Source organism: Streptomyces sp. R-74717 (assembly GCF_047305335.1).
GTDB classification, from domain to species: Bacteria; Actinomycetota; Actinomycetes; order Streptomycetales; family Streptomycetaceae; genus Streptomyces; species Streptomyces atratus.
Genome location: NZ_CP102361.1, coordinates 5,995,934 through 6,111,005, shown reverse-complemented (window position 1 = coordinate 6,111,005; position 115,072 = coordinate 5,995,934). Strand labels below are relative to the sequence as shown.

General features: G+C 69.1%; 97 protein-coding genes, 3 rRNA genes and 3 pseudogenes (2 of these 103 cut by a window edge). 46 read left to right on the top strand and 57 right to left on the bottom strand.

Annotated elements, in window-relative coordinates:
- The 4 genes in view from NRF20_RS28005 to NRF20_RS27990 are tightly spaced (at most 51 nt apart) and all read left to right on the top strand, a layout consistent with a single transcriptional unit that may run on beyond the window.
- Positions 1-486: the 3' portion of an ABC transporter permease gene (locus tag NRF20_RS28005; protein WP_266361137.1), read on the top strand. 456 nt of this gene lie to the left of the window's left edge; the window shows 486 of its 942 coding nt (coding positions 457-942); the start codon falls outside the window, past its left edge; it ends in the stop codon at positions 484-486.
- Positions 479-1,267 carry an ABC transporter ATP-binding protein gene (locus NRF20_RS28000; RefSeq protein ID WP_398631916.1) on the top strand — a complete coding sequence of 263 codons (789 nt, stop codon included), beginning with the start codon at positions 479-481 and terminating at the stop codon, positions 1,265-1,267. Before NRF20_RS28005 ends, NRF20_RS28000 begins: the two co-directional genes overlap by 8 nt.
- 17 nt (positions 1,268-1,284) lie before the next feature.
- Positions 1,285-1,476, top strand: coding sequence for a hypothetical protein (locus NRF20_RS27995; protein ID WP_398631917.1), 192 nt, complete (start codon positions 1,285-1,287; stop codon positions 1,474-1,476).
- Between the two features lie 51 nt (positions 1,477-1,527).
- Positions 1,528-1,710, top strand: a complete 183-nt coding sequence (locus tag NRF20_RS27990; protein ID WP_413753485.1) for a hypothetical protein — start codon at positions 1,528-1,530, stop codon at positions 1,708-1,710.
- Positions 1,711-1,785: 75 nt separating this feature from the next.
- Here NRF20_RS27990 and NRF20_RS27985 read toward each other — a convergent pair whose 3' ends face one another.
- Positions 1,786-6,777 (bottom strand): NAD-glutamate dehydrogenase, encoded by a 4,992-nt coding sequence (locus NRF20_RS27985; RefSeq protein WP_398631918.1) that lies wholly within the window; start codon positions 6,775-6,777, stop codon positions 1,786-1,788.
- Positions 6,778-7,167: 390 nt separating this feature from the next.
- Here NRF20_RS27985 and NRF20_RS27980 point away from each other — a divergent pair, with 390 nt between their 5' ends.
- On the top strand, positions 7,168-7,737 hold the full coding sequence (locus NRF20_RS27980; RefSeq protein ID WP_266361134.1) for a DJ-1/PfpI family protein: 570 nt from the start codon (positions 7,168-7,170) through the stop codon (positions 7,735-7,737).
- A gap of 40 nt (positions 7,738-7,777) precedes the next feature.
- On the opposite strand, the gene NRF20_RS27975 is transcribed toward NRF20_RS27980, so the two are convergent.
- Both NRF20_RS27975 and NRF20_RS27970 read right to left on the bottom strand, forming a co-directional pair.
- Positions 7,778-8,449, bottom strand: coding sequence for an HAD family hydrolase (locus NRF20_RS27975; protein WP_413753484.1), 672 nt, complete (start codon positions 8,447-8,449; stop codon positions 7,778-7,780).
- 88 nt (positions 8,450-8,537) lie between these two features.
- Complete coding sequence (locus NRF20_RS27970; RefSeq protein WP_413753483.1) at positions 8,538-9,044, bottom strand: DUF6912 family protein; 507 nt, start codon at positions 9,042-9,044, stop codon at positions 8,538-8,540.
- A gap of 291 nt (positions 9,045-9,335) precedes the next feature.
- On the opposite strand from NRF20_RS27970, the gene NRF20_RS27965 reads away from it, so the two are divergent.
- Positions 9,336-9,764, top strand: coding sequence for an Rv3235 family protein (locus tag NRF20_RS27965; RefSeq protein WP_266361131.1), 429 nt, complete (start codon positions 9,336-9,338; stop codon positions 9,762-9,764).
- A gap of 340 nt (positions 9,765-10,104) precedes the next feature.
- Here the strand turns inward: NRF20_RS27965 and secA are convergent, their stop codons facing one another.
- Positions 10,105-12,924: a preprotein translocase subunit SecA gene (gene secA, locus NRF20_RS27960; protein WP_413753482.1), complete on the bottom strand. Its 2,820-nt coding sequence runs from the start codon at positions 12,922-12,924 to the stop codon at positions 10,105-10,107.
- Positions 12,925-13,163: 239 nt separating this feature from the next.
- Here secA and NRF20_RS27955 point away from each other — a divergent pair, with 239 nt between their 5' ends.
- Positions 13,164-13,739, top strand: a complete 576-nt coding sequence (locus NRF20_RS27955) for a GNAT family N-acetyltransferase (RefSeq protein ID WP_398631921.1) — start codon at positions 13,164-13,166, stop codon at positions 13,737-13,739.
- A 76-nt stretch (positions 13,740-13,815) separates the two neighbouring features.
- Positions 13,816-14,991, top strand: coding sequence for a winged helix-turn-helix domain-containing protein (locus NRF20_RS27950; protein WP_398631922.1), 1,176 nt, complete (start codon positions 13,816-13,818; stop codon positions 14,989-14,991).
- A 58-nt stretch (positions 14,992-15,049) separates the two neighbouring features.
- Here NRF20_RS27950 and NRF20_RS27945 read toward each other — a convergent pair whose 3' ends face one another.
- From NRF20_RS27945 to mtnA, 7 genes are all read right to left on the bottom strand, one after another.
- Complete coding sequence (locus NRF20_RS27945; RefSeq protein ID WP_266361127.1) at positions 15,050-15,799, bottom strand: response regulator; 750 nt, start codon at positions 15,797-15,799, stop codon at positions 15,050-15,052.
- A gap of 184 nt (positions 15,800-15,983) precedes the next feature.
- Positions 15,984-16,673 (bottom strand): ribosome hibernation-promoting factor, HPF/YfiA family, encoded by a 690-nt coding sequence (gene hpf / locus NRF20_RS27940; protein ID WP_093894003.1) that lies wholly within the window; start codon positions 16,671-16,673, stop codon positions 15,984-15,986.
- A gap of 322 nt (positions 16,674-16,995) precedes the next feature.
- Complete coding sequence (locus tag NRF20_RS27935) at positions 16,996-17,724, bottom strand: ComF family protein (protein WP_398631923.1); 729 nt, start codon at positions 17,722-17,724, stop codon at positions 16,996-16,998.
- 70 nt (positions 17,725-17,794) lie between these two features.
- On the bottom strand, positions 17,795-19,564 hold the full coding sequence (locus NRF20_RS27930) for an LpqB family beta-propeller domain-containing protein (protein WP_398631936.1): 1,770 nt from the start codon (positions 19,562-19,564) through the stop codon (positions 17,795-17,797).
- Between the two features lie 85 nt (positions 19,565-19,649).
- On the bottom strand, positions 19,650-21,674 hold the full coding sequence (gene mtrB, locus NRF20_RS27925) for an MtrAB system histidine kinase MtrB (RefSeq protein WP_413753481.1): 2,025 nt from the start codon (positions 21,672-21,674) through the stop codon (positions 19,650-19,652).
- A 1-nt stretch (position 21,675) separates the two neighbouring features.
- Positions 21,676-22,365, bottom strand: coding sequence for a two-component system response regulator MtrA (mtrA, locus tag NRF20_RS27920; RefSeq protein ID WP_187438793.1), 690 nt, complete (start codon positions 22,363-22,365; stop codon positions 21,676-21,678).
- Positions 22,366-22,369: 4 nt separating this feature from the next.
- Positions 22,370-23,515 carry an S-methyl-5-thioribose-1-phosphate isomerase gene (gene mtnA / locus NRF20_RS27915; protein ID WP_398631925.1) on the bottom strand — a complete coding sequence of 382 codons (1,146 nt, stop codon included), beginning with the start codon at positions 23,513-23,515 and terminating at the stop codon, positions 22,370-22,372.
- Between the two features lie 140 nt (positions 23,516-23,655).
- Between mtnA and NRF20_RS27910 the strand changes: the two genes are divergently transcribed.
- The 5 genes from NRF20_RS27910 to NRF20_RS27890 are packed head-to-tail and all read left to right on the top strand — an operon-like array spanning position 23,656 to position 29,112.
- Positions 23,656-24,885 (top strand): glycerophosphoryl diester phosphodiesterase membrane domain-containing protein, encoded by a 1,230-nt coding sequence (locus tag NRF20_RS27910; protein ID WP_413753480.1) that lies wholly within the window; start codon positions 23,656-23,658, stop codon positions 24,883-24,885.
- A 4-nt stretch (positions 24,886-24,889) separates the two neighbouring features.
- Positions 24,890-25,579, top strand: coding sequence for a DUF4129 domain-containing protein (locus NRF20_RS27905; protein WP_398631927.1), 690 nt, complete (start codon positions 24,890-24,892; stop codon positions 25,577-25,579).
- Positions 25,576-26,793: a DUF4350 domain-containing protein gene (locus NRF20_RS27900; RefSeq protein WP_413753479.1), complete on the top strand. Its 1,218-nt coding sequence runs from the start codon at positions 25,576-25,578 to the stop codon at positions 26,791-26,793. The genes NRF20_RS27905 and NRF20_RS27900 overlap by 4 nt, the downstream gene beginning before the upstream one ends.
- On the top strand, positions 26,790-27,791 hold the full coding sequence (locus NRF20_RS27895) for an AAA family ATPase (RefSeq protein ID WP_398631929.1): 1,002 nt from the start codon (positions 26,790-26,792) through the stop codon (positions 27,789-27,791). The genes NRF20_RS27900 and NRF20_RS27895 overlap by 4 nt, the downstream gene beginning before the upstream one ends.
- Positions 27,792-27,801: 10 nt before the next feature.
- A complete protein-coding gene (locus NRF20_RS27890) occupies positions 27,802-29,112 on the top strand; it encodes a DUF58 domain-containing protein (RefSeq protein WP_413753478.1) in 1,311 nt (436 codons plus the stop codon).
- A 109-nt stretch (positions 29,113-29,221) separates the two neighbouring features.
- Here the strand turns inward: NRF20_RS27890 and rrf are convergent.
- The 4 genes from rrf to NRF20_RS27870 all read right to left on the bottom strand — a co-directional run bounded on the left by rrf (position 29,222) and on the right by NRF20_RS27870 (position 36,058).
- Positions 29,222-29,338: ribosomal RNA gene (gene rrf / locus NRF20_RS27885) — 5S ribosomal RNA — on the bottom strand.
- A 79-nt stretch (positions 29,339-29,417) separates the two neighbouring features.
- Positions 29,418-32,541 (bottom strand): 23S ribosomal RNA (locus NRF20_RS27880).
- Positions 32,542-32,840: 299 nt separating this feature from the next.
- Positions 32,841-34,366, bottom strand: a 16S ribosomal RNA gene (locus tag NRF20_RS27875).
- The 16S, 23S and 5S rRNA genes sit together here, the layout of an rRNA operon.
- A 684-nt stretch (positions 34,367-35,050) precedes the next feature.
- Positions 35,051-36,058 (bottom strand): stage II sporulation protein M, encoded by a 1,008-nt coding sequence (locus NRF20_RS27870; protein ID WP_398630904.1) that lies wholly within the window; start codon positions 36,056-36,058, stop codon positions 35,051-35,053.
- Positions 36,059-36,178: 120 nt separating this feature from the next.
- On the opposite strand from NRF20_RS27870, the gene NRF20_RS27865 reads away from it, so the two are divergent.
- Positions 36,179-37,087: an RDD family protein gene (locus NRF20_RS27865; protein ID WP_398630905.1), complete on the top strand. Its 909-nt coding sequence runs from the start codon at positions 36,179-36,181 to the stop codon at positions 37,085-37,087.
- Here NRF20_RS27865 and NRF20_RS27860 read toward each other — a convergent pair.
- From NRF20_RS27860 to NRF20_RS27820, 9 genes and pseudogenes are all read right to left on the bottom strand, one after another.
- Entirely contained in the window at positions 37,084-37,695 is a 612-nt protein-coding gene (locus NRF20_RS27860; RefSeq protein WP_398630906.1) for a hypothetical protein, read from the bottom strand. The genes NRF20_RS27865 and NRF20_RS27860 overlap by 4 nt on opposite strands.
- A gap of 164 nt (positions 37,696-37,859) precedes the next feature.
- Entirely contained in the window at positions 37,860-39,317 is a 1,458-nt protein-coding gene (ahcY, locus tag NRF20_RS27855) for an adenosylhomocysteinase (RefSeq protein ID WP_398630907.1), read from the bottom strand.
- A gap of 293 nt (positions 39,318-39,610) precedes the next feature.
- On the bottom strand, positions 39,611-40,633 hold the full coding sequence (locus NRF20_RS27850) for a cation diffusion facilitator family transporter (protein ID WP_413753477.1): 1,023 nt from the start codon (positions 40,631-40,633) through the stop codon (positions 39,611-39,613).
- An 87-nt stretch (positions 40,634-40,720) separates the two neighbouring features.
- Positions 40,721-41,902: a mannose-6-phosphate isomerase, class I gene (gene manA, locus NRF20_RS27845; protein WP_398630909.1), complete on the bottom strand. Its 1,182-nt coding sequence runs from the start codon at positions 41,900-41,902 to the stop codon at positions 40,721-40,723.
- A gap of 62 nt (positions 41,903-41,964) precedes the next feature.
- On the bottom strand, positions 41,965-43,101 hold the full coding sequence (locus NRF20_RS27840; RefSeq protein ID WP_413753476.1) for an SIS domain-containing protein: 1,137 nt from the start codon (positions 43,099-43,101) through the stop codon (positions 41,965-41,967).
- 58 nt (positions 43,102-43,159) lie between these two features.
- On the bottom strand, positions 43,160-43,342 hold the full coding sequence (locus tag NRF20_RS27835; protein ID WP_030927015.1) for a Trm112 family protein: 183 nt from the start codon (positions 43,340-43,342) through the stop codon (positions 43,160-43,162).
- A gap of 252 nt (positions 43,343-43,594) precedes the next feature.
- Positions 43,595-44,968, bottom strand: a complete 1,374-nt coding sequence (locus tag NRF20_RS27830; protein ID WP_413754613.1) for a phosphomannomutase/phosphoglucomutase — start codon at positions 44,966-44,968, stop codon at positions 43,595-43,597.
- A gap of 171 nt (positions 44,969-45,139) precedes the next feature.
- Positions 45,140-46,484 (bottom strand): annotated as a pseudogene (locus tag NRF20_RS27825) (L-lactate permease); the annotation flags it as partial.
- 147 nt (positions 46,485-46,631) lie between these two features.
- Positions 46,632-47,009 (bottom strand): DUF3499 domain-containing protein, encoded by a 378-nt coding sequence (locus NRF20_RS27820; RefSeq protein ID WP_266361111.1) that lies wholly within the window; start codon positions 47,007-47,009, stop codon positions 46,632-46,634.
- A 322-nt stretch (positions 47,010-47,331) separates the two neighbouring features.
- Between NRF20_RS27820 and NRF20_RS27815 the strand changes: the two genes are divergently transcribed.
- On the top strand, positions 47,332-47,760 hold the full coding sequence (locus NRF20_RS27815; RefSeq protein ID WP_266361110.1) for a metallopeptidase family protein: 429 nt from the start codon (positions 47,332-47,334) through the stop codon (positions 47,758-47,760).
- A gap of 53 nt (positions 47,761-47,813) precedes the next feature.
- On the opposite strand, the gene NRF20_RS27810 is transcribed toward NRF20_RS27815, so the two are convergent.
- From NRF20_RS27810 to NRF20_RS27800, 3 genes are all read right to left on the bottom strand, one after another.
- Positions 47,814-49,340, bottom strand: a complete 1,527-nt coding sequence (locus NRF20_RS27810; RefSeq protein WP_398630911.1) for a DUF5719 family protein — start codon at positions 49,338-49,340, stop codon at positions 47,814-47,816.
- Complete coding sequence (locus tag NRF20_RS27805) at positions 49,337-53,155, bottom strand: glycosyltransferase (protein WP_413753475.1); 3,819 nt, start codon at positions 53,153-53,155, stop codon at positions 49,337-49,339. The genes NRF20_RS27810 and NRF20_RS27805 overlap by 4 nt, the downstream gene beginning before the upstream one ends.
- Before the next feature lie 302 nt (positions 53,156-53,457).
- On the bottom strand, positions 53,458-53,721 hold the full coding sequence (locus tag NRF20_RS27800; RefSeq protein WP_030927001.1) for a WhiB family transcriptional regulator: 264 nt from the start codon (positions 53,719-53,721) through the stop codon (positions 53,458-53,460).
- A gap of 698 nt (positions 53,722-54,419) precedes the next feature.
- Between NRF20_RS27800 and NRF20_RS27795 the strand changes: the two genes are divergently transcribed.
- The 3 genes from NRF20_RS27795 to NRF20_RS27785 are packed head-to-tail and all read left to right on the top strand — an operon-like array spanning position 54,420 to position 57,254.
- Positions 54,420-54,959, top strand: a complete 540-nt coding sequence (locus NRF20_RS27795; RefSeq protein ID WP_398630913.1) for a cysteine dioxygenase — start codon at positions 54,420-54,422, stop codon at positions 54,957-54,959.
- A 13-nt stretch (positions 54,960-54,972) separates the two neighbouring features.
- Positions 54,973-55,929, top strand: a complete 957-nt coding sequence (cofD, locus tag NRF20_RS27790) for a 2-phospho-L-lactate transferase (RefSeq protein WP_413753474.1) — start codon at positions 54,973-54,975, stop codon at positions 55,927-55,929.
- On the top strand, positions 55,926-57,254 hold the full coding sequence (locus NRF20_RS27785; RefSeq protein WP_413753473.1) for a coenzyme F420-0:L-glutamate ligase: 1,329 nt from the start codon (positions 55,926-55,928) through the stop codon (positions 57,252-57,254). The genes cofD and NRF20_RS27785 overlap by 4 nt, the downstream gene beginning before the upstream one ends.
- A 76-nt stretch (positions 57,255-57,330) precedes the next feature.
- Here the strand turns inward: NRF20_RS27785 and NRF20_RS27780 are convergent, their stop codons facing one another.
- The 3 genes from NRF20_RS27780 to NRF20_RS27770 all read right to left on the bottom strand — a co-directional run bounded on the left by NRF20_RS27780 (position 57,331) and on the right by NRF20_RS27770 (position 60,924).
- Positions 57,331-58,329, bottom strand: coding sequence for a DNA-3-methyladenine glycosylase family protein (locus NRF20_RS27780; RefSeq protein WP_398630916.1), 999 nt, complete (start codon positions 58,327-58,329; stop codon positions 57,331-57,333).
- 59 nt (positions 58,330-58,388) lie between these two features.
- Entirely contained in the window at positions 58,389-59,480 is a 1,092-nt protein-coding gene (locus NRF20_RS27775) for a nucleotidyltransferase family protein (RefSeq protein WP_266361103.1), read from the bottom strand.
- Between the two features lie 124 nt (positions 59,481-59,604).
- Entirely contained in the window at positions 59,605-60,924 is a 1,320-nt protein-coding gene (locus tag NRF20_RS27770) for a peptidoglycan recognition protein (RefSeq protein WP_398630917.1), read from the bottom strand.
- Positions 60,925-61,061: 137 nt separating this feature from the next.
- Between NRF20_RS27770 and NRF20_RS27765 the strand changes: the two genes are divergently transcribed.
- From NRF20_RS27765 to NRF20_RS27750, 4 genes are all read left to right on the top strand, one after another.
- Positions 61,062-61,814 (top strand): TIGR03089 family protein, encoded by a 753-nt coding sequence (locus tag NRF20_RS27765; protein ID WP_398630918.1) that lies wholly within the window; start codon positions 61,062-61,064, stop codon positions 61,812-61,814.
- 181 nt (positions 61,815-61,995) lie between these two features.
- Complete coding sequence (locus NRF20_RS27760) at positions 61,996-63,237, top strand: LCP family protein (protein ID WP_398630919.1); 1,242 nt, start codon at positions 61,996-61,998, stop codon at positions 63,235-63,237.
- Positions 63,238-63,460: 223 nt separating this feature from the next.
- Positions 63,461-65,269, top strand: coding sequence for an LCP family protein (locus NRF20_RS27755; protein ID WP_413753472.1), 1,809 nt, complete (start codon positions 63,461-63,463; stop codon positions 65,267-65,269).
- A 49-nt stretch (positions 65,270-65,318) separates the two neighbouring features.
- On the top strand, positions 65,319-66,998 hold the full coding sequence (locus NRF20_RS27750; RefSeq protein WP_413753471.1) for an LCP family protein: 1,680 nt from the start codon (positions 65,319-65,321) through the stop codon (positions 66,996-66,998).
- A 68-nt stretch (positions 66,999-67,066) separates the two neighbouring features.
- On the opposite strand, the gene NRF20_RS27745 is transcribed toward NRF20_RS27750, so the two are convergent.
- A complete protein-coding gene (locus tag NRF20_RS27745; protein WP_413753470.1) occupies positions 67,067-68,080 on the bottom strand; it encodes a glycosyltransferase family 2 protein in 1,014 nt (337 codons plus the stop codon).
- A gap of 277 nt (positions 68,081-68,357) precedes the next feature.
- On the opposite strand from NRF20_RS27745, the gene NRF20_RS27740 reads away from it, so the two are divergent.
- A complete protein-coding gene (locus NRF20_RS27740; RefSeq protein WP_398631049.1) occupies positions 68,358-69,725 on the top strand; it encodes an LCP family protein in 1,368 nt (455 codons plus the stop codon).
- Between the two features lie 18 nt (positions 69,726-69,743).
- Here NRF20_RS27740 and NRF20_RS27735 read toward each other — a convergent pair whose 3' ends face one another.
- The gene (locus NRF20_RS27735; protein WP_114244866.1) at positions 69,744-70,292 is read right to left on the bottom strand and encodes an acyl-CoA thioesterase; all 549 of its coding nucleotides are present in this window, start codon (positions 70,290-70,292) and stop codon (positions 69,744-69,746) included.
- A gap of 119 nt (positions 70,293-70,411) precedes the next feature.
- Here NRF20_RS27735 and NRF20_RS27730 point away from each other — a divergent pair, with 119 nt between their 5' ends.
- Positions 70,412-71,716, top strand: coding sequence for an LCP family protein (locus NRF20_RS27730; RefSeq protein ID WP_398630923.1), 1,305 nt, complete (start codon positions 70,412-70,414; stop codon positions 71,714-71,716).
- Between the two features lie 86 nt (positions 71,717-71,802).
- Here NRF20_RS27730 and NRF20_RS27725 read toward each other — a convergent pair whose 3' ends face one another.
- From NRF20_RS27725 to NRF20_RS27710, 4 genes and pseudogenes are all read right to left on the bottom strand, one after another.
- A complete protein-coding gene (locus NRF20_RS27725; RefSeq protein ID WP_398630924.1) occupies positions 71,803-72,618 on the bottom strand; it encodes a class I SAM-dependent methyltransferase in 816 nt (271 codons plus the stop codon).
- On the bottom strand, positions 72,615-73,091 hold the full coding sequence (locus NRF20_RS27720) for a hypothetical protein (protein WP_398630925.1): 477 nt from the start codon (positions 73,089-73,091) through the stop codon (positions 72,615-72,617). Before NRF20_RS27720 ends, NRF20_RS27725 begins: the two co-directional genes overlap by 4 nt.
- Before the next feature lie 143 nt (positions 73,092-73,234).
- Positions 73,235-73,444, bottom strand: coding sequence for a DUF397 domain-containing protein (locus NRF20_RS27715; RefSeq protein WP_398630926.1), 210 nt, complete (start codon positions 73,442-73,444; stop codon positions 73,235-73,237).
- Positions 73,441-74,318: pseudogene (locus NRF20_RS27710) on the bottom strand (helix-turn-helix domain-containing protein). Before NRF20_RS27710 ends, NRF20_RS27715 begins: the two are co-directional and overlap by 4 nt.
- A gap of 403 nt (positions 74,319-74,721) precedes the next feature.
- On the opposite strand from NRF20_RS27710, the gene NRF20_RS27705 reads away from it, so the two are divergent.
- A complete protein-coding gene (locus tag NRF20_RS27705) occupies positions 74,722-75,684 on the top strand; it encodes a helix-turn-helix domain-containing protein (protein WP_413753469.1) in 963 nt (320 codons plus the stop codon).
- 33 nt (positions 75,685-75,717) lie between these two features.
- Positions 75,718-76,590: a hypothetical protein gene (locus tag NRF20_RS27700; RefSeq protein WP_398630928.1), complete on the top strand. Its 873-nt coding sequence runs from the start codon at positions 75,718-75,720 to the stop codon at positions 76,588-76,590.
- A 128-nt stretch (positions 76,591-76,718) separates the two neighbouring features.
- Here NRF20_RS27700 and NRF20_RS27695 read toward each other — a convergent pair whose 3' ends face one another.
- On the bottom strand, positions 76,719-77,084 hold the full coding sequence (locus NRF20_RS27695) for a DUF4440 domain-containing protein (RefSeq protein ID WP_398630929.1): 366 nt from the start codon (positions 77,082-77,084) through the stop codon (positions 76,719-76,721).
- Positions 77,085-77,420: 336 nt separating this feature from the next.
- On the opposite strand from NRF20_RS27695, the gene NRF20_RS27690 reads away from it, so the two are divergent.
- The 5 genes and pseudogenes from NRF20_RS27690 to NRF20_RS27670 all read left to right on the top strand — a co-directional run bounded on the left by NRF20_RS27690 (position 77,421) and on the right by NRF20_RS27670 (position 80,034).
- Complete coding sequence (locus tag NRF20_RS27690) at positions 77,421-77,972, top strand: hypothetical protein (protein WP_413753468.1); 552 nt, start codon at positions 77,421-77,423, stop codon at positions 77,970-77,972.
- A gap of 163 nt (positions 77,973-78,135) precedes the next feature.
- Complete coding sequence (locus tag NRF20_RS27685) at positions 78,136-78,312, top strand: hypothetical protein (protein ID WP_413754710.1); 177 nt, start codon at positions 78,136-78,138, stop codon at positions 78,310-78,312.
- A 59-nt stretch (positions 78,313-78,371) separates the two neighbouring features.
- A pseudogene (locus NRF20_RS27680) lies at positions 78,372-78,723 on the top strand (IS630 family transposase); the annotation flags it as partial.
- 357 nt (positions 78,724-79,080) lie between these two features.
- Positions 79,081-79,464 (top strand): nuclear transport factor 2 family protein, encoded by a 384-nt coding sequence (locus NRF20_RS27675; protein ID WP_413753467.1) that lies wholly within the window; start codon positions 79,081-79,083, stop codon positions 79,462-79,464.
- Between the two features lie 210 nt (positions 79,465-79,674).
- Positions 79,675-80,034 (top strand): hypothetical protein, encoded by a 360-nt coding sequence (locus tag NRF20_RS27670; protein ID WP_413753466.1) that lies wholly within the window; start codon positions 79,675-79,677, stop codon positions 80,032-80,034.
- 247 nt (positions 80,035-80,281) lie between these two features.
- Here the strand turns inward: NRF20_RS27670 and NRF20_RS27665 are convergent, their stop codons facing one another.
- Positions 80,282-81,439 (bottom strand): acyl-CoA dehydrogenase family protein, encoded by a 1,158-nt coding sequence (locus NRF20_RS27665; protein WP_329835172.1) that lies wholly within the window; start codon positions 81,437-81,439, stop codon positions 80,282-80,284.
- A gap of 199 nt (positions 81,440-81,638) precedes the next feature.
- Between NRF20_RS27665 and NRF20_RS27660 the strand changes: the two genes are divergently transcribed.
- Positions 81,639-82,982 (top strand): UDP-glucose dehydrogenase family protein, encoded by a 1,344-nt coding sequence (locus tag NRF20_RS27660; protein WP_266361080.1) that lies wholly within the window; start codon positions 81,639-81,641, stop codon positions 82,980-82,982.
- A 23-nt stretch (positions 82,983-83,005) separates the two neighbouring features.
- Here NRF20_RS27660 and NRF20_RS27655 read toward each other — a convergent pair whose 3' ends face one another.
- Positions 83,006-83,518, bottom strand: a complete 513-nt coding sequence (locus tag NRF20_RS27655; protein ID WP_398630932.1) for a CGNR zinc finger domain-containing protein — start codon at positions 83,516-83,518, stop codon at positions 83,006-83,008.
- A gap of 95 nt (positions 83,519-83,613) precedes the next feature.
- Between NRF20_RS27655 and NRF20_RS27650 the strand changes: the two genes are divergently transcribed.
- Positions 83,614-83,973 carry a VOC family protein gene (locus NRF20_RS27650; RefSeq protein WP_266361078.1) on the top strand — a complete coding sequence of 120 codons (360 nt, stop codon included), beginning with the start codon at positions 83,614-83,616 and terminating at the stop codon, positions 83,971-83,973.
- Between the two features lie 48 nt (positions 83,974-84,021).
- Here NRF20_RS27650 and NRF20_RS27645 read toward each other — a convergent pair whose 3' ends face one another.
- Genes NRF20_RS27645 through NRF20_RS27635 form a run of 3 tightly spaced genes read right to left on the bottom strand, consistent with a single transcriptional unit; the run spans position 84,022 to position 86,910 of the window.
- Positions 84,022-85,215, bottom strand: coding sequence for a dipeptidase (locus tag NRF20_RS27645; RefSeq protein ID WP_398630933.1), 1,194 nt, complete (start codon positions 85,213-85,215; stop codon positions 84,022-84,024).
- 7 nt (positions 85,216-85,222) lie between these two features.
- Complete coding sequence (purE, locus tag NRF20_RS27640) at positions 85,223-85,762, bottom strand: 5-(carboxyamino)imidazole ribonucleotide mutase (protein ID WP_398630934.1); 540 nt, start codon at positions 85,760-85,762, stop codon at positions 85,223-85,225.
- Positions 85,759-86,910 (bottom strand): 5-(carboxyamino)imidazole ribonucleotide synthase, encoded by a 1,152-nt coding sequence (locus tag NRF20_RS27635; RefSeq protein WP_413753465.1) that lies wholly within the window; start codon positions 86,908-86,910, stop codon positions 85,759-85,761. The genes purE and NRF20_RS27635 overlap by 4 nt, the downstream gene beginning before the upstream one ends.
- Positions 86,911-87,082: 172 nt before the next feature.
- Here NRF20_RS27635 and NRF20_RS27630 point away from each other — a divergent pair, with 172 nt between their 5' ends.
- Positions 87,083-87,607, top strand: coding sequence for a GtrA family protein (locus NRF20_RS27630; protein ID WP_398630936.1), 525 nt, complete (start codon positions 87,083-87,085; stop codon positions 87,605-87,607).
- Positions 87,608-87,624: 17 nt separating this feature from the next.
- Here NRF20_RS27630 and NRF20_RS27625 read toward each other — a convergent pair whose 3' ends face one another.
- Positions 87,625-88,890, bottom strand: a complete 1,266-nt coding sequence (locus NRF20_RS27625) for an ATP-binding protein (RefSeq protein WP_266361073.1) — start codon at positions 88,888-88,890, stop codon at positions 87,625-87,627.
- A gap of 15 nt (positions 88,891-88,905) precedes the next feature.
- Positions 88,906-89,583, bottom strand: a complete 678-nt coding sequence (locus NRF20_RS27620; RefSeq protein ID WP_018524728.1) for a response regulator transcription factor — start codon at positions 89,581-89,583, stop codon at positions 88,906-88,908.
- 493 nt (positions 89,584-90,076) lie between these two features.
- Here NRF20_RS27620 and NRF20_RS27615 point away from each other — a divergent pair, with 493 nt between their 5' ends.
- Positions 90,077-91,567, top strand: a complete 1,491-nt coding sequence (locus NRF20_RS27615; RefSeq protein WP_413753464.1) for an oligopeptide:H+ symporter — start codon at positions 90,077-90,079, stop codon at positions 91,565-91,567.
- Positions 91,568-91,651: 84 nt separating this feature from the next.
- Here NRF20_RS27615 and NRF20_RS27610 read toward each other — a convergent pair whose 3' ends face one another.
- The 6 genes from NRF20_RS27610 to NRF20_RS27585 all read right to left on the bottom strand — a co-directional run bounded on the left by NRF20_RS27610 (position 91,652) and on the right by NRF20_RS27585 (position 97,180).
- Complete coding sequence (locus tag NRF20_RS27610) at positions 91,652-93,001, bottom strand: hypothetical protein (protein WP_398631050.1); 1,350 nt, start codon at positions 92,999-93,001, stop codon at positions 91,652-91,654.
- Positions 93,002-93,039: 38 nt separating this feature from the next.
- Entirely contained in the window at positions 93,040-94,158 is a 1,119-nt protein-coding gene (locus tag NRF20_RS27605; protein WP_413753463.1) for a hypothetical protein, read from the bottom strand.
- Positions 94,155-95,150, bottom strand: a complete 996-nt coding sequence (locus tag NRF20_RS27600) for a hypothetical protein (protein WP_413753462.1) — start codon at positions 95,148-95,150, stop codon at positions 94,155-94,157. Before NRF20_RS27600 ends, NRF20_RS27605 begins: the two co-directional genes overlap by 4 nt.
- A gap of 87 nt (positions 95,151-95,237) precedes the next feature.
- A complete protein-coding gene (locus NRF20_RS27595; RefSeq protein ID WP_413753461.1) occupies positions 95,238-95,906 on the bottom strand; it encodes a peptidase in 669 nt (222 codons plus the stop codon).
- Positions 95,907-96,097: 191 nt separating this feature from the next.
- Positions 96,098-96,619 (bottom strand): ATP-binding protein, encoded by a 522-nt coding sequence (locus tag NRF20_RS27590; RefSeq protein ID WP_398630941.1) that lies wholly within the window; start codon positions 96,617-96,619, stop codon positions 96,098-96,100.
- A 192-nt stretch (positions 96,620-96,811) separates the two neighbouring features.
- Positions 96,812-97,180: an STAS domain-containing protein gene (locus NRF20_RS27585; RefSeq protein WP_093898739.1), complete on the bottom strand. Its 369-nt coding sequence runs from the start codon at positions 97,178-97,180 to the stop codon at positions 96,812-96,814.
- Between the two features lie 283 nt (positions 97,181-97,463).
- On the opposite strand from NRF20_RS27585, the gene NRF20_RS27580 reads away from it, so the two are divergent.
- Positions 97,464-98,435 (top strand): RNA polymerase sigma factor SigF, encoded by a 972-nt coding sequence (locus NRF20_RS27580; RefSeq protein ID WP_398631051.1) that lies wholly within the window; start codon positions 97,464-97,466, stop codon positions 98,433-98,435.
- A gap of 169 nt (positions 98,436-98,604) precedes the next feature.
- Here NRF20_RS27580 and hutI read toward each other — a convergent pair whose 3' ends face one another.
- The 4 genes from hutI to hutU all read right to left on the bottom strand — a co-directional run bounded on the left by hutI (position 98,605) and on the right by hutU (position 104,214).
- Entirely contained in the window at positions 98,605-99,777 is a 1,173-nt protein-coding gene (gene hutI / locus NRF20_RS27575) for an imidazolonepropionase (protein ID WP_398630942.1), read from the bottom strand.
- Positions 99,778-99,896: 119 nt separating this feature from the next.
- Complete coding sequence (locus tag NRF20_RS27570; protein ID WP_398630943.1) at positions 99,897-101,282, bottom strand: formimidoylglutamate deiminase; 1,386 nt, start codon at positions 101,280-101,282, stop codon at positions 99,897-99,899.
- Entirely contained in the window at positions 101,273-102,481 is a 1,209-nt protein-coding gene (locus tag NRF20_RS27565) for an allantoate amidohydrolase (RefSeq protein ID WP_398631052.1), read from the bottom strand. The genes NRF20_RS27570 and NRF20_RS27565 overlap by 10 nt, the downstream gene beginning before the upstream one ends.
- A gap of 74 nt (positions 102,482-102,555) precedes the next feature.
- Complete coding sequence (gene hutU / locus NRF20_RS27560) at positions 102,556-104,214, bottom strand: urocanate hydratase (protein ID WP_398630944.1); 1,659 nt, start codon at positions 104,212-104,214, stop codon at positions 102,556-102,558.
- Between the two features lie 260 nt (positions 104,215-104,474).
- On the opposite strand from hutU, the gene NRF20_RS27555 reads away from it, so the two are divergent.
- The 4 genes from NRF20_RS27555 (at position 104,475) to NRF20_RS27540 (ending at position 106,617) form a co-directional block, all read left to right on the top strand.
- Positions 104,475-104,897, top strand: a complete 423-nt coding sequence (locus NRF20_RS27555; RefSeq protein ID WP_398630945.1) for a hypothetical protein — start codon at positions 104,475-104,477, stop codon at positions 104,895-104,897.
- Positions 104,894-105,670: a winged helix-turn-helix domain-containing protein gene (locus NRF20_RS27550; RefSeq protein ID WP_398630946.1), complete on the top strand. Its 777-nt coding sequence runs from the start codon at positions 104,894-104,896 to the stop codon at positions 105,668-105,670. Before NRF20_RS27555 ends, NRF20_RS27550 begins: the two co-directional genes overlap by 4 nt.
- 38 nt (positions 105,671-105,708) lie before the next feature.
- Positions 105,709-106,173: a roadblock/LC7 domain-containing protein gene (locus NRF20_RS27545; RefSeq protein ID WP_398630947.1), complete on the top strand. Its 465-nt coding sequence runs from the start codon at positions 105,709-105,711 to the stop codon at positions 106,171-106,173.
- Positions 106,174-106,242: 69 nt separating this feature from the next.
- On the top strand, positions 106,243-106,617 hold the full coding sequence (locus NRF20_RS27540; protein ID WP_398630948.1) for a hypothetical protein: 375 nt from the start codon (positions 106,243-106,245) through the stop codon (positions 106,615-106,617).
- 10 nt (positions 106,618-106,627) lie between these two features.
- Here the strand turns inward: NRF20_RS27540 and NRF20_RS27535 are convergent, their stop codons facing one another.
- The 3 genes from NRF20_RS27535 to NRF20_RS27525 form a co-directional block, all read right to left on the bottom strand.
- On the bottom strand, positions 106,628-107,194 hold the full coding sequence (locus tag NRF20_RS27535) for a hypothetical protein (protein ID WP_398630949.1): 567 nt from the start codon (positions 107,192-107,194) through the stop codon (positions 106,628-106,630).
- Between the two features lie 140 nt (positions 107,195-107,334).
- A complete protein-coding gene (locus NRF20_RS27530; RefSeq protein WP_398630950.1) occupies positions 107,335-108,186 on the bottom strand; it encodes a MurR/RpiR family transcriptional regulator in 852 nt (283 codons plus the stop codon).
- Complete coding sequence (locus NRF20_RS27525) at positions 108,183-109,742, bottom strand: aromatic amino acid ammonia-lyase (RefSeq protein WP_398631053.1); 1,560 nt, start codon at positions 109,740-109,742, stop codon at positions 108,183-108,185. Before NRF20_RS27525 ends, NRF20_RS27530 begins: the two co-directional genes overlap by 4 nt.
- 140 nt (positions 109,743-109,882) lie before the next feature.
- Here NRF20_RS27525 and NRF20_RS27520 point away from each other — a divergent pair, with 140 nt between their 5' ends.
- From NRF20_RS27520 to NRF20_RS27495, 6 genes are all read left to right on the top strand, one after another.
- On the top strand, positions 109,883-111,034 hold the full coding sequence (locus NRF20_RS27520) for an ABC transporter ATP-binding protein (RefSeq protein WP_398630951.1): 1,152 nt from the start codon (positions 109,883-109,885) through the stop codon (positions 111,032-111,034).
- A complete protein-coding gene (locus NRF20_RS27515) occupies positions 111,031-111,675 on the top strand; it encodes an ABC transporter permease (RefSeq protein WP_266361062.1) in 645 nt (214 codons plus the stop codon). Before NRF20_RS27520 ends, NRF20_RS27515 begins: the two co-directional genes overlap by 4 nt.
- Before the next feature lies 1 nt (position 111,676).
- Positions 111,677-112,339, top strand: coding sequence for an ABC transporter permease (locus NRF20_RS27510; RefSeq protein WP_266361061.1), 663 nt, complete (start codon positions 111,677-111,679; stop codon positions 112,337-112,339).
- 39 nt (positions 112,340-112,378) lie between these two features.
- A complete protein-coding gene (locus tag NRF20_RS27505) occupies positions 112,379-113,320 on the top strand; it encodes an ABC transporter substrate-binding protein (RefSeq protein WP_398631054.1) in 942 nt (313 codons plus the stop codon).
- Positions 113,321-113,323: 3 nt separating this feature from the next.
- The gene (locus NRF20_RS27500) at positions 113,324-114,769 is read left to right on the top strand and encodes a purine-cytosine permease family protein (protein WP_398630953.1); all 1,446 of its coding nucleotides are present in this window, start codon (positions 113,324-113,326) and stop codon (positions 114,767-114,769) included.
- Between the two features lie 64 nt (positions 114,770-114,833).
- On the top strand, positions 114,834-115,072 hold the 5' portion of the coding sequence (locus NRF20_RS27495) for a hypothetical protein (protein WP_114244900.1). It continues 181 nt past the right edge of the window; 239 of the gene's 420 nt are visible here — the first part of the coding sequence; the start codon lies at positions 114,834-114,836; its stop codon lies beyond the right edge, outside the window.

Here is a 115,072-nt window from a genome sequence, read left to right as displayed (position 1 = left end):
CCGATCGCGCTGGCCCTGCAGCAGCTCCAGCAGCTGCTGTTCTCGCTGGGCGCGCTGGTGATGATCCTGGTGGGGTTCGGGCAGTTCCCCAGGCCGTCCTGGCTGCTGGCGATTCCGGCGCTGTTCCTCCAGGCGGTGTTCAACACCGGCGTCTCCATGGTGGTGGCACGGCTGGCCGCCCGGACGCCGGACATCGCCCAGCTGATGCCGTTCATCCTGCGCACCTGGATGTACGCCTCGGGCGTCATGTGGAGTGTGGACACGATGCTCAAGGGCGACCGGGTTCCGCACTTCGTGATGGTGATGCTGGAGTGCAATCCGGCGGCCGTCTTCATCGACCTGATGCGGTTCGCGCTCATCGACAGCTTCGGCGCGTCCCATCTGCCGCCGCATGTGTGGGCGATCGCCGCGGGCTGGGCGCTCGTGTGCGGCGTGGGCGGATTCGTGTACTTCTGGCAGGCGGAGGAGCGGTACGGACGTGGCTGACAACGTGACTGACTACAACGAGCGGGTGCCGACCGTCGTCGTGGACGACGTGCACATCACGTACAAGGTCAATGGCGCCCGTACCGGAAAGGGCAGCGCCACCTCGGCGCTCAGCCGGATCGTCTCGCGCCGGCAGACCCCCGGGGTGCGCGAGGTGCATGCCGTGAAGGGGGTGAGCTTCGCCGCGTACAAGGGCGAGGCCATCGGCCTGATCGGTTCCAACGGCTCGGGGAAGTCGACGCTGCTGAAGGCGATCGCCGGTCTGCTGCCCGCGACGAAGGGCCGGGTGCACACCCAGGGCCAGCCCTCGCTGCTCGGGGTGAACGCGGCGCTGATGAGCGATCTGACCGGCGAGCGCAACGTCGTGCTCGGCGGCCTCGCCATGGGCATGACGCGGGCCCAGATCCGCGAGCGCTACCAGGGGATTGTCGACTTCTCCGGCATCAACGAGAAGGGCGACTTCATCACCCTGCCGATGCGGACGTACTCCTCCGGAATGGGCGCGCGGCTGCGCTTCTCGATCGCGGCCGCCAAGAGCCATGACGTCCTCCTGATCGACGAGGCACTGTCCACCGGCGACGCGAGGTTCCAGCGGCGCAGCAAGGAACGGATCATCGAGCTGCGCAAGGAGGCCGGCACGGTCTTCCTGGTCAGCCACAGCAACAAGTCGATCACCGAGACCTGCGACCGGGCGATCTGGCTGGAGGCGGGGACGCTGCGGATGGACGGTCCGGCGGACGAGGTCGTGGCCGAGTACGAGAAGTTCACCGGCAAGAAGTAGCGGCGCGGGAAGGAGCGGTGCGGGAAGGAGTGGCGCGGGCGACGGTCCGGGCGGTGCGTAGCGGCTGCCTCGCCGGCGCGCTGGACGCCGTCCGCACCGCCAGGGTCATCCACCGCGACATCAAACCCGGCAACCTGCTGCTCGCCGCGAGCGGCCCCTGGCTGCTCGACAGGTCGGACCGCCCACCGATGTCTTCTCGCTCGGCCTGATCGCGGCCCTCGCGGCGACCGGCCGCCATCCGTACGGGCTCGCAGTCCGACGTGCTGCCGTCCGAGATCAGAGAGAAGGAGCTCCAGCGCGGCCAGACCCTGCCGGTGGGCACCCGCCTCTGCACGGTGACGTCCGACGGCAATCTGGCCATGCTGAAGATCACGAAGGTGGAGAGGCGCGCCACCAACGATCTGCCGGACTACTTCACCGAACTCACCCTGTGGCAGCAGTGAATATCGAGCCCGTCCGGCAATTGGGGGCGGGGCGGTTGCCGGGCACCCCGGCAACCGCCCCGCCCCCACCAACCCCTACGCGTGCGTACGCAACAGCGTCCGCATCGTCCGCATGGCCACCGACAGATTCGCCAGATCGAACGCGTCCGACCCCTGAATCTCCTCAAGCGTGGAGCGCGACCGGGTAAGGATCGCCGCGTTCTTCTCCTCCCACGCCTTGAACCGCTCCTCCGGCGTAGAGCTCCCGTTGCCCACGGACAGCACATCCGCGGTGAGCCCGGCGTGCGCGGCGTACAGGTCCTCGCGGATGGAGGCGCGGGCCATGGACTGCCAGCGGTCGGCCCGCGGCAGCTCGATGATCCGGTCCATCAGCTGGGTGACGCCCAGCCGGTCCGCGAGGTCGTAGTACACCTCGGCGACGGAGAGCGGGTCCTTGCCGGTGCGGTCCGCGATCGCCACGATGTCCAGCGCCGGGAAGGCGGAGGAGAATCCGGCGACCCGCTGGGCCAGCTCGCCCGGGACACCCGCCTCGGTGAGCTCGTCCAGGATCGACTGGTACCAGTCCAGGTCGGCGCCCATCAGCATCTTGGGCAGTTCGGCCCAGACCTGCTCGACACCCGCCTTGAAGAAGTCGATCGTCCCGGCGATCTCCAGCGGCTGCGGCCGGTTGCCGAGCAGCCAGCGCGAACCGCGCTCGACGAGCCGGCGCGAGTGCAGCCGGATCCGGGTCTGCACATCGGCGGCGACCTTGTTGTCGAGCGCCTCGACGGCGTCCCACACCTGGCCGAGGCCGAAGATCTCGCGGGCCGCGAACTGCGCCCGCACGATCTCCTCGATCGAGGCACCGGTCTCTTCCCGCAGCCGGTGCAGGAAGGTCGAACCACCGGTGTTCACGGTGTCGTTGACCAGGACCGTGGTGATGATCTCGCGACGCAGCGCGTGCCCGTCGACCGCCTCGGGGAACTGTTCGCGCAGTTGCTGCGGGAAGTAGGCGTGCAGCAGCTTCTGCAGGTGCGGGTCGTCCGGCAGGCTGGTCTTGATCAGCTCCCGGGCCGCCGTGATCTTCGTGTACGCGAGCAGCACGGCCAGCTCGGGCTGGCTGAGCCCCTTGCCGGCGTTCAGCAGTTCGCGGATCTGCCGGTCGGTGGGCAGGAACTCCAGCCCGCGGTCGAGGTCCCCGTCACGGACCAGCCGGCGCATGAAGCGCTGGTGGGCATGGAGCAGGGACGCCGACTGAGTCGTGGCGTTGGCGAGCGCCACGTTCTGCGCGTAGTTGTTGCGCAGCACCAGACGGCCGATCTCGTCGGTCATCTCGGCGAGCAGCTTGTTGCGCTGCTTGACGGTCATGTCGCCGTCCCGGACCAGACCGTTGAGCAGGATCTTGATGTTCACCTCGTGGTCGGAGGTGTCCACACCGGCGCTGTTGTCGATCGCGTCGGTGTTGATCCGGCCGCCGTTGCGGGCGAACTCGATCCGGCCGAGTTGGGTGGCACCGAGGTTGCCGCCCTCGCCGACGACCTTGGCCCGCAGGTCCTGGCCGTTGACGCGGATCGCGTCGTTGGCCTTGTCGCCGACGTCAGCGTTCGACTCGGCGGACGACTTGATGTACGTACCGATGCCACCGTTCCACAGCAGATCGACGCGGGCCTTGAGGATGGTCTGCATCAGCTCGGCGGGCGTCATCTTCGTGACACCCGGCTCGATCCCGAGCGCCTCACGGATGTGCGCGTTGACCGGGATGGACTTGGCGCTGCGCGGGTGGATGCCACCGCCCGCGGAGAGCAGTTCCTTGTTGTAGTCGGCCCAGGAGCTGCGCGGCAGGTCGAAGAGGCGGCGGCGCTCGGCGTACGAGGCGGCGGCGTCCGGGCTGGGGTCGATGAAGATGTGCCGGTGATCGAAGGCGGCGACGAGCCGGATGTGCTCGGAGAGCAGCATGCCGTTGCCGAACACGTCACCCGACATGTCACCGACACCGACGACGGTGAAGTCCTCGGTCTGGGTGTCGTGGCCGAGCTCGCGGAAGTGCCGCTTGACGGACTCCCAGGCGCCGCGGGCGGTGATGCCCATGCCCTTGTGGTCGTAACCGGCGGAGCCACCGGAGGCGAACGCGTCGCCGAGCCAGAAGCCGTACGAGACGGCGACCTCGTTGGCGATGTCGGAGAACTTCGCGGTGCCCTTGTCGGCGGCGACGACCAGGTAGGTGTCGTCCTCGTCGTGCCGGACGACGTCCTTGGGCGGCACGACCGCGCCGGCCACCATGTTGTCGGTGATGTCGAGCAGCGCCGAGATGAAGGTGCGGTAGGAGGCGATGCCCTCGGCCATCCAGGCGTCACGGTCGACGGCCGGGTCCGGGAGCTGCTTGGCGACGAAGCCGCCCTTGGCGCCGACCGGCACGATGACGGTGTTCTTCACCATCTGCGCCTTGACCAGGCCGAGGATCTCCGTACGGAAGTCCTCGCGCCGGTCCGACCAGCGCAGACCGCCTCGGGCGACCTTGCCGAAGCGCAGGTGCACGCCCTCGACGCGCGGCGAGTAGACCCAGATCTCGAACGCCGGGCGGGGCGCCGGCAGATCCGGGATGGACTGCGGGTCGAACTTCATCGAGACGTAGTTGTGCGGCTTGCCGTCGTCCACCGTCTGGAAGAAGTTGGTGCGCAGGGTGGCCTTGATGACGGTGAGGAAGGACCGCAGGATCCGGTCCTCGTCGAGCGAGGCGACCTGGTCCAGGGCCCCGTCCAGCTCCTCGAGGAGCCCGTCGGTCAGCTCCGTACCGGCCCGCTGGCGCTCGGGCGACATCCGCGCCTCGAAGAGCGAGACCAGCAGCCGGGTGGTGTGGACGTTGTTACGGAGAGTGCTCTCCATGTAGTCCTGGCTGAAGGTCGATCCGGCCTGACGCAGGTACTTCGCGTAGGCGCGCAGCACCATCGCCTGCCGCCAGTTCAGACCGGCGCCCAGCACGAGCGAGTTGAAGCCGTCGTTCTCCGCCTCACCGGTCCACACGGCGGCGAAGGCGTCCTGGAACCGGTCGCGGGCGTCGTCGGCGAGATAGTTGCCGCTGCCGTTGGTCTGCGGCATCCGCAGACCGAAGTCGTAGATCCAGGCGTGCGTACGGTCCGCACAGCGCAGCTCGTACGGTCGCTCGTCGACGACCTCGACACCGAGCCGCTGGAGGGCCGGGAGGACCGCGGACAGGGAGACCTGCTCGCCGGTCCGGTAGATCTTGAAGCGGCGCTCGCCGGGGCCGGCACCGACCGGCTCGTACAGGCTGAGAGCGAAGTCCTTCTGGTCCTTCTTGAGCGCTTCGAGGTGGACCAGGTCGGCCACGGCGGCGCGCGGCGTGTGGTCGGCCTTGTAGCCCTCGGGGAACGAGTGGCCGTACTGACGCATCAGCTCGGCGGCGCGCTCCTCGCCGCACTCGGCGTTCAACGCCTCCTGGAAGCCGTCGGCCCAGGAGCGGGCGGCCTCGACGAGCCGGGCCTCGATGCGGTCGGCCTCGGCGTCGGTGAGGTCGGGCAGCTCGCTGCCGGGGGCGACCCGGACGACGAAGTGCAGCCGGGAGAGGATCGACTCGGTGTTCCAGGCGGTGAAGTCGACGCTGGTGCCGCCCAGCTCCTCCTTGAGGATGTCGATCAGGCGGAGCCGCACACCGGTGGTGTAGCGGTCACGCGGCAGGTAGACGAGCGCGGAGTAGTAGCGCCCGTACTCGTCCTGGCGCAGGTAGAGCCGCAGCCGGCGGCGCTCCTGGAGGTACAGCACGGAGGTGACGATGGAGCGCAGCTGGTCGACGGGCGTCTGGAAGAGCTCGTCGCGCGGGTACGTCTCCAGGATCTGCACCAGGTCGCGGCCGTCGTGGCTGTTGGGCGAGAAGCCCGCGCCCTCCAGCACTTCGGCGACCTTGCGGCGGATGACCGGCACCCGGCGCACGGACTCCGTGTAGGCGGCGGACGAGAACAGTCCGAGGAAGCGGCGCTCACCGACGACATTGCCGTCGGCGTCGAACTTCTTCACGCCGACGTAGTCGAGGTAGCTGGGGCGGTGGACGGTCGACCGGCTGTTGGCCTTGGTGAGGATGAGGAGCTTGTGCTCGCGGGCCTTGGCCCGGGCGTCGGCGGGCAGCCGGTCGAAGGACGGGCTGACGGGGTGTGCCTCGTCGACGCTGTGGTGCGGGTCGGAGCGCAGGATGCCCAGGCCGGTGCCGGGGACGGCGGCCAGCGCGTCGGTGTCCTTCAGCTCGTACTCGCGGTAGCCGAGGAAGGTGAAGTGGTCGGCGGCGAGCCAGCGCAGCAGCTCCCTGGCCTCGTTCACCTCTTCGTCGGCGAGGCCGTCGAGCGGCTCGCCGGGCAGGTCGTCGGCGATGCGCAGTGCGGCGTCGCGCATCTTCTCCCAGTCCTCGACGGTCTCCCGTACGTCGGACAGCACCCGCAGCAGATCGGTGGCGATCTGCTGGAGGTCGGAGCGGTCGGTCTCACGGTCGATCTCGACGTGGATCCAGGACTCGACGAGCGCGTCGTGCGGCAGCTCGGTCCCGGCGCCCTTGGCACCCTTGGCGTCCTGGCGGCCCTGCAGGCTCGTCGCGATGCCGTTGCCCTCGGCAAGGACCTCGATGAGCTTGCCGGTGACGTCGCGGCGTACGACGACCTGCGGGTGGATCACGACATGGATGCCGCGCCCCTGCCGGGAGAGCTCATTGGTGACGGAGTCGACCAGGAACGGCATGTCGTCGGTGACGACCTCGACGACGGAGTGGCTGCACGTCCAGCCGTTCTCCTCGACGGTCGGGGTGTGCACCCGGACGTTCGCGGTGCCCTGCGGGCGTGTCTCCGCGAGCCGGTAGTGGGAGGAGGCGGCGCCGAAGACGTCCACGGGGTCGCGGCCCGCGATGTCCTCCGGAGCGGTGTGCAGGTAGTAGCGCTGGAGGTAGGCGAGGAGTACGTCCTGCCCGGGACGCTCCTGGTCGGCCTCGGGGGTACCGCCCGGGCCACCGACACCACCGCCCGGGCTGTTGTCAGCTACCTTGGCGGCCCGTGCGAGCAGCTCGGCCTTGGCTTCGTCCAGCTTGGTCTGCATGTCCTCTGGCTCCTGTCGCGCGCCGTTGCGTGACGTAGGTGAAAAAGGCGACGTACCGCCACGACACGGGGTTTCCGGTCTGAGTCGACGCTATGCCGCTATGAGAGATGCCCGGGACCATATTGGCCATTTTTGGCAGTCGGCCCGGGCTGTGAGGATCAGTGATAGCCCGGGTGCTGTGGCACTCCGGGCGCAGGCCGGGGGCTTCGCTGCCCCCGAGGCGTATCGCGCTGATCACGGGGTCCAGGCTATCTCGCCCGCCCCCGTAACCGTCACGAGCCGTATGTGTACAAAAGATGGCCCCGAAGTTTGACACTCTGGACAGCGCGGCGGCCCGTATTGCCGCACTCTGGTAGACGAAACAGGCCGACGAACCGTGGGAGCCCTGCCATGGCACCGAAAATCCTGATCGTCACCGGCGACGCCGCCGAGTCCCTGGAAGTCCTCTATCCCTACCAGCGGCTGCGCGAGGAGGGTTACGACGTCCATATCGCGGCCCCCGCCCGCAAGACGCTCCGCTTCGTGGTCCACGACTTCGAGCCCGGCTTCGACACGTACACCGAGAAGCCCGGCTACACCTGGCCCGCCGACCTGGCCTTCTCCGAGGTCGACGCCGGAGATTACGTGGCCCTGGTCGTACCGGGCGGCCGGGCGCCCGAGTATCTGCGCAACGACGCCGAGCTGCGCAAGATCCTCAAGGCGTTCTTCGACTCGGACCGGCCGGTGGCCCAGATCTGCCACGGCCCGCTGATGACGGCGGCGGTCGGCGCACTGGTCGGCCGGCGCGTCACCGCGTACCCCGCGCTGGAGCTCGACATGCAGGCGGCGGGCGCCGTCTTCGAGGACCACGAGGCGGTGGTCGACGGCACCCTGATCTCGTCCCGTGCGTGGCCGGACCACTCGGCGTGGATGCGCGAATTCCTGAAGGTGCTCCGCACAAAGGCCCCGGTAACCACCTGACGGCGCTCACGAGGGACCGGGCCCCCTCGCCCGTCCCTCCCTATCCAGCCATCCGCTCGGCCAGGTCGGCGGCCTCGGCCAGGCTGTCGACCACCGGCACCCCGGCCGCCTCCAGACTGGCCCTGCTGTGCGATCCGCCGGTGTAGAGCACGGCCTTCGCGCCGACATGGGCGGCGGCCACGGCGTCGTCCACCGCATCGCCGATGACCACCGTGTGCTCCGGGGACACCCCGTCCAGCGCGGCGATGTGCCGCTCCATGTGCAGCGCCTTGCTGCCGCCGGACGGCCCGGTGCGCCCGTCGACCCGTACGAAGTGCCGCTCGATGCCGTAACCCCGGACCACGGGGACCAGTTGGTCGTGTCCGTACATGCTCAGGAGAGACTGGCTGCGTCCGGCCAGCTGCCACTGCGCGAGAAGCTCCTCGGCACCCTCGGTGAGCCGGCAGGCGGCCCGCTGCTCGATGTAGTGCAGGTGAAATATCCCGTCCATCCGCTCCCACTCGGCGTCTGTGGGCAGCCGGCCCATCAGCCGTTCGTAGAAGCGGGGGATGGGGACGCAGTACATCTCGCGGTACTGCTCCAGGGTGATCGGCTCCAGGCCGACCTCGCCGAACGCGGCGTTGGTCGCGCCGACGACCGCGGCGTTGTCGTCGAGCAGTGTGCCGTTCCAGTCCCAGACCAGATGCGTGCGGTGCTTCCCATGCGTCCCCATGCATAAGAAAGTACCCGCCGGGTCCGACACCCGTTGTGGCAGCGTGGCAGCTACCGCAACGCCCCTCTCCCCTCCGCTCCCGTCCCTCTCATCCGATCAGATTCGGAATCTCCTGAATGCCGAACCAAAGCAGCTCGTGGTCCTCGGCGCCGTCCACGGTGAACTGCGCGTCGTCGTCACCGAGGTCCGCCGCGCCCAGTGCAGCCGCGGCGGCCGTGACGTCCTTCTCGGCGTCGTCCGCATCGACATGCACGGCAGCAGCCTCGGTCAGCGCCGCGGAGGACGCGATCCGCACCTCGCCGAGCGACGACGAGTCGAGGCTGCGGTCCGGGTCGGCCACGGCTGCACCGTCCGGTACGTCGACGGCGACGACGACGCGCCGGCGGACCGCGTCGGGATTCCCGGCGATCAGGCGCAGCGAGGCGGAAGCGGCCCGGTTGAGCGCCGCGTACTCCAGCTCCTCGATGTCGTCGGAGACGTACCACTCACGCAGTCCGGGGGTCACCGCATAGGCGGTCAGCGGACCGGGACCGATCTCGCCCGCCTTGTGCGCCGCTGCGAGACCGGGGAGCGTCAGGGGGACGTACACGCGCATGGCTGGCCGCTTTCGTAGTCGGAAACGCCCTCAGGATACGTGCGACGTCCCCCTTTGGGGTTACGTGCACCGCTGCTGTCCCGTCCACCCCGCAACCACCACTCACCCTCCCCACGCCTTCCTCGCACCCCGCACAGCACTGGGCTCATCACCCGGATAGGTGATTCCTTCCGATCACGTCCGGCGCCCCATCGCCACTTGCGGCGACCTCCGCCGTCGCCGTAGAAGATCCACAGCAGAAGTTACCGCCCGGTATTCGACCGGGCCTCTGAAGCACGGGGGCGATGAGCGATGAGCACGAACAGGACCCGGCCCACAGGACGACACGACCAGCGCAGGCCCGATTCGGTGCCACCGCAACGCGCAAGGACTCCCCGGCGCGTCCGCCCCCACCACTGGTTCGCCGAGCGCCTCCTGGCGGTCCTCAGCGGCCAGCGCCCGGTGCACTGGATGCTCGGACACACCATCGGCGAGGCATACGACCAACTGGCCGAACTGGCCCCCCGCACCCCCCTCAGGGCCCGCGGCGCACGCCCGGTCATCCGCATGTGCCACGGTGCCCAGCCGGCTCCGGGCGTGGTGGAGGCCTGCGCGAGCATCGCAGCGGGCGAACAGGTAAGGGCCATGGCCTTCCGTCTGGAACAGGGCACAGACCTCCGCTGGCGCTGCGCAGCAGTAGAGCTGGGCGACGAACACCTCCAGGCAACGCCCACCCGATAGACACCCGGCCGGGGACTTCCCCGGCCCCGCAGCCACACGAGCTACGGAGCCAGGGGGAAGCCCCCGGAAACCACTGGCCACTCCTCCGGCGTTTGAGGAGCGGGGTCCGGGGCCGAGCCCCGGTTTCGGGAAAGGGCGGGGAGGGGACAGCCCCGCGCAGCGGCACACCCGCCCGCACCAAGGACACCTCCGCGCCCCGCCCCCACTTGCCCCCACCCGCCCCGCACCCCCGGCAACGGGACCCAGGGCCCAAACTCAAAACAAACCGGGGCCGGCCACCCACAAAAGGTGCCCGACCCCGGCCAAAACCCCACCGGCGCCAATAACGCCGACGCCACCGCTACTTCTTGCGGCGCCGCCCACCCCCACCATTCTTCTGCGCCTTGCGCCGCTCCGCCCGAGTCAATCCGTCCGACTCGGACGCGACCCCACCGTCACCGTTGGAGAAGTCGCCCTCGACGACCCCGCCCTCCCCGTCCACCGTGGGCGCGGAGAAGTGCAGCCGGTCCGGTCGCTGCGGAGCATCGAGCCCCTTGGCCCGGATCTCCGGACGCGCCGCCGGCACGAGGTCCTCCTTGGCGAGCGAGGTCCGCTCGGCCTCGTCCTGCACCGGAACCTCCTCGACCTGCTGCTCGACCTGGACCTCCAGGTTGAACAGATAGCCGACGGACTCCTCCTTGATGCCCTCCATCATGGCGTTGAACATGTCGAAGCCCTCGCGCTGGTACTCGACCAGCGGGTCCTTCTGCGCCATGGCACGGAGGCCGATGCCCTCCTGGAGGTAGTCCATCTCGTAGAGGTGCTCACGCCACTTGCGGTCCAGGACGGACAGCACCACACGCCGCTCCAGCTCACGCATGATGTCCGAGCCGAGCTGCTTCTCGCGCTCGTCGTACTGCTCGTGGATGTCGTCCTTGATGGACTCACCGATGAACTCGGCGGTGATGCCTGCCCGGTCGCCGGCCGCCTCCTCCAGCTCCTCGACGGTGACCTTCACCGGGTAGAGCTGCTTGAACGCACCCCACAGCCGGTCCAGGTCCCACTCCTCGGCGAAGCCCTCGGCGGTCTCCTGGCGGATGTAGTCGTCGATCGTGTCGTCCATGAAGTGGCGGATCTGGTCCTGCAGATCCTCGCCCTCCAGGACCCGGCGACGCTCGCCGTAGATGACCTCGCGCTGCCGGTTGAGCACCTCGTCGTACTTCAGGACGTTCTTACGCGTCTCGAAGTTCTGCTGCTCGACCTGTGACTGGGCCGACGCAATCGCCCGCGTCACCATCTTGTTCTCGATCGGCACGTCGTCCGGCACATTGGCCATCGACATGACGCGCTCGACCATCTGCGCCTTGAACAGCCGCATCAGGTCGTCGCCGAGCGACAGATAGAAGCGGGACTCGCCCGGGTCGCCCTGACGGCCGGAACGGCCGCGCAGCTGGTTGTCAATACGCCGCGACTCGTGCCGCTCGGTGCCCAGGACATAGAGCCCGCCGAGCTCCCTGACCTCTTCGAACTCCGCCTTCACGGCCTGCTCGGCCTTCTCCAGCGCGGTGGGCAGCGCGGCCGCCCACTCCTCGACGTGCTCGACGGGGTCGAGGCCGCGCTGGCGCAGCTCCGCCTCTGCGAGGTCGTCGGGGTTGCCGCCGAGCTTGATGTCGGTGCCTCGTCCGGCCATGTTCGTCGCGACCGTGACCGCGCCCTTGCGACCGGCCTGGGCGACGATCGTCGCCTCACGATCGTGCTGCTTGGCGTTGAGGACTTCGTGCTGGACACCGCGCTTGGAGAGCTGCTGCGAGAGGTACTCGGACTTCTCGACCGAGGTGGTGCCGACCAGGATCGGCTGGCCCTTCTCGTGCTTCTCGGCGATGTCGTCGACGACGGCGGCGAACTTCGCGACCTCGGTGCGGTAGATCAGGTCCGACTGGTCGGCACGGACCATCGGCCGGTTGGTCGGGATCGGCACCACACCGAGCTTGTAGATCTGGTGGAACTCGGCGGCCTCGGTCATCGCCGTACCGGTCATGCCGGAGAGCTTGCCGTAGAGGCGGAAGAAGTTCTGCAGAGTGATCGTGGCGAGCGTCTGGTTCTCGTCCTTGATGTCCACCCCTTCCTTCGCCTCGATCGCCTGGTGCATGCCCTCGTTGTAGCGGCGGCCGGCGAGGATACGACCGGTGTGCTCGTCGACGATCATGACTTCGCCGTCGATGACGACGTAGTCCTTGTCCTTCTTGAAGAGTTCCTTGGCCTTGATGGCGTTGTTGAGGTACCCGACGAGGGGGGTGTTCACCGACTCGTAGAGGTTCTCGATGCCGAGCCAGTCCTCGACCTTCGCGACACCGGGCTCATGGATGGCGACGGTCCGCTTCTTCTCGTCGACCTCGTAGTCGCCGGTCTCCTCGATTCCCTTGAGCGGGTTGCCCGCCTCGCCCTTGGTGAGACGGGTGACCAACTTGGCGAAGTCGCCGTACCACTTGGTGGCCTGGTCGGCCGGGCCGGAGATGATCAACGGCGTACGGGCCTCGTCGACGAGGATCGAGTCGACCTCGTCGACGACGGCGAAGTTGTGGCCGCGCTGGACGAGCTCGTCCGCGGACCACGCCATGTTGTCGCGGAGGTAGTCGAAGCCGAACTCGTTGTTCGTGCCGTACGTGATGTCGCAGGCGTACTGCTCACGGCGCTGGGCCGGCGTCATGTTGGCGAGGATGCAGCCGACGGTCAGACCGAGGAACTTGTGGACCCGGCCCATCATTTCGGAGTCACGCTCGGCCAGATAGTCATTGACCGTGATCAGGTGCACGCCCTTGCCGGACAGTGCGTTGAGATACGCCGGCAGGGTGCCGACCAGGGTCTTGCCCTCGCCGGTCTTCATCTCGGCCACATAGCCGAGGTGCAGGGCTGCGCCGCCCATCATCTGGACGTCGTAGTGGCGCTGTCCGAGGACCCGCTTGGCGGCCTCACGGACGGTTGCGAATGCCTCGGGGAGCAGGTCGTCCAGGCTCTCGCCGTCCGCGTACCGTTCCTTGTACTCGTCGGTGAGCGCCCGCAGCTCGGCGTCGGAGAGGTTGACGAAGTCCTCTTCGATGGAGCTGACCTGGTCCGCGATGCGGTGCAGTTTGCGCAGGATCTTGCCTTCGCCTGCACGCATGAGCTTGTTGAAGACGGACACTGAGGCTGGTCTCCTTGCCGGTCGGGCCTGGCACTGGGTCGTGTTATGGACTCTGGCGCGGGCACGGCAGGTGGGCCCCACCGCAACGGCCATCGTAAGCGAGGACCACGCCGCGCCGGGAGGGCTGCCGCCGCGTCGGCTCCGTCGTCCCTTCCAAGTCAACGGCCGGGAGGCTCCGAAGGTGCCGGGAAGTCCGAAAAGTGTTCGCTTCACGGCCGGCTCCTCACCAGAATCCGTACATGGAGCCAATCACCCTCACCACCGAGCGTCTGCTGCTGCGCCCCTTCACAATGGGAGACGCGGACGAGGTCCACGCCGCTTGTCAGGACCCGGACATCCAGCGCTGGACGGTCGTGCCCTCGCCGTACAGCCGCGCCGACGCGGAGCTCTTCGCGGGGACGCTGTCCCCCGGCGGCTGGCGCGACGACTCCATGTACAACTTCGCGGTGGTCACGCGCGAGGGCGGGGCCCTGGCGGGCGCGCTCGGCATCAATCGCCGCAATCTGCCGGGCACGTACGAGGTGGGCTTCTGGACCGCCAGGGAGCATCGGGGCCACGGCTACATGACGGAGGCCGTGCTGTCCGCCGCCCGCTGGACCTTCGCCTCGCTCGGCGGCGACCGGCTGGAATGGCGGGCCGAGGCCGGCAACGTCCCCTCGCGTGCCGTGGCGCTTCGGGCGGGATTCCGGATGGAGGGCGAGCAGCGGTCGGGACTCCTCAACAAGGGCGTCCGGCGCAACGCGTGGGTGGGGGCGCTGCTCCCGTCCGATCTCGGCCTGCCGGGCACCCACGCCTACCTGCCCGCCACCGCCTGACTCACCGGCACCGGCCTCTTGCCGCCGCGGGGAACTCCACGGCCGGATGTCAGTGCCTCCCTCTAAGGTGCGAGGCATGACGCCTGTGCCGCCTCCCGCCGCCGAACTCTCCACCGACCAGGCGCGCAGGATCGCCCTGCGCGCCCAGGGCTTCCTGGGCACTCCGGACCGCAGGGCCGGGGTTCCGGGCGTGTTGCGGCATCTCGGTGCCGTACAGCTGGACACGATCTCGGTGCTCGCTCGTTCGCACGAGCTGATTCCGTACGCGCGCCTCGGCGCGGTCGGCCGGCGCGCGGTCGAGGAGGCGTACTGGTCGGGTGGCCGCACCTTCGAATACTGGTCGCACGCGGCGTGCATCCTGCCGGTCGAGGAGTGGCCGCACTTCGCGTTCCGCCGCCGCGCCTACCGCTCGCGACCCCACTGGCACCACGACCTGCCGGACGGCGCCTACGAAACGGTGATCAAGCAGCTGCGCGCCGAGGGCCCGCTGACGGCGACGGAGCTGGGCGGCGCAAAGAACGGCGGGGAGTGGTGGGACTGGTCGGCGTCGAAGGTCGCCGTCGAGCGCGCCCTGATGTACGGCGAGGTGGTGTGCACCGAGAGGCGCAGCTGGAAGCGGGTGTACGACCTCGCCGAGCGCACCCTGCCCGATGCCGTGCTGCACGACGATCTGGACGACGCGGAGTGCCTGCGACGGCTGGTCGCGCTCGCGGGGCAGTCCCTGGGCGTCGGCACCCGCGCGGACATCGCGGACTACCACCGGCTGAAGGGTGAGCAGTTCGACGCGGTGGTGGCGGACTCCGGTCTGGTGCCGGTGACGGTGCAGGGCTGGGCGAAGCCGGCCTGGGCGGACCCGGCAGCGCTGGCCTCCGAGCCACGCGGGCGGCACCGTACGACCCTGTTGTCGCCGTTCGACTCGCTGGTCTGGGAGCGGGCGCGCACCGAGCGGATCTTCGGTTTCACCCATCGTCTGGAGGCCTACGTCCCCAAGCCCAAGCGGATACACGGTTACTTCGCGATGCCTCTGCTGGCGGGCGGAAAGCTGCAGGGCCGCGTCGATCCGGCGCGCGAGGGAAGCACGCTGGTCGCCCGCCAGGTGTCCCTGGAGGGCAGGAAGGCCGTGGCGCCGATGGCCGAGGCGCTGGTGGAGGCCGCGTCCTGGGTCGGTTGTACAGATGTACGGCTGGAGCGGGTCGACGCACCGGAACTGCGTGGGCCGCTGGCTCAGGAAATCGCCCGCGCTCTGGCGTGAGCGCGCATTCCCGTCCCTTTACCCGGCGTCGTCCCTTCCGGTCCCGTCGAGGGACCGGTCATCTGATCTCCAGGATCTTCTCCCGCATGGCGTAGACCACGGCTTCCATCCTGGAGTGCAGCTGCAACTTCTCCAGAATGTTGCGGACGTGGTTCTTCACAGTGTTCTCGGAAATGAACAGTTCCTTCGCGATATCGCGATTGTTCATGCCCGTTGCAACGAGTTTCAGGACTTCGAGTTCCCGGTCGGTGAGCCGCGGCGCCGGCACCAGCCTGCGCTCGTCGGTCCGCTGGATCATCGACTTGAACTCGGTGAGCAGTTTGGACGCCATGGAGGGGCTGATCTGGGACTGCCCGTCGGCGACCGCGCGGATCGCGGTGGCCACCTCGTCCGTGGAGATCTCCTTGAGGAGATAGCCGGTGGCGCCCGCCTTGATCGCGTCGTAGAGATCGGCCTCCTCGTCGCTGATCGTCAGCATGATGATCTTCGCGCTGGGGGCCACCTCCTTGATCGACGTGCAGGCCTCGATGCCGCCGCGCTTGGGCATCCGTACATCCATCAGCACGATGTCGGGCAGCAGATCAGCCGCCTTGTCGACCGCCTCCGCCCCGTCACCTGCCTCGCCGACAACCTGGATGTCCTCCTCCTGGGCGAGGACGATCTCCAGACCTCTACGGAAGAGCGCGTGGTCATCCACCACGAGGACGCGGATCGGCTCCTTGCAGGAACCGCTGTCCGCGTCCGCCCCGGTATCGGCAGCGCCATCGGCATCTTTCGCATCGCGCACGGGCCCGAAGGTGTCCGCCATCGTTCCTCCCCCTGAAGGCCATGGCCTGAAGTTCACAAACTGTCCGCCAACGGCAGTTCACAGAGCACTGGTTGGCTCGGGACGACATGATTTCATGCCCAGACGTCGGAGCGGTGATTCCGTGGCCGCACACGGGTGCCCCTGGGGGCGCACAGGCGCTCCAGGGGCACCACAGAAGGGGGCGTCAGCCGCCGAGCGCACCGCCCGCGCCGCCCGCCTCATCGGCGGCCAGCGGATCGGTCCTCAGGTGAATGACACCGTAGTCATAGGCATGCCGTCGGTAGACGACACTGGGTTCCTTCGTTTCGGAGTCGACGAACAGATAGAAGTCGTGCCCGACCAGCTCCATCTCGTAGAGCGCCTGATCGAGCGACATCGGTGCGGCGACGTGCGTCTTCTCCCGCATCACCAGCGGACCCTCGCCCTGCACCTCCAGCGAGCCGAACCTGGTGGTGGGTACGGACTGAGCCGCCTCGTTGCCGACCAGATCGCCCTCGCCGTTGAACGACGCCGCGCCCGGCACGGTCTCGGCGACTTCGGCAGCGGGAATCCGGCCGTTGCCACGACGGCTGTAGCGCTTGTCGTGCTGCTTGCGCAGCCGCGCCTCCAGCTTGCCGGTGGCCAGGTCCAGCGCTGCGTACGGGTCGCCTGCGGCCGCTTCCGCCCGGATGACCGGCCCACGCGAGCGGAGCGTGATCTCCACCCGGTCGGAACGGTCGGCCTGACGGGGGTTCGGCTCCTTGGACACCTCGACGTCGAGGCTGATCACCTTGCCGTCGAACTTCTGGATCTTGTCCAGCTTCAGCTTTTCGGCCACGTGCTTGCGGAACCGCTCGGGCACCTCGGTCTTGCGGCCCTTGACGACGATGTCCACGCAGAACTCCGTTCCCGGATCACTCCGCTCAGCGGCGGAGCATCTCCCTTTTGCACCAGGCCCCGGTGGTAGCCGGAGCCGCGGACTCGGTGACTTCCACCTCCTCCTCCCCCATCGGCAGGGTCTCCACCCCACCGAATTTTCTGCATCTGGACTACCGGTGAGTTGCCTGCCCGAAACCTGGCGGTGCATTCATCGAGGTCTGGCATTCACCATTCCTCACAACCGAACATAGCCTGCCTGGCCTGATGTCGGCACCCGCTACTCGCACGTACCTCCGTTCAGGTCTTTTTACCCACTCACCACCTGCAACGATGCAAGTTCACTGGCAGTTCCGGTTTATCTCGAAAGCTGGCGGAGATACTGCGACAACCGCCGCCTGCCCGCTGCCGGACAGGGCACCCGTGTGCCCGTCCGCTGTCCCGATCGCCCGGGCCGCCTCGGCCAGCGACGCACCGGTCGTCAAAAGGTCGTCCACCAGCACCACCCGTCCGGCCGCGAGCAGCCGTTCGCCTCCGGCCACGACTTCCAGTGCCCCCGCAAGATTCGCCTGCCTCTGCCGGGCTCCCAGCCCCGCCTGATCGGCCACCGGGCGCCGCTGCCGAAGCACCGCGACCACCCGGGCGCTGGTACCTCCGCGCCGCAGTTCACCCGCGGCGGCCAGCGCGATCCGGCGCATCGGATCATGCCCCCGTGCCGCCACGGCCCGCCGCGTCGACGGCACAGGTACGAGCAGAACCGGGCCGCTGAGACCCACCTGCCCCGTCCCGGCCCGTACGGCCCCCGCCAGCGCCTTGCCGAGTGCCCCGGCCAGCCCCAGTGCGCCCCGCTCCTTATGGGCCAGGAGCACCGCACGTACCGCGTTCTCGTACGCGGCGGCCGCATGCACCGCCGGCAGGCCCGCGGGCTCCGGCACGGGTCTGACCCGGCGCGGCACCTCGCCGTACAGCTCCGCGCGGCATTCCTCGCACAGCTCGGTACGCGTCCTGCCGCAGCCACCACAGGACGCCGGCAGAACCAGTCCGGAGATCTCCCGCCACCATCCCCGCATGACTCCACTGTGCCCTCCCCGAAGGGGCCGGGCCACCCCTGTGGAAAACGCGGGAGCGGCCCGGCGGGGCTCAGCCCGGGTAGACCAGCGACGAGCCTTCCTTGACCACCGTCTGCCAGTTGTCACCCGGCGACAGCTTCACTATCCCGTCGCTCGACGTGGCCGCCATCAGCGGCAATTGCTCGTCGTCCGCCGCCGCGACCGACGACACCTGGTTCACACCGGGCAGCACACCCGATGCAGCCGTCGAGCCGTCCGCCTGCACATAGCGCACCTGCTGCACGCCGCCCTGCTCCTTGCCGACCACCACGAGACGGCTCCGGCCCGACCACGACATCGCAGTCACATCCGTCAGCTGCGGTGCGGCCTGTCGCAGCTCCACCACCGAGACCTTCTGCTCCGCCTCCGGCCCGCGCCGCTCGATCCGGCCGATCTTCAGCGTGTTGTGGCCGTCCTGGGTCACCAGGAGGGCGATCCGCACTCCGTCCGCGGACATCCGCAGCGCCTCGATCCGCCCGCCGTCCAGGCTCGGCACGGCGACCTCCTGCGGCTTGCCGACACCACCGGTCAGCCGCAGCAGTCTGGAGTTGCCCGGATCCCGGTCGGCCACCCAGAGGTCGCCCCGACCGTCCCAGCTCGGCGCCGACAGACGGTTGTTCGGGTTCTGGGCCTTGCTGGTCACCGCGGCCGCAGGAAGTTCGCCGCCCGAGACAATGGACGACACGTAGAGGGCCGACTTGTCGCGCGAGACCGCCGCCGCCCGCTGCTCGTCCCTGGCCACACCGACCGCCCCCATCCGCACCGGTCCGTCGCCGAGCGGACCGGACACCACCTCCGGGATGTCACTGCCCTTGGTGCTGCCAGGAATTCGCTCCACATGCCCCTTGGCATCGACGAAGTACTGGCTGTCCGGCCCACTCGACGAACCGTCAGGTGCGAACTCCTCCGCCTGATCCGTCCCGAGGACGCACAGCGAGGAGCCGTCGGAGCGCTGCAGTTCGACCTGCTCGACCCGTGCGGACGTCAGGTCCCGCAAGGTATAGAGGACCTGCGAGGCCATCATGCGGCAGGAACGCTGTCCGACGCCGTCCGCCTTCTTGTTGAGCGGGACCTTCAGTACGTTGCGGTCGTCGGGCGCCAGCGAGGTGACCCCCTTCTTCAGCGCCGTACCTGCGGGGAAACGGGAGTCGACCACCGGCCGCAGCCAACTGGTCGGCCCTGCCAGGAGGCTGCGGACCGCCTGTGTCACGGTGTCCATCCCCGTGACAGGGTCCGTCCGGCTGCGGAGATAGACGGGGTCGGCGACCAGGGTCGACTGCTCCGACGGCCGCCCTGCGGCGAAGTAGTACTTGTCCACAGAGCGGTAGAGACGCTTGAAGTCCGACTGCCCGAGCAGAAGGCCGTCCGGCACGAGGTCGATGCGCCACTCCTTGCCCTCCGGCCCGTTCTCCTTCACCAGATGCAGGGACTGGTTGTAGTCCGTGGGCGCGAGTGGCTGATACGCGCTCTGGGCGTCGACCGTTGCCACCTTCTCACCGGTCAGGGTGTAGGTGATCTCCGTGATGCCGGGGTCGCTGTCGCCGAACGGGCGGTCGCTCCGGTTCGGCGCCTTGGTGAGCACCGTCGTGAACGCGCTCGGCTTCCAGGTACTGGCTGCCTTCCTCGTCAGGTACTTGCGGGTCGTCCTGAAGTCCGAGTCATCACTCGTCATGGACTCCAGGAAGCCGTCGACGACCTCGTTGGGGGTGGCGTTGTCACGCGGCGCCACGGCATAGACCTGCACCTGGGAGTCACCGGGCTGCGAGGCGTCTACAGCCTTGACATCCCCGGTGACGGGCATCGAGCCGCACGCGGACAGCAGCACGACACTGCATCCGAGCAGCGCGAACAGCCCCAGCACACGTCCATGGCCGTCCCTACGACGGTCACTCCCCACGATTCGCGTCCCCCCGCTCCGGGTCCTGCACTGCAGAGTCGAAATCGCCACCCGGCCGGTCCTCGGCGGCGCGCGCGACCACCCGTGCACCGCTCCCCGGCAGGGCCGCCGGATGCACCGAGACCGGCGTCGTCCGGGGTGCCACGGGGGTACGCGAGGGTACGGGCAGCGAGGACCGATCATTGCCACCGGGCTGGGTCGGCACTGCTGTCAGCCGGTGTTCACTCCCGGTCATGGAAGCGACCGCGGCTCGCTCCCGGCTCTCCCGGTTGCGCCGGGAGTCCTCGGGTTCCAGCGGTATCGGAGATCCGCGCAGCGGTTCGTCCGCCGTGCGCGGCAGAGTCAGCCGGAACTGCGAACCGCCGCCCGGCTCGCCCCATGCCTGTAGCCAGCCGCCGTGCAGCCGGGCGTCCTCCACGGCGATGGACAGTCCGAGTCCGGTGCCGCCGGTCGTCCGTGCGCGAGCCGGATCGGCCCGCCAGAAACGGTTGAACACCCGCGTCGCCTCGCCGGGCTTGAGCCCCACGCCGTAGTCCCGGACGGCCACGGCGACCGCACCTCCGGCCACCGCCATCCGCACCACGACGTCCCTGCCCTCACCGTGCTCGACGGCATTGACCACAAGGTTGCGCAGGACGCGTTCGACCCGCCGCGCATCGACCTCCGCGATCACCGGCTGCTCATCGCCGACCACCCGGATACGGGTGCCCTTGCGCTCGGCCAGCGGCTCGGCCCCGCCGATCACCCGTCGTACGACCTGTCGCAGATCTATCGGCTCGGCCTCCAGCGCGGCGGCGCCCGCGTCGAACCGGCTGATCTCCAGCAGATCGGAGAGCAACGACTCGAACCGGTCGAGCTGATCCCCGAGCAGCTCCGCGGAACGCGCCGTCACGGGATCGAAGTCGCTGCGGGCCTCATGGATGACATCGGCGGCCATACGTACGGTCGTCAGCGGTGTCCGCAGTTCGTGGGAGACGTCGGAGACGAAGCGTCGCTGCATCCGCGACAGCTCCTCCAACTGCTGGATCTTCAGCTGCAGGTTCTGCGCCATCTTGTTGAAGGCCTCACCGAGCCGGGCAATGTCGTCCTCGCCGGTGACCTTCATCCGCTCCTGGAGCCTGCCGGCGGAGAGCCGCTCGGCGATGCCCGCCGCCATCCGTACGGGCGTGACGACCTGTCGCACCACAAACCAGGCGATGGCCCCGAGCAGCACGACCACGAACAGTCCCGCAGTCGCCAGCGTGCCTTTGACCAGCGTCAATGACTTCTCCTCCTGCGTCAGCGGGAAGAGGTAGTAGAGCTGGTACGGATTGTGGTCGATGTCGTAGAGCCGCTTGCCCACCACGAGTCCGGGCTGCGGCTCCTGTCCGTTCGCGTACCGGATCAGGGAGTACGTCTGGAACGCTCCCGGGCCCTTGTTCACGGAGTCCCGCAGGCTCTGCGGAATGCTCGCCGCCTCCACACTGCCTGAGCCGCGCGGCGCACGGGTGCCCTCATCGGCGCTGAGTGCCACCACGTTGAAGGCGTTCTTGCCGCCACTGGCGAGCTGATCGACGAGCTCGGTCCGCCAGGAGTTGTTGGCCGAGGTGCCGTCCACAGCGTCGCCGCCCTGCCCACCGGGGGTGAGCGGGGCGTTCGCCTTCTCCTGGGCCGCCGCGAAACCGCCGGCAGCCTGGGTCTGGGCAGCCTTTCCCTTCGCGTCGAGCAGGCCGTTGCGCACCTGGCCGATCACGACCAGTCCGAGGAGCAGCACCACACCGAGCGACATGAGTAGCGTGCCCGCGACGACCCGCAACTGGAGGTTGCGTCGCCAAAGCCGCACGGCGGGCAGCAGCGGACGTCGCACCCAGCGCATCAGCAGTCGTGGCACAGGGCCGCCGGGCGCCCGGTCGTGGAACAACCGGCCACCCTGCAGAAGACGTCGGACCTGCGACGCCTTGTGTCCTGGAGCAGCAGCCCGCTCCGCACGGGCTCCCGGCTCCCCGGGCTGCGGAGCAGCGCTACTCAGGGGCATGTCAGCTCGGTCCGGCCTTGTAACCGACACCTCGGACGGTCACCACGATCTCGGGCCGCTCCGGGTCCTTCTCGACCTTGGAGCGCAGGCGCTGGACATGCACATTCACCAGCCGGGTGTCGGCAGCGTGGCGGTATCCCCAGACCTGCTCCAGCAGTACCTCACGGGTGAAGACCTGCCACGGCTTACGGGCGAGTGCGACCAGCAGGTCGAACTCCAGCGGGGTGAGGGCGATCGACTGTCCCTCCCGCTTCACCGAATGACCGGCCACATCGATGACCAGATCCCCGATGGCCAGCTGCTCCGGCGCCGGTTCCTCGGACCTCCGCAGACGTGCCCTGATCCGGGCAACCAACTCCTTAGGTTTGAACGGCTTGACGATGTAGTCGTCGGCCCCGGACTCCAGGCCCACCACCACGTCAACCGTGTCGCTCTTGGCAGTGAGCATGACGATCGGCACACCCGACTCGGCCCTGATCAGCCTGCAGACCTCGATGCCGTCCCTACCGGGCAGCATCAGATCCAGCAGGACCAGGTCCGGCTTGGCCTCACGAAATGCGGCAAGTGCCTTGTCGCCGTCCGCTACGAACGACGGCTCGAACCCTTCACCACGCAGCACAATCCCGAGCATCTCGGCCAGTGCGGTGTCGTCGTCGACGACAAGGACGCGTCCCTTCATAATCGACATCATCCCATTAGCTAATCGTTACCTGCGATGATCTGGCACACAGCTCTGCCAGTCGGACCCCCGTGACCGGGGAAACTGTGCCCTCCTCCGTGACGATCGCCGTGACCAGCTCCGGCGGCGTGATGTCGAACGCGGGGTTGTACGCCGGGGTTCCCGCCGGTGCCGCGAGCAATCCGCCGGTGTCCCCGCCTGCCACCCCGATCTGCGGGAATGTGAGCTCCGTCACTTCATTCCCCGGCCGCTGCTCCACGGTGATCGATACCCCGTCCGCGGTGTCCAGATCCACAGTCGTGGTCGGCGCCACCACGATGAACGGTACGTGGTGGTATTTCGCGAGCACAGCCAGCGGATAGCTCCCCACTTTGTTCGCCACCGATCCGTCCGCGGCGATGCGGTCCGCCCCGATGAGCACGGCATCCACCTCCCCCGCGGCGAACAGCGAACCTGCGGCGCTGTCCGTGAGCAAGCTGTACGGCATGCCATTGCGCGCCGCCTCGTACGCGGTCAGCCGGGCACCCTGCAGCAGCGGACGCGTCTCGTCCACCCACAGCCGCCGCAGCCGTCCCTCCCGATGTGCCCTGAGCGCCACAGCGAAGGCAGTGCCCTCACCACCCGAGACGAGCGCCCCCGTATTGCAGTGTGTCAGCAGTCGATGCCCGCCACCGGGCAACAGTTCGTCCAGAAGTGCGAGCCCGTACCGTGCCATAGACCCGCTGGCCTCGGCATCCTCCCGGTGCAGCGCCCTGGCCTCGGCCAGCGCAACCGCCGCAGCCCGCTCGGGATCCGCCTCTCTTTCCCTGGCCGCCCGGTACGCCCCGGCAGCCCGCCGCACCCCGTAACCGAGATTCACCGCGGTGGGCCGCGCCCGCTCCAGCAACTCTGCGGCCTCCGCCACGTCGTCTCCTCGCACCGCTGCCAAAGCCACGCCATAGGCCCCTGCGATGCCCAGCAACGGCGCCCCGCGCACCGCCAGCGTCCGGATCGCCCACACCAGCGCGGGCACATCGGCGCACACCAGCTCGGCCTCCTCGGCAGGCAGCCGAGTCTGGTCGAGGAGCACCAGCACGGGACCTTCCGGAAGCTCGTCCCAGCGAAGTACGGGAAGCGCGGGAGGCTCGATGCCCACCGACGATTGCGCATCCTGATCAGCCATCCGCCCAGTCTGCCCGGTGAGCCACCCACAAATGAAGGTACGAAGGAGATACAGGGCCAGGCCCGTACTGGAGCAACGCGTGGCACGATGGCTGCCAACCTGCCGCGCCGATGAGCGGACAGGACCGTGAAGGAGCGAGAATGAACGACACTCCGGGCTGGGCCTCGCCCGGATCTGCCCCCTCCGAGGGTCAGGGGGCGGGTGTCCCCCGGCCTTCCGAGCCCGTCGACGGCAGCGGCCCGACAGGGAACTGGTCTCCCACGCAGCCGCCCACAGGGCAGTGGTCCCCACCGAGCACTCCCGGCACAGGTCCCGGCGCACCACCCCCCGCCCCCGGCTGGGGCGGCGGACCTCAGGGCCCCGGCTGGGGCGGTGGGCCGCACGGCGCCGGCTGGAGGCAGCCGCCCGTCGCAGCCAAGCCCGGTGTCATCCCGCTCCGGCCGCTCGGCGTCGGCGAGATCCTCGACGGCGCGGTCTCCACGATGCGCGCCCACTGGCGCACGGTCCTCGGAATCACGCTGGCCGTGTCCGTGATCGCCCAGATCGCGATCATCCTCGTGCAACGCTATCTGCTGCCGGAACCCGCAGCGATCGACCCGAACGCCACCGGTTCGGAGGCACTCCGGCAAACCGCCGACTCGGCTCAGTCGTCGCTGGTCAACAGTGTGCCGTCGCTGCTCATCACCATGATCGCCACACTGATCACGACATCCGTACTGACCGTGGTGATCAGCCGCTCGGTACTGGGCCGCCCGGTGACGCTCTCCGACGCATGGGCCGAGGCCCGGCCCCGGCTTGCTCAGCTGCTGGGTCTGACATTGCTGCTGGCCCTGATCAGCGCCGCCATCATGACGGCAGGCCTGCTGCCAGGCATGCTGGTCGGCTCCGCCGCAGGCGCCGGGCTCATCGTTATCGGGCTTATGGCCGCGTTCGTCGTCGTCATCTGGCTGATGGTCCGCTTCTGTCTCGCCTCGCCGGCGCTGATGTTGGAGCGGCAATCGATCACAACTTCCATGCGCCGCTCCGCGAAGCTGGTCAGGGGCGCCTGGTGGCGGACCTTCGGCATCCTGGCGCTCACTGGGCTGCTGACCCTCATCGTGAGCGTGATCATCGCCATCCCGTTCAGCGTCATCGCGATGGCCATGGACGGCGGCGGTGTCGGCTCCTTCCTCACGGACGGCTCCACGGACTTCGGCTGGCCGTTCCTGATCGTCTCCGGCATCGGTCAGGTGATCACCGCAACGATCACCTACCCGCTCTCCGCTGGTGTGATGGCCCTGCTTTACATCGATCAGCGCATCCGCCGCGAGGCACTCGACATCGAGCTCGCCCGGGCAGCGGGCCTGCCCGGATACGACACCAGGAGCTGATGTCGTGTCGGGGGCGGGGGGCACAGCAGCAGCACGGCTACTCATCCACGCGAGCAGTGACATACCGGTGGACACTCCACGTGTCCCCGCCCGCGAGGCCGCGAAGCACGAGCTGTCCAAACCGATGTACCACGAGAACGATCCCAACCTCCTCCAGCGCGGCCTCGACCGCCTCTGGGGTTGGATCGGCGATCTCCTGAACACGGCCTCCGGCGCCGCACCGGGCGGCCCACTCGGTCTTGTCGTGCTCGTACTGGTCGTCATCGGCCTGGTCGCCGCACTCTGGTGGAGGCTGGGCACCCCGCATCGCACCGTGCGTTCCGCAGACGCCCTCTTCGACGACAGCCCCCGCAGCGCGGCCGAACACCGGACGGCCGCCGAGGCCCATGCGGCCGCCCACCGCTGGAACGAGGCGGTCCAGGAGCGCATGCGCGCCATCGTCCGCTCCCTGGAGGAGCGTGCTCTGCTCGACCCCCGCCCCGGGCGCACCGCCGACGAGGCCGCCGCCGAAGCGGGCCGTCCACTGCCCGCACACGCCACGCGACTCCACGCCGCCGCCAGGGAATTCGACGATGTCACATACGGCGGCCGAACCGCGGACCAGCAGGCGTATCTGGACGTACGAGCTCTGGACCTCGATCTCGAAACCGCCAAGCCTCTCCTGACAGCCGTGGCCCAGGGAGCAGCCGAATGACCGAGGTCACCGCCGCCCCCACCACCTCGGCATCCCTCGCCCCACACCAGATCTGGATCCGTACCCGCGGTCTGCTGCTCGCCCTTCTCGTACTCGTCGCTGCCGGAATCGCTCTGGCAACCATGCGCTCCGGAGACCAGCACGGCCGCCTCGACCCCCGTTCCGCCGACCGCTACGGCAGCCGGGCCGTCGCTGAACTCCTCAAGGAGCGTGGCGTCTCCGTTCACGTGGTCACCACGCTCGACGAGGCCACGGCCCAGGCCGGCCCCGAAACCACGCTGCTCGTCGCCTCCCCCAATCTGCTGACACCGCACCAGCAGAGCGAACTCCGTGCCACGACCGACCACTCGGCCGGCCGCACCGTCCTTCTCGCGGCGGGCCCTCCGTCCGTGGACACGCTGGTCCCCGGTGTCCGCGCGGAGTCCGCCGGACCGGTAGCCACCCGCGCCCCTCAGTGCTCCCTGCCCGCCGCCCGCAGCGCTGGCGACGTCGAAACGGGAGGCTTCCACTACGCTTCGGACGGCCTCGACAACACCATCGCCTGCTTCCCGAGCAATGGCCTCCCCACCCTGCTCCTGGTCGAACAGGGCCCGGGTGACACCGTTCTCCTCGGTTCTCCTGACCTTCTCTACAACGCCCGGCTCGGAAACCAGGGCAATGCCTCCCTGGCCCTGCAACTCCTCGGTTCCCACCCACATCTGGTCTGGTACCTCCCCTCGCTCACTGATACCTCTGCTGCCGCCGAGAACGGCGGGGACGGCGGCGATGGCGCCCACGACGACCGCAGCTTCGTCGACCTGATCCCCCGAGGCTGGCTGTGGGGCACCCTGCAACTCGCACTGGCCGCCGTGCTCGCCGCCATCTGGCGCGCCCGCCGTCTGGGCCCGCTGGTGGCCGAGCGGCTGCCCGTGGCCATCCGCGCCTCCGAATCCACCGAGGGCCTAGCCCGCCTCTACCGCAGGGCGAACGCCCGCGACCGGGCCGCCGACTCACTGCGCGCCGCCACCCGCACCCGTATCGCCCCACTCATCGGCGTCTCCCCACCCGATGCCCACTCCCCCGCAACACTTATCCCTGCCGTTTCCGCCCGTCTCAGCACCACCGGCAGCGACCTCCAAGCCGTGCTCTTCGGGCCCGTCCCGTCCGACGACGCCGCTCTTGTACATCTGGCAGACCAACTCGACACCCTCGAAAGAGAGGTACGCACGTCATGAGCGCCCCGCCCCCAATGCCCGCTGGGACTACCGAGACCGTCGGACACGGCGACACAGCCCGCGCATCCCTGGAAGCGCTGCGCTCCGAGATCGCCAAGGCCGTGGTCGGCCAGGACCCGGCAGTCACCGGGCTTGTCGTAGCTCTGCTCTGCCGAGGCCATGTCCTCCTCGAAGGTGTCCCCGGCGTGGCCAAGACCCTCTTGGTGCGGGCTCTCGCGGCCTCACTCGAACTCGACACCAAGCGTGTCCAGTTCACCCCCGACCTGATGCCGAGCGACGTCACCGGCTCGCTGGTCTACGACGCCCGCACGGCAGAGTTCTCCTTCCAGCCCGGACCTGTCTTCACCAACCTGCTTCTCGCCGACGAGATCAACCGCACCCCTCCCAAGACGCAGTCCTCCCTCCTGGAAGCGATGGAAGAGCGCCAGGTCACCGTCGACGGAACACCTCGGCTGCTGCCCGAGCCCTTCCTCGTAGCCGCCACGCAAAATCCCGTCGAATACGAGGGCACCTACCCGCTTCCAGAGGCCCAACTGGACCGGTTTCTCCTTAAGCTGACGGTGCCATTGCCGTCCCGCGACGAGGAGATCAACGTCCTCACGCGTCATTCCGACGGCTTCAATCCGCGCGACCTCCAGTCAGCGGGCATCCACCCCGTCGCCGGCCCGGCCGATCTGGAAGCCGCCCGCAACGCAGCCGCCCAGACCAAGGTCTCCCCCGAGATCGCCGGCTATGTCGTCGATATCTGTCGTGCCACGCGTGAATCCCCCTCGCTCTCCCTCGGTGTCTCTCCCCGAGGCGCCACCGCTCTGTTGTCGACTGCCCGTGCCTGGGCCTGGCTCACCGGCCGTGACTACGTCATTCCGGATGACGTGAAAGCCCTGGCACTCCCCACGCTTCGCCATCGCATCCAACTGCGGCCCGAGGCGGAGATGGAGGGAGTAACCCCCGACTCCGTCATCACCGCAGTACTCGCACACGTACCCGTACCCCGATGAGGCGGTGACCGTGGCCCTCACCGGACGTACCGCCTTGCTTGCCGCCCTGGGGTCACTCCCCGTAGCCGTCCTGGCCCCCAGCTGGACAGGCATGCTCGCGGCCAACGCACCACTCTCCCTAGCGATTCTGTGCGACTACGCACTGGCCGCGCCAGTGCGAACGCTTCAGTTCACCCGATCCGGTGATACAACCGTTCGACTTGGCGAGACCGCCGAAGTGCAACTCACCGTAACCAATCCTTCCCGTCGCCGCCTGCGGGCACACCTCCGCGACGCCTGGCCGCCCAGTAGCTGGCCCACCGGCACGGAGCAGGCCTCATCCCGTCACACGCTGACGATCCCGGCGAGGGAACGCCGTCGGCTGACCACCCTCCTGCGACCGACACGGCGCGGTGACCGCCGAGTCGAACGCGTCACCGTGCGCTCGTTCGGACCTCTAGGGCTTGCGGCCCGCCAGGGAAATCACGAAGTCCCGTGGACGGTACGTGTTCTACCGCCCTTCACCAGCCGCAAGCATCTGCCGTCCCGCCTCGCCAGGCTCCGCGAGCTGGACGGCCGCACCAGCGTCCTCACGCGTGGAGAGGGCACGGAGTTCGACAGCCTGCGTGCCTACGTGCCCGGTGACGACACGCGCTCCATCGACTGGCGCGCTACAGCACGTCAGTCTGCCGTCGCAGTGCGAACGTGGCGCCCCGAGCGGGACCGTCACATCCTCGTTGTCCTGGACACCGGCCGTACTTCGGCGGGTCGTGTCGGTGACGTGCCCCGCCTCGACGCCGCTCTGGACGCGGCCCTGCTCCTCACGGCGCTTGCCACTCGTGCGGGCGACCGCGTGGATCTACTCTCCTACGACCGCCGCGTCCGCGCCCAGGTCCAGGGCAGATCCGCGGGAGAAGTCTTGTCGGCCATGGTGAATGCACTGGCGCCGGTCGAAGCCGCACTCGTGGAAACGGATGCCCGGGGTCTCAGCGCTGCCGTTCTTGCCAACGCTCCTCGTCGCTCCCTGATCGTGCTCCTCACCGGTCTGGACGCGGCGCCCGTAGAAGAGGGCCTGCTCCCCGTCCTCCGCCGGCTGACCCAGCGCCACACGGTGCTGGTGGCTTCAGTGGCCGACCCACACATCGAACAGATGGTAGAAGCCAGGGGCACCGTGGACGCGATCTACGAGGCCGCAGCCGGCGCACAGGCCCAAGCACGGCGACTCCGCACCTCAGAGCAGCTCCAGCGCCACGGCGCGGTGGTCGTCGATGCCACCCCGGACAACCTCGCCCCGGCCCTCGCCGACGCCTACCTGGCTCTCAAGGGAGCGGGTCGACTCTGACCCACCGCTCGCGTCAAAGAATTCACTCATCGAGAAAGGGCCTTCCCGACGGGCCATGAACGCAGAAAAGCCCCGTGCCACAAGGGCACGGGGCTTTCCCGTAAAAGGAGTTCGGCGGCGTCCTACTCTCCCACAGGGTCCCCCCTGCAGTACCATCGGCGCTGAAAGGCTTAGCTTCCGGGTTCGGAATGTAACCGGGCGTTTCCCTAACGCAATGACCACCGAAACACTATGAAATTAACCAACACCGGAACACAACACGGCCGTTCGTTATTTCAGAACAAACACAGTGGACGCGAGCAACTGAGGACAAGCCCTCGGCCTATTAGTACCAGTCAGCTCCACCCGTTACCGGGCTTCCACATCTGGCCTATCAACCCAGTCGTCTACTGGGAGCCTTAACCAATCAAGTTGGTGGGAATACTCATCTCGAAGCAGGCTTCCCGCTTAGATGCTTTCAGCGGTTATCCTTTCCGAACGTAGCCAACCAGCCATGCCCTTGGCAGGACAACTGGCACACCAGAGGTTCGTCCGTCCCGGTCCTCTCGTACTAGGGACAGCCCTTCTCAATATTCCTACGCGCACAGCGGATAGGGACCGAACTGTCTCACGACGTTCTAAACCCAGCTCGCGTACCGCTTTAATGGGCGAACAGCCCAACCCTTGGGACCGACTCCAGCCCCAGGATGCGACGAGCCGACATCGAGGTGCCAAACCATCCCGTCGATATGGACTCTTGGGGAAGATCAGCCTGTTATCCCCGGGGTACCTTTTATCCGTTGAGCGACAGCGCTTCCACAAGCCACTGCCGGATCACTAGTCCCGACTTTCGTCCCTGCTCGACCCGTCGGTCTCACAGTCAAGCTCCCTTGTGCACTTACACTCAACACCTGATTGCCAACCAGGCTGAGGGAACCTTTGGGCGCCTCCGTTACTCTTTAGGAGGCAACCGCCCCAGTTAAACTACCCATCAGACACTGTCCCTGATCCGGATCACGGACCCAGGTTAGACATCCAGCACGACCAGAGTGGTATTTCAACGGCGACTCCACAACCACTGGCGTGGCCGCTTCAAAGTCTCCCACCTATCCTACACAAGCCGAACCGAACACCAATATCAAACTGTAGTAAAGGTCCCGGGGTCTTTCCGTCCTGCTGCGCGAAACGAGCATCTTTACTCGTAGTGCAATTTCACCGGGCCTATGGTTGAGACAGTCGAGAAGTCGTTACGCCATTCGTGCAGGTCGGAACTTACCCGACAAGGAATTTCGCTACCTTAGGATGGTTATAGTTACCACCGCCGTTTACTGGCGCTTAAGTTCTCAGCTTCGCCGACCCGAAAGTCAGCTAACCGGTCCCCTTAACGTTCCAGCACCGGGCAGGCGTCAGTCCGTATACATCGCCTTACGGCTTCGCACGGACCTGTGTTTTTAGTAAACAGTCGCTTCTCGCTGGTCTCTGCGGCCACCCCCAGCTCACCGAGCAAATCGGATCACCAGTGATGGCCCCCCTTCTCCCGAAGTTACGGGGGCATTTTGCCGAGTTCCTTAACCATAGTTCACCCGAACGCCTCGGTATTCTCTACCTGACCACCTGAGTCGGTTTAGGGTACGGGCCGCCATGAAACTCGCTAGAGGCTTTTCTCGACAGCATAGGATCATCCACTTCACCACAATCGGCTCGGCATCAGGTCTCAGGCTCATGTGTGACGGATTTGCCTACCACACGCCCTACACCCTTACCCCGGGACTACCACCGCCCGGGCTGGACTACCTTCCTGCGTCACCCCATCGCTTACCTAGTACAAGTCTGGTTCGTCGGCTCCACCACTACCCTCAACTCCGAAGAGATCGGGCCGGCTTCACGGACTTAGCATCGCCTGATTCAGTATTGGGCGTTTCAAAGCGGGTACCGGAATATCAACCGGTTGTCCATCGACTACGCCTGTCGGCCTCGCCTTAGGTCCCGACTTACCCTGGGCAGATCAGCTTGACCCAGGAACCCTTAGTCAATCGGCGCACACGTTTCTCACGTGTGTATCGCTACTCATGCCTGCATTCTCACTCGTGAACCGTCCACAACTCGCTTCCGCGGCTGCTTCACCCGGCACACGACGCTCCCCTACCCATCCGTACTCCCGTTGGGGATACATGTACGAATGACACGACTTCGGCGGTACGCTTGAGCCCCGCTACATTGTCGGCGCGGAATCACTTGACCAGTGAGCTATTACGCACTCTTTCAAGGGTGGCTGCTTCTAAGCCAACCTCCTGGTTGTCTCTGCGACTCCACATCCTTTCCCACTTAGCGTACGCTTAGGGGCCTTAGTCGATGCTCTGGGCTGTTTCCCTCTCGACCATGGAGCTTATCCCCCACAGTCTCACTGCCGCGCTCTCACTTACCGGCATTCGGAGTTTGGCTAAGGTCAGTAACCCGGTAGGGCCCATCGCCTATCCAGTGCTCTACCTCCGGCAAGAAACACACGACGCTGCACCTAAATGCATTTCGGGGAGAACCAGCTATCACGGAGTTTGATTGGCCTTTCACCCCTAACCACAGGTCATCCCCCAGGTTTTCAACCCTGGTGGGTTCGGTCCTCCACGAAGTCTTACCTCCGCTTCAACCTGCCCATGGCTAGATCACTCCGCTTCGGGTCTTGAGCGTGCTACTGAAACGCCCTATTCGGACTCGCTTTCGCTACGGCTTCCCCACACGGGTTAACCTCGCAACACACCGCAAACTCGCAGGCTCATTCTTCAAAAGGCACGCAGTCACGACTGCATGTGCAAGCACATACAGCGACGCTCCCACGGCTTGTAGGCACACGGTTTCAGGTACTATTTCACTCCGCTCCCGCGGTACTTTTCACCATTCCCTCACGGTACTATCCGCTATCGGTCACCAGGGAATATTTAGGCTTAGCGGGTGGTCCCGCCAGATTCACACGGGATTTCTCGGGCCCCGTGCTACTTGGGTGTCTCTTAAACGAGCCGTCAATGTTTCAGCTACGGGGGTCTTACCCTCTACGCCGGACCTTTCGCATGTCCTTCGCCTACATCAACGGTTTCTGACTCGTCTCACAGCCGGCAGACCGTGAAAAAGAGATCCCACAACCCCGCATGCGCAACCCCTGCCGGGTATCACACGCATACGGTTTGGCCTCATCCAGTTTCGCTCGCCACTACTCCCGGAATCACGGTTGTTTTCTCTTCCTGAGGGTACTGAGATGTTTCACTTCCCCTCGTTCCCTCCACACTGCCTATGTGTTCAGCAGCGGGTGACAGCCCATGACGACTGCCGGGTTTCCCCATTCGGACACCCCCGGATCAAAGCTCGGTTGACAGCTCCCCGGGGCCTATCGTGGCCTCCCACGTCCTTCATCGGTTCCTGGTGCCAAGGCATCCACCGTGCGCCCTTAAAAACTTGGCCACAGATGCTCGCGTCCACTGTGCAGTTCTCAAACAACGACCAGCCACCCATCACCCCACCCCGAAGGACGAGTTCACTGGGACCGGCAACTGAAGGCGACCATGACGGCCGTACCCTCAGACACCCAACAACGTGCCCGACACGCTCCCCCAAGACTCACGTTCCACGCCGAAGCAGTACTAGTGATCCCTGAAGAACCGTGCCGAATAGTCAACGTTCCACCCATGAGCAACCACCGCCGAACATTTGCCGACGTAGTGGCCTCTGACCAAGCAAGCTTGGTAAGAAGTGCTCCTTAGAAAGGAGGTGATCCAGCCGCACCTTCCGGTACGGCTACCTTGTTACGACTTCGTCCCAATCGCCAGTCCCACCTTCGACAGCTCCCTCCCACAAGGGGTTGGGCCACCGGCTTCGGGTGTTACCGACTTTCGTGACGTGACGGGCGGTGTGTACAAGGCCCGGGAACGTATTCACCGCAGCAATGCTGATCTGCGATTACTAGCAACTCCGACTTCATGGGGTCGAGTTGCAGACCCCAATCCGAACTGAGACCGGCTTTTTGAGATTCGCTCCGCCTCGCGGCATCGCAGCTCATTGTACCGGCCATTGTAGCACGTGTGCAGCCCAAGACATAAGGGGCATGATGACTTGACGTCGTCCCCACCTTCCTCCGAGTTGACCCCGGCAGTCTCCTGTGAGTCCCCATCACCCCGAAGGGCATGCTGGCAACACAGAACAAGGGTTGCGCTCGTTGCGGGACTTAACCCAACATCTCACGACACGAGCTGACGACAGCCATGCACCACCTGTACACCGACCACAAGGGGGGCACCATCTCTGATGCTTTCCGGTGTATGTCAAGCCTTGGTAAGGTTCTTCGCGTTGCGTCGAATTAAGCCACATGCTCCGCTGCTTGTGCGGGCCCCCGTCAATTCCTTTGAGTTTTAGCCTTGCGGCCGTACTCCCCAGGCGGGGAACTTAATGCGTTAGCTGCGGCACCGACGACGTGGAATGTCGCCAACACCTAGTTCCCAACGTTTACGGCGTGGACTACCAGGGTATCTAATCCTGTTCGCTCCCCACGCTTTCGCTCCTCAGCGTCAGTAATGGCCCAGAGATCCGCCTTCGCCACCGGTGTTCCTCCTGATATCTGCGCATTTCACCGCTACACCAGGAATTCCGATCTCCCCTACCACACTCTAGCCTGCCCGTATCGACTGCAGACCCGGGGTTAAGCCCCGGGCTTTCACAACCGACGCAACAAGCCGCCTACGAGCTCTTTACGCCCAATAATTCCGGACAACGCTTGCGCCCTACGTATTACCGCGGCTGCTGGCACGTAGTTAGCCGGCGCTTCTTCTGCAGGTACCGTCACTCTCGCTTCTTCCCTGCTGAAAGAGGTTTACAACCCGAAGGCCGTCATCCCTCACGCGGCGTCGCTGCATCAGGCTTTCGCCCATTGTGCAATATTCCCCACTGCTGCCTCCCGTAGGAGTCTGGGCCGTGTCTCAGTCCCAGTGTGGCCGGTCGCCCTCTCAGGCCGGCTACCCGTCGTCGCCTTGGTAGGCCATCACCCCACCAACAAGCTGATAGGCCGCGGGCTCATCCTTCACCGCCGGAGCTTTCAACCCCGTCCCATGCGAGACAGAGTGTTATCCGGTATTAGACCCCGTTTCCAGGGCTTGTCCCAGAGTGAAGGGCAGATTGCCCACGTGTTACTCACCCGTTCGCCACTAATCCACCCCGAAGGGCTTCATCGTTCGACTTGCATGTGTTAAGCACGCCGCCAGCGTTCGTCCTGAGCCAGGATCAAACTCTCCGTGAATGTTTTCCCGTAATCGGGATACACATCACGAGAGCGGAACGATCAGCCGGAATAAGACCGACCGTTCACAGCGTCCTCGCTGTGTAAATTGCCCACCGGAACCGTGAGGCCCGGCAGGACTTTCAAAGGAACCACCAACCTGCCGAAGCAGGCCGGGGTATCAACATATCTGGCGTTGACTTTTGGCACGCTGTTGAGTTCTCAAGGAACGGACGCTTCCTTTGTACTCACCCTCTCGGGCTTTCCTCCGGGCTTTTCCCTTCGATCTTGCGTTTCCGACTCTATCAGACTCTTTCGTGTCCGATTCCCGGTCGAAGCGGGGCCGCTTTCCAGTTCTTCGCTTTCGCGTTTCCCTTTCCGGCGGTTCCAACCTTACCAGATTCTTTTTCGTTCCTTTTTCGGTCCGAATTTGAATTCTGGTGGCCGCTGGAGTGGCCTTCGCCTTTCGGCTGATTCGACTTTACCAGAAGCGTTCAGCCGAGCTAATCGGCTACGTGATTCGGAATAAGGGAATCAATGGCTCTGCGGAAATTCAATTTCCGGTGAGAGCGAGAAGGACACTAACTGTTGGGATCGGACCTGTCCAGTCCGACGCAACCGTTTAAATCTACCTCCCCTCGCCGACCATGTCAACGGTCTTTCGGGGCGAAGAGGAGACTAGCAGGTCAGCGGGGGCGACGCACATCAGGCAGCGACCGGGAGCTCGGCGCTGCGCTCCGTGGGATCGACGTCGCCCCGGTCGCCTGCTCGCGCCGCTCGCCCGCCCAGGATGTAGACGTACGCGAGGAAGGCCAGCTCGGCCGCGATGCCGATGGTGATGCGCCCCCAGGTCGGGAGATCGGAGGGGGTGACGAAGCCTTCGATGACGCCTGAGACGAACAGGACCAGTGCGAGGCCGATGGCCATGCCGATCGCGGCCCGTCCCTGTTGGGCGAGGGCTGAGCGGCGGGTGCGCGGGCCCGGGTCGATGACCGTCCAGCCCAGGCGCAGGCCCGTGCCCGCTGCGACAAAGACGGCAGTGAGTTCGAGCAGGCCGTGCGGGAGAACCAGCCCCAGGAAGGTGTCGAGCCGGCCGGCTGAGGACATCAGGCCGAGGCCGACGCCAAGGTTGAGCACATTGACGAAGAGGATCCAGATCACCGGGATGCCGAGGAACGCTCCCAGGACCAGGCACATGGCTGCGGCCTGGGCGTTGTTCGTCCATACCTGGGCGGCGAACGATGCGGCCGGGTGGCTGGAGTAGTAGGTCTCGTACTCCCCGCCCGGGCTGGTCAGGCGGCGGAGGTCGTCCGGAGCCGCGATGGCCGACTGGACTTCCGGATGCGTGCCTATCCACCAGCCGATGACTGCGGCCAGCAGCGTGGAGAGGACAGCCGTGGGTATCCACCAGTGCCTGGACCGGTAGACGGCGGCGGGGAAGCCGGCGGTCAGGAAGCGTGTGGCGTCTCGCCAGGAGGCTCGGCGGGTGCCTGTGACCGTGGATCGGGCACGGGCCACGAGCTGGGTGAGGCGCGCGGTGAGCATCGGGTCCGGGGCGCCGGACTGGAGGAGGGAAAGATGGGTGGCCGTGCGCTGGTAGAGCTCGACGAGTTCGTCGGCTTCCGCGCCGGTGAGTCGGCGCCCGCGTTGCAGGAGATGGTCCAGGCGGTCCCACTCTGTGCGGTGGGCGGTCACGAAGACGTCGAGGTCCATGGTCGGCTGCTGCTCCAGGCATGGGTGCGTACGGGTTCGTACTACGGCGGCGCGCTGCGGGTCAGCTTGGCAGACTGAGGTCCCAAGGGGCAGGGAAGATCGGCGAAGGATGGGGCGGCGATGAGTGAGCTCGTGACCGGGGACGCGGTCGTGCTGGGGCTGCGTCCGGCGAAATTGCCCAGTCGAGCGCTGGCGCTGGCCATCGATCTTGCCGTGGTGGGGGCGGCGTTCGTTCTGGTGTCGATCGGGTTGGCCATTGCGACGGCGACGCTGGATGACGCGGCACTCGCGGCCGTATCCGTCGCGTCCTTTCTGCTGGTGCTGGTGGGCGGGCCGATCGCCGTGGAGACGCTCAGCCATGGGCGTTCGCTGGGGAAGCTCGCGTGCGGGCTGCGGGTGGTCCGGGACGACGGGGGTCCGATCCGTTTCCGGCATGCGCTGGTGCGCGGGGCCATGGGGGTCGTCGAGATTCTGATGACGCTCGGGATTGTCGCCTGTATCGCCTCGCTGGTGTCGGCGCGGGGGCGGCGGCTCGGGGACGTGTTCGCGGGGACGCTTGTCGTACGGGAGCGAGTGTCGGCGGGACGAGTCGCTGCTGTGCCACCTCCGCCGCCGTGGCTGGTCGGGCGGTTCTCGGGGCTGGATCTGTCGGCGGTGCCGGACGGTCTGTGGCTGGCAATACGCCAGTACCTGACGCGGATGCATCAGCTCGACGCCCAGGTGGGCCGGTCCATGGCGGAGCGGCTGGCTGTGGAGCTGGCGACGGGGACCGGGGTTCCGGTGCCCGAGGGGGTACCTGCCGGGGCGTATCTGGCGGCGGTGGTGAACGAGCGGCAGGCGCGGGATGCGCGGCGGGTGTTCGTCGCTGCGCAGACGGGGAGCGGAGTACTGGCGGGTGGGGCTGTTGCTTCCACGCCTGTGGGATCCGGGCCGTCCGTGGAGGGCGCGGGGACGGGTGTTCCCGTGGTTCCGGCAGTGGAGGAGGGCGGAGCAGCACCCGCTGCGACGGGATTCGCGCCGCCTGCCTAGCGAGGCGAGGGCGGGGACTCCAGGTCTTCGAGCTCGATCCCGGGGGCCGACAGGACCACGTCGCCGGCGATGTGAAGCGTGTGCTGCTCGCCGGTGTCCAGGGCGCTGACCTGGTATTCGTCCACCGTCAGAGGGCCGTTGTCAGTGGCGTGCGCTTCACTGTTGACCAGGGCCCAGGACTGGTCGACGGTGCGGGGAGCGAGGACCGGGTCCGTGAAGGCGACCAGGCGGACGCGGGTCGCGGGGGAATCGGGGGTGAGGCGCAGCAGTCGTGAGGTCGCGATGAGGAATGCGGGGGATGTGCCGGTGAAGGCGTGGGCGCGCACATTGCCTTCGGTGGCATGAGCGCCGGTCGGGTCGGTACGGACCCAGGTGACGCCTTCGAGGGCGGCGCCGCGGACCTGCCAGCTCGCGGCGTGGAGTTCGAGCCGGATGGGACGGCCCAGTTCGTCGAGGGTGAGGTCGACGGAGCCGAGGTGGTCGCCGGAAGGGGCGGTGGTCCGGGAGACGTAGCGCCAGCCGGAGGGGCCGGGGGCGCACTGGAAGTGTTCTTCGCCGAGGAGGGTGTGATCGTGAAGATCATGGAGCGAATATCGGCCGCGGGGCATGGGGTCCTTCGAGGTTCCTCGGGCTGAGCGGGTGCGGTACGGGGCAGGCCCCCGACACGGGGGTGCGGGGGCCTGCGCTCGTAGCTGCTGTTGAGGCTGTTCCGTCTGTCAGCGGCCCGTCGTCACTGACCGGTGGTGACGTGCGCGGTCGCCGGCGGGCGGGATCAGTACCGGTAGTGGTCGGGCTTGTAGGGGCCTTCGACCTCGACGCCGATGTAGGCGGCCTGCTCGGGGCGGAGCGTCGTGAGCTTCACGCCGAGCGCGTCGAGGTGGAGGCGGGCGACCTTCTCGTCGAGGTGCTTGGGCAGCACGTAGACGTCGGTCGGGTACTCCTCGGGCTTGGTGAACAGCTCGATCTGGGCCAGGGTCTGGTCCGCGAACGAGTTGGACATGACGAACGAGGGGTGACCGGTGGCGTTGCCCAGGTTCAGCAGGCGGCCCTCGGACAGCACGATGAGGACCTTGCCGTCGGGGAACGTCCAGGTGTGGACCTGCGGCTTGACTTCGTCCTTGACGATGCCGTCGATCTTCGCCAGGCCGGCCATGTCGATCTCGTTGTCGAAGTGGCCGATGTTCCCGACGATGGCCTGGTGCTTCATCTTGGCCATGTCGGCGGCCATGATGATGTCCTTGTTGCCCGTCGTGGTGACGAAGATGTCGGCCTGGGACACGACGTCGTCGAGCGTGGCGACCTGGTAGCCGTCCATCGCCGCCTGCAGGGCGCAGATGGGGTCGATCTCGGTGATGATGACGCGGGCGCCCTGGCCGCGCAGGGACTCCGCGCAGCCCTTGCCCACGTCGCCGTAGCCGCAGACGACGGCGGTCTTGCCGCCGATGAGCACGTCGGTGGCACGGTTGATGCCGTCGATCAGGGAGTGGCGGCAGCCGTACTTGTTGTCGAACTTGGACTTGGTGACGGCGTCGTTGACGTTGATCGCCGGGAACAGGAGGGTGCCGTCGCGGTGCATCTCGTACAGCCGGTGCACACCGGTCGTGGTCTCTTCGGTGACGCCGCGGATCTCGGACGCCAGCTGGGTCCACTTCTGCGGGGACTCGCCGAGGGTGCGGTTCAGCAGGGTGAGGATGTAGCCGTACTCCTCGCTGTCCGCGGTCGACGGGTCCGGGGCCGCACCGGCCTTCTCGAACTCGACGCCCTTGTGGACGAGGAGGGTGGCGTCACCACCGTCGTCGAGGATCATGTTCGGGCCGCCGGTGGGGGTGTTCGGCCAGGTCAGTGCCTGCTCCGTGCACCACCAGTACTCTTCGAGCGTCTCGCCCTTCCAGGCGAAGACCGGGACGCCCGCGGGCGCGTCCGGGGTGCCGTTCGGGCCGACGGCGATGGCCGCGGCGGCGTGGTCCTGGGTGGAGAAGATGTTGCAGGAGGCCCAGCGGACCTCTGCGCCGAGGGCGACCAGGGTCTCGATCAGCACGGCCGTCTGCACGGTCATGTGCAGCGAACCGGTGATGCGGGCGCCGGCCAGCGGCTGCGCGGCGGCGTACTCCTTGCGGATCGACATCAGGCCGGGCATCTCGTGCTCGGCGAGGGTGATCTCCTTGCGGCCGAACGCCGCGAGGGAGAGGTCTGCGACCTTGAAGTCCTGTCGATTGGCGACCGTCGTCATAACGGGCTGCTCCTCGTGATGGGTGTCGAGGTGGGCACGGCTGGCTCTGCGGCGGCGGGCACACGAATGCCCGGACGCTCGCAGCGCAGTCCGTCGGAGGCCCTCTCTCCCTCGGCCGGTCCCCGTAGGACCGATCGACCGCCATCAGCAGCGACGTCTGACACTGCCATCGAATCTACACCGACCGGCCCAGTCGCTCCCAGCCCGCCCTGGACGGGAAGTGGCTGGGAGGGCAATACCGGGAGCGGGCGGGAGGGCCTGTCGGGGGCGGCTGGGAGATGTACGTGGATGGGTCAGTGGCCGGAATCCGTCGCGGTGTCCGGGGTTCCGTCGGGAGTCGTGCGGGGAGCGTTGTCGGGCGCTCCACCTGGGGTCTTGCCAGGGTTGGTGCCGGCTGCGGCGGCGGCCTCGCTGTAGATGTCCGGTTCCAGATAGATGACCCGGGCGATCGGGACGGCTGCGCGGATGCGGGTCTCGGCGGCGTTGATGGCGTTGGCCACTTCGGTGGCAGTGTCGTCGTGCTGCACCGCGATCTTGGCGGCGACCAGCAGCTCTTCCGGGCCGAGGTGGAGCGTACGCATGTGGATGACGGCGGTGACGGTGTCGCCGTCGACGACCGCGGCCTTGATCTTCTCGACCTGGTCGGCGCCGGCGGCCTCGCCGAGCAGCAGGGACTTCGTCTCGGCGGCGAGCACGATCGCGATGACGATCAGCAGGACACCGATGCAGAGGGTGCCGATTCCGTCCCAGACGCCGTTGCCGGTCCCGAGGGCCAGGCCGACACCTGCGAGGGCGAGGATCAGACCGATCAGCGCGCCGAAGTCCTCCAGGAGGACGACGGGGAGCTCGGGGGCCTTCGCGCGGCGGATGAACTCCTTCCAGGAGAGCGATCCGCGGGTCTCGTTGGACTCCTTGATGGCCGTACGGAAGGAGAAGCTCTCGGCGATGATCGCGAAGACCAGCACACCGACCGGCCAGTACCAGGCCTCGATCTCGTGCGGGTGCTTGATCTTCTCGTAGCCCTCGTACACCGCGAACATGCCACCGACCGAGAACAGCACGATGGAAACGAGGAAGGCGTAGATGTAGCGCTCGCGGCCGTAGCCGAAGGGGTGCTGGGGGGTGGCCTCGCGCTGGGCCTTCTTGCCGCCGAGCAGCAGCAGGCCCTGGTTGCCCGAGTCTGCGAGCGAGTGGACGCTCTCCGCGAGCATCGACGACGAGCCACTGAACAGGAACGCCACGAATTTGGCCACTGCGATCGCGAGGTTGGCGCCGAGTGCCGCCACGATCGCCCTGGTTCCGCCTGACGCACTCATGGGTGCCTGGTGTCCCTTCTTCGGTGCTGCGGCCCTGGCGCCGCGGTACGGCCGGACATTGTTGCAGCCGCTGATACGGACGGTACGTCAGGCCACCACAGTGGCGCGGAACAGAGTTCCCGTACCGGACACTTCGACCTCCTCGCCGGAGGGTACGAAGACCGAGGCCCCGGGGGTGAGACCGACCGTGCCCACCTTCGGGGCGCCCGCGGTGCAGAGCAGGATCTGCGGTGTGTCCCTGGTCAGGTCGACGGGGTCGGCGCCGGGCGACAGGTCGAAGCGCGAGAGCCGGAATTCGTCCACGGGCGTCTCGTACAGCTCCTCGCCGGACGGGGATGCCTCGGGGCGCAGGACGCCGGGGTCGGTCGCCTCGAAGCGGACGATGCGCAGCAGTTCCGGTACATCGATGTGCTTGGGCGTGAGTCCGCAGCGCAGCACATTGTCCGAGTTTGCCATGATCTCGACGCCGAGGCCGTCGAGGTAGGCGTGCGGAACACCCGCACCGAGGAACAGGGCTTCGCCGGGCTGGAGTTCTACGTAGTTCAGCAGCATCGCCGCGATGACACCGGGGTCGCCGGGGAAGTGGTGGGCGATCCGGGCGTACGGGGCATGGGCGCCGCCGAGGCGTTCGGCGGCAGCGGCCGCCAGGTTCACCGTTTCGGCCATCTCCGTCGGGTCGGCGCTGAGGATCGCGGTGAGGACCTCGCGCAGGGCTGCCTCTTCGGGGTGGGCGCCGAGGAGGTCGACGTACGGCTTGAGGGAGTCGACGCCGAGTGCCGCCATCGCCTCGGCGGCCTCGGTGGGCCTGCGGAAGCCGCACAGGCCGGCGAAGGGGGTGAGCGCGCAGATCAGCTCGGGCTTGTGGTTGGCGTCCTTGTACGTGCGGTGGGGTGCGTCGATCGGAACGGATCGGCGCTCCTCGTCCTCGTAACCCTGCTTGGCCTGTGCGAGGTCGGGGTGGACCTGGAGGGAGAGTGGGGCGCCTGCGGCGAGCAGTTTGAGGAGAAAGGGCAGGCGGGGGCCGAACTTTTCGACGGTGGCCCGGCCCAGTTCGCGCTCCGGGTCGGCGGCGATGACGTCGGTGAGAGGCTGCTCGGGGCCGGCCTCTCCGGTGCTGGTTGCACGGGTGAGGCGGGAGGGGGCTCCGGGGTGGGCGCCCATCCACATCTCGGCCTGGGGTTCACCGGTGGGGGCGATACCGAGCAGCTCGGGGATGGCGGTGGTGGAGCCCCAGGCGTAAGGGCGCACGGTGTTGGAGAGCCGGTCCATGAGTTCGTCCTTGTGAGATGCGTGGATCGGGGGGTGTGCGTGGTGCGGGTCGACCCGGGCGGTCAGGCGCGGGCTGCCGAGGCGAGAGCCAGGTAGACGGCGGCGAAGTCGGTGACCGCGAGAAGTTCGGCGAGGGCTTCGAGCTCGGTGCCCTCGTCCGGTTCGAGTTCGCTGATCGCCGTGTCGTGGCCGAGAGCCAGTTCGCGGGCGGCGGGCCCGGCGCTCAGGCCGCCGGTGGGGCGGTCGCGGAGCAGTACGACGCGGGCGTGCAGGGGCTCCGGCTCGTCGACCCGGTCGCGGAAGAAGTCGTCGGGGTCGGCCCCGGCGGCGAATGTCCCCGCCAGCAGTGCGCCGTGAGCGGGAAGCGCCTCGGGGAGTTCGGCGGCGAGGGCCGGGCGGCCGGAAAGCTCGGCCAGGACGGCGGCGAATCTGCGGCCGATCGGGGCCGCGGCTTCGCCCTCCGTCCAGATGAGGGGCAGGCTGTCGGCGAGCTCGGCAGCGAGGGTCTTGGCCGGGTTGCTGTACGTGGCGATGGCCGGACCGCAGCGTTCCGCGGTGCGGTCGAGGCGGTCGGCGACGCCCTGCAGCGCCTCGGCGGGCGCGGTGACCAGGCCGACCCGGTCGAGCAGCGCGAGCAGCGGGGTGAACAGGGCCCAGAGCGTGCCGGGGCCCGCGGCCGACGTCTCGGCGTCGTACTCGCCGTGCGGGGCGGAGGCCATCGGTACGACGAGTCCGTGCGCCCCGTCGATCGCCTCGCGCAGCGGTGACTGGCGGGGGGCGACGGCCACGACGCTGCAGCCGCGGCGGTACGCCTGTTCGGCGAGAAGGGAGAGGCCCGGCTCGGAACCGTCGGCCGTGACGATGAGCAGCAGGTCCACGGAGCCGGCCCAGCCGGGCAGCGTCCAGCGCATCGCGCCCGCGGCGGGGGCGACCCCGGTGGGGTGGATGCGGGTGACGGGCGCAGAGGCGCCGGCCAGGGCCGTGATCAGGTCGGCGACGCCGGACGCGGCGGTGCCGGAGCCCGCGACGAGTACGGCGCGGGGACGGCCCTCCGGGTTCAGTGCGGCGATCCCGGCCTCCGCCGCGTGCCGGGCGGCGGTACGGACCCGGGCCCCGGCCTCGGCGGCGCCGCGGAGCAGGCCGCGGCGGTCGGCTCGGGCCAGGGCTTCCGGGGCGTCGAGCAGCGGCTCGTCGAGCATGGGGACGGTCCTCCGATCACGTGCTGATCACCGTGCGGGGCGCGGGGCGCGGATGCCGTTACGCGGGGCGGCGGGCCTCGTCGACGAGGAGGACCGGAATGCCGTCCCGTACCGGGTAGGCCAGGCCGCAATCCGTGCCGGTGCAGACCAGCTCGGGACTGTCGGCTGCCGACCGGTCGTCGAGCGGAGAGTGACAGGCCGGGCAGGCGAGGATCTCCAGAAGGCCGGCTTCGAGCGGCATGGGGTGAGTCCCTTCAAGCATTCGAACAAGCGGTTCGGGCGACGTCAGCCTACCGCCGGGGTGCGGGGTGCGGGGGGCGCGGCCCGGCCCAGGGGGTGGGGGTGGGGCGGGGCGGGCGCCTGCGGCGGGTCTGTTCCCCTACCCGCTCCTTCCCGAACCGGCCCGGGCCGCCCCCGCTCCTCAAACTCCGAAGAAGCTGACATTGCCGGGTGGGCCGGAATCGCTGGACAGGGCGGAACCGCCGGACTCGCCCTACGAGGCCCGTGCCCGGACCAGTGCCAGCACCTCGTCCCGTACCGCCGTCATCGTCTGCTCGTCCCGGGCCTCGACGTTCAGGCGCAGCAGGGGTTCCGTGTTGGAGGCCCGGAGGTTGAACCACCAGTCCGGTCCCGTGACCGTCAGGCCGTCCAGGTCGTCGGTCGTGACACCGTCACGGGGTGCGAAGGATTCACGTACCGCCGCCGTGCGGCCCGGCTGGTCGGCGACCGTGGAGTTGATCTCTCCGGATCCGGTGTAGCGGTCGTACTGGGCGACCAGTTCCGACAGTGCGCCGTCCTGGCCACCCAGCGCGGCCAGGACGTGGAGCGCGGCGAGCATGCCCGTATCGGCGTTCCAGAAGTCACGGAAGTAGTAGTGCGCGGAGTGTTCGCCGCCGAAGATCGCGCCGTGCTCGGCCATCTCCGCCTTGATGAAGGAGTGGCCCACGCGGGTACGGACCGGGGTCCCGCCGTTCTCGCGGACGACCTCGGGGACCGAGAGGGACGTGATCAGGTTGTGAATGACGGTGCCCTTGCCGCCGTTACGGGCGAGTTCGCGGGCCGCGACCAGGGCGGTGATCGCGGACGGGGAGACGCCCGCGCCCCGCTCGTCGACGACGAAGCAGCGGTCGGCGTCGCCATCGAAGGCGAGGCCCAGATCGGCGCCCTCGGCCACGACGCGGGCCTGGAGGTCGACGAGGTTCTTCGGGTCGAGCGGGTTGGCCTCGTGGTTGGGGAACGTGCCGTCGAGCTCGAAGTACATCGGCACGAGGTCGACGGGGAGCTTCGCGAAGACGGTGGGGACGGTGTGGCCGCCCATGCCGTTGCCCGCGTCGACGACGACCTTCAGCGGGCGGATCGATGCGAGGTCGACCAGGGACAGCAGGTGTGCGGCGTAGTCGGGGAGCGTCTCGCGCCCAGTGACGGTGCCGGGGGTGGCGGCCGGTTGCGGTGTGCCGGTCTCGGACCACTTCTCGACCAGGGCGCGGATCTCAAAGAGCCCGGTGTCCTGGCCCACGGGTGCGGCGCCCGCCCGGCAGAGCTTGATGCCGTTGTACTGCGCCGGGTTGTGCGAGGCGGTGAACATCGCACCGGGGAGACCGAGGCTGCCGGAGGCGAAGTACAGCTGGTCGGTCGAGCAGAGGCCGATCAGTGTGACGTCCGCGCCGCGCGCCGCGGCGCCGCGTGCGAAGGCTCCCGAGAGGCCGGGCGACGAGGGCCGCATGTCGTGGCCGATCACGATCGCGTCCGCGCCCGTCACCTCGACGAACGCCGCCCCGAACTGCTCGGCCAGCGATTCGTCCCACTGGTCGGGCACCACTCCGCGCACGTCGTACGCCTTGACGATCTGCGACAGATCAGCAGCCACGGGCCGGTCCTCCTGAGATTTCTGCGGACCGCCCAAACTACCCGGCGGCCGTTCGGGCGGGCCGTGGGGTCTTGCGGCTGTGCGGGGCCCGGCTGTGCGTACGGTGACCGGGGGCGGCCGGGTTGCCGCTTTGCCCTCGTTGCCGGGCGGGGTTGAGTGCCGTGCCGCTCGAGGCAGCATCCAGCCCAGCGCCGTCGTGCTCTGTGCCAGCACGATCAGGCACATCGCAAGCAGCAGTCCCAGGCTCCACGGCAGCACCTTGCGCAGCAGGGCCCCTCGCGTCCGGCCAGGCCGGCCGCCGCGCACGCGATCGTCAGGTTCTGCGGGGAGATCATCTTGCCGAGCACCCCGCCGGAGCTGTTAGCCGCGGCCAGCAGCTCCGGTGAGAGACCCGATTCGCGTGCCGCCGAGACCTGGAGTGCGCCGAAGAGGGCGTTCGCGGAGGTGTCGGAACCGGAGACTGCGACGCCGAACCGAGCACCGGCGAGAGGAAGGCCAGTCCGGCACCTGCCGCGGCCACGAACTGGCCGATCGTGGCGGCCTGCCCGGAGAGGTTCATGACGTACGCGAGTGACCGGCGGGATCTGGGCGACGGAGAAGACGGCGACGACGAGGGCGTACGGGGCGTAGGCTCGCAGCACTTCGCGGTGCGGGTCCTCGCGATCGAGGTCCTCGCTCCGTACGCCGGTCAGGACTGCCGTACGCACCGGCTCCTCGGCCGACCTCCGTGCCCCGGGGACGGCCATCAGCGCTGCCGCGCCCACGAGCGCGGCGGCGATGTCCGCGAGTTGGGCGGAGACGTAATTGGACGCGGCGAACTGGGCCGCGGCGAAGGCGACTTTGCAGACGAGTGCGGGCAGCCAGGTCTCGCGCAGCCCGCGCCTTCCGCCCACCAGGAAGACCAGGATCAGGGGTGCGAGGAGGGCCGGCAGCGGGGTCTGGCGGCCCACGACGGACGCCACGTCGTCCAGCGGCAGCCCGGTGATCTGAGCGAGAGTCACCACGGGGGTGCCCATGGCGCCGAACGCGACCGGTGCGGTGTTGGCCACGAGCGAGACGACGGCCGCCTTCACCGGGTCGAAGCCGAGCGCCACGAGCATCACGGAGGAGATCGCGACGGGCGCACCGAATCCGGCGAGAGCTTCGAGGAGCGCGCCGAAGCAGAAGGCGATGACCAGCGCCTGGATGCGAGGGTCGTCCGAGAGCCTGCCGAAGGAGCGGCGGAGGATGTCGAAGTGCTGGGTACGTACGGTCATCCGGTACACCCAGAGGGCGTTGACGACGATCCACATGATGGGGAAGAGCCCGAAGAGCACGCCTTGAGCGCCTGCGGAGAGGGTCTGGCCGAGGGGCATGCCGTACACGAGCGAGCCGACGGCGAGGCCGACGAGTCCGGCACGGTGTGCCCGCATCCGGACCGCCCGAGCAGCACCAGCACGGTGACCAGGGGAAGCGCCGCGACCAGAGCGGACAGGGCGAGCGAATCGGCTACGGGTTCGAGTTGCCGGACAAACACACAGGCCTCCCCGGATTCCATGATGCGGAAAACCGTTTCTCACGAGTGAAGGAATGGTCGTGTTCACGACAAATTTGGCTCAATGGCCCGTGCACGAAAACCTGAACGGGAAATCACGGGCGAGGCGCGCCGAACGGCACGGCGTACTCAGGACTCCGGTGAGCGCAGCACCCGCAGATGGCCGCGGCGAGCGACCTCCACCGGGTTCGCGGTCTGCGGACCGCCGCCCCTGCCGTCGGCTCCGCGGTCGTGCGGTCGCGCCGCTTCCCGTACGGCATTGGCAAGCGCTTCGAGGTCGTCACCGCTGGGGCGCGTGGGAGCGGAGGGGTCGGAGAGCCTGACGACCTCCCAGCCACGTGGCGCGGTCAGCCGCTCGCTGTGCTCGGCACAGAGGTCGTAGCAGTGGGGCTCGGCGTAGGTGGCGAGCGGGCCGAGGACCGCAGTCGAGTCGGCATAGACGTACGTCAGTGTCGCGACGGCAGGGCGGCCGCACGCGGTGCGCGAACAGCGACGTACAGGGCTCACGATGTTGGACGGTACCGCACTCTTGAGCGGGCTGCGACGACTCTCCCTCAGGTCACCCCACCGTGTCGCCCTGTGACCTCCGGCACAACCGCCTTCCGGACAGTCCTTCTGACCTGCGGAGGAACCCGGAGGCGCAGACCGTATCGGCAACGATTGCGGTCACCACTCGGCACAAAAGCTGTCATTCAGCAGGAGATCAATGGTCAGGAGCTGGGCCTGAAACGGGCTCCCGTTTGGCCGGATTGTTCAGGATTGGACATGCCGACGCCCCGTCAGGGAGCAGCGATCCACCTGCGCCGCAGAGAGTTACCCTGCGTCAGTGATGGACAGTCCCGTACCTCCCCACCAGTCCGAGCCACGCCCACGCCGTCGTGACCGCCATGGCCGCGGCATGCGCGGGCCCGTCGCCCCGCCCCAGGTGCCGCTCTCGGCCAGCAGGGCGGAGAACTTCCGTGATCTCGTGCAGGATTCGGTGGAACGGCTGGAGCGGCGCTGGCCGCAGCTGGCCGATGTCGACTTCATGGTGCTCGATGTGCCGGGGGCTCAGGAGGAGACCGTACCGCTGGGGCGTGCAGTCTCGGCGGAGAAGGACCGGCCCGCGCAGATCATCATCTACCGGCGGCCCGTCGAGATCCGCACCAAGAACCGCGACGAGCGCGCCCTGCTGGTGCACGAGGTCGTGGTGGAGCAGGTCGCGGACCTGCTCGGTCTTTCGCCGGAGTCGGTCGATCCGCGGTACGGGCAGGAGTAGGAGCGGCGGTACGAGCGGGCCGGCTCCCGGTCCCACCCGTACCGCCCGCCCGCTCAGTCGTCCAGGACCGACAGGTCCTGCTCGACCGCGGGCACCTCGACCGTTCCGGCGTCGTCCGGCAGGGTCTGCACGGTGAACATCTGGATGCCGTCCTGCGGCAGGGCGAGCATGCGTGCGGCGTGGACCGGGCCGCCCGACTGCGTCTCCACCGTCAGCGCGTAGCCGCCCTTGAGCCCGGACGGTACGGGCGGGGTGACCGCGAGCGTCGTACCGCCCTTGACCGTGTACGTCTTGACGGTCTGTTCGCCGCCCCCACTGCCCGCGGAGGCGGTTACCTTCACGGTGGCGGTGGCGCCCGGCGCGGTGAGCGAGAGGGTGGAGCCCTTGGCCCGGTTGTCGGCCGCGGTCGCCTGTGCACCCACCGGGCCGGTCGCCGGGATGTAGCCGACCTCCTGCGCGTCGCCCTTGCCGCGGACCACACGCAGCGCGGCCACCACCGGGGTGCCCTTTCCGCCCCGGGCCGGGGTGAGCAGCAGGGAGCCGGCTTCGCCCCTGGTGACGTCCTTCAGGTCGACGCCCGCGGTCATCCTCGACTTGACGTGGAGCTCCTCGTGTCCGGCCGGGGAGATCGCACCGGTCTTGCCGAGCAGTTTCACCGTCAGATCGGCGTCGCCGTCGCCGGGTGCGAACGCCACCAGGCGGACCGAGGTGGCGTCCGCCGGGATGCCGGGGAGCACCAGGGTGCCCGTCGGGTCGGCCGAGGCTGCCAGCCAGTCGCTGCCGGCCTCTTCGTCCGCGGCCCTGACGACCGCGCCGACGCGTCCGGTACGGGTGGTGACGTGGACGGTCACGTCCTCGGCCACCTCACTGGTCAGCGTGGAGATCAGGACCGGGACACTGGACCGGGCGGGCACCGTGATGCCCTCGCCCACATCGGACTTGAGAGTGCCGTCCGGACCGTACAGCTCGATGTCGGCGACGGCCGCGGTGTCGTCCGGGTTGGTGAGGTGGACGTAGTCCTCGCGGGACTTCGCGGTGCTCGCGGCCGGGAACCAGAAGTCCGTGTCGGGTCCGGTGCAGCTGACGCCGAGCAGGCCGCGGGCACCGCCCGCCTCGACCGTGGTGGTCTGCTGGGTGGTCCAGCCAGGGGCCAGGCGGCCGGTGGCGGTGCCGACCAGCGCGGGGGCGTTGGCGCCGGACTCGTCGGCGGTGGCCGGCTTGCCGGGCTCCTTGAGGGAGACGACCGGCTTTCCGGGATCCTCCTTCGCCTTGTCCTTCTTGCCCTTGTTCCCGTCCTTGTCCGTGGCGTCGTCGGCCGTCGCGGACGTGGACTGCTTCAGTTCGGCCGTACCGGCCTCGCCGCCGCTGCCGCCCGCCGGGGTGAACGACGTGTATGTCGTCTCCGCGAGGTCCGAGAGACCGGGCGCCGGGCAGAGCAGGCTGGACCGTTCCACCGGCAGCCGGGTGGCGGACTTCGCCTCCGTCGTGCCCCCGTCGCCGGGCGCGGTGAGCGCGGCGAAGCCGGTGACGGCGGCGAGGGCGACGGTGCCCGCGATGAGGGACAGGCTGGTGGACTTCACTCGGACTCGCCTCGCGATGCGTTACCGGTCGGCCACGGGTTCTGGCCCGGGGCGGGGTTCTCGTCGGGGTTCTGCGGGTCGTACTGGCCCTGTTGGCCGCCCTGTTGGCCGCCCTGTTGGCCGTAGTGGGCCTGGGGGTCGTACGGAGCCTGGGGGTCGTACTGCGGGGGTTGGGGGGCGTACTGCGGGGGTTGGGGGGCGTACTGGGCCTGCGGGTCGTACTGCTGCTGCGCGTAGCCGTACGGGTCGTAGGCGTGCTGCTGGTACGGGTCGGCGGTCGCCTGGTGCTCCTGCTGCGTGCCGTACTGGCCGTCCTGGTACTGCTCGCCCTGGTACTGCTGGTAGTCGGCGCCCTGGTACTGCTGCGCGTCCCATTCTGCGTACTGCTGCTGCGGCACCGCCGCGTACTGACCGCTGTCGGCCTGCGGGGCGAACGCGTCCTGGTCGTCGGTCTGCTGCGGATGCGGTTCGGCCGTCTGCTGTACGGGGATGTACTCCCCCGCCGCCGCCTCGGCACTCCCGGCCGGCTCCGACTCGGCCTCCGCCTCCGCCTGGGCGGCCGCGCGCAGCCTGCGTGCCCGGCGCCCCTCGCCCGCGACCGGCTCCGCGGGGGCTGCCATGGCCTCCTCGGGCAGGTCGTCGTCGATCTCCCGGCGGCGGCCGGGCAGGGCGAGGACCACCAGGACCACGGCCAGCGCGGCCTGGGCCCAGATCCAGGCGGTGTGGGTGAGCGGGGTGTTGTACGTGAGGTCCAGGGTGCCGCCCTCGGCGGGGAGCTCGAAGCCCTGGGCCCAGCCGTCGACGGTCTTCCGGGTCAGGGCGCGCCCGTTGAGCGTGGCCTCCCACCCGGGGTCGGCGGCATCGGCGATCCGCAGCACCCGGCCGGAGCCGCCTGCCGGAATCTCTGTGTGCGCCTCGACGGGGAGGGAGCCCACGGGCAGCGGTTCGGCGTCGGCGCCGGACGGGATGATCATGACGCGGGCGACCTGCCGGTCGACCCGCCACAGCGCACTGCCGTCCAGCTGGCTCAGCCGGCTGAGGCCCGGGGTCGCGTCGAGGACCCGGCTCATCTCCTTCGGAGCGCCGTCCCGTACCAGTACGTAACGGATCGCGAATCCGCTGAGCTGGCTGCCCTGGTCGGCGCCGGAGCCCGCGACCAGATTGGTGACGACCTTGTCGAGGTGGCTGTTGCTGCCGCCCGCCTCGGCCAGTTCCGCGTCACCGAGCCGCGCGCCGGAGCCGCGTACCAGGGTGTAGGAGACGGCGGCGGGCGATGTGCCGTCGAGGACCAGGGTGCGCGGCTGGTCGCGGGTGGTGCTCTCCTCCGCGACGAACGCGGGCACCTGCACCGGGTCGCGGCGCTCCAGCGGGCCCGCGGCGCCGCCGATCATCCAGCCGGCGGCGGCCAGCACCGGGGCGAGGCCCGCGGCGAGAGCGATCAGTGCGGCGACGGGCTGGCGCCAGCCGAAGCTGAGCTCGGCGACGCGTACCCGGGCGCCGTCCGCGCCGACCAGCGCGGCGGCGATCAGTGCGATGCCGTAGACGAGGGTGGCGGGGCCCGCCCAGCCCGAGCCGTTGGCGAGAACGGCGAAGACCAGTGCCACGAGCGCGACCACCCACGCGGTGCGTACCGCGAACTGCCGCTCCCCGCGCAGCAGCGCCGCCAGCGCGGCGAACACGATGCCGAGCAGCAGCACACCGCCCGCGGCCTTGGGGCCGCCGGGGCTGATGCCGAGCAGGTCGAGTGCGGAGGCCGTGCCCGTACCGATCTCCAGGCCCGCCTCCTTCAGGAAGCCGGACGGGCTGGTGAGGAGCGACAGCGACCAGGGCGCGAGAACCAGCAGCGGGGTGCCGATCGCGGCGAGGAAGCGGAGCCCGTACGCGGCGATGTCGTCGCGGCGCAGTGCGAGCGCCCCGATGCCGAGGACCACGGCGAGCGGCCAGACGATGGGCGTGAAGGCCATCGCGACGGTGAGGAGCAGGGTGTACGCCCAGGTGGCGCGCCAGCTGCCGCGGGCGTCGCCGACGGCGCGCATGCCGTGCGCGGAGACGGCGGCACGGGCGATCAGTGGGAGCAGGACGGCCAGTACGGCGGTGCCGAGGCGGCCCGTCGCCAGTGCGCCGGTCGCAGCGGGCAGGAAGGCGTACGCGATGCTCGCCCAGGCCCGCAGCAGCCTTGATTCGAGCAGCGGCCGGGAGACGAAGTACGCGGTGAGCCCGGCGAGCGGGACCGAGCAGACCAGCAGCAGCGTGAGCGCGAAGCCGGTCGAGCCGAGGAACAGCGCGGACAGGGCCGAGATGACGGCGAGGTAGGGCGGTGCGGTCTGCGTGCCGCCGGTACCGACCGTGTGCCAGCCGTCCGCGTACCTGCCCCACAGGTCGGAGACGTCGGCGGGCGCGGGCAGCAGTGCGCCGCCCACCAGCGCTCCGCCACCGAGCAGGCTGCGGCAGGCGACGAGCGAGGCGAACAGCAGAAGGGCGAAGAGCACCGGGCCCGGCTTGCGCCCGATCCGCTTCAGCCGCGCGAACTGCTCGATCTCCAGGAAATCGGCGTCGTCGCCACCGGGACCGGACTCCACGGCGCCGTGCCGTGAGCCGCCCGAGTCGGCATCGGAACCACCGCCGAAGTTTCCTGCGACCTGCTCGACGGTGGCACGGACGGTGGCACCGGGCGGCGGGAAGAGACCGCGCAGTTCGGCCTGGTCGACGGCGCCCTTGCCGCGGCTGCGCCGGGCCGAGAGGATCCGCCCGGGGCGCAGCAGGGTGCCGAAGAGCCCGGCGACCTCGTCAAGGGCCTGGCCGGGCACCTTGCCGACGAGATAGGCGAGGGTACGCAGCAGGGTGCCGAGGACGAGCCGGAGCATCACCCAGGGCAGGGCCTTGGCGCGTGCGTTGACCAGCATCGTGTAGACGGCGCCGGCCTTGTCGACACGGTGCGGGGAGGCGACCGAACGTCCTGCGCAGTCGATGGGGCGGCGCTCGCGGGCGGAGGCCTCGGCGTGCCTGAGGACGGCGTCGGGGGCGACGAGCACCCGGTGTCCGGCGGTGTGCGCGCGCCAGCACAGGTCGACGTCGTCACGCATCAGCGGGAGCCCGCGGTCGAACCCGCCGAGCTCCTCCCAGATGTCACGGCGGATCAGCATGCCCGCGGTGGAGACGGAGAGCACGGTACGGACCTGGTCGTGCTGGCCCTGGTCCTGCTCGCGCCGGTCGAGTCCGGTCCAGCGGCGACCGCTGTTGGCGATGGAGACGCCGACTTCGAGCAACTGCTTGCGGTCGTACCAGCCGCGGAGCTTGGGGCCGACGATCGCGGCGTGCGGGTCGGCGTCGACGACGCGCAGCATCTCGGCGAGCGCGTCGGGTTCGGGTGCGCAGTCGTCGTGGAGCAGCCAGAGCCACTGCACCGGTTCGCCGTGAGGCAGTTCGGGCAGGTCGTACGCGTCGTCGCGCCAGGACCTGCTGACGGGGTCCCAGCTGTTGGGGCGCCTCAGGTACGGCAGGTCCTCGGGGGTGAGGACGCCGGCCGTGCGGGTCGCCTCGTCGACGGCGGTGCCGAAGCTCGTACGGCGCGCGAGGTGCAGGACGCGTTCGGCGCCGAGGGCCTCGGTGACCAGCCGCGCGGAGTCGTCGGCGCTGCCGGTGTCGGCGGCGACGACGTTCTGTACGGGGCGTTCCTGCCCGAGCAGCCCGGCGAGCGCGTCGGGCAGCCAGCGCGCGCCGTCGTGGGAGACGAGCACGGCGGTGACGACATGCCGGGGGAACTCTGGGGCGGCGGCAGCCGCGTACGGCGCCGTCGATTGGCTGTGCACGGACATCGAGGTACGGGCCCTCCGGCCGGGTCCGGGGGGCGTCCCCCCGGGGGCTGCATCGGTGTACACGCGCGCTCCGTCGGGGCGTTGGCGCGTCTCGGACGGGGCCCCACACTAACGGTACGGATAACCGCGGTGCCGCCGAGCGGTTGAACGAGGGCCGTGACGGGGCGGTGGTGGAGCGGCGGGCACAGTGATGGCCCGTCGCCTGCGGGGGGGGGCAGGCAACGGGCCATGATCGGTCGCGGCCCGGTGGGCGGCCGGTGCGCGCTTCGTAAGCGGTGTTCTGTTGTTCCGGTGGTCCGCGGTCAGACGGCGGCCTTCTTCAGGCGGCGCCGTTCACGTTCCGAAAGGCCGCCCCAGATTCCGAACCGTTCATCATTGGAAAGCGCGTACTCAAGGCATTCGGACCGGACTTCACAGGCGAGACAGACCTTCTTGGCCTCGCGGGTGGATCCGCCCTTCTCGGGGAAGAAGGACTCGGGATCGGTCTGGGCGCACAGCGCGCGCTCCTGCCAGCCGAGTTCCTCGTCCGCGTCCTCGACCAGCAGTTGCTGGAACAGCTCGGTCATGTGCGCCCCTCGTCTGTCTCTTGCGTCCCCGTGATGCAGCCGTTACTGATTGCGGCCGAACGACACGAGTGAAATTACAAGTGTGTAGCTCCAGGCCAGTCAAGCGAAGATCTGCTATTGGCCCCGGTATTCACTCTGCGGAACCAAGGGTATGCGGAAAGTGTGCAAATCACCAAAAACCTGACATATGCCACGGGGCTCACCGCACCCCCCTCTCACCGAGTGAGACGATCGGAGCCACCCTCATGTTTCGATTCGATCACCGAAGCGATCAAGATCACAGTCGGGTCACGAGGCCTCAATGACGTTTGAGGACACGGTTGATGCGCCACATCTCCGCCGCGACGGGTGCACAAACCTTTCCCTGCCCGCAGTAACCGGATGAGGTGAAACATTACCCCCAAATCGGGCATCGGGTTGACAGCAGAGGGCCGAGCCGGTCTCCTTGACTGCATGCCAGCGACCGCAGCGATGTACGCCACCCACGTCCGTGGGTTCCGCACCGCTGTCCAGGCGCGCTGTTGCTGTTCCAGCTGTCACAGCTGTTGATGCCGTAGGGCACCGGCTCTGATCCAGCCCCTCCTTTGCAGAGCTTCTCGCAGAGCGTCCCCGTAGAGCTTCCTCTCTGCACCTGCGCGGCTCTCCGGTCTCCGAGACACCCCGCACATGCACCCCCATGCCGAGGAACCACCGCTTCCATGAACAGCGACAGCGACCTTCAGATCGCCGGCGACATCCTCGAGGTCCAGCACCTCCTCCAGCCGGCCCCCGAGCACCCCTCCACCGTGGCCGAGTTCGTCGGACTCGCCCGCAGCATCGCCGCCGACCGCGCGCAGTGGGCACCGCTCGTCCGGTACGACACCACTACCCGCTGGTACCACCGGCTGCGCACAGTTCCCCAAGCTCTCGGCTCCGCTCGAGCAGGGGAGACCCCGCTTGGTTACGAGGTCTGGCTGCTCAGCTGGGTGCCCGGCCAGGGCAGCGGGCGCCACGACCACGGTCCGTCCTCCGGCGTACTGACGGTCCTGGACGGTCGGTTGACCGAGCAGACCGAGCGCGGGACGCGGACGCTGGACTCGGGCGCGCAGCGCGTCTTCGCGCCCGGCTATGTGCACGAAGTGGTCAACGACTCTCTCGAACCGGCGGTCAGTCTGCACATCTACTACCCGGGTCTGACCGAGATGCCGATGCACGCGGCGCAATGCGCCCCGGCGGCCATGGATGTCGTACCCGCCTGACAAACTGCTGTACATGCGCATTGTGGTTCTGGCCGGCGGTATCGGTGGTGCTCGTTTTCTGCGTGGCCTCAAGCAGGCCGCACCCGACGCGGACATCACGGTGATCGGCAACACCGGTGACGACATCCATCTGTTCGGGCTGAAGGTCTGCCCCGACCTCGACACCGTGATGTACACCCTCGGCGGTGGCATCAACGAGGAGCAGGGCTGGGGGCGTACGGACGAGAGCTTCCAGGTCAAGGAGGAGCTCGCGGCCTATGGCGTGGGGCCCGAATGGTTCGGGCTCGGCGACCGCGACTTCGCGACGCATATCGTCCGTACGCAGATGCTGGGCGCGGGCTATCCGCTGAGCGCCGTCACCGAGGCGCTCTGTGCACGCTGGAAGCCGGGGGTCCGGCTGCTGCCGATGTCCGACGACCGGGTCGAGACGCATGTGGCGGTCGACATGGACGGCGAGCGCAGGGCGATCCACTTCCAGGAGTACTGGGTGAAGCTGCGCGCCTCGGTCGAGGCGCAGGCGGTCGTGCCGGTCGGCGCCGAGCAGGCCAAGCCGGCGCCGGGCGTGCTGGAGGCCATCGCCGACGCCGATGTCATCCTCTTCCCGCCGTCCAACCCCGTGGTGTCGGTGGGGACGATTCTTGCCGTGCCCGGCATCCGGGAGGCGATCGCCGACGCCGGGGTGCCGGTCGTCGGCCTCTCCCCCATCGTCGGGGACGCGCCCGTGCGCGGTATGGCGGACAAGGTGCTCGCCGCGGTGGGCGTCGAGTCGACGGCTTCGGCCGTGGCCACGCACTACGGTTCCGGGCTGCTCGACGGGTGGCTCGTCGACACGGTGGACGCCGGGGCGGTCGCCGCGGTGGAGGCCGCGGGCATCCGCTGCCGGTCCGTGCCGCTGATGATGACCGATGTCGACGCGACGGCGGAGATGGCCCGGCAGGCGTTGGTGCTGGCCGAGGAGGTACGGGCATGAGCGCCGAGTCCTCCGGTTCTTCCCCGGTGCCGTCCTACCGGGTCTGGGCGCTGCCCGGGATGCCCGAGGTGCAGGCCGGGGACGATCTGGCGAAGCTGATCGCCGCCACCGAGCCGGGGCTGGCCGACGGCGATGTCCTGCTGGTCACCTCGAAGATCGTCTCCAAGGCGGAGGGCCGGATCGTCGAGGCCACCGACCGGGAGGCGGCGATCGACGCAGAGACGGTACGGGTGGTGGCGCGGCGCGGCACGCTGCGGATCGTCGAGAACCGGCAGGGTCTCGTCATGGCCGCGGCCGGGGTCGATGCCTCGAACACCCCCGCCGGAACGGTGCTGTTGCTGCCCGAGGACCCGGACGCTTCGGCGCGCGCCATCCGGGACGGGCTGCGGGACACCCTCGGCGTCGAGGTCGGGGTCGTCGTCACGGACACTTTCGGGCGCCCGTGGCGCAACGGGCTGACCGATGTCGCGATCGGGGCGGCCGGGGTCCTGGTGCTGGACGATCTGCGCGGCGGTACGGACGCGTACGGCAATCCGCTGAGCGCGACCGTGGTCGCCACCGCCGATGAGCTGGCCTCGGCCGGTGATCTGGTCAAGGGCAAGGCCTCGGGGCTGCCCGTCGCCGTGGTGCGAGGGCTCGGTCATGTCGTGGACCCGACGGATTCCGCGGGCGGTGCCCGGGCGATGGTGCGGGTCGCGGCCGACGACATGTTCCGGCTCGGTACGTCGGAAGCGGTACGGGAAGCGGTGACCCTGCGGCGTACGGTGCGCGAGTTCACCGACGATCCGGTGGACCCTGGGGCGGTGCGGCGGGCCGTGGCCGCGGCGGTGACGGCGCCGGCGCCGCATCACACGACGCCGTGGCGGTTCGTCCTGCTGGAGTCCGAGGAGTCGCGGACCCGGCTTCTCGACGCGATGCGGGACGCCTGGATCGCGGATCTTCGCCGGGACGGCCGGAACGAGGAGTCGATCGCGAAGCGGGTGCGGCGGGGCGATGTGCTGCGCCGGGCGCCGTACCTGGTGGTGCCGTGTCTGGTGATGGACGGCTCCCACACGTACGGGGACGAGCGGCGGGACACCGCGGAGCGCGAGATGTTCGTGGTCGCCGCGGGTGCGGGTATCCAGAACTTCCTGGTGGCGCTGGCGGGCGAGCGGCTCGGCTCGGCGTGGGTGTCGTCGACGATGTTCTGCCGCGATGTGGTGCGTGAGGTGCTGGACCTGCCGGGGTCGTGGGATCCGTTGGGGGCGGTCGCGGTGGGGCGGGCGGCGGCCCGGCCCGTGGCTCGGGCGGGGCGGGATGCGGAGGGGTTCGTCGCGGTGCGGTGAGGTGGTGGGGGTGGATGCTTCTTCTGCCCGCCGCTTCCATGAACCGGGGCTCTGCCCCGGGGCCCGGTCCGTGCCGTTACAGGCGCGCGATGTCGCCCCGGGTCATTCGAGGGGCCCGGCGGGGTGGGGTGTGGCCCGACAGGAGGATGAGGCGGGTGGCTCGGTGGCGTTGGCCCTCGTAGGGGGTGAGGAGGGCCAGCATTTCTTCGTCGTCGGCGTTTCTGTTGCCTGCCAGGGCGTGGCCGACGATGCCGGGGAGGTGGAGATCGCCGACCGTGACCGCGTCCGCCGCGCCGTTTGACCGTTGGAGGGTCTCGGCCGAGGTCCAGGGGCCGATGCCGGGGATCAGTTCCAGGCGGGCCATGGCCTCCGGGAGCTCCATGGCAGCCGCCTCCTCCAGGCGGCGGGCCACGCGTACCGCGCGCAGGATCGTGGCCGAGCGTTTGGCGTCGACGCCTGCGCGGTGCCATTCCCAGGACGGGATCAGGGACCAGGTGCGGGCGTCCGGCATGACGTGCAGGCCGAGGGTGGTGAACGCGGCGTGGTCCGTGGGACCGGGCGCCGGGGTGCCGTGCTTGCGGACCAGGTAGCGCCAGGCGCGGTAGGCCTCGTCCGTGGTGACCTTCTGTTCGAGGATCGACGGGATCAGGGACTCCATGACCAGGCCGGTGCGCAGCAGGCGCAGGCCGGGGCGGCGGTGCCGGGTCAGGGCGAGCAGCCGGTGGCGCGGGCGGAAGGCGTCCGGGTCGTCCGTCGCGCCGAGCAGCGTCGGGAGCCCGTCCAGCAGCCAGGGTGCGCCCGGTCCCCAGGCCGCCGCCTCGATCCGGCCGTCCCGGGCCGTGACGCGGAGGGTTCCGGGGCCCGCGGGTGTGCGGCCGGCCCGCCAGACGGCGCCGTCCCGGGTCATCCGGAAGGTGGGGTCGGCGGGGCCGCGGCGCAGCGGGCCGAGGACCAGGCGCAGGTCGAGCGGGCCGGGCGGGGTCCAGTCGCGGGTCAGCGCGTCCGTCGCCGGAGCCGCCGCCTGGTGGGGGACTGCCGCGCGAGGGGCACTGCGGGGTGCGAATCGTCCTGCCACGGTGAGGTCCTCGGTCGTCGGGGTGCCTGTCGAGGGTAAGCGCAGTGGCGGGTGGCCGGTTATTCGTCCGACGAGAAACGCACCGCGGCGTCCGGCAAGACCGCCCCGCACCAGATGCGGATGCCGTCGCGCAGTTCGTTGTCGGCGCCGACCCGGGCTCCGTCCCCGATGACCGCGCCGGTCAGCACCGTACGGCTGCCGATCCTGGCACCGGCTCCGACCAGCGAGTCCGTGATCACTGCCCCCGGTTCGACGACCGCGCCGGCCAGGACCGCGGACCCGTCGATCCGGGCTCCTTCGCCGATCAGGGCGCCCTCGCCGATGACCGTACCGCCGCTGAGTTTCGCGTCGGTGGCGACGGAGGCCGTCGGCAGGACGAGCTGGTCGCCGCACCGGCCGGGGACGGCCGGGGATGGTGCGCGGCCCAGGACCAGGTCGGCGGAGCCGCGTACGAAGGCCTGCGGGGTGCCGAGGTCCAGCCAGTACGTGGAGTCGACCATGCCCTGGAGGTGTGCGCCGGAGGCGAGCAGTCCGGGGAAGGTCTCGCGCTCGACGGAGACCGGCCGGCCGGCCGGGATGGTGTCGATGACCGACCGACGGAAGATGTACGCCCCCGCGTTGATCTGGTCGGTGACCATCTCCTCGGGTGTCTGGGGCTTCTCCAGGAACGCGGTGACCCTGCCGGTGTCGTCCGTCGGTACGAGACCGAAGGCGCGCGGGTCCTCGACCCGGGTGAGGTGGAGGGAGACATCCGCTCCGGATGTGGTGTGCGAGGCGACCAGCGTCCGGATGTCGAGGCCGGTGAGGATGTCGCCGTTGAAGATGAGCACCGGTTCGTCGGGGCCTGCCGTGAGCCGGGACGCGACGTTGCGTATCGCTCCGCCGGTGCCGAGCGGTTCGCGTTCGGTGACGTACTCGATGTGGAGACCGAGCGACGAACCGTCGCCGAAGTACGGTTCGAAGACCTCCGCCAGATAGGACGTCGCGAGCACGATGTGCTCGACCCCGGCGGCCCGGGCGCGCGCCAGCTGGTGCGTGAGGAACGGGACGCCCGCCGCCGGAACCATGGGCTTGGGAGTGTGCACCGTGAGCGGGCGCAGCCTGGTTCCCTTGCCGCCGACCAGGAGGATCGCTTCTCTTGCCTCTGTCACAGCGCTGACTCTGCTTCCTGGTGGGGCCTGGTCCGGTTTCGGCTGGCCAGTGTATGCAAGCCGGTCCGGTCGTCCCCGGTCAGCAGCTCGCAGCGGTCCGCAGCAGCCTTCCGCGGTGTGCCGTTCAGCGGCCCTGCAGATGGGCGGAGCTGGTCCGGGCCGAGCCGAGCTTCTTGTAGAGACGCGCTCCGGGACATTCGGTTGCGAAGCCGTCCCGATGGCCGGAGATGACGTTGAGTTTGACCTTCTTTCCCTTCTTGAACTTGTTCCCGCCGCCCGAGACGAGTGTGGTCTTGCCCTGCGGGTTGGCTCCGAACAGGCCGAGCTTCCATGCGGTGAGCTTCGCGATGGCGTTCACCGCGGCGGCGGGCGGGTTCGAACTGGTGAAGGTTCCGAGCACCGCGATGCCTGTGCTGTTGCTGTTGAAGCCGCGCGTGTGCGCGCCCAGGACGGCCTTCGTCACGCCTCCGGCCCGTCCTTCGTAGATGTTTCCGCACTTGTCGACGGCGAAGTTGTAGCCGATGTCGCGCCAGCCGCCGCTCTTGACGTGGTAGCGGTAGATGCCTCGCAGGACGGAGGGCGCCTGGGTGCACTTGTAGTTGTTGCCCGTGGCGCTGTGGTGGATGAACGCGGCCTTGACGCTCTTGGTGTACACGAAGGCGCGCTCCCTGAGCTTCTCGTCGGCTCCCCAGCCCTTGCGGGTGATGATGCGCGGCCGGGGTCCGATGTACGGCTGGGCGCCGGGCGCGAGTCCGGCCTCCGCCTCGCTGCGTGCCTCGGTCTCCGCCTTGCTCAGGGCGGGGAGCACGCGCCCGTCGAGCGGTGTGGTCCGGTCGTCGCCGGTATCCCCGGCCTCGGGGCCCGCCGCGGGGAGCGGCTGCGGGTCCTTACCGGGGTCGACGAGTTCGAGGCGCAGACCGGTGGGCAGCGGTACCGCGGGGGCATTCCGGTCCTGCGGGTCGGTGGATTCCGCTCGTACGCGGACCGCGACGCCGTCCGATGCGCCCACCCAGAGCGGTGCGGTGGAGCCCCGGACGGTCCCGGACTCGCGCTCGGCGCTCCCTGGGTCCGCGGCGTGCTCGGCGTTGTGCGTCTCCAGGTCCTGCCAGTCCGACCAGCGGGTGGTGCCGATGGCACGGGTGCGGACCTGGACGGTGCCGTGGAGCTCGGCGTCCACGTCGTCCCAGACGACGCCGACCATGGAGAAGGGACGGGCCTCGTGCCCGGACAGCCCCTGTTCGGCGGTCCGGGTGGGTTCGCCGGTGGCCCGGCCGGACGGTGCCGGCAGCGGCGACAGCGGCAGGGACTGCGTCGAGCCCGGCACATCGGGGGGCTCGGCGGGGGCGGTGTGGGTGTCGGGGACGGCGCCCGCGGGCACGGCCAACGGCAGTACGAGAACGGCCGCACAGGTGACACCGATCGAGAATGCAAGGAAGGCACGCATACGAACGATCCTGGGCACATTCCGACAACTCCGGCTACCGGGGTGTCTCCGCACAATTGACGGGCCGTCTGCCGAACCGGTGTACCCGGCGCCCGTCGACCCCACCCGGCCCGGCACCGCCGCGTACCCTTGCGCGGATGAACGCCACCGACCGCACCCCCGCCGACCTGCTGCGTTCCGCGCTTGCCGCGGACCCGGCCCGCCCCTTGGTCACTTTCTACGACGACGCCACCGGAGAACGCGTCGAACTGTCGGTGGCCACCTTCGCCAATTGGGTGGCCAAGACCGCCAACCTTCTGCAGGGCGACCTCGCCGCGGAACCCGGCGACCGGCTCGCCCTTCTGCTGCCCGCGCACTGGCAGTCCGCGGTCTGGCTGCTCGCCTGTTCCTCGGTCGGCGTGGTCGCCGATGTGCAGGGCGACCCGGCCGGCGCCGACCTCGTCGTCAGCGGCCCGGACACATTGGAGGCCGCGCACGCCTGCCGCGGCGAGCGGGTCGCCCTGGCGCTGCGCCCGCTGGGCGGCAGGTTCCCGCAGGCACCTGAGGGTTTTGCGGACTACGCGGTCGAGGTGCCGAGCCAGGGCGACCGGTTCGCCCCGTTCGCACCCGTGGACCCGGACGCCCCCGCGCTGGCGGTGGGCGGTGTCGAGCTGACGGCGGCGCAACTGTTGGCGCGGGCCCGCGAGGATGCGGACGCTCTCGGCCTGACCGCCGGGTCCCGGCTGCTGACGGGACGTACGTACGACACCTGGGAAGGCCTGAGCGCGGGGCTGTTCGCGCCGCTGGCGGCCGGGGGGTCCGTGGTCCTGTGCCGGCATCTGGGGCAGCTGGGCGAGGACGGTCTGGCGAAGCGCGTCGAGAGTGAACGGGTCACCAACACCGCGGTATGACAAGCGCCCTGAGGACCACTCGTCCGGCCCATACCGGGTCGAGCCCTCAGGGCTGCGCTTCAACTCCGGTACATGATCGGCGGTACAGGCCACTCGGGACACAACCAAGCGTGAGGTTCAGCCGTCTACTCCTGCGACCGGCGGCCCAGCGCGCCGCCGAACGTGAAGGATGGACGCAGACGTGAGCGAAAGCGCCGGCCCGCCGGACGAATCCGACGACTCGGCTGCAGGCGGGGGCAAGTCCCAGGCCGGGGACGGCTCCGACGCCACCCCGGAGCCCCTCGCCGGGCACAGACGCCACTGGCCGCGCTGGACCGCGCTCGGAGTCTCGTTCGTGGTCCTGGCCTCCGCGGGCGTCGGCTGGTGGCTGTACCGGAAGCTCGACGGAAACATCAGGACCGACACCTCGGCGGCAGCCGAACTGAAGGTGTACGAGCGGGAGCGGCCCGCCTCCGTGGTGCACGACGCGGAGAACATTCTGCTCATCGGCTCCGACAGCCGGGCCGGTGACAACCGCAAGTACGGTCGTGACGACGGTGGCAGCCAGCGCTCGGACACCACGATCCTGCTGCACCTCGCCGCGGACCGGAAGAGCGTCACAGCGATGTCCCTGCCACGCGATCTGATGGTGGAGATCCCGGTCTGCCACAAAGCGGACGGTACGGCCACGAAGAAACAATTCGCCCAGTTCAACTGGGCCTTCGAGTTCGGTGGCACCGCCTGCACGACCCGTACGGTCGAGAAGTTGACCGGCGTCCGGATAGACCACCAGATGGTCGTCGACTTCAACGGCTTCAAGGACATGGTCGACGCCGTGCACGGCGTCGAGGTCTGCCTCAAGAAGCCGGTCGATGACGCCGACGCCCATCTGAAGCTCCCCGCCGGGCGCCAGAAGCTCAACGGTGAGCAGGCGCTGGGGTACGTACGGGCCCGCAAGTCCATCGGCAACGGCAGCGACACCGAACGGATGGACCGCCAGCAGCAGTTCCTGGGCGCGCTGGTGAACAAGGTGCAGAGCAACGGCGTCCTGCTCAATCCGACCCGTCTCTACCCGGTGCTGGACGCGGCCACCAAGACGCTGACCACGGACCCGGGTCTGGACAGCCTCAAGGACCTGTACGAGCTGGTGCGCGGCCTGCGCGAGGTACCGACCGACAAGGTGCAGTTCCTGACCGTGCCCCGGCAGCCGTACGCCGCCGACCCGAACCGGGACGAACTCGTCCAGCCCGACGCGAAACGTCTTTTCAAGCGGCTACGTGAGGACACTCCGGTCGCCGTGGTCCCGGCGGACCGGCTCAAGGGTGACGACGAGAAGAACAACAGGAAAAACAATGCCGCGACCGATACACCGGACGCTTCGGGACCGAGTCCCACACCGACCTATTCGGGCAACAACGCGGCGGCCGACCTGTGCAAGCAGTAAAGCAATTCCCAAGCAGAAGCCGGTGATCGGCGTGTAATGAGCAGAATGACCAGTTGTAAGGACCGTGGAATTTGTCACGCTCGTCGCTCGACGCCGAACCGGGCCGATAGTGTGACGCGATCCGGTGCTTCCGGCCGCCAGGCCGCGCACTTCTGGAGCGAAAGATCGAGCGCCTGATCGGGGGAGGCGCCTCGCGTGGCACCGACGGAGGACTCAAGAAACCGTGGATGCGCAAAGCCGTGGGCGGGCGGATGAAATCGACCCCGCAGACCAGTGGGTTCTCAACCCGCACACCGGCGATTACGAACTGCGACTGAATAATTCCGGAGCGGATTCGGCCGGCACTTCCCAGTCGTCCGGTCCGCGTATTCCCCATCGCAGAGGACCTGTCCGTGACGGTGGCGGCGAGCGCAGAGGCACGGCCCGTGACGGCAGTGGCGAGCGGCAGCGTCCGGCCCGTGACGGGCACGGGTCCGCCCCGCGCCGCGAGGTTCCGGGACAGCGCAGCCGCCGTTCGGCCAACGACCCGCACGGCCAGGCGGGTTCCGGTCACGGCGAGACGGCGGGCCGCCGCAGCCGCAAGGCCCCCAAGGCGCGCCGCAAGAAGGCGTTGCTGTGGACGGGCGGCACGATGGCCTTCGTACTGGTCGGCCTGTCGGTGGGCGGATACGCGCTCTACCAGCACTTCGACGGCAACCTGAACACCGTTGACGTCGGCAGCGCCGGCAACAAGAACGTCGTCAACGCCGACGCCCCGGTCAACATATTGATCATCGGGACCGACAAGCGCACCGGTAAGGGCAACGAGGGATACGGCGACAAGGGCAGCGTGGGCCACGCCGACACCAACATCCTCTTCCACGTCTCCAAGGACCGCACCAACGCGACGGCGCTCAGCATCCCCCGCGACATGATCACCGACATCCCGGACTGCACCGCCAAGCAGCCGGACGGCTCGGAGAAGGTCATTCCGGGGACACAGAACGTCCGCTTCAACGAAAGCCTCGGCCAGGACGGCCGCAACCCGGGCTGCACCATGCAAACGGTCGAGGAGATCACCGGCCTGAAGCCCGACCACTTCATGATGGTCGACTTCAACGCGGTGAAGGAGTTGTCCACCGCGGTCGGCGGCGTCAAGGTCTGTCTGGCCAAGCCGGTCAAGGACAAGGACTCGCATCTGGACCTGTCGGAGGGTGAGCACCGGATACAGGGAGAAGACGCCCTGGCGTTCGTACGGACCCGGCACAGCTTCGGCAACGAGAGCGACCTGGACCGGATCAAGGTCCAGCAGCAGTTCATCGCCTCGATGATCCGGCAGATACAGTCGGACGACACCCTGACCAGCCCGACCAAGCTGTACAAGCTGGCGGACGCGGCGACCAAGGCGCTCACGGTCGACCGGGGCATCGGCTCGGTGACGAAGCTGACCTCGCTGGCCCAGGAACTCGGCAAGGTCAACACGAAGAACATCACCTTCGTCACTGTGCCGGTGAAGGACAACCCGGCCGAGAAGGTGAGGGCCACGGTCGTGCTGGACACGGCCAAGGCCGACCCGCTGTTCGCCATGATGCGCAAGGACACCTCGCTGACCGAGGTGAAGTCGCAGAAGAAGGCCGCGAAGAGCAAGCAGGACGCACTCCTCAAGGGCTCCAAGGCCGCCGCGGCCGATATACGTGTCGATGTGTTCAACGGCGGCAAGATCGCCGGTGGCGCGCAGAAGACCGTCGACTGGCTGCAGAACAGCCAGGGCGTGCTCAAGTCCACGAACAAGGCCAACGCCCCGGCGAAGATCGACAAGACGACGCTGGAGTACGCGCCGAACCAGGCGGACCAGGCCCGCGCGCTGGCCGCCATGATGGGCCTGCCCGGCTCCGCCATGAAGAAGGGCACCACGGACGCCGAGGGGCTCCAGGCGATGGTGCTGACGCTGGGCGCCGACTTCGAGGGCGCGGGCGTTCCCATCACGGGACCGGCAAAGGTACCGGCGGACATTCAGCAAGCAAACGCCGACAAGGCAGAGTGCGCCAAGTGACACCGGGTCACTGCGCCAAACCACGAGTCTGAGCAGCAGGGGGGTCCTGGTGGGACGGAGCAGTACGCCTGGGGAGGGGACGCGACCACGCGTCCGGCACGCCGGCCAACTCGGCTGGGACGACGGGCTATACGAGGACGCCCCGGAGAAGGGTCCGGACTCCGGCGCGTCCGGCGGACGGTCCGCCCCGGCGGACAGCGGCCGTCGGCGCGGCGGCCCCAAGCGGCACGGCAAGAAGGGCAAGCGCCGGGTGCTGCGCTGGGTCGCTGCGGTTCTCGCGCTGTTCATACTCGGCGGCGCGGGCGCCGGATACCTCTATTACGAGCACCTCAACGGAAACCTCAAGAAGGAGGACCTGACGCTCGGCGACAAGCCCATGGCCGATCACAAGGCCAATGCCGCCGGTCAGACCCCGCTGAACATCCTGCTCATCGGCTCGGACGCGCGGAACTCCAAGGAGAACCAGAAGCTCGGCGGGGCCAAGGACACCTTCGGGGCGCCGCCGCTGGCCGATGTGCAGATGCTGCTCCATCTCTCCGCCGACCGCAGCAACATGTCGGTGATCAGCATGCCGCGCGACACACTGCTGAAGATCCCGAAGTGCACCGACCCGAAGACGAAGCACGTCTACCCCGCGACCACGGGCCTGGCGATGACCAACGAGACGCTCGGCCGCGGCGGCCCCGGATGCACCGTGGCCACCTGGTACGAGCTCACCGGCATCACCATCGACCACTTCATGATGATCGACTTCGCCGGTGTGGTCTCGATGGCCGACGCGATCGGCGGCGTCCCCGTCTGTGTCAAGGGCAACGTCTACTCCCACACGAGCACCGGCAAGGGCTCCGGGCTGAAGCTGGAGAAGGGCACCACGAAGATCAAGGGCAAGCAGGCCCTCCAGTGGCTGCGCACCCGCTACGGCTTCGAGGACGGCACCGACCTCGGCCGCACCCACGCCCAGCACATGTACATGAACTCGATGGTCCGTGAGCTGCGCAAGGGCACCAAGCTCACCGACCCGGGCAAGCTGACGGACCTCGCCGAGGCGGCGACCAACGCGCTGACGGTCGACAAGGGCGACAAGGGCCTCGGCAGCGTCACGAAGCTGTACAACCTCGCGGAGGAGCTCAAGAAGCCGCCCACCAAGCGCATCACGATGACGACCATGCCGAACGTCTACGGAACGGGCGTGAACAAGGGCCGGGTGCTCCCCAAGCCCGTCGAAGCCGATCAGCTGTTCCAGATGGTCCGCGACGACATCCCGCTCGACGGCAAGGCGTCCAAGCGCAAGGCCCCGGCCGCCAAGAAGCCCACGGCGTCCCCCGCCGAGATCCCGGTGACCGTCCGCAACGGAACGCGTACCGACACCGAGTACCCGGTCAAGGGCCGTGCCTCGGCGGTCAAGGAGCTGCTGGCCGGGAAGGGCTTCACCCAGGCCACGATCGACACGCAGAACACCGAGGTGGCGAAGCGGACCGGGATCCTCTTCCCCACCGTGGACATGGAGGGCAACGCCCAGGCGGTCGCCAAGGCGCTCGGCATCCCGCTGTCGGCGGTGAAGAAGTCGACCGACGTCTCGGGCATCACGCTGGCCGTGGGTGCCGACTGGCGCGAGGACGGTGACTATCACGCGCCCTCGGCCGAGGAGAAGACCCCGGAGAGCGCACGGGCGCTGAACGGCGACGACGAGACGGCCTGCATGGACGTCCAGCCGGGCTTCGGCTGGTAGGTATCGGGACACGACGCACCGCGGGGGCCCTCCAGCACATCGGAGGGCCCCCGCGGTGTTTGTGGTGCTCAGACGGTCATGGCCGGGCGCCGGCTGGCGATGACCTTCTTCGCCAGCGAGCGCGGGCTGGTCAGGAAGCCGTACCCCCACGACATGTGCATGGTCGCGAGGGCCACCGGAATCTGCGCCCGCGCCTTCAGCGACAGGCCCTTGCCCGCCGGGACGGACCCGGCGACGATCGCCGCGGCGTACCCGGCGGGGACGACGAACGCCCACGGGGTGAGCGCCGCACCGACCACGATGCCCGCCGCGATAGCGCAGACGGCGGTGGGCGGCGCCAGGTAGCGCAGATTGATCGAGCCGGAGTGGTAGCGGGCGACGACGTGCCGCCAGCGGCCGTAGTCCTTGTACTGCTTGGCGAGCGCCTTGATGGAGGGCCGCGGCCGGTACTGCACCTTCAGCTCGGGCGAGAACCAGATCAGACCGCCCGCCTCGCGGATGCGGAAGTTCAGCTCCCAGTCCTGGGCGCGGATGAACTCCACGTTGTAGCCGTCCGCCTTCTCCAGGGCCTCACGGCGGAACACGCCAAGATATACGGTCTCCGCAGGGCCTGCCTGGCCGCCGGTGTGGAAGGCCGCGTTGCCGACGCCGATCTTCGACGTCATGGCCGCGGCCACGGCGTCCTCCCAGGCGTTCTCGCCCTCGGCGTGCATGATGCCGCCGACGTTCTGCGCACCGGTCTCCTCCAGGAGGCGGACGGCGGTCGCGATGTAGTTCGGCGAGAGCATGCCGTGACCGTCGACCCGCACGACTACGGGGTGGCGGGAGGCCTTGATCGCGGCGTTGAGGGCGGCGGGGGTGCGGCCGGTCGGGTTCGGGACGGTGTGGACCCGGGGGTCCTCGCGTACCAGCTCCGCGGCGATCTCGTCCGTACGGTCCGTGGAGGGGCCCAGCGCGATCACCACCTCCATCTCACCTGCGTACTCCTGCTCCAGGATGTGCCGGACGGAGTTCCTGAGATGGCGTTCCTCATTGAGCACCGGCATGATCACGGAGACGGCGGGGTGCTGCGCGGCAGACATGGTGGTCCTCGGGTGGTCCTCGGGGGCGCCAGGGGTTCGCACCCCACCAGGCGGCGTTATTCGGCCGCCACGTTACCGCGAATGGGGGACACCGGCGCGCGCCACCGGGTTGCTTCGCGGACTGCAGATCGTATGGGCCTACTGTGCGAACGATCCCCCCTGCACCGCGGAGGTTCCCCCCGTGCCCACGCCGCACCCCTCCCCCCGTTCGCCGCGCTCCCGCCCGGTTCCGCCGCGGCGCAGGTCCAGAAAGCAGGGCGGACGGCCGCGCTGGGGCATGCGGGTGGTGACCGGCATTTCCGTGCTGGTGCTCGGGGCCGGCGGCATCGGCCATGCGGTGGTGACCAGCCTGGAGACCGGGATCGACCGGATCGACCCGTTCAAGGACATGAAGAACCGGCCCCGGGCCGGCTATGGCACGAATCTGCTGCTCGTGGGCACCGACGGCCGCGACAGGATCACCCGGGAGGAGAAGAAGAAGTACCGGCTGGGCGGCGTGCCCTGCAACTGCACCGACACGGTCATGCTGGTGCATCTGTCGGCGGACAAGGAGCGCGCGAGCGTCGTCTCGCTGCCGCGGGACAGCTATGCCGAGATCCCCGAGCACAAGGACCGGAGCACCGGCCGGATCCGCGCCGCCCACCCGGTGAAACTGAACGCCGCCTACGCCGAGGGCGGGCCCGGTCTGACCGTGCGGACCGTCGAGCACATGACCGGCATCAAGATCGACCACTACCTGGAGGTCGACTTCACCAGCTTCATGAAGACGGTGGACACCCTGGGCGGGGTGCAGATCTGCACGGCCCGGCCGCTGAAGGACTCGTACACCGGTCTCGTTCTCCCGGCGGGCACCCATCATCTGGACGGCGGACAGGCGCTCCAGTACGTGCGCTCCCGGCATATCGACGGGGCCTCCGACCTGGGCCGGATGCAGCGCCAGCAGAAGTTCCTCGCCTCGCTGATCAAGCAGGCGACCCGCAGCGGTGTGCTGCTGAATCCGGTGAAGTTCCGGGACGTCGCCTCGACGATGCTGAGGTCGGTCCGGGCCGACAAGGGGTTCGGCACGGAGCAGATGCTGGAGCTCGGCCAGGCGATGCGCGGCTTCTCCCCCGCCTCGTCCGAGTTCGCCTCCGTCCCGATGGGGAACGTCGCCTACCCGGTCAAAGGCGTCGGCACCACGGTCAGGTGGGACGAGCGGAAGTCGAAGAAGCTCTTCCAGGCACTGCGTGACGACCGGCCGCTCGCTCCGGAGCGGCCCGAGCAGCCGAAGGACGCGACGAAGGTCGGTGTCGCCCCGCGGCAGATCCGGGTCCAGGTCTACAACGGGACCTCGAAGGACGGGCTCGGCAAGACGGTCGACGACGCGCTGCACGCCACCGGTTTCAACACCACACGGGCCCCGCTGAACGGGGATCCGCAGAATCTCAAGCGCACCCTGATCACCTACGACCCGCGCTGGGACCTGTCCGCGAAGTCCCTGGCCGTGGCACTGCCCGGGGCCGAGCTACGGGCGGTACAGGGACAGGGCCCCACGATGAAGGTGACGGCGGGCCCGGACTTCGAGAAGGTGCAGCGGGTGCGGGCCGAGGTGACGAACCGGGGCGAGTTCGGCACGGTCACGGGCGATCAGGAGGTCTGCCCGTGACCGCGGGTATGTCGGAGCTCAGTCCTCTATGCCGTCCGCCGCGCGCTTCTCGCGCAGTTCCTTGATCGCGCGGCGCCTGGCGAGGCGGTGGGTGCGCCGGATCTGGGCCTCCTGGTAGCGCCGCTTGTCGCGCTCCGTCTCCGGGATCACGTGCGGTACGGGGCGCGGCTTGCCGTCCGCGTCGACCGCGGCGAACACCAGATACGCGCTGCCGACCTGCTGGGCGGGGGTGGATTCGTTCCACCGCTCGGCCATGACCCGGACGCCGACCTCCATCGAGGAGCGGCCCGTCCAGTTCACCTGGGCACGGACGTGAACAAGGTCACCCACGCGGACCGGCTCCAGGAAGACCATCTCGTCCATCGAGGCCGTCACCGCGGGTCCGCCGGAGTGCCGGCCGGCCACGGCGCCCGCCGCGTCGTCGACCAGTTTCATGATCACTCCACCGTGCACCGTGCCCAGCAGGTTGGTGTCGCTGCCGGTCATGATGTGGCTGAGGGTGGTCCGGGAAGCGGCGGTCGGCTTGCCCGGAATATCGCCCTCCGGGCGCGGGGCCTGATCTGTCATACCGTCCACCTTATGCGGGGGCTTACGCCCGGCAGCAATGCATCAGCTTCGCAACAGCCCTGATGCGATTTCCCGCACCCCCTGTAAGAGCAGGGCGCCCGGCCTGCACACTGGACCGCATGAACGATTGGCCCGAGGGCTGGACCGACGACAACCGCAGCGGCAACCGCTACGGGCAGGGCAGTGACAGCGACCGGCCCGAGGGCGCCCGTGTGATGCGGCATGTCCAGCGGCCTCCCGCACCGCCGCAGCAGCGCCCCGCACCGCCCCGGCAACGGCAGCCGGAGCCGCCGCAGTACGCCGGCGGCTACGACAACAACGCAGGGTACGACAACGGTTACAACACGGGCCAGGTCTACGGCGGCGGTGGCAACGGCGGCGGCCGGGGCAACGGCTACGGTGACGACGGCCGGGGTGACGGCGGTTACGTCCAGGGGCGTCCGGCGCCCGACTGGCGCCGCCGAATAAAGATCGGCGCGCTGTCCCTGGTCGTCGTGGTGCTCGCGGTCTCCATCGGCACCTACTTCTGGGCCGACTCCAAGCTCAAGCGCGAGGTGGACCTCTCCAAGGTCATCGAGCGGCCGAAGGCCGGTGACGGCACCAACTACCTGATCGTCGGCTCCGACAGCCGCGCGGGCATGACCGCCGAGGACAAGAAGAAGCTCCACACCGGCTCCGCCGAGGGCAAGCGGACCGACTCGATGATGATCCTGCACGACGGGTCGAACGGGCCGACGCTGGTCTCCCTGCCGCGTGACTCGAACGTCGAGATCCCCTCGTACAAGGGCTCCGACTCCGGCAAGCTCTACCCGGCCCGCGGCCGGTTCACCAAGCTGAACGCCGCGTACGCCGAGGACGGGCCCGAACTCCTCGTCCGTACCGTCGAGTTCAACACCGGGCTGCACATCGACCACTACGTCGAGATCGGCTTCGGCGGCTTCGCCCAGATCGTGGACGCGATCGGCGGGGTGGAGCTGGACATCCCCAAGGCGTTCAAGGACAAGAAGTCCGGCGCCGACTTCAAGGCGGGCAAGCAGACGCTGAACGGCGAGCAGTCGCTGGCCTTCGTCCGCACCCGGTACGCCTTCGCGGGCAGCGACCTGGACCGTACGAAGAACCAGCAGAAGTTCCTCGCGGCGTTGGCGAGCCAGACGGCGACACCGTCCACGATCCTCAACCCGTTCAAGCTGTACCCGACGATGGGCGCCGGTCTCGACACTCTGATCGTCGACAAGGACATGTCGCTGTGGAACCTGGGCAACATGTTCTTCGCGATGAAGGGCGTCACGGGCGGTGACGGCACGTCGATGAACATGCCGATCTCGGGCTCCACCGGCGGCAATCTGGTCTGGGACAAGGCCAAGGTCAAGCAGTTGGTGCAGCAGCTCAACAACGACGAGAAGGTCACCGTCTCCGACAACTGACGGCAGACGATGCAGGGCCCGGACGGTTCGCCGTCCGGGCCCTGCTCCATGTCGGGCGCGGGCGGGGATCCGGCCCGCCCGCGCCGTCACCCTCCCGGCCTGCTCCCCCGGGCCAGCAACGCCACATGCGGGAGCGCCAACCGGCCGTCGTCCGCCGCGAATTCGGTGCACAGGGCGTCGTACTCCCGCTTGGCCGCGGCCACCCCCGCCGGCCCCCGGCTGTTGACCAGCTGCCCGATCGCGGCCACGCCGGCGGCCGGCCCGGCCCACCAGTCCTCCGCCCCGACGCGGTGGTCCCAGGCCATTACCTCGCTCCGCACGTCCCCGAGGCCGACCGTCTCCAGCAGCCCGCCCAGCCCTTCCCGGGTGCGCGGAAAGTTGTGCTCGGGGTCGACGGCGGCCAGCCACTGCGGCCGGGTCAGCCCCGCCGCCTCGGCGGCCCGCCCGATCAGCGCCTGCCCGGGAGTGCCCGGCACCCGCCAGATCGTGACGGCTACCCGGCCACCGGGACGGGTGATCCGGCGCAGCTCGGCCAGGGCATCCAGCGGACGGCCGACGTGATTGAGCACGAAGTTCGCCACGACGGCATCGAACTCGCCGTCTTCATAAGGAAGTTCCGGAAGCGCCCCGCACCGGACATCGACCCCGGGCGCGGCATGCCGAGTCATCTCCACCATTCCGGGTTCGGCGTCCACGGCCCGTACGAGCGCACCGCGCCCGAGGGCCGCCGCCGTCACGCTGCCGCTGCCGCACCCCACATCGAGCACCCTTGTCCCGGGCCCGACCCCGGCGGCATCCAGCAGCGCGGGCACCGTATGGGCGCAGAGCCGGGCGAAGGTCCGGGCGTAGCTCTCGGCCCGTCCGTCCCAGATCCGCCGCTCGCTCACGTCGAACGCGGTCATCGCACGCCTCCCGCGAGCCCCTGCGGCTCGACCTCGTCCAGGTCCTCGTACAGCGCGTCCAGAATCCGCCCCGTGGGCTCGCCCTGCGGTGTCAGCTCGGCCAGGCACCAGCCGGGGAGCTTCTGCTCGACCTCAGGCGGAAGGTCGCCGTCGGCCGGGTCTGCCAGTCCGTAGAGAAGGCCGAACGCGGTCTCCTTCGCCACCTCGCGGGCTATCTCCCCCAGGTCGCCGGGGGTCAGACCGAGGGCCAGTGCCCGTTCGACGGCGCCGCCCGCGAGTCCGTCCTTCCGGTAGGCCTCGACCCAGTCGGGGGCCGCCGTGGTCCACCCGTCGATGTCCTGCCAGACCATGCGCAGGAACCGGTAGCGGGCGAGCTGCGGAATGTTCTCCTCGGCCTCGGAGTCGGCCCAGCCCTCGGCGTCGTCGGCGCCGAGCGCGGTGAACAGGCCGGTGAGCTTGTCGATGTCGGTCATGGAAGGGGAAGGTACGCCATGGCGCCCGCCGCATCGATCAGGTGCGGCCTCCGTCCCGCCGCTGCACGCTGCGGGTGACGGTGCCTCATCCGTCCGTCGCGGGGCGCATCTTCTTGGGCTCGGGGGCACGAGTGCGTGTGGGATCAGTGCCCGGCGGCGTACGAGACGAAGCCCGCCCAAGCACCTGACGCGAAAGCGAGCCGAGGCCCCTGCAAGTTCTTGGAGTCGCGCACGAGCACCGCGCCTGGGGTGCACGCGACCTCGATGCAGTCGTTGCCGTCGCCACTGCTGCTGTAACTGCTCTTGAACCACTCCAGCTCGGAAGCGTCCCCGGCAGAGGGCTTGTTGATCATGTCTCTCCCAGAACTTGCTCGATGAAAGCCAGCGACTCCCGTGGCGTAAGGGCCTGGGCCCGGATCATCCCATAGCGCAACCCAAGGATCCTGAGCTGCTTCGGGTCGGAGACCGGGCGTCCGCTGAACGCGCCCTCGGAACGCCCCACCGCACTGCCGTCGGGGAACTTCAGCACCTCGATCAGTCCGCCCGTCCCAGGATGTTCCTCGCGGTTGGTCGGCATCACTTGGATCGCCACATTCCGCAACTGCCCTACTTCCAAAAGGCGTTCGAGTTGTCGGCGCAACACCATTTTGCCTCCGACCGGACGGCGAAGCGTCACCTCCTCCTGGACAAAACTCAGCGACGGGAGGGGATCTCGATCGAAGATGGATCGTCGGCCATACGAGCGGCCACCACGCGGTCCATCTCGTCCAGCGTGTAGGCGGGCAGCCACGACGCAAACAGGGCGCGCATGTGCTCCTCGGTCTGCAACAGGCCGTTGATGTTGTGGTGGTGATACGCCTCCAGTTCGACGACCTTGGCCTCCAGCTTTGCCAGATCCCGCACCTTCTTCGGGTACCGGACCTCCGCCACATCCCGCTTCATCGCCGCGAGCTTCCCGCCCGCACCGAGCACCTCGTCCGCCCGGTCCAGGAACTCCGGACGAGGGATACGCCGGCCGCCCTCCACCTTGTAGACCAGGTCCTCCCCGTACCCGATCGCAGCCCCGAACTCACCGGCCCGCAGCCCCGCGGACTCCCGCCACGCCTTGATCTGACGGCCCACCGCAGCGACCACCGCCACCCCCGATTCGTCGTCGGGATCGACGTCCCAGCCGGGCTCGTCCGCTCCGCCGTCCCCGCGCTCCGCACCGGTCCCATCCACGCTCATCCGTGCCCCACTTCCGACGTGCATGTCGTTCTTGCTCAACCCCTGGTGTCCCCAACACGTCACCCCGGGCAGCCGGGACAGCACTGGACAAGCACGGGACAATCAACTCGACCGCGTACCGTGACCGCTTCACCGGGTCGCGGAGGCCCACGACCCGGTAAGCCACGTCGCCGCGTTCCACGACGCATAAAGCTTTAAAGAACCTGGGGAAATCACCCTCCCCACCCAAACCCGACCCCACCCTGCCCCGTCACTCGCGCGGGTGACATAGGGCAACTGGGCTGGATTTCATACGGGTTGGCTGGCATATGCTCGCCGCGACAACTGCAGACATGCGACGGCCCCCGACGAGATTGCAGTCTCGACCGAGGGCCTGACCACCGAGGAAGTACGGAGCTTCCCGATGGGTACCCAGCAGATTACCGCGCCCCCGTGCGCCCTGTCCCCCGCACCCGGGGACGCCACACCGTCATCCGGTGTCATCCACATCAACGTCCGGCACGTCGCAGGCTTCACCGTCATCGGCAACCACCTCGCCCAGCACCGCGGACTCTCCCTCGCCGCGATCGGGCTCGCCGCCCACATCCAGTCGCTCCCCGCCGGAGCCAGGATCGGCATCAAGCGCCTCGCCGAACGCTTCCCCGAGAGCGAAACCCGCATCGCCGCCGCCCTGCGCGAACTCGAAGCCACCGGCTACCTGCACCGCAGCCGCGTACGCCTCCCCGACGGCCGCATCGTCACCCGCACCATCTCCTACAACCAGCCAGGCGCAGCCCCTCAGCCCCGAACGGTTCCCAGCGAGCCGGCCCCGCTGCCCACACCACCGCCACCGCCACGCGTAACCGCTCCCGAACCGCACCCCGCTCCGGCCCCCGCACCACCCCCGCCACCCACGCCGCAGCCACAGCCCGCCCCCGTCCTCGTACCGACCCCCACCGCGCGCACATCGCCGCCTCCGCCGCTCCCACAGCCGCAGGAGCTCACGCCGGAGCTTCAGCGCGTGGCCACCGCGCTCCTCGCCGACCTGCGCCGCCACACACCCCAACTCACCCTCGCCGAGAACGACATCCACGCCCTCGCCCCCGGCGTCGCCACCTGGCTCGAACGCGACGCCCACCCCGACACCATCCGCCACGCCCTCACCACCAACCTCCCGAACCTCCTGAAGCACCCAGCCAAGCTTCTGCGCCACCGCATCACGGCGCTCCTGCCACCGCCGCTGCCGGGAGCCCAGGACCTCGGACCCGCACGCCCTGGCGTCATCGTCATCCCGCTCCAGAACTGCGACCACTGCGACCGCGCCTTCCGCTCCCGCCACCCCGGCCACTGCCGCGACTGCCGCACCGAACTGCACACAGCCGCCTGACCGAAACATCACCCGCAACCCGAACGGACCTGCATGGTCAGCTCGCCGCACGAGGCAATGCACCGCATCTTCCAGGAGTTCCCCGGCCTCTTCTCCCGCGTCTCCGAGGTGCTCGGAGTCGACATCCCACCACCCACCTCAGCCACCGCGCTGCCCACCGACCTCACCCAAGCCCGTCCCGTCGAACGCCGGGTGGATACCCTCCTGCGCATCGAGACAGAGCATGACGAGCCCTTCCTCCTCGCCATCGAAGCCCAGGGCAAGAAGGACCCACGCAAGACCGTCAGCTGGCCGTACTACGTCAGCTATCTCCACAACAGATATGGGCTGCCCATCCTGTTGCTGGTCGTCTGCCAGGACCACGCCACCGCCGAATGGGCCGCACGCCCCATCTCCATCGGCCTCCGCCAGTGGCAGACGTTCGCCCTGTATCCCCTCGTCGCGGGCCCGCACAACATGCCTGTCATCACCGATGTGGCCGAAGCCCGCAGGGACCTCGCACTCACCACCCTGGCCGCCATCACACACGCCGACAATCCGGACGTCGGTGCCATACTGAAAACCCTGTCCGCCGCACTGCGGGACACACCGGAAGCAATCGCCGACCCCATCGTCGAACTCACCGCACAAGGCCTGGGCAACCGCCCGGCCGCACAACAGTGGAGGAATCTGGTGGCCGTGGACCTCTCTTTCTACAAGTCCTTCATGTCGGAAGAAATCCGAGACGAAGGCCGGGCAAAGGGCCGAGCAGAAAGCCTCTTGCTGGTCCTCGAAGCACGCGGCATCGCCATCACCGACGGGATCCGCGAGAAGATCGACACCTGCGACGACCCCCAGCTCCTGCGCCAATGGCTCAACCGCGCCGCCACCGCCGCCACCGCCGAGGAAGTCTTCGCCGAGGAGTAGCCCCGCCCCGGTGGCTCACGGTGACTGCGCCCCTCCTGCCCGCATGCCCGCATACCGTTCACGGCTCCCCGCACGTCCGAGGGCCGGAGCAGGACGCGGGCCGCGGTGCGTCGGGGCCGTCACCGGACCTAGCTCGTCAAAGTGCCCTGATGGAAGTACATGCGCCAGCCCGCTTCCGTCAGACGCCACACGGAGCTCCGCCATGCTCGGCGCCCGCTGTGGTCGGCGAAGTACGTCAGATGAACGATGCCGGGAGCGAGTACGGCCCCCGACATATCGCTGACCTTGACCGGAGCTTCGGGGGCCACCGAACCGTCACTCGTCACCGTGAGAATCGACGTCACGTCCCAGCGCCGCCCCGACGCTCCGATTTCGAGGAACTCCGGGTCCAGGAGCTCCGAGACCAGGGCCGACGAAGCACGCACGGCAGGGTCGAGAAGCCGCATCTCTGCCTCAATGGCCGCTTGAACGGCCCGCTCACTCTCGTCTGCCATGCGCGAACCCTACGGACGTTCCTCGTCACGTCACAGCGAATTCTTCACGCAACGCAAGCAGCGACACCGGCCATGACGTGCTCTCCCGTCAACACGTATGGCTGAGTTGATCACCAACTGCCTCCAGCGTCCGTTGCCAATGAATCCAGCCCGCTTGTCACTGAACCCAGTCGTCGGCAGATCTCAGCAAGCACGGACGGACTTTGCTGCGCACATCGTCTCGAAGTCTGACGGTCGGTCCGCCTTGCGGCGCGGTCACGTGGGCCAGGCGTCGGCACAGCGGACCACCCGGAGCAGGCGCAGAGGCTGATGGAACACGATGGGTGGGGCGGCAGGATGAGTCGCATGAGCACTCCGGACGCCGCCACGACCGTGAACTCCGTTGCACCGCCGCCCCGTTGGGCGGTCTGGGCCGCACATCTGACCACCTTGGTCGTACTGCCGAGCGGGCTGTGGCGGATGGTCCTGGTGCTCGGCTATCCGGCCGGCTACCTGGACGAGAGCTTCGCGGACTTCGAGACGCTCGGCGCGAAGGTCTGGATGCTGACGCTGAGCGTGGTCTGCGAGCTTCTCGCCTTCCTGACGATTGGTCTGGTGCGGCCCTGGGGCGAAGTCGTGCCGCGCTGGATTCCGCTGATCGGAGGACGCGCCGTCCGCCCGATGGCCGCCGTCGTCCCAGCCGCCGTCGGCGCAGTGGCACTGACCGTGATGTGGGCCAATGTTCCCTGGTGGTGGACGTACCCGCACGATGACATGACGGACACCGGCGACCTCGTGATCGGCATCCTCTACCAACCGCTGGTCCTGTGGGGCCCCCTGCTCGCCGCCGTCATCGTCTCCTACTACCGCCGTCACCGCTCCCCGCGCAGCCGGGTCACGGCGTCTTGAAACAACGCCCTGTTTGAGAACCTTTCCCCCGTGTCGGTCGACTGGGTTTGATGACAAGCGGGCTGGATTCATTGGCAACGGACATCCGGAACCCGTGCACAAGTGCTGTCGCCAGACGTGAACGAAGCCGACCTCGGCCGCCCGCAGCAGCCTGCACGCCGAGGTGATAGCCACCGATCGGCACATCGCACTGCTGGGCAGCTCCAGCCTCACCGGCCGCGCCCTCATCGACAACGTGGAGATCGGCGTCATCCTGCGCGACACGAGGACAGTCGGCCGGCTGGTCGACCACCTGCACCGGCTCACGGGCCCGGAGGCCCGTTATCCGCGGCACGGCTGACTCATCTCGCGCGGTCTCTTGGCTGCCTGCACACGTCTGGTGTCCGCTGTCATTCAATCTCACGCCGCAGGCGGCGGGCGACCTACAACCGCTACGGCGGGGTGCGGCACCTGTTCGCCGCCCTGGACCTGTCCAAGGACAAGCTCTACGGCCACATCGAACCAGTCAAGAAGCGGACGCGATTCCTGGAGTTCTGCCGCTACCTGCGCAGCCTCCATCCGGACGAACTCCTCCTGGCTCAACCGCATCGAGGCCCAGTTCACGGCCCTGCGCCACTTCACCCTCGACGGCACCGACCATGCCGACCACAAGGAACAGGGCAGCGTGATCCGCCGCTACATCATCTGGCGCAACCGCCGTGCCGGCGACCGGCGCCTACGCGCCGTCGTGGACAGGGCAAACGTTGCCTGATCCGGCACTGGCCTCGATCTTTCGTGACGGGCCGTCAGGCGAACCGACGGGCCGTCACATAGGATCGAGGCCAAGCAGCGCAGAAGGTACGACTCGGCCCCATGCCGCGGAAGCGTTCTCACCTGAACGTGTCGCCGGACTGGGTACCAAGCATTTCCACGCATCACGAGTTGTCCGATCTTGATCCGCAGCTGCCCTGAAGCCGAGTCGCTGCGTTGGGCGGTCTGCGCTGTCACCGTCGCCCATTACGTTCAACGGCCCAGCGTCCTGGGAGGAAGCCTCGAAGCGTTCCCAGGTCCCCGGATCGCTCCGGCCGCCTGCAGAAGGGACAATGCGATGGATCCTGATATCCGGACCATGGCCGCACTCGAGGAACACTGGCGGGCATCGGAACGTGGGGATACCGAAGCCGAGCACGCCATCTACGCTGTGGACGCGATCCTCGACTACCCCCAGTCAGGTGAACGATTCCGGGGCCGCGTCGCGATTTCGGCGCAACGTGGCGGGCACCCTGCCAGTCGGCACTTCACCGTCCACCGGATCGTTGGCAGCGGGGATCTGTGGGTGAACGAGTGTGTCATCACGTACGACGGGGTGCCCACCTACTCAGTGAGCATTATGGAATTTGCCCACGGGCATGTGGTGCACGAGACGCAGTACTTCGCGGACGCCTTCGGTGCGCCTGAATGGCGGACAGCACTCGCGGAGCCAATGCCGGGCAGGAATATCGCCAGGGCTTGACCCAGGGCCAGTAGTGCTTGGTCAGGTTGGTATCGCCATGGGTATGTCGCGGTGGCAGGTGGGGCAGGCGCCGGTCCAGACTGCGAGGAGTGACTGCATCTCGCTGACGACCTGGTAGAGGCTCAGGCCGGCGCCGCTTCTTTTGGGGTTTGGGCCAGTCGCTGGAGTGTGCAGAAGGGGGAGTTCGACGTGACCGCGTAGGGAGTCGTCATGAAACAGTGCCCCGGGTGCGGTGGCAGCGTGGAGAGCGACCCGGAGCACTCCGGGGTGATGCGCTGCATGGCGTGCTGGGAAGTGGTGGCACTGCCCGCTGAGCGGTCCTGCCCGGGCCACCGGCCGACGCTCAACTCCGCGCTGCGGACACTGGAACAGTTCCGCGGCCTGCGACGCTGCCTCGCGGTCTGCCGCATGGCCGAGCCCACCCGAGGCGACACGATCGGGCCCGCCCCTCCCAGCCAGGGCATGCGTGAGGTCGTGATCAAACGCGCCGACCCGGATCGCCCTCCGGGTGGATCCGGTAGGAAGACGGTGCTGAGCAGCGCGGGCGCGCGGCCATCGCCACGATGCTGACGCCGGGCGCCGACGACCCCACCGAAGGACAGACAGAGGTGGCCTGACAGGGCCCACGCGAACGGCCCCCGGCGCGATGCCGGGGGCCGTGGTGTTTGTGCAGGTCAGGGGTTGCCCAGGGCCCAGTGTCAGCCCAGGATTTCCCCAGCATGACGCCCATGATCAGCCCGAAGCGGTCCCGAACGGACCGGAAGCCGATCACCGCCCGCGAGCCATCAGAAATGGCCGCTGACCTGCGAAAACCCTGCTACGGCAGGTTGCGCGCCATGACGATGCGCTGCACCTGATTCGTGCCTTCATAAATCTGCGTGATCTTCGCGTCGCGCATCATCCGCTCCACCGGGTAGTCCCGCGTGTAGCCGTAGCCGCCGAGCAGCTGGACCGCGTCCGTGGTGATCTCCATCGCGGCGTCGGAGGCGAAGCACTTGGCCGCGGCGCCGAAGAAGGTGAGGTCGCCGTCGAGGCGCTCGGACTTGGCGGCGGCCGAGTAGGTGAGCTGGCGGGCCGCCTCCAGCTTCATCGCCATGTCGGCGAGCATGAACTGGACGCCCTGGAAGTCGCCGATCGGCTTGCCGAACTGCTTGCGCTCCTGGACGTAGCCCTTGGCGTAGTCGAGTGCGCCCTGCGCGATACCGAGGGCCTGGGCCGCGATCGTGATGCGAGTGTGGTCCAGGGTCTTCATCGCGGTGGCGAAGCCGGTGCCCTCCTCGCCGATGATGCGGTCGGCGGGGATACGGACGTTGTCGAAGTAGACCTCGCGGGTCGGGGAGCCCTTGATGCCGAGCTTCTTCTCCGGGGCGCCGAAGGAGACGCCCTCGTCCGACTTCTCGACGACGAAGGCGGAGATGCCCTTGGAGCGCTTGGTCGGGTCGGTGACGGCCATGACCGTGTAGTACTCGGAGACGCCCGCGTTGGTGATCCAGCGCTTCACACCGTTGAGGACCCAGAAGTCGCCGTCGCGCACGGCCCTGGTCTTCATGCCCGCCGCGTCGGAACCCGCATCGGGCTCGGAGAGGCAGTACGAGAACATGCCGTCGCCCTTGGCGAGCGGGCCCAGGTACTTCTTCTTCAGGTCCTCGGAGCCGGAGAGGACCACGGGGAGCGAGCCGAGCTTGTTCACGGCCGGGATGAGAGAGGAGGAGGCGCAGACACGGGCCACCTCCTCGATCACGATGACCGTGGCGAGGGCGTCGGCGCCCGCGCCGCCGTACTCCTCGGGCACGTGCACCGCGTGCAGGTCCGCGGCAGTCAGGGCGTCCAGCGCCTCCTGCGGGAAGCGCGCCTCCTCGTCGACCGCTGCCGCGTACGGGGCGATCTTCGCCTCGGCGAGCGCACGTACCGTCTCGCGGAGCATCTCGTGCTCCTCGGCCGGACGGTACAGGTCGAAATCGGTCGAACCCGCCAAGACGCTCACTCCCCAAAGATGCTAACTACCGTTAAGTAACCCGATTTTAGAGCTCCGCTCCCGCGATGGCCTATGCAATGCGTGCGTGAGCTTCGCGACAGGGGTGGGAGAAGCTGCGCAGGCAGCCGGAAACCGGGCCTCCAGAGGCACGACTATGCTCGTTCACCGCACGTCTGTCCGCATCTCCCAGGAGCACTACATGGCCCTCAGGATCACTGTGATCGGCACCGGCTACCTCGGCGCCACCCACGCCGCGGCCATGGCGGAACTGGGCTTCGAAGTGCTCGGCCTCGATGTCGTGCCCGAGAAGATCGAGATGCTGAGCACCGGCAAGGTCCCGATGTACGAGCCGGGCCTCGAAGAGCTGCTCCGCAAGCATGTGGAGGGCATCGAGGGAGCCACCGGACGGCTGCGGTTCACCACCTCGTGGGAAGAGGTGGCGGCCTTCGGCGATGTGCACTTCGTCTGCGTGAACACTCCGCAGAAGCACGGCGAGTACGCCTGTGACATGAGCTACGTCGACAGCGCCTTCGAGTCGCTGGCACCGCATCTGACCCGGCCCGCTCTGGTCGTCGGGAAGTCGACCGTGCCGGTGGGTTCGGCGGCCCGGCTCGCGGCGCGGCTGGCGGAGCTGGCGCCGGTGGGTGCGGAGGCGGAGCTGGCCTGGAACCCGGAGTTCCTGCGCGAGGGCTTCGCCGTGAAGGACACCCTGCACCCGGACCGGATCGTCGTCGGCGTGGCGAGCGAGCGGGCCGAGAAGCTGCTGCGCGAGGTGTACGCGGTGCCGGTCGCCGAGGGGTCGCCGTTCGTGGTGACGGACTTCCCGACCGCCGAGCTGGTGAAGACCGCGGCCAATTCCTTCCTGGCCACGAAGATCTCGTTCATCAACGCCATGGCTGAGGTCTGCGAGGCCGCCGACGGCGATGTGAAGAAGCTGGCCGAGGCGATCGGGCACGACGAGCGGATCGGGTCCAAGTTCCTGCGGGCCGGGATCGGCTTCGGCGGCGGCTGTCTGCCGAAGGACATCCGGGCCTTCATGGCGCGCGCCGGTGAGCTGGGCGCGGACCAGGCGCTGACCTTCCTCCGCGAGGTCGACTCGATCAATATGCGGCGCCGCGGCCACATGGTGGAGCTGGCCCGGGAGGCCGTGGGCGGCGATTCGTTCCTCGGCAAGCGGGTGGCGGTCCTGGGTGCGACGTTCAAGCCGGACTCGGACGACGTACGGGACTCACCGGCGCTGAACGTGGCCGGGCAGATACACCTGCAGGGCGGCCAGGTCACGGTCTTCGACCCGAAGGGCATGGACAACGCCCGGCGGCTCTTCCCGACCCTCGGATACGCGGACTCGGCGCTGGACGCGGTGCGCGGCGCGGATGTGGTGCTGCATCTGACGGAGTGGCGCGAGTTCCGCGAGCTGGACCCGGCGGCGCTCGGCGAGGTCGTGTCCCGCCGGATCATCCTGGACGGCCGGAACGCGCTCGACAGCGAACTGTGGCGCGAGGCCGGCTGGACGTACCGGGCGATGGGGCGCCCGAAGGCCTGACGTATCCGGTCTTCGGACCGGTCTCAGCCGCGCTTCGCGCGGTAGGTGCGCATTTTGGCGCGGGCACCGCACACCGACATGGAGCACCAGCGGCGGCGCCCCGCCGGGCTGCGGTCGTAATAGGCCCATTGGCAGTCCTCGGCCTCGCACGCCTTGAGCCGGGCCCAGGTGCCGTCGGCCGCCGCGGTGGCGATGGCCGCTGCGACACGGGCGGTCAGACCGGCCGGTTCGGCGGCGGGCCGCAGTGAAGCGGCGCCCGCCGCGTCGACGGTGACGCGCAGGGGCGCTTCGGCGAGGAGCCGGTCGAGCGGGGGCGCTGCGGAGCCGTCCGGCGGGCGGTGGCCGGCATGGGCGAGGCAGGCGGTGCGGAGCGCCTCGCGCAGAACGCGGGCGTCCGGAACGTCCGGCTCGGCGAGAGAGAAGGCGGCGCGCCCGCCCGCCGTATCGAGAGTGTCCGCACCGGTCTCGATGTCCAGTGTGTTGACCAGGGCCTCGATCAGCGCGAGTCCACCGGGCGCGGAATCCTTCTCATTCACGGTTGCGACGTTACCTCTATTGCGGCAGCATGCAGTAACGGTTACCCATTGGGACGCCTTAGCGGTAACCATCCCTGCCTGAAGGAGGAAGTGTCATGGCCGTCGCCACACTGGGTGCCGTCGTTCTGGACTGCCCCGACCCCGCTGCGCTCGCCGGGTTCTACGCCGGGCTGCTCGGCGGAAAGGTCGAGGACCACGAGGGCTGGGTGGAGCTGACCGGCGGCGCGGCCGTGCCGCTCGCGTTCCAGGCCGCGCCCGGTTTCGTGCCGCCGCGGTGGCCGGGCCCGGACGGCTCGCAGCAGCTCCATCTGGATCTGACCGTGCCGGATCTGGACGCGGCGGAGCGGGAGGTGCTTGCGCTGGGTGCGGCCGTGCTGGATGCGGAGGACCGGGAGCGGAGTTTCCGGGTGTACGCGGATCCTGCGGGGCACCCGTTCTGTCTGTGTGCGGGTTAGAAAACGTGCGGGGCACCCCTGGGGTGCCCCGCACGCGACAGCTCCGGCTCAGCCGGCCCGGTCGTCCAGCTGCTCGATCGTGGCGTGGGACGGGGCCCGGTGCGTGCTCAGCTCGCGTGCGACGTCCTCGGCGTCGCGCAGTACCCGTACCGCGTTCTGCCAGGTGAGCTTAGCGAGATCGGCGGTGGACCAGTTCCGGCCGAGCAGCTCCGCGATCAGGTTCGGGTAGCCCGCGACGTCCCTGAGGCCCTCCGGGAGGAAGGCGGTGCCGTCGTAGTCGCCGCCGATGCCGATGTGGTCGATCCCGGCGACCTCGCGCATGTGGTCGAGGTGGTCGGCGATCGTCGCCACGGTGGCCATCGGGCGCGGATTGGCCGCTTCGAAGGCTGCGTGGATCTTCATGGCCTGCGCGGTGGTGTCGAGGTGGTGCAGGCCGTGGGCACGCATGTTCTCGTCCGCGGCATGGGTCCAGGCGACGGCTGCCGGGAGCACGAACTTCGGTACGAAGGTCGCCATGGCGATGCCGCCGTTGGCCGGGAGCCGGCCGAGGACGTCGTCGGGGATGTTGCGCGGGTGGTCGCAGATCGCGCGCGACGAGGAGTGCGAGAAGATCACCGGCGCGGTGGAGGTGTCGAGCGCGTCGCGCATCGTGGTGGCCGCCACATGGGAGAGGTCGACCAGCATGCCGGTGCGGTTCATCTCCCGTACGACCTCGTGGCCGAAGGGCGAGAGACCGCCGACGCCCGGCTCGTCGGTCGCCGAGTCCGCCCACGCGATGTTGTCGTTGTGGGTGAGCGTCATGTAGCGGACGCCCAGGGCGTGCAGCGCGCGCAGGGTGCCCAGCGAGTTGTTGATGGAGTGGCCGCCCTCGGCGCCCATCAGGGAGGCGATACGGCCTTCGGTGCGGGCCGTCTCCATGTCGTCGGCGGTCAGGGCGCGCCGCAGGTCCGCGGGGTAGCGCTCCAGCAGTTCGGTGACCACATCGATCTGTTCGAGGGTGGCGCTGACGGCTTCGTCGCCCGCCATGTCGGACTGTACGTAGACGGACCAGAACTGGGCACCGACACCGCCCGCGCGCAGCCGCGGGATGTCGGTGTGCAGATGGGCGGACTGGTCGGTGGCGATGTCGCGGGCGTCCAGGTCGTAGCCGACCTGTTCGCGCAGCGCCCACGGCAGATCGTTGTGACCGTCGACGACGGGGTATTCGGCGAGGAGCTCCGCGGCCCGCTTCAGCTGGTCCACGGGTGGCCTACTTCCCGAAGCCGAAGGAGTCGCTGCCCTCGACCTTGCTGCGCAGCCGCTTGCCCTTCTCCGTCGCCTGGTCGTTCAGCTCCTGCAGGAACTCGACCATGCGGGCCTGCAGCTCGCTGTCTTGGGCGGCGAGGATGCGTGCGGCGAGCAGGCCCGCGTTGCGTGCGCCGCCGACCGAGACGGTGGCGACGGGGACACCGGCGGGCATCTGCACGATGGAGAGCAGGCTGTCCATGCCGTCCAGGTACTTCAGCGGGACCGGGACGCCGATGACGGGCAGCGGGGTGACGGAGGCGAGCATGCCGGGCAGGTGGGCGGCGCCGCCCGCGCCCGCGATGATCGCCTTGAGGCCGCGGTCCGACGCGTGCTCGCCGTACGCGATCATTTCGCGCGGCATGCGGTGGGCGGAGACGACGTCGACCTCGTAGGGGATCTCGAACTCGTCGAGGGCCTTGGCCGCTGCTTCCATGACGGGCCAGTCGGAGTCCGAGCCCATGACGATGCCGACGACCGGCGCGGCGGAGGCGGGGGAAGTCATTCGGTGATCGTTCCTCTGAGGTAGTCAGCTGCATGGCGGGCTCGGTCTCGCACGTCCGCCAAGTCGTCGCCGTAGGTGTTGACGTGTCCGACCTTGCGGCCGGGCTTCACGTCCTTGCCGTACATGTGGATCTTGAGCTGCGGGTCGCGGGCCATGCAGTGCAGATACGCCTGGTACATGTCCGGGTAGTCGCCGCCGAGCACATTGGACATGACCGTCCAGGTGGCGCGCGGGCGCGGGTCGCCGAGCGGGAGGTCGAGGACGGCCCGGACGTGGTTGGCGAACTGCGAGGTGATCGCGCCGTCCTGGGTCCAGTGCCCGGAGTTGTGCGGGCGCATCGCGAGCTCGTTGACCAGGATGCCGGGCTTCCCGTCGGGTCCACGGGTCTCGAAGAGTTCGACGGCGAGATGGCCGACGACGCCGAGCTCGGAGGCGATACGGAGAGCGAGCTGCTGGGCCTCGCCCGCGAGCCCCTCGTCCAGCTCCGGGGCCGGGGCGATGACCGTGTCACAGACCCCGTCGACCTGGATCGACTCGACGACCGGGTACGCGACGGCCTGGCCGTGCGGCGAGCGGACGATGTTGGCCGCCAGCTCCCGTACGAAGTCGACCTTCTCCTCGGCGAGGACCGCGACACCGGCCCGGAAGGGGTCGGCCGCGTCCGCCTCGGAGCGGACCACCCAGACGCCCTTGCCGTCGTAGCCGCCGCGGACCGTCTTGAGGATGACGGGGAAGCCCCCGACCTCTTTCGCGAAGGCCGCGACGTCGGCCGGGTCCTTCACGACGCGGTGGCGGGGGCAGGGCGCGCCGACCTCGGTGAGTTTCGCGCGCATCACCCCCTTGTCCTGGGCGTGCACCAGTGCATCGGGTCCCGGGCGCACGGGAATACCGTCCGCCTCCAGGGCCCGCAGGTGTTCGGTCGGTACGTGCTCGTGATCGAAGGTGATCACGTCACAGCCGCGCGCGAAGGCACGCAGCGTGTCCAGGTCGCGATAGTCGCCGACGACGACTTCGTTCACCACCTGGGCCGCCGAGTCCTGGGGGGTGTCACTGAGGAGCTTGAACTTGATGCCGAGGGGGATGCCCGCCTCGTGGGTCATACGGGCGAGCTGACCGCCGCCGACCATGCCGACTACCGGGAACGTCACTCCTCCAGGGTATCCGTCGCTCCGGGGGTCTCCCGACGATGCCCTCCGCCCGCCCCGGCGGGGGGCACGTCACAGCATCGCCACACCTGACAGAACATCCACAGGCAACCCCTGGACGGGCTGGATAGCATGAGCGGGTTGACGTAACCGACAGACGGGCTGAGCGATCACCATGAGCGAACGGGGCGCACTGCGGACCCGGCTGGATCTGCTGGCCCGGGAGGTCGCCAAGTTCGGCGCGGTCGGCGCACTCGGCCTGGTGGTCAATATCGCGGTATCCAACCTGCTCTGGCGCACCACGGACCTTCAGGTGGTGCGGGCAGGTCTGCTGGGCACGTTCGTCGCCATCCTCTTCAATTACATCGGCTTCCGCTACTGGACGTACCGGGACCGTGACAAGAGCGGACGGACCCGGGAGCTGACGCTGTTCCTGCTGTTCAGCGGTGTGGGTGCGGTCATCGAGAATGGTGTGCTGTACGTGGCGACGTACGGGTTCGGGTGGGACACCCCGTTCCAGAGCAATGTCTTCAAGATCCTCGGGATCGGCATCGCGACGCTGTTCCGCTTCTGGTCCTACCGGACGTGGGTGTTCAAGGCGCTGCCCGCGAAGGAGACCGTGCTGAGCGCGGAGGGGTTCCTGAAGCAGGGGCGAACGGAGCAGGTGCCGCGGGTCGAGGCGGATTCGGTGCGGCGGTAGCCACCCACCGCACGCGCTCACCGCACAGGGCGTTCCGGTTCCTGTCTCTTGAGGGCCACCCGGCTGAGGAACAGGGCGAAGACCGGTGGCTGCTGCTGAAGCAGTTCGAGGCGGCCGCCGTCCGCCTCCGCGAGATCCCTGGCGACCGCGAGGCCGATGCCGGTGGAGTTGCGGCCGCTGATCGTCCGCTCGAAGATCCTGGCGCCGAGATCGGGGGGCACGCCCGGGCCCTCGTCCGTGACCTCGATCACCGCCTGATTGCCGGTGACCCGGGTGCGCAGCGCGACCGTGCCGCCGCCGTGCATCAGTGAGTTCTCGATCAGTGCGGCCAGCACCTGGGCGACCGCGCCCGGCGTGCCGACGGCCCGCAGCCCCTTCTTTCCGGAGCGGACGATGGCGCGGCCCTCGCCCCGGTAGGCCGGGCGCCACTCCTCGATCTGCTGCTTGACGACCTCGTCGAGGTCGAAGACGACGGCGGAGCCGGTACGCGGATCGCGGGCGTTGGTCAGCAGCCGCTCCACCACATCGGTGAGCCGCTCGACCTGGGTGAGGGCGATGTTCGCCTCCTCCTTCACCGTGTCCGGGTCGTCGGTGACCGAGATCTCCTCGATCCGCATGGAGAGCGCGGTCAGCGGCGTACGGAGCTGGTGCGAGGCGTCGGCGGCCAGCCGGCGTTCCGCGGTCAGCATCCGGGCGATCCGCTCGGCGGAGGAGTCCAGGACGTCGGCGACCCGGTCCAGCTCCGGCACTCCGTACCGCTTGTGGCGCGGTCGTGGATCGCCGGAGCCCAGGCGTTCGGCGGTCTCGGCGAGGTCCGTCAGCGGCGAGGCCAGCTTGTTGGCCTGACGTACGGCGAGGAGCACGGCCGAGACGATGGCCAGCAGCGCCACCGCACCGATGATCATCAGGGTGCGGCCGACCTCACGGGTGACGGCGGTGCTGGATTCCTCGACGGTGACGCGCTCGCCGTGCTCCCCCTCGGCCGTGCTGCTGATCACCCTGCCGGTGGGGCGCGTACCGACTTCGAGGGGGGCACGTCCGGGGATCTTGACCAGTGCGTAGCGCTTGCTGGAGATCTGCTCGGCCAGCAGCGCGGGGTTGATCCGCTCCGCCCCCAGGAGCCGGCTCTCGACGACGCTGATCAGCCGCAGCGCCTCGGAGTCGACACTCTCCTGGGCGCTGTTGCTGATGGTGCGGCTCTCGACGATGACGAGGGAGACGCCGAAGACGGCGATCACCACGAGCACCACGGCGAGCGTGGAGTTGATCAGTCTGCGGCGCATGAGTGCTTCTGTACGTCAGCTCTTCTCGAAGCGGAAGCCGACGCCCCGTACGGTCGCGATGTAGCGGGGGTTGGCCGCGTCGTCACCGAGCTTCTTGCGGAGCCAGGAGATGTGCATGTCGAGGGTCTTGGTCGACGACCACCAGGTGGTGTCCCAGACCTCGCGCATCAGCTGGTCACGGGTGACGACCCGGCCGGCGTCGCGGACCAGGACCCGCAGCAGGTCGAACTCCTTGGCGGTGAGCTGGAGTTCCTCGTCGCCCATCCAGGCCCGGTGCGACTCGACGTCGATCCTGACGCCGTGGGTGGCGGGCTGCGGAGCGGGTTCGGTGGCACCACGACGCAGCAGGGCCCGGACGCGGGCGAGCAGTTCGGCCAGGCGGAAGGGCTTGGTGACGTAGTCGTCGGCGCCCGCGTCCAGGCCGACGACGGTGTCCACCTCGTCGGCGCGGGCGGTCAGCACCAGGACCGGCACGGTGTGGCCTTCGGCACGGAGCCTGCGGGCAACTTCGAGGCCGTCCATCCCGGGCAGGCCCAGGTCGAGTACGACCAGGTCGATCCCGCCCTGGAGGCCGGCGTCGAGAGCGGTCGGACCGTCTTCGCGGACCTCGACCTCGTAACCCTCCCGACGCAGGGCGCGGGCCAGTGGCTCCGAGATGGATGCGTCGTCCTCGGCGAGCAGTACACGGGTCATGGAGTGATGGTAGTCCGCGCAGGGCGGGTGCTGTGAGGTGATCGAAAAGCCCTGCGGGTCCGTGAGGAAAACAGAGAAGGGCCTTCGAATATGGGAGCGTGACTCCATCGCGACCTGTGATCCATCTCTCAAGTCCATTCATATCCGGCAGTGTCGTGTCGTATGGTTGCTCGACGCCTGTTGCACTACTCAAGGACCCTTGGGCAGCTTTTAGCGCCGAGGGTCTCTTTTGTTCTGCCGGCTGGTGCCCGCCAGTCGTGAATTCAGTGAATGACCTGTGGCCGGGCCCGGAACGCGAGGATGCGCACCGGGCGTGGATCCCGATGCGGTCGGTCCCCGTCTTCGTCAGTCGGCTCCTCGACGAGTCCGGCGGTCGGGACGAATCCCCTGTCAGGCGTTGGGGTGGGGCATGGCCTTGTGTCGGTGCCGGCCTCCCCCCACCGGGCGCGTCACGCTCACGAGGCGTCGCGTCCCGAGCGAGCAAGGATCGACCATGGCGTCCAGCCTGACGAAGGACCCGGCCAGTACTTCTGGATCCGAGAAGACCTTCTTCGGCCACCCCCGCGGCCTGGCCACTCTCTTCATGACCGAGATGTGGGAGCGCTTCAGCTACTACGGCATGAGGGCACTGCTCCCCCTCTACTTGATCGCCCCCAACGGGCTTCACATGAACCCGGCCACGGCCACGGCGATCTATTCGGTCTACGTGTCGCTGGTCTACCTGCTCGCCATGCCCGGCGGCTGGTTCGGCGACCGTGTCTGGGGTCCCCGCAAGACCGTCGCCGTCGCCGGTGCGATCATCATGATCGGCCACCTGGCGCTGGCGCTGCCCTTGCAGGGCACCTTCTTCGCCGGTCTCGGACTGGTCGCCATCGGCTCCGGTCTGCTGAAGTCCAACATCTCGACGATGGTCGGCCACCTCTACGACGGCCCGGACGACCCGCGCCGCGACGGCGGCTTCACGATCTTCTACATGGGCATCAACGCGGGTGCCTTCGCGGCGCCGCTGATCATCGGCACCGTCGGTGAGAACGTCAACTGGCACCTGGGCTTCGCGCTCGCCGCGGTCGGCATGGGACTCGGCCTCGCCCAGTTCCTGATGGGCACCCGCCACCTGAACGAGCGCAGCCTCGTCGTCCCGAAGCCGCTGTCCGTCGCCGAGCGGGCGAGCACGCTGCGCAAGGGCATGATCTGGCTGGCCGTCGCGGCCGTCTTCTACATCGTCACGGTCGTCACCGGCGTCTACACGCTCAACTGGCTCCTGGTCCCCATCACCGTCGCGGGCCTGGTCATTCCGGTCGTCGTCCTGGCGCGCATCAAGCGCGACAAGGAGCTCAGCGCCACCGAGCAGTCGAAGATGTCCGGCTACATCTGGTTCTTCGTCGCCGCCGCCATCTTCTGGATGATCTACGACCAGGGCGGTTCGACGGTCGCGATCTTCGCCGACACCTCGGCCGACAACAGCGTCTTCGGCTGGAACTTCCCGGTCTCCTGGTACCAGTCGGTCAACCCGGTCCTGATCATGGCGCTGGCCCCGCTCTTCGCCGCCTTCTGGCTGTCGCTGAACCGCCGCGGCAAGGAGCCCAGCACCATCGTGAAGTTCAGCTCCGGCCTGGTGCTGGTCGGTGCGTCGTTCTTCCTCTTCCTGATGCCGCTGACGATCGCGACCGACGGCCACAAGGCCGCCGCGATGTGGCTGGTCGCGATCTACTTCGTCCAGACGGTCGCCGAGCTGACACTGTCCCCGGTGGGTCTCTCCGTCACCACGAAGATGGCTCCGGCCAAGTACGCCAGCCAGATGATGGGTGTCTGGTTCCTGGCCGTCACCGCCGGTGACTGCATCACGGGTCTGCTGTCCATCGCGGGTGTGGAGCTCAACGGCACCGGCGTGGTCACATTTGAGGCCATCCTCGCCGTTGCCGCGGGTGCCGCGGTCTTCATGTACCGCGGCAAGGTCAAGCAGCTCATGGGCGACGTGCGCTGACACACCGAACCCGGCTGCACGAGGGGCCGTTGCACCGACACATCGGTGCAACGGCCCCTCGCGTGCATTCGTACGGAGCTCAGCTCACCTGGTGCCGCGCAGCCTGCGCCACGGGGTGAAGGTGAACACGGCGCCGCCCAGCAGGATCGCCGTCCCCGCGACCAGGCCGAGTGCGCGCAGGGTGCCGTTGTCCTCGGCCCCGGTGGCGGCCAGTCCACCGCCGGAGTCCGTGCCGCCTGCCGTGGAGCCCGTGGAGCCCGTGGTGGTGCCTCCGGAGGCGCCGCCCTGCTGGGCTGTGGTGTCGAGTTCCAGCGACGGGGTCACCGAACCCTTGACCTTGCAGGGGATGTTGATCTTCGAGGAGCCCAGGGTGACATCGATCGTCAGGGTGCCGGGGCTGAGCGTGGATTTCCCGGACGCGCCCGGCTTGTAGGTTCCGGTCATGTCGGACAGATCGACCGGCTTGCCCTGCTCCAGCGGTGTGGCGTTGGCGGGTCCGGTGACCTTCACCGAGCCCTTGTCGGCGCCGCCGATGACGACGTCCATGGACGGCTTGAGCGCACCGGCGGGCAGCGCGGCGGGGCTGTCCATCACGCCCTTGGCCGTCTTGACCGTGAGTGCGTAACTCCCGCCGCTCTTCTTCGCGTTGATCGTCACCTTGGAGGCGATGCCGGCCGGCCCCGGGGACGTACAGGCGAAGTTGACCGAGACCTCCTTGCCGGGGAAGTCGGTCTGCCCTCCGCCGGAGCCCGAGGTGGTGCCGCCCGCGGTCGTCGTGCCGCCGGAGTCCGTGCCGCCCGTGTCCGTACCGCCGGCGGTCGTGCCCGCAGTCGTACCGCCCGCGGTCGTCGTACCGCCCGCGGTGGTGGAACCGGTGGTGGAACCGGTGGTGGAACCGGTGGTCGTGCCGCCCGCGGTCGTGGATCCGCCGCCGTCCGTGACCTTGATGGTCGCGCCCGGCTGCACGGTCTCCTTCGGGGTGCACTTGGTGTCCGTGGAGATCGGTTTGGAGACGTTGATGTTGTAGGCGTCCGGTGTCAGCGTGATCTCACCGGCCTTCTCCAGCTTCAGTGTGCCCTTCATGTCGGACAGCACCATGGCGCTGTTCTTGGGGATCGGCGGGTTCTGCCGCGGCCCTTCCATCTGCAGGGTGCCCGTGGCCGCGCCGCCCACCTTGATGGTGCCGGTCGGCTTGACCGTGTCCTTCTCCAGGTCGAGGACGTCGGGGTTCCTGGAAGCGGCCTCGACCGTCTTCCACACCACCTCGACGGTGTCCCCGACCTTCGCCTCGGCCGGCGCGGTCAACTGCACCTTGGTGGTGCCCTGCACGGGCGGCAGCCCGGAGATGGGCGGGGGAATGCACTCCGTCTTGTACGAGATGTCGGCGGCCTGGGCCGGACTCGCGGCCAGCAGCATGCCCGCGCCGCCGAGCATCATCGCGACTCCCGCCGCGACCGTCCTGCGTTGCGTACTCACGAATGTCCCTTCGTCGTCGGTCTGTTCTCTGACGGTGCGGAATCGGGTGTGAACCATGGCAGCGCAGCCGTGGTGGTGGGCGCTGCCGCGGGGCTCTCAGCGGGCCCCGGTGCGCGGCGCAGCTTCGGGAGCCTGGCGGTCACATCGGCCAGTTGCGGATGGCGGTGGCGCCCGGCGCGGACCGGGGTGCGCGAGGTGCGGGGGCGTACTCTGTCGACGATCGCCATGCCGATCCGGAACACGGCGGCCGGTACGACGACGCACAGCAGGATCCAGAAGAGCGTGACTCCCCAGGGGCGGCCGACCCCCCACGGCTGCTCGGCCAGCACCTTGCTGCCGTACTTCAGCGAGACCTGGTAGTCGCCGTGGGCGCCCGCCGTCAGTTCGACCGGCAGCTTGATCTGCGCCTTGCGGCCGGGCTCAATGGTGCCGCGCCACTGCCGCTCCTCCCACTGCAGGGCGAAGACGCCGTGCGCGGTGCCGATCCGGAAGACAGGGTCCTTGACGGGAGCGGAGCCGAGATTGCCCACGGTGAAGACCAGTTGCCGGGAGGGCGGGGCGCCGAACCAGGTGAGGATTCCGCTGTCGCCCTCGAGCCGGGTGGTGGCCAGCACCGCGAGCCTGCCCCCCTCGCTCTCCTTCGGCAGCTCGGCGACCGGGTGGCCGGCGACGACGAACACGGCGTCGGCGGTGGCCTGTTCCCCGGTGACGGTGGCGACATGCACCACGCAGGGGCAGGGTGCGGGCGGCTCGGTGACCGGCATCTTCTTGCTGAAGCCGCCCTCGGTGCCGGTGGTGACGGCACGGCCCTCGGCATTGGCACAGGAGTTGGTACCGCCGATCACACCGCGGTCCGGCGTGGACTGTCCGCAGATCAGCATCATCAGCAGCGTGTTCGGGCGCCAGCCGCTGCCCTTGACGGTGATGTCACCACCCTTGCCCGCCTGCTGCTTGGAGAGGGTGACCACGGGCTTCGCGTCCGCGGCCCTCGTAACCGCCGCGTCGGCGCCGGTCGCGGAGAGCATCAGCAGGACGGGCAGCAGGGCGCCGAGCAGCGCGGCCGCCCACCGGTGGCTGCCGCTTTGAAGTGATGCCGGTCCGGCCTGTCGAGTCACGATTCCGCTCCCGCCTTCACCAAGTTCCTTCTCTCCGAGTGCTGTTGAACACCCGAGGACCGTCCGGGCCCGCCGTCGTCCGGTGGCCGTCTGCGTGAGCGCCGGAGCCGGTACGCGTACGCGCCCGCGGCGACGGCGGCCAGGAGCAGCAGTGCACCGCCGGTCACCGGCGCCCACGGGACGAAGACCGCACGGGCCGTCGCCTCACTGTGCGCGCCCCCTGCCGCCGTGACGCGCAGCCGTACGGTCACCGAGTCGAGGGCCGGGGCATCCCGCCACGGTTCGCTGAGCCTGACGCGCTGTCCGGGCAGCAGCTCCACCGGCAGCGTGCGCGCCTCGCGCCGCAGCAGCGTCCCGAACACTCCGTCGGCGCCGACGGCGATCCGCGGGGCCAGCGCCGTGTTGCCGCGGTTGACCAGCGTGTAGTGGATGGTCCGCCCGGACACGGTGACGTCCTCGACGGTGAGCGCAGCCAGCGTCGGCCCGCCGACCCGCAGTTGGACCCGTACGCCCACCGAGCGGTCGCCGCTCCGCACGACGATCGCACCGGGGTGGTCGCCGGGCGTCGCGCCCGTCGGCACCGTGACGGAGAACGGCACATCGGCGCGGGTGCGGGCCGGCACGGTCACCTGGGCAGCGGCGGTCCGCAGCCAGGCGCCGGTCCCGGTGGAGCCCTTGCCGCCGCGTACCGCGGGGTCGCCGTCCTCGGCGTTGTACGCGTCGGCGCCGCGCAGCCGCACGGTGACCGGTGCCGTACCGGAGTTGGTGACGGAGAGCCGGTCCTGGAGAACGGTGCCGGGCGGGCCCTCCAGATAGAAGTACGGTCGGCCGCCGTCCGTGCCGGAACCGTTCCCCGCGGGCTGCGCCGTCCACGACGCGGTGCTCGCGGGCGTCGGCCGCCGGGCCGCGGCGCCGGCCACCGGAGTCATGACGAAGGTGAACAGCAGTACGGCGAGGACGAGTCGGGCGGCGTGACCGGTCGGCGACGGCATGGGCAGCTCCCTGGTGCGTGACGGCGGCGGCGGGATCGTGGGGCCGGGGCGTCCCTTCCGGATCCGGCCCGATCCTGAGGAAACGCCCTATCGGCGCACGGCCCCCTGCCCGCGCCTGGTCAGCCAGAGCACCCCGGCCGCACCGGTCAGCAGCACCGTGCCGCCGAGCGTGCCGAGCGCCACGGCCGAGTCGAGCGGACCGGTCTTCGGCAGCTGCCCGCCGTTGTCCGGGGTGCTCTGCGCGTTGCCCGCGGCCGTCACATCGAGCTGGAGCGACGGCCCCGGGTTGTTGGAGGGGGTGCAGGTCGTGGTCGTACCCAGCGCCTTGATGGTCAGCACACCGGCGGTGAAGTCGACCTTGCCGCTCTTCTTCGGGGTGTACGTACCCGACAGGTCACTGATCTTGATGGGGGTGTTGGCGGGGATGGCGGCGGAGTTCGGCGCACCGGAGACCTGGACCTGGCCCGGGTCCGCGCCCCCCACCTTGATGACCGCGCTGGGGCTCATCGCACCCTTGCCCAGTTCGACGGGGCTGGACGAGACGCCCTTCTGGAAGGACATCGTGAGCTTGTAGCCTCCGCCGCTCTTGACGCTCTTGATGTCGATGGGAGACACGGCACTCTTGTCCCCGATCGGGGTCTTGCACTGGTAATTGACGTCAACGACCGTGGCGTGGGCGGCGGGCGCGGCCATCAGCACCACCGTGCCCGCCAGCGCGGACGCCAGCGCGAGAGCTGTTCGCTTCTGGTAGGACACCTTGAGTTCCCCTCATGCCGGAAGTCGCCGTGCGCCGTCTCTCGCCGACGCAAGTTACTGACGACACATCAGATCGGGCGCTCAAGGTACGCCTGGGGCCTTGTGGAGGGAAGACAAAGAGCGCGCCGATCCGGCGCGCTCTTCAAAGGTGCAAATGCGGGGCCATGCGCCCCCATGTCCCGAACCAGCGACTACGCGGGGGCGGCCAGCTCCGCCCAGACGGTTTTGCCTGCTCGGCCCGCCACCCTCAGAACACCCCAGTCCAGGCAGAGCCGCTGCACGATGAACATGCCGTGCCCACCGGGCCGGCCGGCCCGGTGCGGGGTGCGCGGTGCGGGCTGCCCCGCGCCCCCGTCGACGACCTCCACCCGCAACACCTTCGCCGTGCAGGCGATACGCAGCTCTTCCGGACCGTCCGCGTGCAGACAGGCGTTGGTGACCAGTTCGGAGACGACCAGCAGGACGTCCTCGGCGGCGGCCCGTCCGTCGGCGCTCGTCGCAGGGAGCCAGCCCCAGTCGTGAAGCGCCTGGCGGGCGAAGTCGCGGGCCGTCGGCACGATGCCGCCGACTCCCCGCAGCGACAACGTGCGCCACTGCCGCTCGACCGTCTCGGGGGAAGCCGCGTCGGCGCCCGCGTCCGCGCGTGCGCCCACGCCGACGTCCTCCGGCTCGCGGCCGAGGTCGCCCGGCGGATGCTGCCGGGTGGTGCTCATCAGCGCTTCACCTCACCGATTCACCATGTCGCCATTGAACAGTTACAAGTACAGATACAGAGTGCGCGGGCCGCCCACGACTCCGCCGGGTGTCTCCTGCCCGGCCGAATCGCGACAACACCCGCTTCGTCCGCACGGATCGCGTGACACGGGCAACACATGAGGCACCCGGGGCCGCGAAACGCGCCACGATCAGGTGTCCAGGGCCGCTTCCAGGGAGTCGTGGACGGTGAAGACCGCCTCGGCCCCGGTGATCTCGAAGACCCGCGCCACCACCGGCAGCATTCCGGCCAAATGGACTCCTCCCCCGGCCGCCTCCGCCTTGAGGCGGGCACCGAGCAGCACATTGAGCCCGGTGGAATCACAGAATTCGAGTCGCGAGCAGTCGACCACCAGACGTACTCGCCCCTGCTCGACCGCACTCTCCAGGGGTTCCCGCAGCAGATCCGCCGTATGGTGATCCAGCTCACCCACCGGCGTCACGACCTCGCTGCGCCCCTCGGTGCGGGCCTCGACCTGAAGCCGACCCCGGTTCGCACTGCCGACCGTCCCGCGGTCCATGCCCATCCCTCTTCGCCGTCGTCACTGCCTGCGTATCAGCGTGCGCAGATTCGTTGCAGCCGTCGCTGACGTTCTTGAAACAGTACGCGTTCCGTACGCCACGTGGTAGCCGAAGACCTCAACAAACCGGACATATAGCCCCAATTGGAGCTTGTAACTGCCCGTCCGAACCGGGTAAGGGTAGGGGGACACCCAAAACACGGTCGGCTTTGGAGGCGCCGCTTCACCGCAGGAAACACGTATGGGCATCGGCAGCCATATGCCGAGAACGATGGAGGCGATCATGTCACCCCGGCTCGACGGACCGCGTACCCACGATGCGACGTCAGCATGTCCTCAGGGACTGACCCACTCAGACTCCCCCGCCGCGAACGCCGGAGACGGCACGCGCACCAGCAGCACCAGCAGCACCGCCGTCGACAGTGTCGACAACTACGGCATCACCGACGGTCTCGAAGGACTTCCCGAGATCCCGCCCTACGACGAAGTGGGGCCGCTGGACGCCAGGGCCCTGTCGAAGACGCTCTTCGCGCGGCTCGAATCCCTCGAAGAGGGCACCCACGAGTACTCGTACGTCCGCAATACGCTCGTCGAACTGAACCTGGCCCTGGTCAAGTTCGCCGCCTCCCGGTTCCGCTCCCGCAGCGAACCGATGGAGGACATCATCCAGGTCGGCACCATCGGCCTGATCAAGGCGATCGACCGCTTCGAGCTCAGCCGGGGCGTGGAGTTCCCGACGTTCGCGATGCCGACCATCGTCGGCGAGATCAAGCGCTTCTTCCGCGACACCAGTTGGTCCGTGCGCGTACCGCGCCGACTGCAGGAGCTGCGGCTCGACCTGGCCAAGGCGGGCGACGAGCTCGCCCAGAAGCTGGATCGTTCACCCACCGTGGGCGAGCTCGCCGACCGCCTCGGCATCACCAACGACGAGGTCGTCGAGGGCATGGCCGCGAGCAACGCGTACACCGCGAGTTCGCTGGACGCCAAGCCCGAGGAGGACGAGCACGAAAGCGCGCTGGCGGACCGTATCGGCTACGAGGACCACGGACTCGAAGGCATCGAGTACGTCGAGTCCCTGAAGCCGCTGATCGCCTCACTGCCGGGCCGCGACCGCACCATCCTCTCGCTCCGGTTCGTCGCCAATATGACGCAGTCGGAGATCGGTGAGGAGCTGGGCATCTCCCAGATGCATGTGTCGCGGCTGCTCTCCCGCACGCTGGTCAAGCTCAGAAAGGGCCTGACGCTGGAGGAGTGAGGGCCTATCGCCCGCCCGCGGAACACCCGCACGGCGCACCGCGAGCCCCATGCGGAAGGACCTGCCCGGCAAAGGGCGGGTCCTTCCGCATGTTTGACGGAGCGTCATGGGGCTGGGCGAGGTGTTCACCACCGCCTTGTCACAGACGCGGTGCCGTGTCGGCCGGCGCTCAGACGACGCGCTCGCCGTGCTGCCAGACCGCGTGGACCAGCGGGACGCCCGGCCGGTAGGCGAGGTGGACATGGCTGGGTGCGTCGAGGAGGACCAGGTCGGCGCGGGCGCCGGGGGTGATGCGGCCGATGTCCGTACGGCGCAGGGCCGCCGCGCCGCCCGCGGTGGCGGACCAGAGGGCCTCGTCCGGGGTCATGCCCATGTCGCGTACGGCGAGGGCGATGCAGAAGGGCATGGAGGACGTGAACGACGAGCCCGGGTTGCAGTCGGTGGAGAGCGCTACGGTGGCGCCCGCGTCGAGGATGCGGCGGGCGTCCGGCCAGGTGGCGCGGGTGGAGAACTCGGCACCGGGAAGCAGGGTGGCGACGGTGTTGCCCTGGGCCAGGGCGTCGACGTCCGCATCGGTGAGGTGGGTGCAGTGGTCGGCGGACGCGGCGTCGAGCTCGACGGCGAGCTGGACCCCGGGGCCGTGGCCGAGCTGGTTGGCGTGGACGCGGGGGTGCAGGCCCTTGGCGCGGCCGGCGGTGAGGATGGCGCGGGCCTGGTCGCCGTCGAAGGCGCCCTTCTCGCAGAAGACGTCGACCCAACGGGCGTACGGGGCACAGGCGTCGAGCATCGCTCCGGTGACCAGGTCGACGTAGCCTGCCGGGTCGTCGGCGTAGTCCGGGGAGACGATGTGGGCGCCGAGGTAGGTGACCTCTTCGGTGTGCTGAGCCGCGATGCGCAGAGCACGGGCCTCGTCCTCGACGGTGAGGCCGTAGCCGGACTTGGTCTCGACGGTGGTGGTGCCCTGGCGCAGCGCCTCGGCGAGGTAGCGGGCGACGTTGGCGGAGAGTTCGCCGTCGGTGGCGGCGCGGGTGGCGGCGACCGTGGTCCTGATACCGCCCGCGCTGTAGGGGCGGCCGGACATCCGGGCGTTGAACTCCTCGGTGCGGTCGCCCGCGAACAGGAGGTGGGAGTGGGAGTCGACGAAGCCGGGGATCGCCGCCCGGCCGCCCGCGTCGACGGCGTTGTCAGTGGCGGGTGCTTTGCTTGACTCACCGGTCCAGACGACCCGGTCGCCCTCGATGACGACTGCCGCGTCCCGGATCAGACCCAGGGGGGAATCCACGTAGAGGGAGGGGTCGTTGGTGACCAGACTGGCGATGTTGGTGATGGCGGTCGTCGTCATCGGGAGACTGCTCTCCTTGCGTATCGGCTTGCGGGGCGGCCCGTCGGTGGGCCTGCGGGGCGCCGGTCAGGGCGCCCCGCACGGCGGTCTCCGGATCGACGGTCTCCGGGGCGGTGCGCTCAGCGGTGCAGTGCGCCGATGGCCGAGGCGAGTGCTGCGGGAACGTCCTCGACCAGCGTGTGCTGCCCGTCACGGACGATGTGCCGGCCTGCCACGACCGTGTGCCGCACATCAGCTGCGGAGGCGGCGAATACGGCTGTTTCGGCAGCGAGCCGGGGCACCGGCCCCGCAGTTCTGACGGAGTCCAGGGCAACGGTCACCAGATCGGCGGGTGCACCGGGTTCGATGATGCCCGCCCGGGGCCGGCCGAGCGCGGCATGCCCGTCGACGGTCGCGGCGCGCAGCAGTGCGGCCGCCGTCCAGTGACCGCGCGCCCGGGTGCGCAGCCGCTCGTTGAGCTCCATCGCCCGGGCCTCTTCGAAGAGGTCGATCACGGCATGGCTGTCGCTGCCGAGGGAGAGCGGCGAGCCGGCGCGCTGGAGGGCGACGGCCGGACCGATTCCGTCGGCGAGGTCGCGTTCCGTGGTGGGGCACATGCAGGTGCCGGTCGCCGAGGAGCCGAGGAGCGTGATGTCCTCGCCGGTGAGGTGGGTGTTGTGGATGCCGGTGGTGCGCGGGCCGAGGACCCCGTGGTCGGCGAGGAGCCGGGTGGGCGTGCAGCCGTGGGCGGCGAGGCAGGCGTCGTTCTCCGCGGTCTGTTCGGAGAGGTGGACATGGAGCGGGGCCTGCCGCTCCTCGGCCCAGGCGGCCACGGTGGCGAGCTGCGCGGCGGGGACGGCGCGTACGGAGTGGATGGCCGCGCCGATCAGGGCGTGGTCACTGCCCTTGAGGAGGGAGGCGCGCTCGGCCCAGGCGTCCGCGGTGGTGTCGGAGAAGCGCAGCTGGTGCTGGTCGGGCTCCTGGTACTGGGTGGGGCGCCGGCCGAATCCGGCGGAGAGATAGGCGGTGTCCAGCAGCGTGATCCGGATACCGGCCTCGCCCGCCGCCGCGATCAGCGCCTCGCCCATCGCGTTCGGGTTGCTGTACGGGGTGCCGCCCGGAGCGTGGTGCAGATAGTGGAATTCGCCGACCGCGGTGATACCGGCCAGAGCCATTTCGGCATACACGGCACGGGCGAGGTCGTAGTACGAATCGGGGGTGAGCCGGGAGGCGATCTGGTACATGGTCTCGCGCCACGTCCAGAAGGTGCCGGAGCCGACCTGGACGGTGGAGCGCAGGGCGCGGTGGAAGGCGTGCGAGTGGGTGTTGGCGAGCCCGGGGAGGGTGAGCCCGCGCAGCACGGTGGCGCCCGGCGGCGGGGCGGCGACGCCGGTGCGGACGCCCGCGACGATCCCGCCGGACACGTCCAGGGCGACGCCCGGCTCGACATGGGTGCCGAGCCAGGCGTGGGACAACCAGTACGTCACGGTGACGGGCGTGCCCGTCGGTTTTGTTGTCAGCTGCACGCGAGACCTTCCAGTACATCGGCGAGAGCGATCACCCCGGCCACGCAGTCGTCCTCGGCGGCGTACTCGGCCGGCGAGTGCGAGATCCCGGTGGGGTTCCGAACGAACAGCATGGCGGTAGGGACTGAAGCGGACAAAATACCCGCGTCGTGTCCGGCGCCGGTGCCGAGGACGGGTACGGCGCGATCGGCGTCGCCCCGGCCCGTCAGGATCTTGCCGAGCTCGTCACGCAGGGCGTGCTCGAACTCCACCACGGGCGTGAAGGACTCCCGTACGACATCGAGGTCGATCCCGGCCCGCTCGGCGTGCTCCCGGGCGGCCCGCTCGATGCCGCCGACCACGGCGTCGAGGCGGTCCTGGTCGGCGGCGCGGGAGTCGAGCCAGCCGCGGACGAGGGAGGGGATGGCGTTGACACCGTTCGGCTCGACGCTGATCTTGCCGAAGGTGGCGACGGCTCCGGCGAGCTCCGCCTCGCGGCGGGCGGCCAGCACGGTCTCGGCGTACGTGAGCATCGGGTCGCGCCGGTCGACCAGCCGGGTGGTGCCCGCGTGGTTGGCCTCGCCCCGGAAGTCGAACCTCCAGCGCCCGTGCGGCCAGATCGCGGAAGCGATGCCGACCGGGTCACCGGTGAGGTCGAGGGCGCGCCCCTGCTCGACATGGAGCTCGACGAACGCGCCGATTCGGGCGAGCCGTTCGGGGTCGGGGCCGATGGTGTCGGGATCGTATCCGGCCGCCTCCATGGCCTGCGGCAGGGTGATGCCGTCACCGTCGCGGAGCCGGTGTGCCGCCTCGACGGTCAGCTGTCCGGCGGCGAGCCGGGAGCCCACACAGGCGAGCCCGAAGCGGGCCCCCTCCTCGTCACCGAAGTTGCTGATGGCCAGCGGCCGGGTGAACTCCGCTCCCCTGCGGCGAAGTTCGTCGAGTGCGGCGAAGGAGGAGACCACACCGAGCGGCCCGTCGAAGGCGCCGCCGTCCGGTACGGAGTCGAGATGCGATCCGGTGACCACGGCGTCCCCCGCGAGGGGGTCACCGAGCCAGGCCCACTGATTGCCGTTCCGGTCGACCTCGTAGGTGAGCCCGCGCGCCTCGGCCTGCGCCCGGAACCAGGCACGGCAGTCGGCATCGGCCCCGGTCCAGGCGTAGCGGCGATAGCCCCCGCTGTCCTGATGCCGGCCGACCGGCAGGAGTTCGCGCCACATGGCCTGGAACGACGGTGCGCCGTCCCCGGCCCCGCCCCTTTCCCGGGTCACTGCCCCACCGTCGTCCTCCCGGGTCACTGCCCCTCCGTCATCGGTACGCGCACGCCCTTGTCCGCGGCGACGGACTCCGCGATGTCGTACCCGGCGTCGACGTGCCGGATGACGCCCATGCCCGGGTCATTGGTGAGCACCCGGCGGATCTTCTCGCCCGCCAGCTTCGTACCGTCGGCGACGGTCACCTGCCCGGCGTGGATGGAGCGCCCCATCCCGACGCCGCCGCCGTGGTGGATGGAGACCCAGGAGGCCCCCGACGCCACATTGACCATGGCGTTCAGCAGCGGCCAGTCGGCGATCGCGTCGGACCCGTCGAGCATGGCCTCGGTCTCCCGGTACGGGGAGGCCACGGAGCCGCAGTCCAGGTGGTCGCGCCCGATGGCCAGCGGAGCGGCCAGCTCGCCGGAGGCCACCATGTCGTTGAACCGCTCGCCGGCCCGGTCGCGCTCGCCGTAACCGAGCCAGCAGATCCGGGCGGGCAGCCCCTGGAAGTGGACGCGTTCACCGGCCATCTTGATCCAGCGGTGCAGGGACTCGTTCTCCGGGAAGAGTTCGAGCATCGCCTTGTCGGTCTTGTGGATGTCGGACGCCTCACCGGAGAGCGCCGCCCAGCGGAACGGGCCCTTGCCCTCGCAGAAGAGCGGCCGGATGTAGGCGGGAACGAAGCCCGGGAAGTCGAAGGCCCGCGCATACCCGGCAAGTTGGGCCTCGCCACGGATCGAGTTGCCGTAGTCGAAGACCTCGGCCCCGGCGTCCATGAAGCCGACCATCGCCTCGACGTGCTTGGCCATCGACTCCCGCGCGCGCTGTGTGAAGTCGGCGGGCTTCTCGGCGGCGTACGAGGCCATGTCGTCGAAGTCGACACCGAGCGGGAGGTACGAGAGCGGGTCGTGCGCGCTGGTCTGGTCGGTGACGATGTCGATCGGTGCGCCCTCGGCGAGCATCCGCGGCAGCAGCTCCGCCGCGTTGCCCAGCAGACCGATGGAGAGCGGCTTGCGGGCGTCCCTGGCCTCGGTGGCCAGCTGGAGCGCGTGCTCCAGGGAGTCGGCGCGCACATCCAGGTAGCGGTGCTCGATCCGGCGCTCGATGGCGCGCGGGTCGCAGTCGATACAGATCGCGACACCGTCGTTCATGGTCACGGCGAGCGGCTGGGCGCCGCCCATGCCGCCGAGTCCGGCGGTCAGGGTGATCGTGCCGGCCAGCGTCCCGTTGAACTTCTTCGCCGCGACGGCGGCGAACGTCTCGTACGTGCCCTGCAGGATGCCCTGCGTACCGATGTAGATCCACGATCCGGCGGTCATCTGGCCGTACATGGTGAGCCCGAGCGCCTCCAGGCGGCGGAACTCCTCCCAGTTCGCCCAGTCGCCCACCAGGTTGGAGTTGGCGATCAGTACGCGCGGCGCCCACTCGTGCGTCTGCATGACGCCGACCGGACGCCCGGACTGGACGAGCATCGTCTCGTCCTGCTTGAGCGTCTGCAGCGTGCGCACCATCGCGTCGAACGAGCGCCAGTCGCGGGCCGCCTTGCCGGTGCCGCCGTAGACGACGAGCTTGTCGGGGTGCTCGGCGACCTCGGGGTCGAGGTTGTTCTGCAGCATGCGCAGGGCGGCCTCCTGCTGCCATCCCAGGGCGCTCAGTTCCGTACCGCGCGGTGCCCGTACGGGGCGGGGTCCTGACATGGCAATGCCTCCTCGCAACTTGTAAATCTTCTATTCACATCCTGATGGCCTGAATACTCGTAGTCAACAGTTCCGCGCCAATGGCAGGACGAACAGCACCCGGCCGCCCCGCGCACAGGGCGCCCCGGCACACCTCCAGCACGCGCTTCGAAGATCCCTTACGCATGTACCTATGGAAAATGCCAGAACCTCCACCTGGGGCGAGCACGTTGCGTAGCCTCTGGGTCACAGCCGTACGCCACGTCGGGAGGGGAGTGCGCGTGCCCGGAATCGACGAGTGCCTGCTCGAAGTCATGAGGCTGCCCGGTGCCCGCGGCGCCGCGGTGGTCGACTGGACGAGCGGCCTCGCCCTCGGCACCATCGGCGAATCGCCCAACGGCGATCACGAGGCCACCGCCGCGGAGACGGCCGAGGTCGCGAGGATGGCGGCCGAGCAGCCGGCCTTCGCACTGGGAGCCACCGGACCGTCGACCGCGTTACCGGAAACGGCCGTTGCGGGAGCGCCGCCGCCGGTGGAGGACGTCATCGTCACCACCCGCGCCGGGTACCACATCCTCCGCTTCGTCGAGACGGCCTTCGACAGCAGCGTCTTCGTCCACCTGTGGCTCGACCGCGCAGAAGGCAATCTGGCCCTCGCCCGGATACGGCTGGGCGAGACGGCCGAGCGGCTGGTCCTCGCATGAGAACCGCCCCCGCCCCGGTCACGGCCCTCTCCCCCATGCTGCAGCGCCTCGCCGACGAACGCGCCACCGGCGCCCTGATGCGCGACCGCGGCACCCTCTATCTCGCCGAGGGCCAGGTGGTACACGCCGAGAGCCCGGCGACGCCCGGTATAGACGTCCTGCTCACCACGGGCGGCGCCCTGCACCGCGACGGCTGGTGGGAGGCGGTCGCCAGGGCGGGCGCCGGGCAGCGGGTCGGCCGCTATCTGGTGGACAGCGGGCGGGTGCCGGGCGGGGCGCTGGAGCTGTGCCACCTCGGCGCGCTGTACGACGCGGCGTTCTTCGCGCTCGCCCCCACCCGGACCCCGGCCCGCTTCCGCTACGGGGTCTCCCATTGGATCGGCCCCGTCCGCCCCGTCCCCGTCGATGCCGTGCAGCGCGAGACGCTCCGGCGCCGGGAACTGCTGGAGCGGATCTGGCCCGACGCGGCGGGCGACAGCGCATCGCTCGTACGGACGGCCCGTCCCGTCGACGCACCCGTTCCACCGGCCCTGCGCCGCGTGCTCGATCTCGTGGACGGGGTGCGTACCGCATCGGACATCGCCCAGAAGCTGGGCAGGCCGGCGTTCCACGTACTGGTCGGTCTGCGGCGCCTGGCCGCGGCCGGACTGGTCGAAGCGGTACGGGAGCTGCCGGCCGCGACCACCCCCGGCCGGGTCGCACTTCCCGAGGTCACGGCCGACCCCGACGTCGCCCTGCTGCGCCGGCTCCGAGACGCATTGGAGGCCCTGTGATACGCGCGCTCAGACAGCGTGCCGGGAGGAGACAGCTGATGGTGCCCGAGGCCGAAGTACAGGATGTCCTGGCCGAGCTCCAGCGGTTACGGGCCCGGGTCCCGCTCCTCTCCGGCGCCCTGGCGGCCAGCACCGACGGTCTCGTCCTGGCCCATGACACCCCGGGCGTGGAGGCGGAGGGCGTCGCCGCACTGACCGCGGCCGCGCTCGGCGTCGCGATCCGGATGGCGGACGCGACCGGCCGGGGCGGCTTCCGCGAACTTCTCGTACGGGGCGAGACCGGCTACATCGCGACGTACGCCGCAGGCTCCTCGGCCGTCCTCACACTGCTGGCCGAGGACCGGATCAACGTCGGCAGGCTCCATCTGGAGGGCCGCCGGGCGGGCACGCGTATCGGCGAACTGGTCGACACCGCACTGGAACGCGCCGCACAGCCGGCGCCCCCGGCCCACGCCCCCGAGCAGTGCCCCGCACAGCCCGGACCGCTGCCTCACCGCACGTAACACCACCTACCCCGGAAACAACCCACGGATCCGGTCGTCCCGGCCGGCCAGGAAAGGAAACGAGCACTCATGGCGAACACCGAAGCGTCACTGAAGGAAGCGATGACGTCCATCGAGGGCACCCTCGGTGTCGCCCTCGTCGACTACACCAGCGGAATGGCGCTGGGCACCCTCGGCGGCGGCAAGGACTTCAACCTGGAGGTCGCGGCCGCGGGCAACACCGATGTCGTACGGGCCAAGCTCCGCACGATGGAGCACCTCGGCCTCCAGGACGAGATCGAGGACGTCCTGATCACGCTCGGCGGTCAGTACCACCTGATCCGGCTGCTCAAGGCCCGCGGCAGCAACGGCCTTTTCCTGTACCTGGTGCTGGACAAGGGCCGCGCCAACCTGGCCATGGCCCGCCACCAGCTGAAGCGGATCGAGACCGAGCTGGAGGTCTGACCCGGCGGCCTCAGCGCCGGCGCCGCGCCCCGCCGGGCGCGGCGTCACCCGCCATCGGCCCGGTCGTCCGATACCCCTTCACCCGCTTGCCCGCGGGCCGTCCGCGCTCCACCCAGTCGGTCCGCACCCAGTACAGGGTGTCGTCCCGGCGCTCGCGCTGCCCGATCCTGACGGCCTTGATCCAGAGCCCGGCCCCCGCGCCCGCGAGCACCATCCCGCCGGCCCCGGGCAGCAGGAACGCGCTCGCCACCGCTACGAGGAACGCCCCGAGCAGCCACCACCGGTGCCCGCGTCGCCAGTTGCGTACGGTCACGGCCCCGTCCTGGAGAAAGTCGGACCGCCCTGCGCGGGTGGCGCCCGTGGCCAGTTCCGCGTACCGCCGGCCGCGTACGAGCGCCACCACGGCCGCGGTGACCAGGAACAGCGCCGCTCCGGCCAGCAGCCCGATCCGGCGTCCGGTGAGCCCCGGCACCAGTGCGCCGATCGCCGCGGCGAGCAGCCCCGGCCACCACAGCGGTGCGGCTCCGGCCCGTACGATCACGGCCACCCTCGCCAACGACTGCGCTCCGCGCCCCACGTCCGTACCCCTCTCCGAAGCTCCTTCTGATCCTTCTGGGCCCGGAGATTAATAGCCGTAAATGAGCAATGCCTGAGAATCGTCGAGGTCGGTGGGGCCGCCCTCAGTACGTGATCCCCATCAGGCCGGCGCCGCGCCCGTCACTCGACGAACAGCCCCCGCGCCACCGCTCGCGCGTCGAACTCCTCCAACCGCGCCTGCGCATCGGGCAGGTCGTCGCACATCGCCTCCAGCAGCACCCGGCCCAGCAGCATGGGCGCACACGCCGTGTCGAAGGCGAGCCCGGTGCCGACGGCTGCCGGAATCAGCAGGTCGCTGTGCTTGGCCACCGGAGCGAACGCCGAATCGGCGACCGACACCACGGTCAGCCCCTGTTCCTGCGCATACGCGAGGGCGTCCACGACCTCCTTCGGATGCCGGGGCAGCGCGAAACAGATCAGCGCCGTGGCGCCCGCCCGCCGCACAGCGTCGATCCGGTCGTGCAGCATGCTGCCGCCCTCGTCGAGCACCCGGACATCGGGATGGACCTTGGCCGCGAAGTACCCGAACCCGCGCGCCTGGGAGGAGGCGGCCCGCAGTCCGAGCACGGGGAGCGGCCGGGAGGCGGCGAGCAGCCGCCCCGCCCGCTCGACGGGGCCGGGGTCGGCGAGCAGCTCGGCGAGGTGCTGCAGATTCTCGATCTCGCCGAGGACAGCCTGCTGGTATTCGTTGTACGCGCGTTCACCCGCCCCCTCACCCGGCTCGGCGGGCCCCGGCGCGACATCCCGCAGATACCTCCGCAGCGCCGGATAGCCGTCGAATCCGAGGGCGACGGCGAACCGGGTGACGGACGGCTGACTGACCCCGGCCAGCTCGGCCAGCTCGACGCTCGACAGGAACGGCACCTCGGCGGCCCTGCGCACCATGGAGTGTGCGATGCGCCGTTGCGTCGGTGTCAGCCGGTGCCCCTCGAAAAGCTGCTGCAGTCGTGCGGCAGGGCTGCTCTCGCTCATACCGTCCCCCTCCAAAGTTCTGTGTACTGGTCGAGCAGCTCCCCGGCCGCGACCTTTACATCATCGGTGAGCGGCCGGTCCGCGAGGTCGTCGTTGAGCAGAGAATCGGCGAGCACGAAGGCACGGCCCACCGGAAGATCCGGATCGGGGCGCAGATCCCGCTGACGCAAAGCCCTCACGGCGGCGACCAGTTCGCAGCCCACGACTTGCCGGTACGCGCCGCAGGCCCGCAATGTCTGACGGGCGGCGAGCGAGGCGAAGCTGGCCTGCTCCTCGACACCGCGGGACAGGACGGCGTGGCCGAGCGATGCGGGGGCGGAGTAGGTGCGCAGATCGCCGAGGGCGGCCCCGGCCGCGTACTCCAGGATCATCACGCCGGACGAGGCAGGCTCGCCGTCCGCGAGGAAGGGCCGCAGGCGGGTGAGGGCCGGCTCGTTGAGTGCCGAGAGCCGGGAGGTGGAGAGCCGGGCGACCTGGGTCACGGCGAGCCTGAAGTGGTCGAGTGCCAGGGCCAGCTGGGCCAGGTAGAAGCCGCCGTGGTGGTAGGCGGCCGGGCTGTCATTGGCACCGGCGTCCGGGCAGATGAGCGGGTTTTCGGCGGCGGCGTTGATCTCGACGGCGAGAACCCGTTCGAGGGCGTCGGCGGCGTCCTGCGCGGGCCCGTGGATCTGCGGCAGGCAGCGGAATCCGTACGGGTCCTGGATCCGGCCGAGCGGTGGTCCGGGGCGCTCCGGGACGCCGAGCAGCTCCCGCATCCGGGCGGCGACATCGTAGGAACCGGGGTGGGGGCGGGCCGCGTGGACCGGTTCCGCGTAGGCCTCGTACGAGCCGTCGACCGCGAGCAGGGAGAGCGCGGCGACGACCTGGGTGGCGGTGACCAGGCGGCGCAGCTCGTCGAGGGCGAGCGTGGCCTGTCCGAGGGTGAGGGCGTTGCTGCTGATCAGGGCGAGGGCGTCGTTGTTGTCGAGGGGCTGGGGCTCGGGGGCGACGCCGGGGCCCTGCCAGGGGTGTTCCCCGGCGAGGGCGAGGCCGGCCTGGGCGAGGGCCGCGATGTCGCCGGTGCCGACCGAGCCGAATTCATTGACGACCGGGTGCGCCCCGGCCTCCAGCGCCTCGCAGAGCGCGGTGACGACGGTGGGCCTCAGTCCGGCGCCGCCTGCGAGCAGCTGGTTGGCGCGTACGGCGAGCATGGCCCGGACCTCGCGGGCGGGCAGCACTTCGCCGATCGCTCCGGCGTGGCTGCGCAGCAGCCGCAGTCCGTGGCCGGCTGCCGCCTCGGTGGGAACGTCCTCGTTGCGGTTGGCGCCGACGCCGGTGGAGCGTCCGTAGACCCGTCCAGCGGCGGCAAGCTCCCGGGCGGCGCCCCAGGAGCGGTCGACGCGCTTCATCGCTTCGTCGGCGGGGACGGGGCGGGCGGTGCCGTGGGCGAGCCGGACGACATCGGAGACCGGGAGGGTCTGGCCGTCGAGCACGACGACGCCGACGGAACCGGAAGCTCCGGAAGAGCCGACGGTCCCGGACGCGGAGTCCTCGGAGTCCACCAGGTGGGACGACATCATGCGCAAACTCCTCCTATCCGAACATTTTGTCTCGCTCTTCGGGTCTCTGTAACAGTGTTTTACCCCGAGGCATTGACAACCTATTCAGTAACGAAGAACTCTGCATGACTATATGCAGCCCGGGCAAGGGACGACTTATGATCAAATTCGACGCAGTGAACAAGCGTTTCCCGAACGGCACGACGGCAGTTCACGACCTCAGCCTCACCATGCCGGAGGGCGGTATCACCGTCCTCGTCGGTTCTTCCGGCTGTGGTAAGACCACCACGCTGAGAATGATCAACCGGATGGTCGAGCCGACTTCCGGCACCATCCGGCTCGGCGGCAAGGACATTCTCGAAGCGGACGCCGCGGAGCTGCGGCGAGGCATCGGGTACGTCATCCAGCAGGCCGGCCTCTTCCCGCACCGCACGGTGCTCGACAACATCGCGACGGTGCCCCTGCTGCTCGGCCACGGCCGCAGGGCCTCCCGGGCCAGGGCCGCCGAGCTCCTGGAGACGGTCGGGCTGCCCGCCGAGGCCGCCAAGCGCTATCCGCACCAGCTCTCCGGCGGCCAGCAGCAGCGGGTCGGCGTGGCCCGCGCGCTCGCGGCGGACCCTCCGGTGCTGCTCATGGACGAGCCGTTCGGCGCGGTCGACCCCGTCGTACGGACCCAGCTCCAGGACGAGCTGCTGCGTCTCCAGAAGGAGCTCGGCAAGACCATCGTCTTCGTCACCCATGACATCGACGAGGCGGTACGGCTCGGCGACCGGATCGCCGTCTTCCGTACCGGCGGCCATCTGGTGCAGTGCGCACCGCCCGCCGAGCTGCTCGCCCGCCCGGCCGACGACTTCGTCGCCGACTTCCTGGGTGCCGAGCGCGGACTGAAGCTGCTGTCGCTGAGCACGCTCGCGGATCTGCCTCAACGGCCCCCGGCGACGGTGCGGGCAGACGAACCGGCCGCCGCCGGGGACAGCGGCTCCGACTGGCTGCTGGTCGTCTCCGCCAAGGGTGAACCGCTCGGGTGGCTCGACAGCCGGACCGCACCGGCGGGCCCTGCGGGCGACGCCCCACTGCTCCCCGTACGCCCTCTGCGCGACACGGACTCGCTGCTCTCGGCGCTCAACGAGTCGATCGCCTCACCGACCGGTCTGATCGCCCGGGTCGACACCGACGGCGTACTGACCGGAGTCACCGCGCGCGAGGCCATCCACGACCTCGCGGGCGCGGCCCACACCACTGCCGCCGCGCAGAAGGCCGGCACAGAGAAGTCGGCTGTTGCGGTACCGACCGTGAACGGCAGCTCATGACCATCGAGTGGGCGTGGATATCCGACCACGCGAACGACCTGTTCACCCTCACCGTCTCCCACCTCCAGGCCGCGCTGAGTGCCGTCCTCCTCGGGCTGCTGATCTCCCTGCCGCTGGCCGTGCTCGCCCATCGCGTGCGCCCGCTGCGCGGAGCCCTGCTCGGCCTCTCGAACGTCCTGTTCACCATCCCCTCCATCGCGGTCTTCGTCCTCCTGCTGCCGGTTTCGGGGCTGACCCGCACCACCACCGTCATCGGCCTGACCATCTACACGCTGGTCGTGCTGTTGCGGAACACCGTCGAGGGACTGGACTCCGTACCCGTGAAGACGCGTGAGGCCGCCAGGGCGATGGGTGCCCGCCCGCTGCGGATCCTGCTGACGGTCGAGCTGCCGCTCGCCCTCCCGGTGATCATGGCGGGCGTACGGATCGCCACCGTCATGTCGATCTCGTTGGTCAGCGTCGCCACGTACATCGGCGACGGCGGTCTGGGCCAGCTCTTCACCGACGGCTTCCAGCGGAACTTCCCCACCCCGGTGATCGTCGGTGTGGTCCTGACCCTGCTCCTCGCGCTGGTCGCGGACGCGGCGCTGGTCGCGGTGCAGTACGCGCTCACCCCGTGGACACGGAAGCAGAGGGCCTGACATGTACGAACTCTTCGCGGACCTCGGCCGCTGGCTGACCGGCAGCGAGCAGTGGACCGGCCAGGACGGCATCGCCCATCGCCTCGCCGAGCACCTCCAGTACTCGCTGATCGCCACGCTGATCGCCACGGCGATCGCACTCCCCATCGGCCTGCTCATCGGGCACACCGGGCGCGGCGCCTTCCTCGCCATCAATCTGTCGTCCTTCGGCCGGGCCCTGCCGACCGTCGGTCTGGTGGTGCTGGTCTTCCTGGCCGGCGGCCTGTCCATGACCCCGGTGTACGTGGCGCTGGTCGCCCTCGCCGTCCCCTCGATCGTCACCAACACCTACGCCGGAATGACCGCCGTCGACCCCGATGTGAAGGACGCCGCACGCGGCCAGGGGATGCGCGGTCCCCAGGTGCTGTGGCACGTCGAACTCCCGCTCGCCCTCCCGCTGATCATGACCGGGCTGCGGCTGGCGCTGATCCAGGTCGTGGCCACCGCCACCATCGCCGCCTATGTCAGCTTCGGCGGTCTCGGCCGCTATGTCTTCGACGGTCTCGCACAGCGCGACCTCGTTCAGGTGCTGGGCGGCGCGGTCCTCGTCGCGGTCGTCGCCGTCGTACTCGATCTGGCGCTGTCCGGGCTCCAGCGCGTCCTCTTCCGCCACCGCTCCGCCTGAGGAGAACCACCGATGACTCGCACGTCCCGCACATCCCCCATGAACCGAAGGACCCTGCTCGGCGGCCTCCTCGCCGCGGCCTCCGTCCCCGCACTCGCTGCCTGCAGCAGCGGAATCACCTCGCTCGACGGACAGGGCGGCGGCAGCGGCGGTGGCGGCTCGAGCTCCGGCGGCATCACCATCGGCACCGCCAATTTCACCGAGAACCAGATCCTCGGCCATCTGTACGCCGCGGCCCTCGGCGCCGCCGGTGTGAAGACGACGGTCCGCGCCAACCTGGGGACCCGCGAGATCCTCATCCCCGCGCTGAAGGGCGGCGACATCGACCTCCTGCCCGAGTACCAGGGCGCCCTGCTCCACTACCTCGACCCGAAGGCGACCGCCACCGAGGAGGGCGAGATGCAGAACGCACTCGCCGTCGCCCTGCCCGCCGGTCTGCAGATCCTCCCGTACGGCATGGCCGAGGACTCCGATGCCTTCGCCGTCACCCGCGAGACCGCCCGGAAGTACGGCCTGTCCTCCCTCGCCGATCTGGCGAAGCACAACGGAAAGCTGGTCATCGGCGCGGCCCCCGAGGTCAAGAAGCGGACCGTCGGGGCCGTGGGCCTGAAGGACGTGTACGGCGTCACTTTCAAGGAGTTCAAGTCGCTGGACTCCTCCGGGCCCTTGGTGAAGGGAGCCCTGCGGAAGGGCGATGTCGATGTCGCCAACCTCTTCACCACGGACACCGACATCGCGGCCGAGGGCTGGGTGGTCCTCTCCGACCCCAAGAACCTGATCCCCGGCCAGCATGTCGTCCCGCTGATCGCCGACCGGGCCGCGGACTCCACGGTCCGCAAGGCCCTGGCCCGGCTGGGCGCCGCACTCACCACCGAGGACCTCACCGCGCTCAACCGCCTGGTCGACAAGGACAAGAAGGACCCCGAGGACGTCGCACACGACTGGGCGAAACAGCACGGCATCGTCAAGAAGGGAAGCTGACCGATGGCAGGCCTGCTCGAACAGCGTTCCATCGATGTCGTGCCGGACAACGAACGTCACGGCACCGCATTCAGCCAGTTCACGCTCTGGCTCGGCGCGAACCTCCAGATCACCGCCGTCGTCACCGGCGCGCTCGCGGTCGTCTTCGGCGGCGGCCCGTTCTGGTCGGTCATCGGCCTGGCGCTGGGCAATCTGCTCGGCGGAGCCGTGATGGCCCTGCACTCCGCGCAGGGCCCGCGCCTGGGACTGCCGCAGATGATCCAGTCCCGCGCGCAGTTCGGGGTCAAGGGCGCAGTGGTCCCGCTGGCCCTGGTGATCGTGATGTACGTCGGCTTCTTCGCCAGCGGCAGCGTGCTGGCCGGTCAGGCGGTCGGGGAGCTCACCCACCTCGGCGAGACACCCGGCATCGTCATCTTCGCGCTGGTCACCGCCCTGATGGCAGCGATCGGCTATCGCGTCATCCATATGCTCGGCCGGGTCGCCGGCGTGATCTGCGCGGTCGCCTTCGTCTATCTCGGCATCCGGCTGCTCGACCGCATCGATCTCGGGGCCGTCCTCGCCGACCGCGCCTTCGATCTGCCGATGTTCCTGCTCGCGGTCTCGCTCGCCGCGTCCTGGCAGCTGGCGTTCGGCCCGTACGTCGCCGACTACTCCCGCTATCTGCCACGTACGACCAGCGCCCGCGCCACCTTCTGGTGGACGCTCTCCGGCTCGGCGCTCGGCTCCCAGTGGTCCATGGTCTTCGGCGTGCTGGTCGCGGCCACCGCCGGGGACGCCTTCCTGGCGGGCCAGGTCGGCTATGTCGTCGCCCTGGGCGGGACCGGCCTGATCGCCTCGTTCCTGTACTTCGTGATCGCGCTCGGCAAGCTGACCATCAATGTCCTCAACACCTACGGCGGCTTCATGTCGTTGGTGACCAGCATCAGCGGTTTCCGCGGTCAGAAGACCCTCTCCCCGCGCGGCCGGGCTCTCTACATCACCGGCATCATGCTTGTCGGCACCGTTGTGGCCCTGCTCGGCAAGGACAGCTTCCTCGCCTCCTTCAAGGACTTCCTGCTCTTCCTGCTGACCTTCTTCACCCCGTGGTCGGCGATCAACCTGGTCGACTACTACCTGATCTCACGGGAGCGGTACGACATCCCTGCCCTTGCCGATCCGCGCGGCCGGTACGGCGCATGGCGCTGGGACGCGCTGGTGGTGTACGGGATCGGGCTGGTCGCCCAGCTGCCGTTCCTGGTGACGCACTTCTACACCGGCCCGCTGGTCGGGCCGCTGGGCGGCGCCGACATCTCGTGGGTGGTCGGCCTGGTCGTACCGGCACTGCTGTACTGGCTGCTCGCCCGCCGCGACACCACGCACATCCCGGAACACACGATCCTCCCCGCCCAGGTACCAGCAGGCGAGAACAGCGGGTCCGGCACCACCGGCACGGCGGCCGCCCGCACGTAGCCGCAACGAAAGAGGGGGGATAGCCCCACTGCCCGGAGCGCTCCCGATTCGTACCGTAAAAGACATGGAAACCCGTGACCCTGAGCTCAAGAGCGAGCTCGATGCCACCCTGCATGCCCGTAGTGAGCTGGGTTCGGATTACGAGTCCGCGCTCGTCGAGTCGTTCCTGGAGAAGGTCGAGCAACGTCTCGACACCACGCTCGACCGCCGTGTCCGGCGCCATCTCGCCGAGCAGCAGGTGAGCGTCGCCAGGGGTGCGCGCCCGCCGCAGCCCATGGGGAACTTCGGCGAGCGCTACGGCTT

Coding starts and splice junctions, on each gene's coding strand:
- NRF20_RS27705 (WP_413753469.1), top strand. CDS start 74,722: ATGGGTACCCAGCAGATTACCGCGCCCCCGTGCGCCCTGTCCCCCGCA.
- NRF20_RS27865 (WP_398630905.1), top strand. CDS start 36,179: ATGAGTGAGCTCGTGACCGGGGACGCGGTCGTGCTGGGGCTGCGTCCG.
- NRF20_RS27650 (WP_266361078.1), top strand. CDS start 83,614: ATGGCCGTCGCCACACTGGGTGCCGTCGTTCTGGACTGCCCCGACCCC.
- NRF20_RS27805 (WP_413753475.1), bottom strand. CDS start 53,155: ATGTCCGTGCACAGCCAATCGACGGCGCCGTACGCGGCTGCCGCCGCC.
- NRF20_RS27690 (WP_413753468.1), top strand. CDS start 77,421: ATGAGTCGCATGAGCACTCCGGACGCCGCCACGACCGTGAACTCCGTT.
- NRF20_RS27785 (WP_413753473.1), top strand. CDS start 55,926: ATGAGCGCCGAGTCCTCCGGTTCTTCCCCGGTGCCGTCCTACCGGGTC.
- NRF20_RS27815 (WP_266361110.1), top strand. CDS start 47,332: ATGGACAGTCCCGTACCTCCCCACCAGTCCGAGCCACGCCCACGCCGT.
- NRF20_RS27525 (WP_398631053.1), bottom strand. CDS start 109,742: ATGTCGTCCCACCTGGTGGACTCCGAGGACTCCGCGTCCGGGACCGTC.
- ahcY (WP_398630907.1), bottom strand. CDS start 39,317: ATGACGACGGTCGCCAATCGACAGGACTTCAAGGTCGCAGACCTCTCC.
- NRF20_RS27800 (WP_030927001.1), bottom strand. CDS start 53,721: ATGACCGAGCTGTTCCAGCAACTGCTGGTCGAGGACGCGGACGAGGAA.
- NRF20_RS27795 (WP_398630913.1), top strand. CDS start 54,420: ATGAACAGCGACAGCGACCTTCAGATCGCCGGCGACATCCTCGAGGTC.
- NRF20_RS27520 (WP_398630951.1), top strand. CDS start 109,883: ATGATCAAATTCGACGCAGTGAACAAGCGTTTCCCGAACGGCACGACG.
- NRF20_RS27660 (WP_266361080.1), top strand. CDS start 81,639: ATGGCCCTCAGGATCACTGTGATCGGCACCGGCTACCTCGGCGCCACC.
- NRF20_RS27735 (WP_114244866.1), bottom strand. CDS start 70,292: ATGACAGATCAGGCCCCGCGCCCGGAGGGCGATATTCCGGGCAAGCCG.
- hutI (WP_398630942.1), bottom strand. CDS start 99,777: ATGACGACGACCGCCATCACCAACATCGCCAGTCTGGTCACCAACGAC.
- NRF20_RS27955 (WP_398631921.1), top strand. CDS start 13,164: ATGGAGCCAATCACCCTCACCACCGAGCGTCTGCTGCTGCGCCCCTTC.
- NRF20_RS27910 (WP_413753480.1), top strand. CDS start 23,656: ATGAACGACACTCCGGGCTGGGCCTCGCCCGGATCTGCCCCCTCCGAG.
- NRF20_RS27515 (WP_266361062.1), top strand. CDS start 111,031: ATGACCATCGAGTGGGCGTGGATATCCGACCACGCGAACGACCTGTTC.
- purE (WP_398630934.1), bottom strand. CDS start 85,762: ATGACTTCCCCCGCCTCCGCCGCGCCGGTCGTCGGCATCGTCATGGGC.
- NRF20_RS27985 (WP_398631918.1), bottom strand. CDS start 6,777: ATGCAGACCAAGCTGGACGAAGCCAAGGCCGAGCTGCTCGCACGGGCC.
- NRF20_RS27950 (WP_398631922.1), top strand. CDS start 13,816: ATGACGCCTGTGCCGCCTCCCGCCGCCGAACTCTCCACCGACCAGGCG.
- NRF20_RS27930 (WP_398631936.1), bottom strand. CDS start 19,564: ATGCCCGTCACCGGGGATGTCAAGGCTGTAGACGCCTCGCAGCCCGGT.
- NRF20_RS27580 (WP_398631051.1), top strand. CDS start 97,464: ATGTCACCCCGGCTCGACGGACCGCGTACCCACGATGCGACGTCAGCA.
- NRF20_RS27770 (WP_398630917.1), bottom strand. CDS start 60,924: ATGCGTGCCTTCCTTGCATTCTCGATCGGTGTCACCTGTGCGGCCGTT.
- NRF20_RS27870 (WP_398630904.1), bottom strand. CDS start 36,058: ATGGACCTCGACGTCTTCGTGACCGCCCACCGCACAGAGTGGGACCGC.
- NRF20_RS27895 (WP_398631929.1), top strand. CDS start 26,790: ATGAGCGCCCCGCCCCCAATGCCCGCTGGGACTACCGAGACCGTCGGA.
- NRF20_RS27970 (WP_413753483.1), bottom strand. CDS start 9,044: ATGCGCGTGTACGTCCCCCTGACGCTCCCCGGTCTCGCAGCGGCGCAC.
- NRF20_RS27530 (WP_398630950.1), bottom strand. CDS start 108,186: ATGAGCGAGAGCAGCCCTGCCGCACGACTGCAGCAGCTTTTCGAGGGG.
- NRF20_RS27730 (WP_398630923.1), top strand. CDS start 70,412: ATGAACGATTGGCCCGAGGGCTGGACCGACGACAACCGCAGCGGCAAC.
- NRF20_RS27945 (WP_266361127.1), bottom strand. CDS start 15,799: ATGGCGGACACCTTCGGGCCCGTGCGCGATGCGAAAGATGCCGATGGC.
- NRF20_RS27900 (WP_413753479.1), top strand. CDS start 25,576: ATGACCGAGGTCACCGCCGCCCCCACCACCTCGGCATCCCTCGCCCCA.
- NRF20_RS27860 (WP_398630906.1), bottom strand. CDS start 37,695: ATGCCCCGCGGCCGATATTCGCTCCATGATCTTCACGATCACACCCTC.
- NRF20_RS27545 (WP_398630947.1), top strand. CDS start 105,709: ATGGTGCCCGAGGCCGAAGTACAGGATGTCCTGGCCGAGCTCCAGCGG.
- NRF20_RS27975 (WP_413753484.1), bottom strand. CDS start 8,449: ATGGGGACGCATGGGAAGCACCGCACGCATCTGGTCTGGGACTGGAAC.
- NRF20_RS27670 (WP_413753466.1), top strand. CDS start 79,675: ATGAAACAGTGCCCCGGGTGCGGTGGCAGCGTGGAGAGCGACCCGGAG.
- NRF20_RS27610 (WP_398631050.1), bottom strand. CDS start 93,001: ATGCTCGGCGGCGCGGGCATGCTGCTGGCCGCGAGTCCGGCCCAGGCC.
- NRF20_RS27585 (WP_093898739.1), bottom strand. CDS start 97,180: ATGGACCGCGGGACGGTCGGCAGTGCGAACCGGGGTCGGCTTCAGGTC.
- NRF20_RS27840 (WP_413753476.1), bottom strand. CDS start 43,101: ATGCTCGACGAGCCGCTGCTCGACGCCCCGGAAGCCCTGGCCCGAGCC.
- NRF20_RS27835 (WP_030927015.1), bottom strand. CDS start 43,342: ATGCCGCTCGAAGCCGGCCTTCTGGAGATCCTCGCCTGCCCGGCCTGT.
- NRF20_RS27565 (WP_398631052.1), bottom strand. CDS start 102,481: ATGTGGCGCGAACTCCTGCCGGTCGGCCGGCATCAGGACAGCGGGGGC.
- NRF20_RS27980 (WP_266361134.1), top strand. CDS start 7,168: ATGGCACCGAAAATCCTGATCGTCACCGGCGACGCCGCCGAGTCCCTG.
- NRF20_RS27935 (WP_398631923.1), bottom strand. CDS start 17,724: ATGCGGGGATGGTGGCGGGAGATCTCCGGACTGGTTCTGCCGGCGTCC.
- NRF20_RS27745 (WP_413753470.1), bottom strand. CDS start 68,080: ATGTCTGCCGCGCAGCACCCCGCCGTCTCCGTGATCATGCCGGTGCTC.
- NRF20_RS27615 (WP_413753464.1), top strand. CDS start 90,077: ATGGCGTCCAGCCTGACGAAGGACCCGGCCAGTACTTCTGGATCCGAG.
- NRF20_RS27675 (WP_413753467.1), top strand. CDS start 79,081: ATGGCCGCACTCGAGGAACACTGGCGGGCATCGGAACGTGGGGATACC.
- NRF20_RS27740 (WP_398631049.1), top strand. CDS start 68,358: ATGCGGGTGGTGACCGGCATTTCCGTGCTGGTGCTCGGGGCCGGCGGC.
- NRF20_RS27715 (WP_398630926.1), bottom strand. CDS start 73,444: ATGATCAACAAGCCCTCTGCCGGGGACGCTTCCGAGCTGGAGTGGTTC.
- NRF20_RS27725 (WP_398630924.1), bottom strand. CDS start 72,618: ATGACCGCGTTCGACGTGAGCGAGCGGCGGATCTGGGACGGACGGGCC.
- NRF20_RS27620 (WP_018524728.1), bottom strand. CDS start 89,583: ATGACCCGTGTACTGCTCGCCGAGGACGACGCATCCATCTCGGAGCCA.
- manA (WP_398630909.1), bottom strand. CDS start 41,902: ATGGACCGGCTCTCCAACACCGTGCGCCCTTACGCCTGGGGCTCCACC.
- NRF20_RS27625 (WP_266361073.1), bottom strand. CDS start 88,890: ATGCGCCGCAGACTGATCAACTCCACGCTCGCCGTGGTGCTCGTGGTG.
- NRF20_RS27600 (WP_413753462.1), bottom strand. CDS start 95,150: ATGCCGTCGCCGACCGGTCACGCCGCCCGACTCGTCCTCGCCGTACTG.
- NRF20_RS27550 (WP_398630946.1), top strand. CDS start 104,894: ATGAGAACCGCCCCCGCCCCGGTCACGGCCCTCTCCCCCATGCTGCAG.
- NRF20_RS27695 (WP_398630929.1), bottom strand. CDS start 77,084: ATGGCAGACGAGAGTGAGCGGGCCGTTCAAGCGGCCATTGAGGCAGAG.
- NRF20_RS27630 (WP_398630936.1), top strand. CDS start 87,083: ATGAGCGAACGGGGCGCACTGCGGACCCGGCTGGATCTGCTGGCCCGG.
- cofD (WP_413753474.1), top strand. CDS start 54,973: ATGCGCATTGTGGTTCTGGCCGGCGGTATCGGTGGTGCTCGTTTTCTG.
- NRF20_RS27965 (WP_266361131.1), top strand. CDS start 9,336: ATGAGCACGAACAGGACCCGGCCCACAGGACGACACGACCAGCGCAGG.
- NRF20_RS27510 (WP_266361061.1), top strand. CDS start 111,677: ATGTACGAACTCTTCGCGGACCTCGGCCGCTGGCTGACCGGCAGCGAG.
- NRF20_RS27540 (WP_398630948.1), top strand. CDS start 106,243: ATGGCGAACACCGAAGCGTCACTGAAGGAAGCGATGACGTCCATCGAG.
- mtrB (WP_413753481.1), bottom strand. CDS start 21,674: ATGCCCCTGAGTAGCGCTGCTCCGCAGCCCGGGGAGCCGGGAGCCCGT.
- mtrA (WP_187438793.1), bottom strand. CDS start 22,365: ATGATGTCGATTATGAAGGGACGCGTCCTTGTCGTCGACGACGACACC.
- NRF20_RS27590 (WP_398630941.1), bottom strand. CDS start 96,619: ATGAGCACCACCCGGCAGCATCCGCCGGGCGACCTCGGCCGCGAGCCG.
- NRF20_RS27765 (WP_398630918.1), top strand. CDS start 61,062: ATGAACGCCACCGACCGCACCCCCGCCGACCTGCTGCGTTCCGCGCTT.
- NRF20_RS27500 (WP_398630953.1), top strand. CDS start 113,324: ATGGCAGGCCTGCTCGAACAGCGTTCCATCGATGTCGTGCCGGACAAC.
- NRF20_RS27700 (WP_398630928.1), top strand. CDS start 75,718: ATGGTCAGCTCGCCGCACGAGGCAATGCACCGCATCTTCCAGGAGTTC.
- mtnA (WP_398631925.1), bottom strand. CDS start 23,515: ATGGCTGATCAGGATGCGCAATCGTCGGTGGGCATCGAGCCTCCCGCG.
- NRF20_RS27850 (WP_413753477.1), bottom strand. CDS start 40,633: ATGAGTGCGTCAGGCGGAACCAGGGCGATCGTGGCGGCACTCGGCGCC.
- hutU (WP_398630944.1), bottom strand. CDS start 104,214: ATGTCAGGACCCCGCCCCGTACGGGCACCGCGCGGTACGGAACTGAGC.
- NRF20_RS27720 (WP_398630925.1), bottom strand. CDS start 73,091: ATGACCGACATCGACAAGCTCACCGGCCTGTTCACCGCGCTCGGCGCC.
- NRF20_RS27505 (WP_398631054.1), top strand. CDS start 112,379: ATGAACCGAAGGACCCTGCTCGGCGGCCTCCTCGCCGCGGCCTCCGTC.